The sequence below is a fragment of the Bacillus sp. AY3-1 genome (assembly GCF_008368785.1).
GTDB lineage: Bacteria > Bacillota > Bacilli > Bacillales > Bacillaceae_G > Bacillus_A > Bacillus_A wiedmannii.
The window spans coordinates 1-115343 of the sequence record NZ_QORZ01000016.1 but is presented as its reverse complement, the minus strand read 5'-3'; the positions used below and the strand labels follow the sequence as shown (position 1 = coordinate 115343).

123 protein-coding genes, 6 pseudogenes, 1 riboswitch and 1 other annotated feature (1 of these 131 running past the window's edge) are annotated in these 115343 nt (G+C 34.3%); of the genes and pseudogenes, 39 read left to right on the top strand and 90 right to left on the bottom strand.

Features of this window, described 5'->3' with window-relative positions; genetic code table 11:
* The 4 genes from DN389_RS11700 to DN389_RS11685 all read right to left on the bottom strand — a co-directional run.
* On the bottom strand, positions 1–506 hold the start of the coding sequence (locus tag DN389_RS11700; RefSeq protein WP_149237159.1) for a helix-turn-helix domain-containing protein. Its footprint begins 619 nt before the window's first position; 506 of the gene's 1125 nt are visible here — the first part of the coding sequence; it begins with the start codon at positions 504–506; its stop codon lies off the left edge, out of view.
* A gap of 403 nt (positions 507–909) precedes the next feature.
* Entirely contained in the window at positions 910–1287 is a 378-nt protein-coding gene (locus DN389_RS11695; protein WP_001001284.1) for a hypothetical protein, read from the bottom strand.
* 692 nt (positions 1288–1979) lie between these two features.
* Complete coding sequence (gene ybaK / locus DN389_RS11690; RefSeq protein ID WP_149237158.1) at positions 1980–2456, bottom strand: Cys-tRNA(Pro) deacylase; 477 nt, start codon at positions 2454–2456, stop codon at positions 1980–1982.
* 288 nt (positions 2457–2744) lie between these two features.
* On the bottom strand, positions 2745–4907 hold the full coding sequence (locus DN389_RS11685; protein WP_149237157.1) for a serine hydrolase domain-containing protein: 2163 nt from the start codon (positions 4905–4907) through the stop codon (positions 2745–2747).
* A gap of 268 nt (positions 4908–5175) precedes the next feature.
* Here DN389_RS11685 and DN389_RS11680 point away from each other — a divergent pair, with 268 nt between their 5' ends.
* From DN389_RS11680 to DN389_RS11670, 3 genes are all read left to right on the top strand, one after another.
* Complete coding sequence (locus DN389_RS11680; RefSeq protein ID WP_149237156.1) at positions 5176–6969, top strand: hybrid sensor histidine kinase/response regulator transcription factor; 1794 nt, start codon at positions 5176–5178, stop codon at positions 6967–6969.
* A gap of 281 nt (positions 6970–7250) precedes the next feature.
* The gene (locus tag DN389_RS11675; RefSeq protein ID WP_149237155.1) at positions 7251–8528 is read left to right on the top strand and encodes a histidine--tRNA ligase; all 1278 of its coding nucleotides are present in this window, start codon (positions 7251–7253) and stop codon (positions 8526–8528) included.
* 162 nt (positions 8529–8690) lie between these two features.
* The gene (locus DN389_RS11670; RefSeq protein WP_088122687.1) at positions 8691–9002 is read left to right on the top strand and encodes a hypothetical protein; all 312 of its coding nucleotides are present in this window, start codon (positions 8691–8693) and stop codon (positions 9000–9002) included.
* 121 nt (positions 9003–9123) lie between these two features.
* Here DN389_RS11670 and DN389_RS11665 read toward each other — a convergent pair whose 3' ends face one another.
* Positions 9124–9504, bottom strand: coding sequence for a winged helix-turn-helix transcriptional regulator (locus DN389_RS11665; protein WP_000340656.1), 381 nt, complete (start codon positions 9502–9504; stop codon positions 9124–9126).
* 129 nt (positions 9505–9633) lie between these two features.
* Between DN389_RS11665 and DN389_RS11660 the strand changes: the two genes are divergently transcribed.
* Together DN389_RS11660 and DN389_RS11655 are read left to right on the top strand one after the other, a co-directional pair.
* Positions 9634–10317 carry an NAD(P)H-dependent oxidoreductase gene (locus tag DN389_RS11660; protein WP_088081932.1) on the top strand — a complete coding sequence of 228 codons (684 nt, stop codon included), beginning with the start codon at positions 9634–9636 and terminating at the stop codon, positions 10315–10317.
* Between the two features lie 155 nt (positions 10318–10472).
* Positions 10473–10754, top strand: coding sequence for a DUF1292 domain-containing protein (locus DN389_RS11655; protein ID WP_002008111.1), 282 nt, complete (start codon positions 10473–10475; stop codon positions 10752–10754).
* A gap of 50 nt (positions 10755–10804) precedes the next feature.
* On the opposite strand, the gene DN389_RS11650 is transcribed toward DN389_RS11655, so the two are convergent.
* The 6 genes from DN389_RS11650 to DN389_RS11625 all read right to left on the bottom strand — a co-directional run bounded on the left by DN389_RS11650 (position 10805) and on the right by DN389_RS11625 (position 16477).
* Positions 10805–11863, bottom strand: coding sequence for a pyruvate kinase (locus tag DN389_RS11650; RefSeq protein ID WP_254980700.1), 1059 nt, complete (start codon positions 11861–11863; stop codon positions 10805–10807).
* Between the two features lie 91 nt (positions 11864–11954).
* The gene (locus tag DN389_RS11645) at positions 11955–12665 is read right to left on the bottom strand and encodes a hypothetical protein (protein ID WP_098190695.1); all 711 of its coding nucleotides are present in this window, start codon (positions 12663–12665) and stop codon (positions 11955–11957) included.
* Positions 12666–13002: 337 nt separating this feature from the next.
* On the bottom strand, positions 13003–13761 hold the full coding sequence (locus DN389_RS11640; protein ID WP_060487745.1) for an SDR family oxidoreductase: 759 nt from the start codon (positions 13759–13761) through the stop codon (positions 13003–13005).
* 56 nt (positions 13762–13817) lie between these two features.
* Positions 13818–15476, bottom strand: a complete 1659-nt coding sequence (locus tag DN389_RS11635; RefSeq protein ID WP_088081928.1) for a putative ABC transporter permease subunit — start codon at positions 15474–15476, stop codon at positions 13818–13820.
* A complete protein-coding gene (locus DN389_RS11630; protein ID WP_149237153.1) occupies positions 15469–16194 on the bottom strand; it encodes an ABC transporter ATP-binding protein in 726 nt (241 codons plus the stop codon). Before DN389_RS11630 ends, DN389_RS11635 begins: the two co-directional genes overlap by 8 nt.
* 88 nt (positions 16195–16282) lie before the next feature.
* Positions 16283–16477, bottom strand: a complete 195-nt coding sequence (locus tag DN389_RS11625) for a hypothetical protein (RefSeq protein ID WP_000958865.1) — start codon at positions 16475–16477, stop codon at positions 16283–16285.
* A gap of 179 nt (positions 16478–16656) precedes the next feature.
* Here DN389_RS11625 and DN389_RS11620 point away from each other — a divergent pair, with 179 nt between their 5' ends.
* Both DN389_RS11620 and DN389_RS11615 read left to right on the top strand, forming a co-directional pair.
* Positions 16657–17016, top strand: coding sequence for a DUF3796 domain-containing protein (locus tag DN389_RS11620; RefSeq protein WP_149237152.1), 360 nt, complete (start codon positions 16657–16659; stop codon positions 17014–17016).
* Positions 17004–17204, top strand: a complete 201-nt coding sequence (locus DN389_RS11615; protein ID WP_087984149.1) for a helix-turn-helix transcriptional regulator — start codon at positions 17004–17006, stop codon at positions 17202–17204. The genes DN389_RS11620 and DN389_RS11615 overlap by 13 nt, the downstream gene beginning before the upstream one ends.
* A 68-nt stretch (positions 17205–17272) precedes the next feature.
* Here DN389_RS11615 and DN389_RS11610 read toward each other — a convergent pair whose 3' ends face one another.
* Positions 17273–18235, bottom strand: a complete 963-nt coding sequence (locus DN389_RS11610) for a tubby C-terminal domain-like protein (protein ID WP_149237151.1) — start codon at positions 18233–18235, stop codon at positions 17273–17275.
* 72 nt (positions 18236–18307) lie between these two features.
* The gene (locus tag DN389_RS11605; RefSeq protein ID WP_060487750.1) at positions 18308–19018 is read right to left on the bottom strand and encodes a YjjG family noncanonical pyrimidine nucleotidase; all 711 of its coding nucleotides are present in this window, start codon (positions 19016–19018) and stop codon (positions 18308–18310) included.
* A gap of 271 nt (positions 19019–19289) precedes the next feature.
* On the opposite strand from DN389_RS11605, the gene DN389_RS11600 reads away from it, so the two are divergent.
* A complete protein-coding gene (locus tag DN389_RS11600; RefSeq protein ID WP_306475102.1) occupies positions 19290–19763 on the top strand; it encodes a DUF1648 domain-containing protein in 474 nt (157 codons plus the stop codon).
* A 38-nt stretch (positions 19764–19801) separates the two neighbouring features.
* Here DN389_RS11600 and DN389_RS11595 read toward each other — a convergent pair whose 3' ends face one another.
* On the bottom strand, positions 19802–20824 hold the full coding sequence (locus tag DN389_RS11595; protein WP_149237150.1) for a tyrosine-protein phosphatase: 1023 nt from the start codon (positions 20822–20824) through the stop codon (positions 19802–19804).
* Between the two features lie 174 nt (positions 20825–20998).
* On the bottom strand, positions 20999–21721 hold the full coding sequence (locus DN389_RS11590; RefSeq protein WP_149237149.1) for a GNAT family N-acetyltransferase: 723 nt from the start codon (positions 21719–21721) through the stop codon (positions 20999–21001).
* A gap of 123 nt (positions 21722–21844) precedes the next feature.
* On the opposite strand from DN389_RS11590, the gene DN389_RS11585 reads away from it, so the two are divergent.
* Positions 21845–22684 carry a DUF2785 domain-containing protein gene (locus DN389_RS11585; RefSeq protein ID WP_088122695.1) on the top strand — a complete coding sequence of 280 codons (840 nt, stop codon included), beginning with the start codon at positions 21845–21847 and terminating at the stop codon, positions 22682–22684.
* A 17-nt stretch (positions 22685–22701) separates the two neighbouring features.
* A complete protein-coding gene (locus DN389_RS11580) occupies positions 22702–23151 on the top strand; it encodes an NUDIX hydrolase (protein WP_149237148.1) in 450 nt (149 codons plus the stop codon).
* A gap of 96 nt (positions 23152–23247) precedes the next feature.
* Here the strand turns inward: DN389_RS11580 and DN389_RS11575 are convergent, their stop codons facing one another.
* The 4 genes from DN389_RS11575 to DN389_RS11560 form a co-directional block, all read right to left on the bottom strand.
* On the bottom strand, positions 23248–23628 hold the full coding sequence (locus tag DN389_RS11575; RefSeq protein ID WP_149237147.1) for a VOC family protein: 381 nt from the start codon (positions 23626–23628) through the stop codon (positions 23248–23250).
* Between the two features lie 45 nt (positions 23629–23673).
* A complete protein-coding gene (locus DN389_RS11570) occupies positions 23674–24714 on the bottom strand; it encodes an ROK family transcriptional regulator (protein WP_149237146.1) in 1041 nt (346 codons plus the stop codon).
* Positions 24715–24836: 122 nt separating this feature from the next.
* Positions 24837–25409, bottom strand: a complete 573-nt coding sequence (locus DN389_RS11565; protein ID WP_149237145.1) for a maltose O-acetyltransferase — start codon at positions 25407–25409, stop codon at positions 24837–24839.
* 183 nt (positions 25410–25592) lie between these two features.
* Positions 25593–26630: a tryptophan--tRNA ligase gene (locus tag DN389_RS11560; RefSeq protein ID WP_149237144.1), complete on the bottom strand. Its 1038-nt coding sequence runs from the start codon at positions 26628–26630 to the stop codon at positions 25593–25595.
* A 5-nt stretch (positions 26631–26635) separates the two neighbouring features.
* Positions 26636–26844 (bottom strand) — a binding site (T-box leader).
* A gap of 153 nt (positions 26845–26997) precedes the next feature.
* Between DN389_RS11560 and DN389_RS11555 the strand changes: the two genes are divergently transcribed.
* Complete coding sequence (locus tag DN389_RS11555; protein ID WP_088064057.1) at positions 26998–27312, top strand: hypothetical protein; 315 nt, start codon at positions 26998–27000, stop codon at positions 27310–27312.
* Positions 27313–27387: 75 nt separating this feature from the next.
* Here the strand turns inward: DN389_RS11555 and DN389_RS11550 are convergent, their stop codons facing one another.
* Positions 27388–28509 carry an AI-2E family transporter gene (locus DN389_RS11550; RefSeq protein WP_048546503.1) on the bottom strand — a complete coding sequence of 374 codons (1122 nt, stop codon included), beginning with the start codon at positions 28507–28509 and terminating at the stop codon, positions 27388–27390.
* A gap of 63 nt (positions 28510–28572) precedes the next feature.
* On the bottom strand, positions 28573–28821 hold the full coding sequence (locus tag DN389_RS11545) for a GlsB/YeaQ/YmgE family stress response membrane protein (RefSeq protein ID WP_088609535.1): 249 nt from the start codon (positions 28819–28821) through the stop codon (positions 28573–28575).
* A gap of 137 nt (positions 28822–28958) precedes the next feature.
* On the opposite strand from DN389_RS11545, the gene DN389_RS11540 reads away from it, so the two are divergent.
* From DN389_RS11540 to DN389_RS29155, 3 genes are all read left to right on the top strand, one after another.
* Positions 28959–29420, top strand: coding sequence for a GNAT family N-acetyltransferase (locus DN389_RS11540; protein WP_149237143.1), 462 nt, complete (start codon positions 28959–28961; stop codon positions 29418–29420).
* Positions 29421–29458: 38 nt separating this feature from the next.
* Positions 29459–29601: riboswitch (cyclic di-AMP (ydaO/yuaA leader) on the top strand.
* Between the two features lie 96 nt (positions 29602–29697).
* Positions 29698–29841, top strand: coding sequence for a hypothetical protein (locus tag DN389_RS28395; protein ID WP_000945246.1), 144 nt, complete (start codon positions 29698–29700; stop codon positions 29839–29841).
* The gene (locus DN389_RS29155) at positions 29789–30088 is read left to right on the top strand and encodes an IS3 family transposase (protein WP_097843244.1); all 300 of its coding nucleotides are present in this window, start codon (positions 29789–29791) and stop codon (positions 30086–30088) included. Before DN389_RS28395 ends, DN389_RS29155 begins: the two co-directional genes overlap by 53 nt.
* Here the strand turns inward: DN389_RS29155 and DN389_RS11530 are convergent.
* From DN389_RS11530 to DN389_RS11520, 3 genes are all read right to left on the bottom strand, one after another.
* The gene (locus DN389_RS11530; protein WP_097889823.1) at positions 30081–30608 is read right to left on the bottom strand and encodes a DUF3841 domain-containing protein; all 528 of its coding nucleotides are present in this window, start codon (positions 30606–30608) and stop codon (positions 30081–30083) included. The genes DN389_RS29155 and DN389_RS11530 overlap by 8 nt on opposite strands.
* 119 nt (positions 30609–30727) lie before the next feature.
* The gene (locus tag DN389_RS11525) at positions 30728–31483 is read right to left on the bottom strand and encodes a class I SAM-dependent methyltransferase (RefSeq protein WP_098190704.1); all 756 of its coding nucleotides are present in this window, start codon (positions 31481–31483) and stop codon (positions 30728–30730) included.
* Positions 31484–31524: 41 nt separating this feature from the next.
* Positions 31525–32067, bottom strand: a complete 543-nt coding sequence (locus DN389_RS11520; protein WP_142354673.1) for a CGNR zinc finger domain-containing protein — start codon at positions 32065–32067, stop codon at positions 31525–31527.
* Between the two features lie 112 nt (positions 32068–32179).
* On the opposite strand from DN389_RS11520, the gene DN389_RS11515 reads away from it, so the two are divergent.
* The 3 genes from DN389_RS11515 (at position 32180) to DN389_RS11505 (ending at position 34313) form a co-directional block, all read left to right on the top strand.
* Positions 32180–33376 (top strand): MDR family MFS transporter, encoded by a 1197-nt coding sequence (locus tag DN389_RS11515; protein WP_088122703.1) that lies wholly within the window; start codon positions 32180–32182, stop codon positions 33374–33376.
* Between the two features lie 253 nt (positions 33377–33629).
* On the top strand, positions 33630–34031 hold the full coding sequence (locus DN389_RS11510) for a hypothetical protein (RefSeq protein ID WP_149237142.1): 402 nt from the start codon (positions 33630–33632) through the stop codon (positions 34029–34031).
* 54 nt (positions 34032–34085) lie between these two features.
* A complete protein-coding gene (locus DN389_RS11505) occupies positions 34086–34313 on the top strand; it encodes a DUF3923 family protein (RefSeq protein ID WP_149237141.1) in 228 nt (75 codons plus the stop codon).
* Positions 34314–34409: 96 nt separating this feature from the next.
* On the opposite strand, the gene DN389_RS11500 is transcribed toward DN389_RS11505, so the two are convergent.
* From DN389_RS11500 to DN389_RS11485, 4 genes are all read right to left on the bottom strand, one after another.
* On the bottom strand, positions 34410–34958 hold the full coding sequence (locus DN389_RS11500) for a DUF2179 domain-containing protein (RefSeq protein ID WP_097889818.1): 549 nt from the start codon (positions 34956–34958) through the stop codon (positions 34410–34412).
* 200 nt (positions 34959–35158) lie between these two features.
* On the bottom strand, positions 35159–35572 hold the full coding sequence (locus DN389_RS11495; protein WP_048546511.1) for an ATP synthase subunit I: 414 nt from the start codon (positions 35570–35572) through the stop codon (positions 35159–35161).
* 52 nt (positions 35573–35624) lie between these two features.
* The gene (locus DN389_RS11490; protein ID WP_046957914.1) at positions 35625–36953 is read right to left on the bottom strand and encodes a hemolysin family protein; all 1329 of its coding nucleotides are present in this window, start codon (positions 36951–36953) and stop codon (positions 35625–35627) included.
* A gap of 121 nt (positions 36954–37074) precedes the next feature.
* Complete coding sequence (locus DN389_RS11485) at positions 37075–37482, bottom strand: MerR family transcriptional regulator (RefSeq protein WP_000285638.1); 408 nt, start codon at positions 37480–37482, stop codon at positions 37075–37077.
* A gap of 276 nt (positions 37483–37758) precedes the next feature.
* On the opposite strand from DN389_RS11485, the gene DN389_RS11480 reads away from it, so the two are divergent.
* The 5 genes from DN389_RS11480 to DN389_RS11460 all read left to right on the top strand — a co-directional run bounded on the left by DN389_RS11480 (position 37759) and on the right by DN389_RS11460 (position 42648).
* A complete protein-coding gene (locus tag DN389_RS11480) occupies positions 37759–38553 on the top strand; it encodes a glycosyltransferase family 2 protein (protein WP_098802396.1) in 795 nt (264 codons plus the stop codon).
* A gap of 114 nt (positions 38554–38667) precedes the next feature.
* The gene (rfbF, locus tag DN389_RS11475; protein WP_149237140.1) at positions 38668–39435 is read left to right on the top strand and encodes a glucose-1-phosphate cytidylyltransferase; all 768 of its coding nucleotides are present in this window, start codon (positions 38668–38670) and stop codon (positions 39433–39435) included.
* Position 39436: 1 nt separating this feature from the next.
* A complete protein-coding gene (rfbG, locus tag DN389_RS11470) occupies positions 39437–40492 on the top strand; it encodes a CDP-glucose 4,6-dehydratase (protein WP_087984129.1) in 1056 nt (351 codons plus the stop codon).
* A 12-nt stretch (positions 40493–40504) separates the two neighbouring features.
* Positions 40505–41728, top strand: a complete 1224-nt coding sequence (locus DN389_RS11465; RefSeq protein WP_149237139.1) for a class I SAM-dependent methyltransferase — start codon at positions 40505–40507, stop codon at positions 41726–41728.
* Positions 41725–42648, top strand: coding sequence for an NAD-dependent epimerase/dehydratase family protein (locus DN389_RS11460; protein WP_149237138.1), 924 nt, complete (start codon positions 41725–41727; stop codon positions 42646–42648). Before DN389_RS11465 ends, DN389_RS11460 begins: the two co-directional genes overlap by 4 nt.
* Here the strand turns inward: DN389_RS11460 and DN389_RS11455 are convergent.
* Complete coding sequence (locus tag DN389_RS11455; protein ID WP_149237137.1) at positions 42617–43402, bottom strand: glycosyltransferase family 2 protein; 786 nt, start codon at positions 43400–43402, stop codon at positions 42617–42619. The genes DN389_RS11460 and DN389_RS11455 overlap by 32 nt on opposite strands.
* A 327-nt stretch (positions 43403–43729) precedes the next feature.
* On the opposite strand from DN389_RS11455, the gene DN389_RS11450 reads away from it, so the two are divergent.
* Complete coding sequence (locus DN389_RS11450) at positions 43730–44614, top strand: DMT family transporter (protein ID WP_149237136.1); 885 nt, start codon at positions 43730–43732, stop codon at positions 44612–44614.
* Between the two features lie 43 nt (positions 44615–44657).
* Here DN389_RS11450 and DN389_RS11445 read toward each other — a convergent pair whose 3' ends face one another.
* Complete coding sequence (locus DN389_RS11445; RefSeq protein ID WP_060487779.1) at positions 44658–45479, bottom strand: pentapeptide repeat-containing protein; 822 nt, start codon at positions 45477–45479, stop codon at positions 44658–44660.
* A gap of 195 nt (positions 45480–45674) precedes the next feature.
* Here DN389_RS11445 and DN389_RS11440 point away from each other — a divergent pair, with 195 nt between their 5' ends.
* Entirely contained in the window at positions 45675–45851 is a 177-nt protein-coding gene (locus DN389_RS11440; RefSeq protein ID WP_060487780.1) for a DUF1272 domain-containing protein, read from the top strand.
* A gap of 68 nt (positions 45852–45919) precedes the next feature.
* On the opposite strand, the gene DN389_RS11435 is transcribed toward DN389_RS11440, so the two are convergent.
* The 18 genes and pseudogenes from DN389_RS11435 to DN389_RS11350 form a co-directional block, all read right to left on the bottom strand.
* Positions 45920–46981: a lactonase family protein gene (locus tag DN389_RS11435; protein WP_141555036.1), complete on the bottom strand. Its 1062-nt coding sequence runs from the start codon at positions 46979–46981 to the stop codon at positions 45920–45922.
* Positions 46982–47117: 136 nt separating this feature from the next.
* Complete coding sequence (gntK, locus tag DN389_RS11430) at positions 47118–48659, bottom strand: gluconokinase (RefSeq protein WP_149237135.1); 1542 nt, start codon at positions 48657–48659, stop codon at positions 47118–47120.
* A 267-nt stretch (positions 48660–48926) separates the two neighbouring features.
* Positions 48927–49595: a fructose-6-phosphate aldolase gene (fsa, locus tag DN389_RS11425; RefSeq protein ID WP_048546534.1), complete on the bottom strand. Its 669-nt coding sequence runs from the start codon at positions 49593–49595 to the stop codon at positions 48927–48929.
* 51 nt (positions 49596–49646) lie between these two features.
* Positions 49647–50540, bottom strand: coding sequence for a phosphogluconate dehydrogenase (NAD(+)-dependent, decarboxylating) (gene gnd, locus DN389_RS11420; RefSeq protein WP_098802393.1), 894 nt, complete (start codon positions 50538–50540; stop codon positions 49647–49649).
* 96 nt (positions 50541–50636) lie between these two features.
* Positions 50637–52121: a glucose-6-phosphate dehydrogenase gene (gene zwf / locus DN389_RS11415; protein ID WP_149237134.1), complete on the bottom strand. Its 1485-nt coding sequence runs from the start codon at positions 52119–52121 to the stop codon at positions 50637–50639.
* 389 nt (positions 52122–52510) lie between these two features.
* Positions 52511–53020 carry a heme-degrading domain-containing protein gene (locus DN389_RS11410; RefSeq protein ID WP_176546154.1) on the bottom strand — a complete coding sequence of 170 codons (510 nt, stop codon included), beginning with the start codon at positions 53018–53020 and terminating at the stop codon, positions 52511–52513.
* A gap of 217 nt (positions 53021–53237) precedes the next feature.
* Positions 53238–53659: pseudogene (locus DN389_RS11405) on the bottom strand (STAS/SEC14 domain-containing protein).
* Positions 53660–53766: 107 nt separating this feature from the next.
* Positions 53767–55086 carry an aromatic amino acid transport family protein gene (locus DN389_RS11400; RefSeq protein WP_149237133.1) on the bottom strand — a complete coding sequence of 440 codons (1320 nt, stop codon included), beginning with the start codon at positions 55084–55086 and terminating at the stop codon, positions 53767–53769.
* A 1017-nt stretch (positions 55087–56103) separates the two neighbouring features.
* Positions 56104–56787, bottom strand: a complete 684-nt coding sequence (locus DN389_RS11395) for a DUF3888 domain-containing protein (RefSeq protein WP_149237132.1) — start codon at positions 56785–56787, stop codon at positions 56104–56106.
* Positions 56788–56881: 94 nt separating this feature from the next.
* The gene (locus DN389_RS11390) at positions 56882–57217 is read right to left on the bottom strand and encodes an IDEAL domain-containing protein (protein ID WP_000987459.1); all 336 of its coding nucleotides are present in this window, start codon (positions 57215–57217) and stop codon (positions 56882–56884) included.
* Positions 57218–57341: 124 nt separating this feature from the next.
* Positions 57342–57755 carry an Rrf2-family transcriptional regulator SaiR gene (saiR, locus tag DN389_RS11385; protein WP_001083471.1) on the bottom strand — a complete coding sequence of 138 codons (414 nt, stop codon included), beginning with the start codon at positions 57753–57755 and terminating at the stop codon, positions 57342–57344.
* A gap of 226 nt (positions 57756–57981) precedes the next feature.
* Positions 57982–59094, bottom strand: a complete 1113-nt coding sequence (locus tag DN389_RS11380; RefSeq protein ID WP_048560054.1) for an RNA-guided endonuclease TnpB family protein — start codon at positions 59092–59094, stop codon at positions 57982–57984.
* A gap of 350 nt (positions 59095–59444) precedes the next feature.
* Entirely contained in the window at positions 59445–59579 is a 135-nt protein-coding gene (locus DN389_RS11375) for a BA3454 family stress response protein (RefSeq protein ID WP_000573513.1), read from the bottom strand.
* Between the two features lie 30 nt (positions 59580–59609).
* Complete coding sequence (gene spxA, locus DN389_RS11370; protein WP_075309480.1) at positions 59610–60005, bottom strand: transcriptional regulator SpxA; 396 nt, start codon at positions 60003–60005, stop codon at positions 59610–59612.
* A gap of 358 nt (positions 60006–60363) precedes the next feature.
* Entirely contained in the window at positions 60364–60930 is a 567-nt protein-coding gene (locus DN389_RS11365) for an SGNH/GDSL hydrolase family protein (RefSeq protein WP_149237131.1), read from the bottom strand.
* Between the two features lie 16 nt (positions 60931–60946).
* Positions 60947–61771: an MBL fold metallo-hydrolase gene (locus DN389_RS11360; protein WP_088609548.1), complete on the bottom strand. Its 825-nt coding sequence runs from the start codon at positions 61769–61771 to the stop codon at positions 60947–60949.
* A gap of 25 nt (positions 61772–61796) precedes the next feature.
* Positions 61797–62357: pseudogene (locus DN389_RS11355) on the bottom strand (DUF7010 family protein).
* A gap of 27 nt (positions 62358–62384) precedes the next feature.
* A complete protein-coding gene (locus DN389_RS11350) occupies positions 62385–63224 on the bottom strand; it encodes a phosphotransferase (RefSeq protein WP_088122718.1) in 840 nt (279 codons plus the stop codon).
* Positions 63225–63400: 176 nt separating this feature from the next.
* Between DN389_RS11350 and DN389_RS11345 the strand changes: the two genes are divergently transcribed.
* The gene (locus tag DN389_RS11345) at positions 63401–63610 is read left to right on the top strand and encodes a hypothetical protein (RefSeq protein ID WP_044443258.1); all 210 of its coding nucleotides are present in this window, start codon (positions 63401–63403) and stop codon (positions 63608–63610) included.
* A 33-nt stretch (positions 63611–63643) separates the two neighbouring features.
* Here the strand turns inward: DN389_RS11345 and DN389_RS11340 are convergent, their stop codons facing one another.
* From DN389_RS11340 to DN389_RS11315, 6 genes are all read right to left on the bottom strand, one after another.
* The gene (locus DN389_RS11340; RefSeq protein WP_097858387.1) at positions 63644–64543 is read right to left on the bottom strand and encodes a PhzF family phenazine biosynthesis isomerase; all 900 of its coding nucleotides are present in this window, start codon (positions 64541–64543) and stop codon (positions 63644–63646) included.
* Between the two features lie 11 nt (positions 64544–64554).
* Complete coding sequence (locus DN389_RS11335) at positions 64555–65328, bottom strand: GNAT family N-acetyltransferase (protein WP_149237130.1); 774 nt, start codon at positions 65326–65328, stop codon at positions 64555–64557.
* Positions 65325–66029, bottom strand: coding sequence for an SDR family NAD(P)-dependent oxidoreductase (locus tag DN389_RS11330; RefSeq protein WP_097858385.1), 705 nt, complete (start codon positions 66027–66029; stop codon positions 65325–65327). Before DN389_RS11330 ends, DN389_RS11335 begins: the two co-directional genes overlap by 4 nt.
* A gap of 53 nt (positions 66030–66082) precedes the next feature.
* On the bottom strand, positions 66083–66589 hold the full coding sequence (locus DN389_RS11325) for a GNAT family N-acetyltransferase (RefSeq protein ID WP_149237129.1): 507 nt from the start codon (positions 66587–66589) through the stop codon (positions 66083–66085).
* Positions 66590–66734: 145 nt separating this feature from the next.
* Positions 66735–68234, bottom strand: a complete 1500-nt coding sequence (locus DN389_RS11320; RefSeq protein WP_149237128.1) for a class I adenylate-forming enzyme family protein — start codon at positions 68232–68234, stop codon at positions 66735–66737.
* Positions 68235–68367: 133 nt separating this feature from the next.
* Positions 68368–68901, bottom strand: a complete 534-nt coding sequence (locus DN389_RS11315) for an NAD(P)H-dependent oxidoreductase (protein ID WP_137035964.1) — start codon at positions 68899–68901, stop codon at positions 68368–68370.
* 124 nt (positions 68902–69025) lie between these two features.
* On the opposite strand from DN389_RS11315, the gene DN389_RS11310 reads away from it, so the two are divergent.
* Together DN389_RS11310 and DN389_RS11305 are read left to right on the top strand one after the other, a co-directional pair.
* The gene (locus DN389_RS11310) at positions 69026–69349 is read left to right on the top strand and encodes a winged helix-turn-helix transcriptional regulator (RefSeq protein ID WP_001072997.1); all 324 of its coding nucleotides are present in this window, start codon (positions 69026–69028) and stop codon (positions 69347–69349) included.
* Between the two features lie 1102 nt (positions 69350–70451).
* A complete protein-coding gene (locus tag DN389_RS11305) occupies positions 70452–71903 on the top strand; it encodes an FAD-dependent oxidoreductase (RefSeq protein ID WP_149237127.1) in 1452 nt (483 codons plus the stop codon).
* 420 nt (positions 71904–72323) lie between these two features.
* Here DN389_RS11305 and DN389_RS11300 read toward each other — a convergent pair whose 3' ends face one another.
* Positions 72324–73004 carry a hypothetical protein gene (locus tag DN389_RS11300; RefSeq protein WP_098191090.1) on the bottom strand — a complete coding sequence of 227 codons (681 nt, stop codon included), beginning with the start codon at positions 73002–73004 and terminating at the stop codon, positions 72324–72326.
* A gap of 144 nt (positions 73005–73148) precedes the next feature.
* On the opposite strand from DN389_RS11300, the pseudogene DN389_RS29150 reads away from it, so the two are divergent.
* Positions 73149–73337: pseudogene (locus DN389_RS29150) on the top strand (ASCH domain-containing protein); the annotation flags it as partial.
* A gap of 203 nt (positions 73338–73540) precedes the next feature.
* Here DN389_RS29150 and DN389_RS11295 read toward each other — a convergent pair.
* From DN389_RS11295 to DN389_RS11270, 6 genes and pseudogenes are all read right to left on the bottom strand, one after another.
* The gene (locus tag DN389_RS11295) at positions 73541–73816 is read right to left on the bottom strand and encodes an ArsR/SmtB family transcription factor (protein ID WP_000646593.1); all 276 of its coding nucleotides are present in this window, start codon (positions 73814–73816) and stop codon (positions 73541–73543) included.
* A gap of 166 nt (positions 73817–73982) precedes the next feature.
* A complete protein-coding gene (locus tag DN389_RS11290; RefSeq protein WP_149237344.1) occupies positions 73983–77330 on the bottom strand; it encodes a trifunctional glycoside hydrolase family 18/polysaccharide deacetylase/glycosyltransferase family 2 protein in 3348 nt (1115 codons plus the stop codon).
* A 153-nt stretch (positions 77331–77483) separates the two neighbouring features.
* A pseudogene (locus DN389_RS11285) lies at positions 77484–78914 on the bottom strand (anti-sigma factor domain-containing protein).
* Entirely contained in the window at positions 78904–79626 is a 723-nt protein-coding gene (gene sigI, locus DN389_RS11280) for an RNA polymerase sigma factor SigI (protein WP_097858379.1), read from the bottom strand. Before sigI ends, DN389_RS11285 begins: the two are co-directional and overlap by 11 nt.
* A 578-nt stretch (positions 79627–80204) precedes the next feature.
* Positions 80205–80556, bottom strand: a pseudogene (locus DN389_RS28740) (glycosyltransferase family protein); the annotation flags it as partial.
* 361 nt (positions 80557–80917) lie between these two features.
* A complete protein-coding gene (locus DN389_RS11270; RefSeq protein ID WP_149237126.1) occupies positions 80918–81571 on the bottom strand; it encodes a CPBP family intramembrane glutamic endopeptidase in 654 nt (217 codons plus the stop codon).
* A gap of 684 nt (positions 81572–82255) precedes the next feature.
* Between DN389_RS11270 and DN389_RS11265 the strand changes: the two genes are divergently transcribed.
* Complete coding sequence (locus DN389_RS11265) at positions 82256–82846, top strand: TetR/AcrR family transcriptional regulator (RefSeq protein ID WP_098191093.1); 591 nt, start codon at positions 82256–82258, stop codon at positions 82844–82846.
* Positions 82847–83018: 172 nt separating this feature from the next.
* Here the strand turns inward: DN389_RS11265 and DN389_RS11260 are convergent, their stop codons facing one another.
* The 3 genes from DN389_RS11260 to DN389_RS11250 all read right to left on the bottom strand — a co-directional run bounded on the left by DN389_RS11260 (position 83019) and on the right by DN389_RS11250 (position 84686).
* The gene (locus DN389_RS11260) at positions 83019–83651 is read right to left on the bottom strand and encodes a LysE family translocator (protein ID WP_149237125.1); all 633 of its coding nucleotides are present in this window, start codon (positions 83649–83651) and stop codon (positions 83019–83021) included.
* Between the two features lie 151 nt (positions 83652–83802).
* Positions 83803–84060, bottom strand: a complete 258-nt coding sequence (locus DN389_RS11255) for a DUF3963 domain-containing protein (protein ID WP_098191094.1) — start codon at positions 84058–84060, stop codon at positions 83803–83805.
* Between the two features lie 146 nt (positions 84061–84206).
* The gene (locus DN389_RS11250) at positions 84207–84686 is read right to left on the bottom strand and encodes a GyrI-like domain-containing protein (RefSeq protein ID WP_088122728.1); all 480 of its coding nucleotides are present in this window, start codon (positions 84684–84686) and stop codon (positions 84207–84209) included.
* A gap of 110 nt (positions 84687–84796) precedes the next feature.
* On the opposite strand from DN389_RS11250, the gene DN389_RS11245 reads away from it, so the two are divergent.
* Complete coding sequence (locus DN389_RS11245) at positions 84797–85759, top strand: helix-turn-helix transcriptional regulator (RefSeq protein ID WP_098191095.1); 963 nt, start codon at positions 84797–84799, stop codon at positions 85757–85759.
* A gap of 189 nt (positions 85760–85948) precedes the next feature.
* On the opposite strand, the gene DN389_RS11240 is transcribed toward DN389_RS11245, so the two are convergent.
* The 10 genes and pseudogenes from DN389_RS11240 to DN389_RS11195 form a co-directional block, all read right to left on the bottom strand.
* Entirely contained in the window at positions 85949–86320 is a 372-nt protein-coding gene (locus tag DN389_RS11240; protein ID WP_063221925.1) for a DUF805 domain-containing protein, read from the bottom strand.
* Positions 86321–86609: 289 nt separating this feature from the next.
* Entirely contained in the window at positions 86610–87359 is a 750-nt protein-coding gene (locus tag DN389_RS11235) for an ABC transporter permease (protein ID WP_000837803.1), read from the bottom strand.
* Complete coding sequence (locus DN389_RS11230; protein WP_060487804.1) at positions 87360–88121, bottom strand: ABC transporter ATP-binding protein; 762 nt, start codon at positions 88119–88121, stop codon at positions 87360–87362.
* Positions 88122–88276: 155 nt separating this feature from the next.
* Positions 88277–88618 carry a DUF1048 domain-containing protein gene (locus tag DN389_RS11225; protein ID WP_000891990.1) on the bottom strand — a complete coding sequence of 114 codons (342 nt, stop codon included), beginning with the start codon at positions 88616–88618 and terminating at the stop codon, positions 88277–88279.
* Between the two features lie 75 nt (positions 88619–88693).
* Positions 88694–89014, bottom strand: coding sequence for a PadR family transcriptional regulator (locus DN389_RS11220; protein WP_000429486.1), 321 nt, complete (start codon positions 89012–89014; stop codon positions 88694–88696).
* Between the two features lie 534 nt (positions 89015–89548).
* Positions 89549–90877: a condensation domain-containing protein gene (locus tag DN389_RS11215; protein WP_149237124.1), complete on the bottom strand. Its 1329-nt coding sequence runs from the start codon at positions 90875–90877 to the stop codon at positions 89549–89551.
* 690 nt (positions 90878–91567) lie between these two features.
* The gene (hcp, locus tag DN389_RS11210) at positions 91568–92854 is read right to left on the bottom strand and encodes a hydroxylamine reductase (RefSeq protein ID WP_149237123.1); all 1287 of its coding nucleotides are present in this window, start codon (positions 92852–92854) and stop codon (positions 91568–91570) included.
* A 693-nt stretch (positions 92855–93547) separates the two neighbouring features.
* Complete coding sequence (gene bla2 / locus DN389_RS11205; protein WP_088122730.1) at positions 93548–94321, bottom strand: BcII family subclass B1 metallo-beta-lactamase; 774 nt, start codon at positions 94319–94321, stop codon at positions 93548–93550.
* A gap of 137 nt (positions 94322–94458) precedes the next feature.
* Positions 94459–95196: pseudogene (locus DN389_RS11200) on the bottom strand (glycoside hydrolase family 25 protein).
* A 33-nt stretch (positions 95197–95229) separates the two neighbouring features.
* Positions 95230–95511 carry a MazG nucleotide pyrophosphohydrolase domain-containing protein gene (locus DN389_RS11195; RefSeq protein WP_048543793.1) on the bottom strand — a complete coding sequence of 94 codons (282 nt, stop codon included), beginning with the start codon at positions 95509–95511 and terminating at the stop codon, positions 95230–95232.
* A gap of 111 nt (positions 95512–95622) precedes the next feature.
* On the opposite strand from DN389_RS11195, the gene DN389_RS11190 reads away from it, so the two are divergent.
* Complete coding sequence (locus DN389_RS11190; protein WP_097889798.1) at positions 95623–95913, top strand: DUF3784 domain-containing protein; 291 nt, start codon at positions 95623–95625, stop codon at positions 95911–95913.
* A 29-nt stretch (positions 95914–95942) separates the two neighbouring features.
* Here DN389_RS11190 and DN389_RS11185 read toward each other — a convergent pair whose 3' ends face one another.
* Positions 95943–96224 carry a hypothetical protein gene (locus DN389_RS11185; protein WP_097889797.1) on the bottom strand — a complete coding sequence of 94 codons (282 nt, stop codon included), beginning with the start codon at positions 96222–96224 and terminating at the stop codon, positions 95943–95945.
* 132 nt (positions 96225–96356) lie between these two features.
* On the opposite strand from DN389_RS11185, the gene DN389_RS11180 reads away from it, so the two are divergent.
* Positions 96357–96551 (top strand): hypothetical protein, encoded by a 195-nt coding sequence (locus DN389_RS11180; protein ID WP_060487811.1) that lies wholly within the window; start codon positions 96357–96359, stop codon positions 96549–96551.
* A 111-nt stretch (positions 96552–96662) separates the two neighbouring features.
* On the top strand, positions 96663–97700 hold the full coding sequence (locus tag DN389_RS11175; RefSeq protein WP_149237122.1) for a serine hydrolase domain-containing protein: 1038 nt from the start codon (positions 96663–96665) through the stop codon (positions 97698–97700).
* Positions 97701–97735: 35 nt separating this feature from the next.
* On the opposite strand, the gene DN389_RS11170 is transcribed toward DN389_RS11175, so the two are convergent.
* The 4 genes from DN389_RS11170 to DN389_RS11155 form a co-directional block, all read right to left on the bottom strand.
* Positions 97736–97984 carry a hypothetical protein gene (locus tag DN389_RS11170; protein ID WP_060487813.1) on the bottom strand — a complete coding sequence of 83 codons (249 nt, stop codon included), beginning with the start codon at positions 97982–97984 and terminating at the stop codon, positions 97736–97738.
* A gap of 279 nt (positions 97985–98263) precedes the next feature.
* Positions 98264–99307, bottom strand: coding sequence for a flavin-containing monooxygenase (locus tag DN389_RS11165; protein ID WP_149237121.1), 1044 nt, complete (start codon positions 99305–99307; stop codon positions 98264–98266).
* Between the two features lie 205 nt (positions 99308–99512).
* Positions 99513–99866 (bottom strand): glyoxalase superfamily protein, encoded by a 354-nt coding sequence (locus tag DN389_RS11160; protein WP_060487815.1) that lies wholly within the window; start codon positions 99864–99866, stop codon positions 99513–99515.
* Positions 99867–99878: 12 nt separating this feature from the next.
* Entirely contained in the window at positions 99879–100571 is a 693-nt protein-coding gene (locus DN389_RS11155; protein ID WP_060487889.1) for a cyclic nucleotide-binding domain-containing protein, read from the bottom strand.
* Positions 100572–100680: 109 nt separating this feature from the next.
* Here DN389_RS11155 and DN389_RS11150 point away from each other — a divergent pair, with 109 nt between their 5' ends.
* The 3 genes from DN389_RS11150 to DN389_RS11140 all read left to right on the top strand — a co-directional run bounded on the left by DN389_RS11150 (position 100681) and on the right by DN389_RS11140 (position 102189).
* A complete protein-coding gene (locus DN389_RS11150; protein ID WP_016118365.1) occupies positions 100681–101127 on the top strand; it encodes a DMT family transporter in 447 nt (148 codons plus the stop codon).
* A gap of 13 nt (positions 101128–101140) precedes the next feature.
* Positions 101141–101605, top strand: coding sequence for a DMT family transporter (locus DN389_RS11145; RefSeq protein ID WP_060487816.1), 465 nt, complete (start codon positions 101141–101143; stop codon positions 101603–101605).
* A 104-nt stretch (positions 101606–101709) separates the two neighbouring features.
* Positions 101710–102189, top strand: coding sequence for a hypothetical protein (locus tag DN389_RS11140; RefSeq protein WP_060487817.1), 480 nt, complete (start codon positions 101710–101712; stop codon positions 102187–102189).
* 40 nt (positions 102190–102229) lie between these two features.
* Here DN389_RS11140 and aiiA read toward each other — a convergent pair whose 3' ends face one another.
* The 4 genes from aiiA to DN389_RS11120 all read right to left on the bottom strand — a co-directional run bounded on the left by aiiA (position 102230) and on the right by DN389_RS11120 (position 105054).
* The gene (aiiA, locus tag DN389_RS11135; protein WP_149237120.1) at positions 102230–102982 is read right to left on the bottom strand and encodes a quorum-quenching N-acyl homoserine lactonase AiiA; all 753 of its coding nucleotides are present in this window, start codon (positions 102980–102982) and stop codon (positions 102230–102232) included.
* A gap of 336 nt (positions 102983–103318) precedes the next feature.
* Positions 103319–104185, bottom strand: coding sequence for a DUF4097 family beta strand repeat-containing protein (locus tag DN389_RS11130; RefSeq protein ID WP_149237119.1), 867 nt, complete (start codon positions 104183–104185; stop codon positions 103319–103321).
* Positions 104175–104738, bottom strand: coding sequence for an HAAS signaling domain-containing protein (locus DN389_RS11125; RefSeq protein ID WP_060487820.1), 564 nt, complete (start codon positions 104736–104738; stop codon positions 104175–104177). Before DN389_RS11125 ends, DN389_RS11130 begins: the two co-directional genes overlap by 11 nt.
* A complete protein-coding gene (locus tag DN389_RS11120) occupies positions 104725–105054 on the bottom strand; it encodes a PadR family transcriptional regulator (RefSeq protein ID WP_001102638.1) in 330 nt (109 codons plus the stop codon). Before DN389_RS11120 ends, DN389_RS11125 begins: the two co-directional genes overlap by 14 nt.
* A 308-nt stretch (positions 105055–105362) precedes the next feature.
* Between DN389_RS11120 and DN389_RS11115 the strand changes: the two genes are divergently transcribed.
* On the top strand, positions 105363–106382 hold the full coding sequence (locus DN389_RS11115; RefSeq protein WP_149237118.1) for a zinc-binding alcohol dehydrogenase family protein: 1020 nt from the start codon (positions 105363–105365) through the stop codon (positions 106380–106382).
* 48 nt (positions 106383–106430) lie between these two features.
* Here DN389_RS11115 and DN389_RS11110 read toward each other — a convergent pair whose 3' ends face one another.
* Both DN389_RS11110 and DN389_RS11105 read right to left on the bottom strand, forming a co-directional pair.
* Positions 106431–107822 (bottom strand): amino acid permease, encoded by a 1392-nt coding sequence (locus DN389_RS11110; RefSeq protein WP_060487822.1) that lies wholly within the window; start codon positions 107820–107822, stop codon positions 106431–106433.
* A gap of 579 nt (positions 107823–108401) precedes the next feature.
* Positions 108402–109601, bottom strand: coding sequence for a multidrug effflux MFS transporter (locus DN389_RS11105; protein ID WP_149237117.1), 1200 nt, complete (start codon positions 109599–109601; stop codon positions 108402–108404).
* A gap of 365 nt (positions 109602–109966) precedes the next feature.
* Between DN389_RS11105 and DN389_RS11100 the strand changes: the two genes are divergently transcribed.
* A complete protein-coding gene (locus tag DN389_RS11100) occupies positions 109967–110533 on the top strand; it encodes a DUF5823 family protein (RefSeq protein ID WP_149237116.1) in 567 nt (188 codons plus the stop codon).
* Between the two features lie 66 nt (positions 110534–110599).
* Here DN389_RS11100 and DN389_RS11095 read toward each other — a convergent pair whose 3' ends face one another.
* The 5 genes from DN389_RS11095 to DN389_RS11075 form a co-directional block, all read right to left on the bottom strand.
* Positions 110600–110770, bottom strand: a complete 171-nt coding sequence (locus tag DN389_RS11095) for a hypothetical protein (RefSeq protein WP_060487825.1) — start codon at positions 110768–110770, stop codon at positions 110600–110602.
* Between the two features lie 389 nt (positions 110771–111159).
* Positions 111160–111438 carry a hypothetical protein gene (locus DN389_RS11090; protein WP_000865003.1) on the bottom strand — a complete coding sequence of 93 codons (279 nt, stop codon included), beginning with the start codon at positions 111436–111438 and terminating at the stop codon, positions 111160–111162.
* Positions 111439–112059: 621 nt separating this feature from the next.
* On the bottom strand, positions 112060–112440 hold the full coding sequence (locus DN389_RS11085) for a hypothetical protein (RefSeq protein ID WP_000608947.1): 381 nt from the start codon (positions 112438–112440) through the stop codon (positions 112060–112062).
* Between the two features lie 431 nt (positions 112441–112871).
* Positions 112872–113534, bottom strand: a complete 663-nt coding sequence (gene bshB2, locus DN389_RS11080; protein ID WP_000439466.1) for a bacillithiol biosynthesis deacetylase BshB2 — start codon at positions 113532–113534, stop codon at positions 112872–112874.
* Positions 113535–113549: 15 nt separating this feature from the next.
* Positions 113550–113900 (bottom strand): YojF family protein, encoded by a 351-nt coding sequence (locus DN389_RS11075; protein WP_000407039.1) that lies wholly within the window; start codon positions 113898–113900, stop codon positions 113550–113552.
* A 262-nt stretch (positions 113901–114162) separates the two neighbouring features.
* On the opposite strand from DN389_RS11075, the gene DN389_RS11070 reads away from it, so the two are divergent.
* The coding region (locus tag DN389_RS11070) for an ArsB/NhaD family transporter (RefSeq protein ID WP_149237115.1) at positions 114163–115343 on the top strand (1181 nt) is incomplete at its 3' end.

The window sequence follows — 115343 nt, the reverse complement described above, 5'->3', positions numbered from 1 at the left end:
AGATAACAAGTTGCTTGAAACGATACCGCCTCTTTCACAAGAGAAACATCGTCACTTTCTTCCTGCACTCTGCTAAAGAGATACATTGCCTCTTCTAAAATTTCAATTCTTTTATCCGTATCCTCTGTTAACATATGGTGATTAATAAAAAGTAGTCCCATTTGAAGTAATAACGGAAAACAAGAATAATATTTTTTGGTTATTCCTCTGCACTCTATCATTACTTCATCAAACGGTTTTTCACTAAAAGCTTCCGCTAGTCTATGGTATAATTCCCTAATAGCTTCCTGTTCCATTTGTGGTGTATAACAGATTAGTTCATCTATACTTATATTAAAGTACGATGCTAACAGTGGTAAAAATGTAATATCCGGATAACTCTGCCCCGTCTCCCATTTGGAAACAGACGCCTTCGTAATACCGATATACGCCGCTAACTCTTCCTGCGTAATTCCCTTTTCTTTTCTCTTATCCGCAATTATTTTATGAATATTTATCTCCTTCACATCATCACCTCATACTTTTATTATATGCTTTTATTTCACACAACATATGGATTTGAAGTCGATTTTCGTTAACAAAATCAACTGTTAGGACACATGTCTCTAAAATCAAAGGCAGGAACATATTTGATATGTTCCTGCCTTTTTATTGTGTGGTACCGATACATAGCCATCTAGCTAGGATTTTGAAGTACTTCAAAATCAAAATTTTAATCTCACCACAGTTTTCTATGGGAATCCAGTGAACAGTTTATTTACATAATTTTCGTTATTGGTAGTTAATACATCTAGAAGTCTAAAAAAATATCCTCCAGTTAAGTACTCTGGAGGATATTCATATTTACATAATCATTCTTACAAGAAGCCACACAAAATGAAACCTCTTTAGCTCCCAAAAGGCTTACTCTTATCTATTAATAACTGTACATCGTCTTGCTCCTCTACAGATTAAACGCTCGGCTTCTCTTAATGAAATTGGAACAAGTACAGCTTCATCAACATCGTCTTCTACATCAAAAACCGCAAATGCTTCCCCACCCACGATTAAAACACAAATGAATTCTACTTCTAAATCATCATGAGACCTAGGAATACAATTAGAAATAGTACAACGTTGAATGCCCCCTGCTAACAATGTTCTAGCTTCTTGCTCAGATATTCGAATAAAAACAAATTCCTCTATGGCTACATTTCCAACTTCCACTTCAATTTCTACTAGAAGAAAGAATCTGTTTCTAATTCTCACTATACAATTTGCTCCAATTGAAATAATATCTTCATTCATTCTTTTCACCTCCTTTAATACTATAAAATTCATAAAGAGGTGAAATGGTGTGGACAAGTAAACAAAAAAGTTGTTTTTTGAAATGTGAGACATCATTTAACAACTATCATCAAAAAAACAGAAAAACAACCTACACAACAGGAAGTTTTTTCTGTTTTTAGTCTGTATACGATATTCAAAAATTAGTTAACATAACGTCCTATTATCAGTAGAAAGGAAAAAGGAGAACCCTGCTCTCACAAGGAAATCCTCTTTTTTAGTTCTATGAATCTATACATTTTTTGATACATTCCTATTCTGGCACAGTTTTAAGGTTCTTATTTGTTACTGGATTAGCAAAAAAACTGTATAAAATCTTGCATACTCTTAGCGTGGGCTTTTTCAAAAATACTGGCATCCCCCAATATGTGCTTTCTTATGGGGATTTCTTGAACTCTCATTAGAAACAATCTCCCGTCCTTTGTCTATCTTTGAGAGCAACTCTGCTTGTTTATGTAAAGTCCTCGCACCGAGGCTTTGTCCTCCTCCCAAAGCTAAACAAATGATTCATATTACATGCCCATATTAAACTGAATGTTCAATTTTTATCCAGTTTGTAAATAAAAAAGGATAATCAGCCACATAATGGACTAACTATCCTATAAATCTTTATCTAAATTTAATAAAACTAGAACTTCTTTTCCTATGTATCATTATTTCGTTACCTCACCAAATTGCGCTCTCGTCACTCTCGCCAAGTCATCAACTTTCAGCTCAATTTGTATACCAATTTTCCCGCCACTTACAATCATCGTTTCAAGTGATTGGGCGCTTTCATCGATACATGTAGAAAATAACTTTTTCATTCCGACTGGTGAACAACCGCCGCGAATGTATCCTGACACTTTCGTAATATCTTTTACGGGAATCATTTCAATTTTCTTTTCACCAACTGATTTTGCTGCTGCTTTCAAGTTCAGTTCTCCATCTACCGGAATGATAAACACATGATAATTTTTACTATTCCCTTGAGCGATTAACGTTTTATATACTTCTCTCACTTCTCGTTCAATTTTCTCAGCTACTGATACGCCATCAATTTTTCCATCGTCCGGATCATATGACATCATCGAATATTCGATCTTTTCTTTATCTAATATTCGCATCGCATTTGTTTTATCTTTTTTCATAGCGGTCTCCTTAAAAGGTTATTTCATATTATTAAGTTTTCTTTTATTATACACCCTTTTCCATTTTACCTGCATAACTTCACATTTTTGTAGATATATTTATGCATCATCCTACAAAGATTTTATTTCCCATTAAATTTAAAATCACATAAAGTGAAACTTTAATCAGTGGGGGTTTTGTTCATCCCCCACTGATTATTAGTTGAACCAATCGGGCTGCCCGTTAATGCGGGATAAAGAAAATCGACATAGAGCCTTCAAACGGAAGGCTCTATGTCGATTTTACATTTAACGTCCAAACTCTTTATTAAATATTTTATCCCTGCCTGTAATAACTTCTGGTCCTACTGCATTAATAGCAGTTACTAAAATATGTTCTCCTCCAATAGGTCCACCAACCCTTGTTTCAAATCCAAAAGTCCCACCAGCATGCCCCCAATACGATTGTCCATCTGATGTTTTCTCTTCATAAATTCCTAGTCCAACCTTACCTATAGGTGAATCTACTGTTGTGAACATCTGATCCATTAGCTCTTGATTTAAGAGCTTTCCACCCAATAGTGCACTGAAGAATGTAGTCAAATCTTCCACTGTTGAAACCATATTTCCAGCTGCATTTGCCCATGACTGATTAATTTCTGTCAAATCATATAAACGACCTGATCTATCCATATTATATCCATTAGCATGCTTACCCGGTATGTGCGAACTTGCTTCCATTACAAATGTCTCTTTTAACCCGAGCGGTTCAATAAATCTTTTTCTAATTTGCTCCGCATACGTATCTCCTGTTACCTTCCGAATAATTTCCCCGGCTATAACAGTATTTGTGTTTGAATAGTCCCAGCCCTCCCCTGGTGCAAATACAGGCGGCTTTGCAAGTGCTAAACTTATGAGCTCATCGGTACTATAATAACGAAATGGGTTTTGAGGCAATGTAATATCTCGCATATCTAAATCAGTATATGCTGCAATCCCACTTGTATGGTTTAATAACTGACGAATTGTAATTTTACTCCCATCATATCCGTTACCCTGTACAACTCCTGGCAACCATTTTTCAACTGTATCATCAAGGTTTAGTTGTTTCTCTTCAGCCAATTGCAGTACAACAGAAGCAGTGAAAGTCTTCGTTATGCTTCCGATACGGAACGAAAAATTCGTTTCTACAGGGCGTGGCATCTCATAACTAGCTGTTCCGGTAGCATACGACCAACGCTTTCCATCCTTTAATCCGCCAGCTATAACACTAGGAATTTTTTTATTCGTTACTACTTGATCCATTACATTTTGTACTTCTTCTCGATGTTTACTTTTCTTTTCCTTATCAGTAGGTTCCTTTTTTGATTTTGCCGCAAATTCTGAAGCTAAAATATTATTAATTTGTTTCTCTGCGCCTAATACATTAATATTTATCGAGATAACATGCTGACCATCTTTCGTTCCACCAGCAAAGTTAGTAAAACCAGGGATACCACCACCATGTCCCCATACTTCAGTACCATCTGGTAATTTTGTTGCGTGAATACCAAGTCCATACTTTCCTAATGGGGTATCTACTGTGTGAGTCACCATCTCCTTCTGCATTTCCGGTGTTAGTAATTTACCACCTAATAAGGCACGGAAGAACGTTGTCATATCTTCTCCTGTCGAAATCATTTCACCACTAGCATTAGCAAACGATGGATTAAACAAAGTAATATCTACTAATTTATCTCCCGTATTTAAATAGCCACGGGCATTTTTTTTCGGAATATCCATTGAGCTTCCAGGAAGAACTGTTTCTTTTAAACTAAGAGGATCAATAATTCGTTTTTGTATCTGCTCAGCATATGATTCCCCTGTTACTTTCTGAATAAGTAATCCAATAATAACCATATTCGTATTCGAGTATGACCATCCTTTTACTGGTTCTAATTGTAAGGCACGAGAAATTAATTGTTCCGCTGTATAATTCTCACTTGGATTCTCTATTAATTTCTCTTTAAGATCTGGAGTCAAGTAATCAGCAATTCCGCTTGTATGATTTAATAGTTGGCGAATCGTAATTTTGCTGCCATTATAACCTTTCCCTTTTATAAGTCCCGGCAACCATTTCTCTACCGTATCATCAAGACTTAACTTCTTTTCACCCGCAAGCTGCAATACTACTGTAGCTACAAAGGTCTTCGTTGTGCTCCCAATTCTAAAAGCAGAATCAGCATCTACTTTATGATTTCTCTCAATATTACCTTCCCCAGAAGCATATGCCCAACTTGCCTCTCCATTTTTCACAGTAACAATAACTCCTGGAATATTCTTTGCATCGGCAGCTTTATCAATAACTTGTTCAATTGATGTCCTTTTGTTTACCGCATGTACGTTTTCATAAGAAGGTATCGCTAACGCTCCAACCAATATTGCTCCTGTTAAAATAAGGGGTGTTCCTTTTCTTAAGATAAATGACTTCATTATGCATCGCTCCTATTATTTTAATTTTTTCTGTTGTCTTACTCCCTCACCTTAACTTCAATATTGTTAAATCACATAGTGACAAAACGTTTTAATTTATTTATGACGCTTTATGCAACTATGTCATATAAAACATGTGACAAACTGTCAACTGCTTCATATGACATACTTTGTTGACTGTTTTTCTATTGACGATTTCAAAGATATGTTACATGATGAATCTGAATCATTGATAATTAATCTTAAAATACAAGTAGGTGCTTAATTTATGTTCTCATTCACAAAAAAATGGATTTGGTATGACTGGATATTTGTGCTCATACGAACATTTTGGCTAATTGTTATCATCGGCGCTAATTTTATGTTTCCAACATCCATTCATACATCAAGTATGATTGTACTTTCTCTCACTTTTGTCGTTTACCTTGTACCATTAATTATTCGATATAAGAAACCAGAATGGTACCCTGCATTCGATATTATTACTGCGGGTTGTTTTTATCTTTACTTAGCATCCGTAGCTCCAAATTTACTTTGGTCTTTCATTTTACTCGTAATCATTATTGGACTATGTAGTAATCAAAATAATTATATATGGAGCGGTATTTTTTGTGGATTTGCATTCCCGCTATTGAATGCTTGGATTGCCAACCGACCACCATATGAACTAATCGTTAGTTGTAGTCTCGGTTTTGCCATTGGCGTTTCTTTTAATATATTAATTCAGTATCATAAGCAATCTCGAATTATTGAAGAGCAAAAACTACTATTAGAGCAACATATTAATAGGATTGAAGAGCTTACTTTAATAGAAGAACGTAATCGATTGTCACATGAACTACATGACACAATTGGTCATACACTTACTTCTCTCATCGCTGGCGTCACATCACTAAGATCATCGGTACCGGATTCACAGTTTGAACGAATTGATTCCCTTATCAGTATTGCTCAGCATAGTCTAAATGATATTCGAAAGCATCTACATGAGCTATCTCATAATCCACTTAGTAATTCATTAAGTGAATCACTACAACAATTAACAAAAGAATTTATGAAATCTACAGGTACAACCGTTACATTTCGTATGATCGGAAACGAGACTCTTGTAATGCAAAAACTAAATTTTTGCCTATACCGTTGTCTTCAAGAGTCGTTAACAAATGCTGTTCGGCACGGTAAAGCGAGCAACATATCCGTTCAACTACATTTCGACGACCAACAACTTCGATTGCAAATTGAAGATAACGGGATTGGAATGAAAGAAATTCAATTTGGCTTTGGACTCAGCGGAATGAAAGAGCGACTTGAACAAATTCAGGGGACATTATCGGTTCAGTCTAATGTTGAACAGGGAACATTAATTGTTTGTAATATTCCATTACAAACAAAACTTGTACATGACATAATTCGCTTATTGGTCGTTGATGATCAGGCACTTATTACAGATAGTTTAGAGCAAATTTTAGAGCACCAAACTGATTTTATTGTTGCTGGTAAGGCATATGATGGATCTGATGCATTAAAATTATGTGAACAATTACAACCTGACATTGTACTAATGGACATTCAGATGCCAGAAATGAATGGTATTGAGGCTTTACTAGAAATGAAGCGACGTTGGCCTAATATGAAGATTGTACTTATGACAACATTTGAAGATTCCTTACAAGCAGCAACAGCACTCGAACATGGAGCTGAAGGTTACATGTTGAAATCTATTCATCCACAAGAAATGAAGGAGGCCTTGAAACTTATTTATAACGGTGGAACTTGGATTGACCAATCAGTTGCCACACGCATTTTTGAAGAAATGAAAATTCAACGTGAGCAATTAGCGAAAATCAAATCAACTAAACAAACTTCTCCATATGGGCTTACAAAACGGGAAATGGAAATTTTAGAACATCTATCAAACGGATTACGCTATAAATCTATTGCCGCTAAGCTATTTTTATCTGAAGGAACAATCCGTAATTACTGCTCAAATCTCTATTCAAAACTAGGTGTTAACAATCGTGAAGAAGCGATAAAAATGGCACGAACAGAAAACATCTTGTAGGCAATGTGCAATGAATACATTTCGCTTCACAACTAAAAATATTGATAATTCAAAAATCATCTGATATAATTTGGAAAAACTTATGTTAAGGAGAGATTTGTCATGCGAAATGTTAATACTTCTTTCCAACTTCATCATCATACGTAACGCCGTGTATCCGAAGAAAAATTTTTCTTCGTGGGTACAGGGCTTTTCCTGTTGACCCACGAAGCGTTCATAAAGCTATGTGGGTATTTTTATACCCGCATAGCTTTTTTTAATTTAAAAAAGGAGTGATTATAATGGAAATGAAAAATGTAAAAGGAACGAAAGACTATTTACCAGAGGAACAAGTGTTGCGAAATAAAATTAAAAGAGCTTGTGAAGACACGTTCGAACGATACGGATGTAAACCGTTAGAAACACCAACGTTAAATATGTATGAGCTTATGTCTTACAAGTACGGCGGTGGCGATGAAATTTTAAAAGAAATATATACGCTTCAAGATCAAGGAAAACGTGACCTTGCCTTACGCTATGATTTAACAATTCCATTCGCAAAAGTCGTGGCAATGAACCCGAACATCCGCCTCCCTTTTAAACGGTATGAAATTGGAAAAGTATTTCGAGATGGGCCAATTAAACAAGGTAGATTTCGTGAGTTCATACAATGCGACGTTGATATAGTTGGTGTAGAATCTGTCATGGCAGAAGCGGAACTTATGAGTATGGCGTTTGAACTGTTCCGAACGTTAAACTTAGAAGTAACGATCCAATATAATAACCGAAAATTGTTAAACGGCATTCTCGAATCTATTAACATCCCTACTGAACGAACGAGTGACGTTATTTTATCATTAGACAAAATCGAAAAGATTGGGATTGATGGTGTACGAAAAGATGTACTAGAGCGCGGAATTACTGAAGAAATGGCTGATACGATATGTAATACCGTTTTATCTTGTCTAAAGCTTTCAATTAATGACTTTAAAGACGCTTTCAATACTCCACTCGTTGCCGATGGAGTAAACGAACTACAACAATTACAGCAATACTTAATTGCCCTTGGAATAAATGAAAATGCTATATTCAATCCATTTTTAGCACGAGGACTTACAATGTACACAGGCACCGTATATGAAATCTTTCTAAAAGACGACTCAATTACATCCAGCATCGGTAGCGGCGGTCGATACGATAATATTATCGGGGCATTCCGTGGTGATAATATGAGCTATCCAACAGTCGGCATTTCATTCGGTTTAGACGTTATTTACACAGCACTATCACAGAAAGAAACAATATTATCTACAGCGGATGTATTTATCATCCCACTCGGGACAGAATTACAATGTTTACAAATTGCCCAGCAATTACGTTCTACCACTTCCTTAAAAGTCGAACTCGAACTAGCAGGACGCAAATTAAAACGGGCCCTTAATTATGCCAATAAGGAAAACATCCCTTATGTGCTTATTATTGGGGAAGAAGAACTTAGTACAGAAACCGTTATGCTGCGGAATATGAAGGAAGGTAGTGAGGTGAAGGCTCCCCTTTCTTCTTTAAATAGTTATTTATAATACGAACTACCCTCGTTTGGGTGGTTTTTCTATTTTATAGATAACGAAACCATTAGTTAACATAAAACAATTATATTCTACTAAAAATCACAAGTATTTAATATCCAATTACCTATTATTTTTGGTAATATATAGATATGAATTGTTTTAGGAGGATTTACTTTGAAAACTTACATACAAGCACTAAAGTGGACTACAGGGATCTCTCACCTATTATTACTTCCTTGTTATTATTTATTTCCAAGTTTTGTTAACCTAGGCGGGATACCTTTACTACTTTTGATTGCTTTACATATTACTACTATTTTATTAGCTAACAAAGCAGGCATGAATACGTACGCTCATTATATAGGTATTATCGTTACTCTAGTTGCCTTCTTTCCTTATATAGACGTCGTTCTACATATTATAGCAGCTGTTTTCCTTTTATTAGATGCAGCTTCTACTACTAAAAAGGAAGTTTTTAATTCATAGCAAAATCAACAGCACATCCCCAGAATAGATTCACATGCATTTTAATTACAACCAAAATTTAAGAAAGTAAAAAATAAAAGGTTTCTTCACATATGGAAAACACCTTTTATTTCTACAACTCTTAACTATTATTTTTCGTATTTCTACTCTCCAAAACTTTCTCCATATTATGAGTTGCCCATTCCATCATTAATAGAATCATTGGACGTAGTGATTCACCAAGCTCCGTTAACGAATATTCTACTTTTGGCGGCACTTCACGGTATACTTCACGATGTATAATGCCATCTGCTTCAAGTTCTCTCAGCTGCAGTGTTAACATTCTTTGTGTGATATTAGGTTTTAATCTTTTTAATTCATTAAATCTCTTTGTACCATCTAATAAATGATACAAAATAACCCCTTTCCATTTTCCGCCAATAACCTCAACCATAGCTTCCACTGGACAAGAATATTTATTTAAAAATGGGTAATTTATATTATTTTCGTTTGAACAATCCATCATAAGTCCCTTCCCTTACCAATAGTATCTTTTTTGATACTATAACACATAAATGTGCGTACTTGTATCTATGTTACTTTAAAAATATAATTTACTTACAAAAATAAATTAATGAAAAGAGGAACTTTTATGACAAATACAAAACAAATTACAAAAGAGAAAATTATGGAGGCTTTCCATTTCAGACATGCATGTAAAGAGTTCGATCCTATGCACAAAATTTCAGAAGAGGATTTTCATTTCATTTTAGAAACAGGCAGATTATCTCCTTCTTCTTTTGGTTATGAACCTTGGAAATTTATTGTCGTACAAAATAAAGAATTAAGAGAAAAACTACAACCGTATTCATGGGGCGCTGGTGGGCAACTTGCAACAGCTAGTCACTTTGTCATTGTTCTTTCAAGAAATATTAAAGATATGCATTATGATGCAGAGTATATTAAACATATGATGAACGATATTATTGGATTACCTGAAGACACTCAAAAAATTAGATATGAATTCTTCAAAAAATTCCAGGAAACAGATTTTAACTTATTCCAATCCGATCGTGCTGTATTTGATTGGGCATCTAAGCAAACTTATATTGCTTTAGGTAATATGATGACGAGTGCAGCTCAAATCGGCATTGATTCTTGTCCAATAGAAGGATTTGATAAAGAGAAAATAGATTCTTTACTTCGTCAAGAAGGCATTATAAAAGACGATAATCTTGAAGTATCTGTTATGGTTGCCTTTGGTTACCGTAAAGAAGAGCCAAAGCGTGATAAAACAAGACAAACTATGGATACAATTGTTGAATGGATTAAGTAATATAGCACTCACAAATAAAACTCCTTCTAGCTAAATACTTATTCTATTGAAGAATCAGTTGTTTTTCTAATGTATGAAATTGATTTTTCATGGAAAGATATGTTAGTATGTATACAGTTTGAGCGCTCTATTTTTTAGAGTCGAACAGGAGGAGAATGGATATGTCTGATATTGAAGTTGGCGAAGTGTTTACTCTCAGTGATGAGAATAATGAGGATCAGGAAGTAGAAGTACTCGGAGCGATGGATGTCGAAGGCGCAGAATATATTGCAGTTGCCTTCGTAGAAGACATTCAAACAGAATCTGAGGAAGACATTGATATTTTCTTTTTAAAAGTAGAAGAAGATAATGAGTTTTCATACATTGAAAATGATGAAGAGTTTGATAAAGTATCTGCTGCTTTTGATAAAATTTTGGACGAGCAAGAGCAAGAATAATAAGAATGAAAAACACGAGGGTGGATGCATATCCGCCCTCTTTTTATTTATCACTCATCCAAAGACTTATGCAACAATTCCAGTACATCTTTCATCACAAATGGCCCCTCTTTTTTCACATGCTCAGCGAATTCAGAAACGAGACGTAATGTTCTTACACTTTCAATTGGATGCTCGCCTGATGCACTTTCAGCAGAAAGCATAACAGCGTTCGTTCCGTCCAGTACAGCTTGAAACACATCAGTTACCTCAGCCCTTGTTGGAATAGAATGATCTACCATAGATTGAAGCATTTGTGTTGCTGTAATAACATATGTATTCGTTTGATTACATTCCTGAATCATCATTTTCTGCAAGAGCGGAATAAATTGAAATGGCAACTCAACTCCTAAATCACCCCTTGCAATCATAATTCCGTCTGCTTCTTTACATATATCTTGAAAATTCTCGATTGCTTCCATCGTTTCTATTTTTGCAATTAAATTAGGAGCAGTTTCTTTATGCCCTTTTATAAAATCCCTTATTTCTTTTATATGGCTAGATTTTCTCACAAAAGAACACGCAATAAAATCGACTTCCTCTTCTAAAAGAAACTGAATATCTTTTTTATCTTTCTCTGTAATAGCCGGTAAACTAACGATTGCCCCTGGTAAGTTCACTCCTTTATGTGAGGAGATATTACCACCTGTTTTGACCTTTGTTTCTATTTTGTCCGCACTTACCTTCTCAACGATTAACTCAACTTCACCATCATTAATTAAAATTCTACTTCCAACTTTCACATCATTCGCGATTCCTTCATAATCAACATTTGCTTCTCTATTGCTCCCTGTAACTGGTTGCATATGTAAAATAAAAGAATCCCCCGCCTGAAGTGTAATTTGTTCTCCTTTTACTTCACCTAACCTTATTTTAGGACCTTGTACATCGCCTAAAATTTTAATAGAATCGTCTAACGATTTGACTAAACGAATGATGTCTTTATGACTTTCATGTGTGCCATGTGATAAATTCAACCGCACTATTTTCATACCATTGTTTATTAACTGCGCTAACGTTTCTTTATTATTACTTGCTGGCCCAATTGTACAAACTCGTTCGATTGTCATTTTTATCACCATCCTTTTTCGTTAGGTTTCCCATAAACTTTACTTACACTCTCAACACAAAAAAGCCTACTTCCACAGTAGGCTTTTCAAACTACGAAAGTTTCGTTAATAACTGAGTTAAATCTTTTTTCGTTTTCGTCGTTAATGATTTCATTTTATTAATATCTATCTTTTCTTTCTCCGCTCCTACAATTAACGGATACATACTTTGTCCGATTGTTTTATATTCAGCTGGGTGAGATGCTTCTAACTCTTTCTCGATTACATCCCACTTTTCATTAATTTGTTTTCCAAGTTTATTTACTGTTTCTAATTTCGGATTTGCAGCTAATTGCTTGTCTAAACTATCAACTAATGCAGCAACTTCTTTAACACTCGTTTTCACAGCTACGCTTTTCTTCGGATCTTTCGTTGTTTTTCCGTTTGAGTTTGTACTTGTACTTTGATCTGTTGTTTTTCCGCTAGTCGTTTCGTCATTCGTTTTTCCTGTCGTCTCTTTTTCTTTTGTTTTCACACCCTCATTTTGAGATGATGTTTTACCGTTACTTTCTGTTCCTGATGATTCTTTCGTATTTTTTGCATCTTTATCTGTTTTTTCATTTGAAGAAGTATTTGTATCTTTTTCAGTATCTTTCGTTGTTTTTGACGTCTCATCTGCACTTGTCGTTTTTGCTTCTCCTTCATTTTGCGCTGTTACTTGCTCTTTCTTTTCTGTCTCTTTCTCTGCTGAAGGACTACAAGCTGCCATAGTAAGCATTGTACCAATTGTTATCGATGCGATAGCGACCTTTTTCATTTTCATATAAATCCCCCTATGTTTACTTTATTTATCCTCCCCTTTACGATTCGATTTCCCCTTAAAAAATCCCTTTTCACATGAATTACCATCTTTCCGACAGTAATCTTCATAATAATACGTACAAAAACTGATAAACCCATTTGAATATTCGAGTTTCTTCTACTTCATTTTTCTTCTCTGTAGTAAAAGAAAAAGAGTATATTGTCACATGGGGAATTACTATCGTTATATGACGATATACTTTCCTATCAAATTTTTATCTTTCTTGACATTTTATTTATAAAAAAAATAATATTTTCTTTTATTTTTTTGTTTCTCAACAATTGTTAACATAATATATTTATGAGTAACCACCATTCGAATGAATGACTTGCCCCGTAATCCATTTTGCTTCTTCACTTACTAAAAAAGAGATTACGCGCGCTGCATCCGCTGGTTCTCCTACTTTACCTTGCGGGAACTTCCATACTAAATGATGCTTCAGCTCCTCTGTAATCCATCCTGTATTCGTCGGCCCTGGATCAACAGCATTCACTGTAATCCCCTTCTCCATCGCAACTGGTGCTACTGATTTTGTAAATGCTTCAATTGCTCCTTTCGTTGCTGCGTATGCTAGTTCATCAGGCATTGGCCCTAATGACTGCCCTGAAGTAAGGTTAATAATACTGCCACTCGTTTTCAGTTCATAATGTTTTATAAATAATGAACTTAATAACATAGTAGCGCGGACATTCACTGTATAATGTTTATCTAACTGTTCTACATTTAATTCTTCAATTCTCGTATGTGTAGAATACGCTGCATTATTAATTAAAATAGATGGATCACCTAAACGTTCTGAGACCATATAAAACAAACGATTTGGCGAATACGACTGCGATAAATTGATTTCTGCCATTTCACATCGAACACCTAAACTTTCAATCTCCTCTTTCAACAAAAAGGGCTCTTTATCATGCATTCCCCACGGCATCGCTTTATCATACTGAGACCAGTACGTGAAAAAAATGTCTATCCCTTTTTGAGCAAGCACCTTGCATACAGCTGCACCAATTCCATTCAGACGAGTTGCCCCTGTTACAATTGCTATTTTCTTCACCTTTTCTCCTCCATCTATGGATAAATCCCCTGCACGAATACAGAGGATCTATCTTTTTATTCAATATTTGACAATATGCGTTCTGCACCTAATTTTAAAATTTTAATGAAGATATAATTTACAATCGTAAACATTACAAATAAAACGATAAACATAACCCACAGTCCTACTTGAAGGAAGAAGTATAATAGACTTACTCCCGCTACAATAACTAAAGCTATAAAAATATTAGCCAAAAAGTTCCACAAAGTTGTATAGCGGCTCTTAAATAATTTCTGCTCTGTATCCCAATGTATATCTGCAGTTTGTGCATCCCAGCGTGTACCGATTAAATTAATTAACAATAACCCGTTCGCACTTAGTAAAAACCACAGTAACATGAAAACAGGAGAAATCCCGGCTACAACTGCCATCGTAATACCGAATACTGCTAAAATAATTACATTAATTAACCAAGCAGTGATCGCTTTCGCAAAAAAGATATCCGAAGCTTTTACAGGTAAATAACGATTCACAAACCATGAACTTCCATCACGTGAAAATGATGTTGTTGCGATAACATTACTTCCCATTAAAAATAACGATGCACAAAGACCAACGCCAATTGCAAGACCTGCTGATTTTGGGTTATCAATATACCCTGTAATCCATTTTAAATTCCCATCTTGCACGAATAAAACAAAGAATAACATAATCGGCATAACGAAAGTTTGTACGATACAATTTAAGAAAAATTGTGGTGTACGGAATAACGTTTTAAACTCTTTTTTCACATACGCTTTCAAATGTGAACTTTGTACCGTTGATTTCTGTAAACCTTCTGCTGAAATGACCTCTTTTTTTGCTGTACTCGTTGAAAGTCCAATAACCCCTTTTAAATATGTACGCTCTGCAATGTAATAAAACAACACAAAAAATACAAATGAAATAAGTGCAAAGATTATTACGTATAAAGGACCCTTCCAATTTGCATTTTCTACTAACGCCACTGCTCCAAAATATGTAGTTGGAAAATAATTTGTCATTTGTACTAAAAGTGAAGATTCGTTGCTCGCAAGATAATTCGTAAGTGCATCTTCAGAAAACGAACTTTTATTTTTCCACTGTAAAAATACATTAATTCCTACAATAAATAGTATACTTACGATTCCAATAAATATATTGCCTCGATCTTTATTTTTCGCTATATTTGTATACCTCATAATAACTGTCATCAGTAATGAAGCTAATACTAATGGCACAATCGGGAAGAGTAAGTAAATAAAAATCATGTATATGTAATATGTAATAAATGCGCCACTTTTTAACCCGTACGTAATAAAGATTGGTAATAAAATAAATGAACTCATTACGTATTGTGTAATTAATACCGTTAGAAACTTTGCCGAAATAATCTGCGCTGGTTTCAATGGTAACGGCAATAACATTTCAATGTCATTACTATAGTAAAATACAGTTAAAATGTTCGTTATACTCATTAAAAATACCCATATACTCGCAATCGCAAGTCCCATTGCGATAATCATTCCTGGATCTTGCCCCAAATGTTTCATACCTTCATACATTCCGTGCGTCATCGAACCAAATATTAAAAAACCAACAAATAAAATGGCTGCAAATGAAAATACATACGCCCAGCGCTTCTTCTTATCTGTTATGAAATCTGCATAATTTAATTTTAATAATACTTTCGTTAACGTCCAAATTTTACTCATTGCCTGTCATCTCCAAGAACATTTTTTCAAGTGATTCATTGGATTTAAAATGATCTCTCATTTCATTTAAATTTCCTTTAAACTGCAAATTCCCCTTATTAATAATCGCAACGCGGTCACATATTTTTTCTGCCACTTCTAATACATGCGTTGAGAAAAATACAATCTTTCCTTTATCCGCATGCTCTCTCATCATTTCTTTTAAAATATATGCAGATTTCGGATCAAGCCCCGTTAACGGTTCATCTAAAATCCATACATCTGGCTCATGCACGAGCACACCAATAATAACAATTTTTTGTCTCATACCGTGTGAATAACTTTGAATTTGATCAGATAACGCATTGTAAAGATCAAACTTCTTCGCTAAAGACTCGATTCGTTCTTGGCGTACTTCTTTCGGCACTTCATACATATCTGCCATAAAGTTTAAATATTCAATTCCCTTTAATCGTAAAAACATATCCGGACTATCTGGAACATAACCAAACGTCTTCTTCGCTTCCATCGGATTTTTCATAATATCTATACCGTTAATCGTAATCGTCCCTTTGTCCACTCCATGAATACCAGTAATCATCTTAATTGTCGTTGATTTACCCGCACCATTCGGTCCTAAAAACCCAAAGATTTCTCCGCTAGGCACAGATAAACTTAAATCTTTTACTGCATAAGTAGACCCATTATAACTTTTTGACACATTCGTAATTTCAATCATTCCATCCAATCCTTTCCTTAATTACCAAATAACTATATTGATATTATAGCATACTTCTATTTTTAGATTTTTATATTTTTTCAGTTTTTTAACCTTTAAAATAAATATACACGCCTAATCCAACGATTAAAACGACAGCTAATATAATATAAATCATCGTCAGCCGTTTAATATTCCCTTTTGTCGCTTTACTATAATTCGCATCACCATTTCGCCCAATTAACACCGTCGCCACTACAGTAATGACTACAAGTAATACAACGATCATGATCCAAGTTAACATTCCTTCCTCCCCCTCCTTACAACCATTTTACAATATTATCCTCTTTATTTCGCAGTATATTTCCTCTTTTTACTATTATTATGAAAAGAATTGGAAAACTATTATTACTATACATTTCTATATGTGATATATTTATAACATAACGTGATTTATTTCTAACACTGAAAGGAGAATCTATCGTGAAAACAAGTTGGATAAAATATTTAGGATTTCTCGGTTTCTTCGGTTTCCTCGGCTTTTTTTATGAAAAAGGATTGTTTACTATGTTTTGTTTCTTCTCCTTTTTCACAACGTATAGAACGGTTCAACACGATGAACTATTTGAACAAATCGTCAATAAATCGTGCCGCAATGCCTTTATCGTTACATTACTAACGACCGCTATCATTATGTTTATTGAAATGTTATTTCCAAACCCGGCGCTACAAGAAATTGATATCGCTCTTATTTTCAGCACACTCATTCTTACGTTCGGCTTCTCTATGTTCTTTTATGATAAACCTGTTGATGAAATGAAAGATGCGCCATGGCGTTCGTAACGAGAATAAAAGAATACCGCGCCAAATCGAACATGACACAAGAAGATTTAGCGAAAACTGTTGGTGTACGTCGTGAAACGATAAGCCATCTCGAAAAAGGAAAATACAACCCTTCCTTACAACTCGCTCACGATATAGCGAAGGCACTTCATAGTACGATTGATGAGATTTTTATTTTTGAGGATTAATTAAGGACACAAAATCACATAAAAATACCGGCATCCTTCCCATGAAGAATGCCGGTAATTCTCATTTATCAACCATACAAAACAGCATGAAATACGCCTAACAGTAAGTATTGATCTTCTATATAATTTTCATCATATACATTCATCTCAATATCATACATATCTTCCTCAAGACGAATATTCCAATCTGCGATTACATAGCCGTTTCGTAATAACTTTCCAAGCCCAATTGAAGTTTTGTGAACAACATATTCTTCTCCCTTATATGTAAAAGTAAATAAGAAATTTGCATCTAATAACTTTCCGTCACATACAAGTATTTCATGCTCTGCATCATTATTATCGATGTACGTTACTAAAATCCTTCTTTGACGCTGCCTACTTACATCCTTTGCAATGACACGAATATTGTCTTTACTATCCTTTATTTCATAAATGATATTACTACCGACTTTCGGAATGAAGTCTAGCACTTTCATCAACGCATTTTTATAATAGCCCCGTACTACGCCTACTCCTTCGCTTCCATTGTAAACCTCTATTGAAGTCGTATCCGCTTTACTATCACACAGTCGTTTATAAGAAAGCTGCATCATTCGCTCTCCTCTTAAGTACTGATCAAACGTCACAGGATATTCTATCGCGCGCAGCTCCTTATTGAGCTCATTCAAATAACGCCCAACGCTTTCTACTAATACTGTAGTGGATATACGCTCTTGAAGTTCAAATTGCTGCCAACTGGAAGCAACTCTCCACTGATCTTCCTCTTCATATAAGAATCCGAGAATTACTTCCTCACGGTCACTCGTTTCATAATTCAACTGTTCGTTCTTCCCATGTTGCACTTGTTCCATCCACTGTCCTAAATAAATGCCGAGCTCTGCGACCTTCATACATGACTTTTGAAAAAGTACTCTGTCACCCACATGAATCGTTAAATCCCCTTCAATAAAGCCATTTGCATAAGCAGCATACCGTGGCTCATCTTTCTGCGGAATACTTTTGTCTAACTCAAATAAAAACGTTAACATCTTTCACTCACCTCTAGTTATTACACCGATCGTACCTATAAATTGAACGCAACTCAAATTATATCGACACGATTAAAATGAAACTACCTTTTCTTCCGCCACTTCCACAATTTCTAAAATTTGTAGCAGGCTCTCCACTTCATAAGTCGGCTTAACATCTGTCTTATTTTCTTTCAAACTTGGATTATACCAACACGTATCAATGCCGTAATCTTCTCCGCCCTTCATATCAGAAGTTAAGGAATCTCCAACCATTAGTACGCTTGATTTATCCGTAATCCCAAACTTTTCAAACGCATAATCAAAAATCTCACGTGCTGGTTTTTGATGGCCGACTTCTTCTGAAATAATAATATGTTCAAAGAAGTTACTTAAAGGTGAATTTCCGATTCTAGATTGTTGCACCTTCGTATATCCATTCGTAATAATACCTAGCTTGCAATCTTGTAGATTTTCACATAATTGCACTGCACCTTCTATAAGGTGTACTTCTTTTCCTAAGTTTTCAAGGTATCTATCACTAAATTGCTGCGCATCTACTTCTATATTATGAAGTGCAAATAATTGTCTAAATCGATCTACTGCTAATTCACTTAGCGTAATCATTTTATTTTCTAAATCTCTCCATAATCCATTACTAATCTCTTTATAACTTGCAAGATAATCATCATACCCAGTAGGCATCCCGAACTGTACAAACGCGTTATGTAATGCGTTTCTTTCCGTTTCAGGAAAATCTAATAATGTATCATCTACGTCGAATAATATAACTTTATATTTCATAATGCTCTCCTCAACTAGTACGTTATTTACAACTTATATTTTCTCATTAATCGTCTCTTAAGTCGAACTTTTTCCCTTTACGAATCGTAGATTTACAGCAATCTTAAAGTTGTTTAAGGTACACGAGTCATGTTATTCAAAAATAACTAATTGTGAAAATACTATAAATTTGAGATAATTTGGATAATGAATCCGATTTTAAAAAAAGGAATACAGGAATAGAAGGGGGCGGAAAGACATAGTAAATTCATGGGGAAGACCTAAAATACAAATCCCAAAAACAAAAAGTGAATGGGTTGGAGATATCATTGGATATTCATTATTCTTTGGATCAATCATTTTTTTGATTATCATTTGGGGAAGATTACCCGAGGAAGTACCCACACATTATAACGCATATGGGGCTGTAGATCGCTGGGGATCAAAGTGGCAACTTTTGCTTCTACCAGGAATTGGGGTATTCATACTCCTTTTAATGCAAACTTTAGAAAAGTTTCCAGAAGTTCATAACTACCCACAAAGACTGAATGAATCGAATGCTCCGCTGTTTTATTTAAATAGCAGAAAAATGCTTAATCAATTAAAAAATGTCTGTTTACTTATTTTTGCTTTCATCCAATTTGAAACAATTTCAATAGCTTTAGATTGGAGCGGCGGTTTCGGAAAATTATTTTTACCGATATTGTTAATTGGGACAGTTATTCCAATTGTCATAGGAATCATAAGACAACGAAAAATTTCATAATAGAAACAGGAGGCTAATCCAATTAGCCTCCCTCCTCATTATTTATCCTCTAGCAATAACACTTTCATGTATTCTAACGACTCTTTCGTAAAGCCAAGTGCTTTTTCAGCATACACTTCAACTGAACCGTATTGCTTTTTCACTTCATCAATCGCAGCTTGTAAATATTCAGCGCGCGCTTCAAACATTGCGCCTAATATTGTTCTACTTTCATCGTTTTGTAGTTTTGCACCTAAAAAGGCCATCATTTTTTCATTTAATTTTTCACGGAAGCCGTTACTTAGTAAATAGTCTTCCATTACTGTTTTTTCCGGTACACCTAGTAAAAGTAATAATAGTGCTGATCCGAATCCAGTACGGTCTTTTCCAGCTGTACAGTGGTTTACTAACGGTAAATTTTCTGGGTTTTGTGCTAAGTTTAAGAAGCTCACGAATGCTTCATTACCACTTACGAAATCTTGATTCATTTTCACAAGATACTCGCCTGGTTTCCCTAACATAGAAAGGTCACCAACTTGGAAAAATTCATTTATGTTCAAGTCTTTTGCCAGGTCTTGCATAACTGGTAAGCACACTTGACGAGCACCCGTAATCTCTGGATTCGGCTTATGCTTCACTTCAAAATCTGTACGGTAGTCACAAATTAACTTTAAGCCAGACTTTTGTAAATAGTCTATATCCCACTCTGTTAGTCCTGCTAATTCTTCAGAACGGTACAACTTGCCCCATTTTACTTTACGGCCTTCAGTCGTTTCATATCCTCCCATATCACGGAAGTTAAACGCGCCTTGTAATGGCAATCTACGCTCAGCTACTGTCACTGCTTGTCCATTACTTCCTACTAGTCTAAAATATGGACGTTCAGTTTCACTCGGGTTTTGAACTGTACACGATGATTCTCCATTTACCGTTGCAAGTAATTCTCCAGTTTCTTCAATATGATCTGGTGAAGTACTCCAATAAATACGAACTTCTTCTATATTATTTTCCCACTTTATTTGTAACGTATTATCTTCATTTCTTTCTACAGTTGCTTGTAACCAATTTCTTTGCTGCTCCATTCTTTCACCAACACTTTCTCGTATAATCGAATCTTTCTCTATTGTATTATAGGAATATCTATTTTGTCGTTCTCATTTTTCTTTTTATCTTACAAACAGGCTAGAAGTTCTTTTACTTGTTCAAAATTTGCACACGGATTCCCGTTAAACAAGTTCAAGAACCCTTTCCCCCTCCTAAAACCTTCTCACATATCGCTCAGTACAACTTAATAACTGACATCCATTCTTTTCAAAAACATCCTTCATCCACTCATTTTGTACATTTGTCTCGCCAATATAATAAGATGCGCCTATTTCTTTTAAGACAAACATTGCCCCTGTAAAGAACGCTGCTTCATACCCTTTATTTCGCATATTTGGAGCAACTGCGAAATACATTAGTTTTCCTTCTTCTAACGTACCACTCTCAATATGTGGGATTACAATTCCTATCAGCTCTTCATCGACACTCGCTGTTAAACAATGCTCTTTCCATTGCTCACCAATTTCTTGTAGCATCATATTTACAAAGTGATCATAATCGATTTGTTCTCCCGTCACTTCATTCCACAATGAATAAAAAGCGTCTTCGCCTATCTCTTCAATAAGCTTAAAATCAATCTCACTTTCGACACCTTCTACTTCATATATATCCTTAAATACAATCATGTTTTCAGTAGCATATTCAAATGAATACGTTTCGAAAGATTTCTTATATACATCATAATTTGGGCTTTTTGAAGAAATTTCAAAATGTAAGTTTTCTATTCCCTCTTTTTCAGCCTCAGCAACGCAATACTGCACTATTTCTTCTAATTGCTCTTCTGTAAAAAGCTCTGCATTATTTTCTTTTATCATAATAGAAGAAGCATTTCTTCTTATTTTAAAATGTTTTTCTAACTGTTCTATAGTCATCATATACTTCCCTCATCTATGTCATACTCGAATTTCTACTTGTTCTCCTTGCATGAGCAGGATTGTCCTTGAATATATAGAATACTAGAAAACATCGCATCTTTAAAGTGCGGAGGAGGTTCTCCATTGGATATTACAACGTTACAACAACAGTTAGAGCTTATACAACAAAATGACTATACGCAACTGCAACATATAGATATAAATGAGTTAACACTCAACATGCTTCAGTATATCGGAACGACTGATAGTTACGTTCGTTACCAACTTATATATAAATGTTTTGCACATTTCATTCATCATGAATTCCTTATGGACGATCAACTGAAATTACTTCTACAAACTTGTTTAAGTGATGAATATTTATATTGTGACATTTACTCCCCGCATACAGATGGGGTTTTCACACGTTCTTACACTGTTTCGTTACTTGCGTTAATACTCCAATTCGCTAACTCGCACTACTTTTTCACAGAGGAGGATATTGAAGAAATAAAAAATAAACTCATTACATATACAAACTTAGAAATGGATTTTCGAGGCTATATTGAAAATAAAGGATGGGCTCATTGTCTTGCCCACGTATCTGATGCCTTTACTGAAATTGTTCACAATTCCTATACGACTTTTGAGTGGTATGAAGAATTAATTCATTGTTTATTGAATAAAATCTTCATTCCATCTGACCTTTTTCATAATAATGAAGATGAACGAATTGTTACACCGTTACTATCGATGCTATATCATGATTTTCCGCAAGATGAGTTAATTTCAATTATTTATAAAAAAATAAAAAGGCTTCCTCAAATTAGAAAACGCCTTTCGCTTAATGAGTATTGTATATTATGTGCCAACATTAAAACCTTTTTACGCACATTATTTTTCAGAACGAAGGATGATCATAACTTAGCCTATACAGCACGTAAAACAGAAAGAATGTTAAAAGAACTTCCTAACTATTATTAAAAGCAAGGAGAAATAACATGGGTTATATTGAAGACATGAGAAATTTAGTAGGAAACCATCCACTTATTTTAATAGGTTCACACGCCATTATATTAAATGAGAAAAATGAAATATTACTGCAGCTACGTACAGATTTTAACCGCTGGGGCATTATTGGCGGCGCCTTAGAATATAACGAAACGTTAGAAGACGCTTTAAAGCGAGAAGTATATGAGGAAACTGGACTTATTATTAAAAATCCAGAACTATTCCGTACATACTCAGGACCAGATTTCTTTCAAATCTATCCAAACGGCAATCAAGTACACGGTGTACTCGTTGTTTATATTTGCCGCGAATTCAATGGCGAACTTGTATGCGACCAAACGGAATCGAAAGAATTGCGCTTCTTTTCACTTGATAAGTTACCTAGTAATCTTCCTTCTGTTATTGAGAGAATTATTAAGGAGTTTCAGCACTCCAATTAAAAAACATTACATAATAAAACAACCTCATTTCCCATTATTATAACGCGAAATGAGATTGTTTTATTTCACTGTAAATCCTAATTATCCCCTTAATAGTTAGATTGTTATCTCAATCTGATTTCCTTCGGGGTCACTTACTACACTTTCATAGTAACCATCCCCTGTAGTACGTGGGCCGTTTAACACAGGGTATCCTGCTTCTCTTAATGTATTAGTTAATTCATTCACTTTTTCTTTACTACCTATAGAAAAAGCAATATGCGCATATCCTATTGTTTGTGTTTGTGTATTATCGTCTATCCCTACTTGCCTCATAAGTTCTAGACGTGCTCCACCTTCAAAAGTTATAAAATAAGACTCAAACTGCTTTTTCGGATTGTGATATAAGCTATTTTCTTCACCACCAAAGTACTGTTTATAGAAATCACGCATACCTTCTAAATCATTTACCCAAATTGCTACATGTTCAATTTTCATAGTCGACACCTTTTCTTTTACAGTATTCAACCAACAAGTTGATATTTAATTTTCTTTGCTTGTTCTTGTTATCATCAAATCAAGTCCAAGGCTTTTCAATCCATATAAATAATCTTGTTTCCAATCGCTCACTGTTATTTGAGGTATATGTTCTACCGGAATGTACTGCGGACAAGTTTTTACAATTTGATCTATTACAAATTGGTTCACTTCATCGTCACAGAAGATAAAGGCATGAGGGTTAATAATAGCTATACATGTAGCTATTAAACGGGTAATAGCATCTATATTATATTTCTCTGGATTATTTGCATCGTTAACTTCGTCTCCATTTCTTAAAGCTTGTAAGAAATTTTTATTATCGTACTGCGGAACGAAAGATATCTCTCCTGAGAAAAAGGTGCTTCCTCGCACTACATTTCCATTTACCATAATCCCTGCCCCTGGGCCATTTTGACCTGAATACAAATACACAAGAGATGAATTGTCGTTATTTCCAGTGCTTTTATAATAACCAAGCACTGCTGCATTCATATCGTTTTCTATTACTACAGGTATTGAAAACAGATCCTCCAAGTGACTTTTTAAATTAAAGTTTTGGAACTTTTCATAACCAGGAATATAGAAAATACGACCATTATCAACCGAACCGGGCACACCAATTGATATAGAGCTTATTTTCGGGAATGTAGCGATAAGATTTTCAATATGTTTCGATAATAGATTCACGCCAGTATCCATTAATACATTTGAAGTACTTCCTTGTTCTTTTACTTCCCCTAAACAGTTAAAAATGGTATAGTTTGTTTCATTTTTCTCTAAAAATATCGCTAATCCTAACATATATTCCGGATTATACGCATATCGTTTCGCTCTTCTTCCGCCACTTGAATCATCTAAACCGACTAAAGTGACTTCACCATCTTGTTTCATACTCTCTATAAATTTACTTATCGTCGGAAAACTAATTTCTAATATATTACTAAGCTCAACTTTCGTCGCACTTCCTTGCTCTAAAAGAGCTGTACGAATGCCGCGAAGAATCGTCTCTTTAATCGATTTTTGAGTAACAAATTGTTCACTCAAATCGCTCACCACCTTAATCAACATACTTATTAAACTCTTTTAATAAGTTGCGTTGAAAATATATCATACATCATTTTCTAAAGCAATAGAGATGATATAGTTAGGATGCATACAATTGCTATTTAGCTCGATGTTTCGTCTATCGTTTTAATAACTTTAGCTGGATTACCGCCAATTACTACATTATTAGGTACATCTTTTGTCACAACTGCCCCTGAGGCAATTACAGCATTATCACCAATTGAAATACCAGGGTTAATAATAGCGCCCCCGCCAATCCAAACATTGTTACCTATCTTTACCGGCTTTCCATATTCTTTGCCAGAGTTCCTCTCTACCGGATGCAACGGATGCGTAGCAGTATAAATGTGAACACCTGGTGCAAACATACAATTATCACCGATTCGCACTTCACAAACGTCCAAAATCACACAATTAAAATTTGCGAAAAAGCTCTTTCCAACATGGATATTGTAGCCGTAATCACAACGAAAATCAGGATTAATTTGGGCTTTCCCATCAGCTGAAGAACCTAAAAGCTGATTTAATAACGTAAAACGTTGTTCATCTCCTGTCTCCATCGCCTTGTTATAAAGGCGTGTTAAACGTTTTGCCTCCACCCTATCAGCCACTAATTCTTCATCCTCCGCAACATACATTTCTCCTGCTAACATCTTTTCTTTCTCTGTTTTCATCCAATCATCTCCCTCGTTATAGAATGAATTACACTTATTAAATAAGTTTAATAAGTGTCCCTATATTAGCATACTTTTTAATATGTGCAACTAATAAGTTTTGAAAGGAAATGTGAATTCTTACTTCACCTAACGAAATGACGAAGAAATAATTAAAATTTATATTGGAAAACAAGGGAACGCTCAGCGTTCCCTCTCAAACCCAATCCGTTTTTTAATTTCTGCTAAATTTACCTTCGCAATAGTACGCGCCCGCTCAGCACCTTTTTCTAACGCTTCATATAATAAACTTGGCTCATTCATATACAGAGCGTACTTTTCACGAGGTCCAGCTAATTCACGGTCTACAACGCGAAACAACTCTTTTTTCACATCGCCCCATCCGATTCCAGTTTCATACTTTTCGCGCATCGACTGTATTTCATCTTCTGTCGCAAATTCTTTATATATCATAAATAACGTTTCTAGTTCTTTCGGTTCATTCGGAAGTGAGGAGTCTGTTTTAATTTTAAATATTAATTTTCGTAGTTTTTCTTGCTCTGTAAATAATGGGATCACATTTCCATAACTTTTACTCATCTTCCTTCCATCAAGACCAGGTAAAATGGCACCTTCTTCTTGTATGACATACTCCGGAAGCGTAAATGTCATACCAAATGTATGATTAAAATACGTCGCAATATCACGCGCGATTTCAATATGCTGAATTTGGTCTTTCCCTACCGGCACATGAGTAGCTTGAAATAGTAAGATGTCAGCTGCCATTAAAATCGGATACGTATATAATCCCATATTCACGCCTGCATCTACCTCTAAACCCAATTCTTTATTTTGCTCCACCTTCGCTTTATACGCATGGGCACGGTTCATAATCCCTTTCGGAGTTAGGCAAGCTAATATCCAAGCTAATTCTAGAATCTCCGGCACTTCTGTTTGCCTGTAGAAAATAACATCTTCTCCAAGTCCAAGTGATAACCAAGTAGCTGCTACCTCTTTCGTATAACTACTAAACTGACTTGGATCATGAACAGCATTTAACGCATGATAATCCGCTATAAAATACAATGCTTTTCCTTCATTCTTCTTTGACATTTGTAATGCAGGTTTAATCGCACCAATATAATTTCCTAAATGAGGACAACCTGTCGGCTTAATTCCTGTTAACATTATTTTTTCGCTCACCCTAACTCCTCCTTCCTTAAAATAAAAAGAGCCCCTCATCCTATAAAAAGGACGAGAGACTCCCGCGGTACCACCTTCATTAGCTATCATTCATAGCTCACTTCAACTTCGTAACGTGAAGTAACCGTCTTTGCCTACTCATTTCAGCTAGAAGCTCCGGAGCCCATTCCATATTCATCCCTTACTGATTTCCACCACATATCAGCTCTCTGCAAAGTTTTGAATATGTACTCTTCTCTTTCATTGCTTTTCGTTATTTTTTTACAGTTTATCACATTTCTCGTTCTCTCAAAACTGAATTTTCTATTTTTATTAAGTTTTAACAATAGTTATTACCAATTTATTCCGAACGATATATAATCAATATATATAGAATTGATTTGTAATACAAAAACGAGGTGATGTCATGGGTTGGTTTACTAAAAAGAATGATACGTTTAAGATTGATGTATTTAAGAACGATGATAATAGTCACGATGATACTTTAGGGGTAATTATACATTTCACACCTATCGCAATATATTTATACACCTGCGATGAGTACATAGAAACATTTGACGGTGCGCTCACTTTTGAAAATGAGAACGGAAATCAAGTAGAAATCGGGGGTACCTTCATTTCTCTTGAAGTAGATGCTAATTTTCGCATGGACGATTTAATTTTTGATTACAAACTAAAGGAAAGCAATCTACCTATCATTGAATTAAAAGCCTACGCATAAGGTTTATTTGTTTACTTCAACAAGAGTATAAATAAAAAAAGGGCTAAAACAGTTTTATCTGTTTTAGCTCTTTTTTTACGTATTCAACTTAACAAATCTATAACTATGCGTTACTAACACTTTTAATATCGCATATCCTGGAATTGCTAAAATAATCCCCATAATTCCAAATAAATTTCCGGCAGTTAAAATAATAAAAATGATAGTAATTGGGTGAATGTCTAGCTTTTTTCCCATAACTTGCGGAGAAATAAATTTACCTTCTGCTAATTGTACGACCATCATTACAATAATTACTTTTAACACCATTGCTGGCGAGTCAATAAATGCGATAATTAATGCTGGTGTAATTGCAATGATTGGTCCTACGTACGGAACGATATTTACAATCATTGCTAAAATAGCGAGTAATACCGCATATTTAATACCAATAATAAGGTAACCGATTAATAGCATAATACCGATAAACAAGCTAACGATAATTTGTCCTCTAATATACGAGCTAATCGCATAATGCATATCATCTAGTATTCTCATCGCTGCTGGTTGTCTTTGCTCTGAAATAAACTTTAAAAAGTGGTTCGGTAATTGTTCACCATCTTTTAAAAGATAGAACAATATAAACGGAACCATTACAAACGTTAAAACGACCTCTGTAACAGTACTTAAAAATCCAGTTACATTTCCAGTTACTGATGATAGCGACTTCGTAAAATCAACTGTGTAGTCTTTTACCATACTCGCTACATCAATATTTAAATTCTCTTGAATTTTGCCTAGTAAATTACTTTCCCCGAATCTACGTGCTGCTCGTTCAATTTCATGACCGAAATACGGTAAGTTATCTATTAATGCATCAATTTGATCTTTAATAATCGGGATTACTGTTACAACTAAAAATACAAATAATCCTAGTACTATTATATATATAGAAGCGATTGATACGATTCTGGAAACACCTTTCTTTTCTAAAAGCGAAACGAATGGATGCAAAATATAAAATAGCACCCCCGCTAATAATACGGGGAAAAAAATTGTTTTTAAAAAGACGATAAACGGAGTAAAAACAAAAGAAATTTTCGTTAGCAGTAATATGTTAATAAACAATAACGCAAAGCCGAGTAACACCGCTAAATAATTTTGTTCTCTAAAAAACTTTTTCAACTTATCTCTTTTTCTAATATTTAATTTCTCCAATGAAACCACCTCTTCGAATGATGAAAAGCCCTTATTCAGGGCTTTTCATCATGATCTATATCTTTATTTTCTTGCAGCTTTCACTACAAATGATACAATAAGAATTAATACGATTGCACCTAATAATGCTGGCACGACATGAATCCCACCAAATGATGGCCCAAAAGCTCCAAATAGTCTACCACCTAATGAAGCACCTAACAAACCTGCGATAATATTTCCAAACATTCCACCCGGAAAATTTTTACCCGTTATAGAACCTGCAATTGCACCTATAATAGCACCAACTATTAATGTGATAATCCATCCCATCTTTAGCCCTCCATTTCTATTATGGGTGTATTTCTTTTTCATACTGAATTGTTATGTAACTATTATAATTATTATATCCAATAAAGAAAAATCTTGTCAAATCTATGAAAATAAAGTCTATAAGGAGGTTTTACCCTATGATTCAAAAATTAGTAACAACTTCTCACAACACCGCTACTTCTATTTTAAACATTCAAATACCCGCTTATGAAATTGAAGCAAAATATATAAATAGTACGGCTATTCCTCGTCTTTATGATACTGTAGCCGATATTCAATTATGTGATGAAATTTTTCACGGCTATTTTTATGAAGATACACTTGCTGGGTTTATTTCTTTTAAAATGGATGAAGAGGAAGTTGATATTCATCGTTTAGTAGTATCCCCCGATCATTTTCATAAAGGAATCGCCACAAAACTACTACTTTATGTATTTGACATGTTCTCCCCTTCACAAACATATATTGTACAAACAGGGAAAGAAAATACACCTGCTCTGTCTTTATATAAAAAACATGGATTTATTAAAATAAATGATATTATATTACCCGATGGAGTGGTTTTAACCTCACTCAAAAAATCAGAAAACATAAAATAGTTTGACTCATCAATTTATTTATGTTATCCTTTACTTTATAAATCCTTTTGCTGAGTCCAAATTTTGGAGCGGGGGAACCATTTTTGTAGCCATGCTACTTGGGGCGAATCTTATTTAAGTAGGGAAACTCTCACTTCCCGAGTCCGACAGCTAACCTCGTAAGCGTAATGGGAGAGGAAGGTGCTTTTTGCCTATGTTACACAGTGTACCTCCTTAATTATAAATATGGGATCGATACCAATAGACACCTATATTTATAGAAAAGGAGACATGTATAATGTTACGTTTATCTGATCACGCAATAAAAATGATGGAGCAAAGACTTCGACTCGAACAACATCGCACATATCAAGCTAATAAAGTTGTAGATAACTTACATCACAAATACTTCTTTCAACATATTTTTCAACCGAAAAGATAAAGAAAAAAACACAAGGTGTGTCTATACAGACATTCCTTGTGTTTTTTATATTCCTTATAGTATTCTCACTATATTTAAACTTGCCGTAAGCAAATATATACATTCTTATAATCATAAAAGGTTTCAAAAGAAAAAATTAAATAACCTGAGTCCATATAAATTTGGAACTCAGATTGCTTCGTTATGTTTTTTAATTACGGTTTACTTAATAGGAGTCACTGCAATGTTAACCCTCTCCTTTACTTAGCAATAAACCGATTTACTTTCATTACGTTTTTCATTTCAATACGTGGTGTTACGCCCTGAATCCATTCCGGGTCAAATCCAAGCCAATCTTCTTCTGAGCTTTTTAACCAATCAAAATCAAAAATATAGGACCATGAAGATATCATTTCTTCTTCAGAAAAACAGTCTTCTAATTGGGTATACTCTTCTTCTGTTTGCGTTAATAGCCATTTATTTAAAACATAATGCCAAGAGTCAAAACATGACCAAAGAATATCCTCATCTGGTATGTCTAATGTAATGATAACACCTTTTTGACCTTTAGGTAGCATCCCTGGTCGGTTCTGATCTGGTCTTTTATGCCAAAGCCATACAGGATAAGTTAAACCATCATAATGAGGAAGCCTTTCTTTCATTTGCTCCATCATCCAAGCATACGAAGATTTAAATTCTGGCCAAACATATTTTTCATTACCGCTATAAAAACCGTCTTCTCGCATTTTCTTATATATGTGAAGAGGTTTAACTGTGTGTACTATCAAACAAACACTTCCCATCTAACTATTAATCATCTTTTATTATAATACACACAAAAATAACAACCCATCAACCAAGATGGGTTGACTATGGAGATTTTGCAATGGGCGTCTTTTATAGTTTATTACTTTCTCGCCTTAATAATAAAAGTCGTTGGCACCATTCTAGCTTTATATAAAGAATAATATTTCGTAGACGGCTCAGCTCGTTCTTCATCAAATGAGCTAGATGGTTCAGGCTCTTCTATTCTCTCAATTGTAAATCCCGCTCTATTTAACTCATTTATGTATGTACTTATTTTTCTCTTATATAATGTCGCTTGTACATTTTCTCCTTTAAATGTTTCAAACGTAATAGGTGTTTCCTCATGGTATGAAGACTTTAAAACAATTTCTTCTGTACCATACTGTAAGTTTGAATATACTGGGTGCTCCCAGCTAAAAATAAAACTTCCGCCTGGCTTTACATACGAATAAATTAGTTCCAACGTTTTTCTTAAATTCGAAGTCCAACCTAATGCATAAATGGAATATACAATATCAAAATACCCTTTTGGAATATCTCCTTCTTCTTCCATTGCTCCACATATTAACTTTGGATTCCAACACTTTAAAGTTTCATTTGCTGTTTTAATTTGTTCACTTGAAAGATCAAGACCCCATACTTCCTCTGCCCCGTGTTCTGCCATATATTGCAACGAATGCCCACTTCCACATCCAATATCAAGAACCTTTTTATTTCTAATTGAATCGAACAAATGAATCTCATCTTCAGACGCCGTATACGGACCATATTTCGGTAAACAATCCACTTGAAAGAAATATGGTGCAACTGTATCCCAACACTTTTTATTTAAAGCTAACATTTGTGTCCCTTTCATATTCTACATTCCCCCATCCAATTTTCTTCCCCTAATATAAATTACACATTATAACCCGATCTCCCTTTTCTCTTCGCCCGGTAATTTTTCACTTTCGCAATCGTACCGCACGCTCTTCCTCCTGTTTCTCCAGCATACATACCGCACCATCTTTTACTTCCATTTCGCGAATGATCATAAAATACCCAGCGGCAATCTGGACATGCTTTTAACCTTCCCCACAAATGTTCTTGAACTGCCATTAAAACAATGCTTAATACTTTTGTATATACATTCTCTTCGTGCACAGGCTCATATGTAATACCTTTCATATCTTCCATTACATGTACATGAAATGGATATTTCTCTAACCACTTTTGCAATGATCCTCCGCCTTCAATGGTCATCCGAATGTCTTCTCGAAAACTTTTTAATTCCTCTATCCTATAAAACGGAAACTCTTCATGAAAATGTTTGTTCATAAATTGCTTTATATCATCTTCGGTCTGCAACAAATCAATTGCTTCTCTCGTATCGTTTGGTATTTTCCATGTATTTAAAAATTCCCGAATATATTCTAATTCATTTGGTGCATTTTGATTCAATTCCATCCACCTTCTTCTTAAAATTTACTTTTTTCTGACTTTATGTATAATTATAATATAAATTAGTTAACCATCAAATCATTTTACTGGTTACAACGTTAGGAGGAGTTCTATGAAAAGTTTCTCAATACCGATACGTTTCATGCTTATTTCTTCATTCTTTATGTCTTTTGGGTATTTTGCAGTATACGCATTTTTAGCTATTTATCTATTAAGCTTTCTTCATTTTTCTGCTGTCCAAGTAGGAACAGTGTTGACAGTTATGACAATCACATCAAGAGTTATCCCTTTATTCTCAGGATTAATTGCTGACAAAATAGGCTATATCATTATGATGATAGCCGGATTATTTTTAAGAGGAATCGGATTTATTGCTTTAGGAATATGCTCTGATTTCTATACAATTTCTATTTCTTCTGCACTTATTGGCTTCGGAACTGCATTTTACGAACCTGCTGCGCGCGCCATATTCGGCTCACAACCAGCTCATATGAGAAAAAATTTATTTACATATTTAAACCTTAGTTTTAATTGCGGTGCAATAATCGGACCAATTGCAGGAGGGTTCTTACTCTTACTCAATCCCATCTATGCTTTCTCTCTAACAGGATCACTTATGCTGTTATTCGCTTTTATCTTTTACTTACTTAAAAATCACTTCCAAGTCACTACTGAAAACACGTCTATTACATTTGGAATACAGGCTATCTTACAAAACAAGCCTTTTCTTCTGTTTTCATTTATCATGATTTTCTTCTATATTATGTTTACTCAGCTTACTGTCGCACTTCCACTTCATATGAAAAACATTAGTAATAGCAATCAGCTTGCTACACTCGTTATTACGATAAATGCAATAACAGGCGTCATATTTATGGTATTATTTCGTAAACTATTTCATAAATACAATACACTTTCGATTATTAAATACGGTGTTTTATTAATGAGTTTTTCTTTTTTACTCATTCCTTTATTTCCACACCCATATTGGCTATTTATTTGTGTAATTTTATTTACAATTGGCGAAACACTCGTATTACCTAACGCTGATATTGCTATTGCAAATTACAGTAACGAATCATATACAGCTACTTACTTCGGATTTTATCAACTATCACTCGCATTTGGTTTTATCATCGGTAATTATACCGGTACATCTTTTACAGCCAACTTAAGCCGAATGTATACACCATGGCTTATTTTCGGTGGAATAGGACTTATTGGTTTTATTTCACTCCATATTTTAAATATTAAAAAAGAGAGCTCTAAAGAAGATATATACCTATGTAATGAGACGAAACATCTTTAACACATTACAATTGAGATGGTACCTTTAGACAAGCAGCCTATAATAAAAAATTCGACCATCATATGTGACAGTCGAATTTTTTTATTTTTCATATTTAATAAGTACACTTTTCAAACCCCTTAAATTGGATATACAGCCTGTTTAAATTTACATATTATGGTACAATTAAAAAGAGTGCTAGCTAGACAGTTACGTTCCACACTAGCAGTCTAGCAATGCCAAAATCAAAAATCACTTGAAATTGGGGGATGTTATGAGAAAGAAATTAAGTGCTCTTCTATTCATCGGAATCATATTATCCGGATGTTCAACTATAGCAGAAAATTCTTTAGAAACTGGAAAAGGCAGTATTGAATTATTAACACCGACGATTACAACAAAAGATAACGAATTAGAATTTAAGACTGAAGGCATTGATGAAAATAAAGTAACGTTTATTTATGTTGCCAATAAAAAAGTATTGGAACAAAAAATTAATAATGGCGAATCCTACAAAGTTAACATTAAAGATATCGAGCACGCTCATAGGACAGATTACAAACCAAAAGTTCAACTTTTGCAAACGCAAGATGATCATAAAGATGGAGAGATGGTAACGTTTAAACAAGTTAGATATACAGTTAAAAAAATTAATTTTATAGGTATTTCATTATAAATGTAACGAACGAAAATTCACTTTTAACAGAGGGTAAATGTAAGGGGTGCTAGCATGAAAAGAAGATGGATTTATTGGTGGATTGGTAACATATTTTGGATTATAACTTTCGGGATATTGGTAGCTATCATTTGGCTAAGAGAGGTTGATGGGACTGGTGTTACTCAAACACCTGAGCTGAAATTAATAGCCTTTATCGTTTTATTAATTGCATTTATATTACCACTAATTATTCAAGTTGTATGGTTACTTGTTAATCTGAGAAAAAGCAGAAAAAAATAACGCAGAAAAAAGAGAGGAATCTTTTTCAATATAGATTCCTCTCTTTTTTCTATGGGGATTATGCAGTGCTTTTAAAGCTGCACAACTCCCTTCTCTTTACGATGCATGTTCATCTTTCTTCTTCATTAACGCTCTTTTCTTCATCGCCTTCGTTAAATATCCGCCTTTAAATGAACGGATTTCATAAGAAGACATAAACGCTTTCGGTGCAATTTGATTAATAATTTCTAACAGTTCTTTTTCTCTAGAACGCTTTGCTACGATATCTAAGCGATAACGTATAGAATTAATACCTTCACCTTCAAATACTGTAACGCCAAATCCAGAGTGACGTAATTCATCTACTAATTCATTACAACGGTCTAGTAAACTAACTTGATACGTAATATAACCAATTGCTAATTTATTCTCTATATAACCGCCTAATAACAGTCCCGCACTAAAGCCAATGACATAGGCAATGATGTTCTTCCAATTTGATAAATCTTGAAACACAATACCTAAACTGACAATGTAAATAGCTCCTTCTAACAATCCAACACCAGCAGCGGATCTTGTTTGATTCTTTACAAGCAAAATCGTACGGATTGTTAAAATGGGAACGTAAATAATTTGAAGCACAAAAATAAGTAACGCTTGTAACATTGGTATCCACCTCTTTCAAAAAGTCTTTTGTCATGATAACATACATAACCTTTAGAAATCGATGGGTTTTTTAATTTTTTTTTATTATTTTTCATACTATTGAAAAACGTAAAAAAGAAGCGTATTATATTTGTCGTAAATTTGATTCCTTTCATTAGCTCGCTTTAAACACAAAAAGGAACCCCATTAGGCCCCTTTCATCATAGCTCTATGTTTTTCGAAGCCTGTTCTCTTTGCTTCTCTTCTTCTTTCACTAACTGCACGTTTGCATAAGCTAAATTCGCAATCATTAAAAAGTGACCACCTAAAATGCCTGTACCGAATGCCCACATTTCCATTTCATGCTCAATTTCATACATAATAATAGCTCCTAAAATGGCTGCTGCAAATCGGTTTAAAACTCCTAATCCAGGAGCCTTTTCTTTCATTACGATACTTTTCCCAAGTTTCTCCACTCTGCGAGCCAATAACCAAAGGCAATATGCACTTACAGCTAATCCGATACCAAACCCTGTTACTTGTTTTCCAAACGGAGTAATCGTCCACATAAGTAGTAAACCACTAAAGATCGCATACAATTGTAATCGATATACACGTAAGGCTGCTTGAATCAAAATATCCGCTCCTAATTTCACATTTTTTATACTTTAGAAAAAAAGCAGCAACTTACACAGTTGCTGCTTTCTCTTCTTCTTGCTCTTGTTCCATCTTACGAATTTCAACACGTTTAATTTGGTAAGCATCTTTTTCTAACACTTTAAATTCATAACCTTCCGCCTCAACGTGTTGTCCTTCTTCAATTTCATGATTTTGCATCATAATCCAGCCACCAATTGTATCCACATCATCTTCTTCAATGTGTAATCCAAATAAATCTTTCACTTCGGAGATAAGCACTTTTCCATCAACGATTTTATGGTGCTCATTCACATGCTGAATTGGTGGTGCTTCATCTTCATCATATTCGTCACGAATTTCGCCGACGATTTCCTCCAAGATATCTTCAAGCGTTACAATTCCGGCTGTTCCTCCGTACTCATCATATAAAACAGCCATCGGAATTCGCTTCTTCTGCATTTGAAGTAATAAATCGTGAATTGGAGTTGTTTCCATCACTTCAATAATCGGACGCATATACGTGCGAATCGATGATAAATCTTCTTTATCGTTGTTCATATATCGAATAAAGAAATCTTTTACATTGACCATACCGATAATATCATCTTTATCTTCTCCAAAAATCGGATAACGTGTGTATCGTTCATTTTGGATTACTTTCATGTGTTCTTCTACTGAATCTTCCAGGTAGAAACCAATGATTTCTGTTCGCGGTACCATAATCTCTTTTGCAATACGATTATCAAATTCAAAAATGTTATTTACATACTTGTATTCAGCCTGATTAATTTCGCCACTTTCATAGCTATCTGAAAGGATAAGGCGTAATTCTTCCTCTGTATGAGCTACTTCATGTTCTGAAGCTGGTTTTAAACCGAATAAGCCAGTTACAACACGAGCTGAACCGTTTAATACCCAAATAAATGGATACATGACTTTATAGAACATCATTAACGGACCTGCCAATAACAATGTTACTTGTTCAGCCTTTTGAATTGCCATCGTTTTCGGAGCTAATTCCCCTACTACAACGTGTAGATACGTCATTAGCATAAAAGCAAGACCAAATGTTAATACTGATGAGATAGAAGGATTTATGTTCCATTTCTCAAATAACGGGTGTAATAACTTTTCAATTGTCGGTTCACCTAACCAACCTAATCCCATAGCTGTAACTGTAATACCTAATTGACAAGCAGATAAATATTCATCTAAATTTGTTGTTACCTTTTTCGCTGCTAAAGCACCGCGTTTCCCTTCCGCAACAAGCTGATCAATACGACTTGAACGTACCTTTACAATCGCAAACTCTGCTGCTACGAAAAATCCAGTAAATGCGATTAAAATCGCAACCATGACTAAATTAAATATTTCCAATGAATCCCCTTAGTTTAAAAAACTAAGGTGTCCACCTCCTGTATACTATAATGTTTTCTTATTTGTTCATTAGAAAACATAGCCCGATACAAAAATTAAAGAGGTCGGATTTCACTTTTTTCTATAATAATAGAACAAGTGTCTGTATTAAAGCTGTCGTTTGACCAGATAAAGATTTCGATATTTTTTCACGTTGTGAATCAGTCAATCCATCTAAAAGCGGCTTTAACTCCGTTAACTCTGCTTCTAATCGATGAATATGGTCTGTCACTTCATTCACTTGTTTCGAAACGTGTTCATTGATACCGAGCAGCTTCTTCTTCTCCTCGATTTTCTCTTTAATCTCACAAAGCGGCATATGCATTTCTTTGCACTTCTCAATAAATTGTAATGTCTCAAATGCTGTTTCATCGTAATAGCGATAATTAGATTGAGATCGCTCCGCTTTTAAGATTCCTAGATTCGTATAATAATCAATCGTGCGTTTCGACACGTGAGCCATGAGAGCCAACTGTCCGATTCGATACACCTTCCCAACGATCTTCCCCCCTTGTTTATATTACTACCATCATACAATACATAAACTGTACAGTCAAACGTGACGGTTTATTATTCATAATTTATACAAAATTCCACATGCTATCTAGGTATGTAGTATATTCACACTCTATAACTCTACCCATATAGTTAGATTACTGTTTTTTCGATATGCCCATACCAAAATGTAAAAATGGAATCACACATTCCTTTCAACCTTCCTTAATTTAAAACATATGATAATAATATTGAAATAAAATCATTATTTATGCAACTGGAGGAGATTAAAATCACTAGGACAATTATCTCTCACTTTTATAACGAGGAGTATTTATTACCATGGTGGCTTATGCATCATACAAAAATATTTGATCACGGCATATTAATTAATAGAGGTTCTACAGATCGTTCTGTTGAAATTTGTAAATTATTTGCTCCCAACTGGGAAGTACGAAATTCAAGATTCCTTGATTTCGATCCCACTAATACTGATATTGAGGTGATGGAAATTGAAAGAGAGGTTTCCGGTTGGAAAATGGTATTAAATACTACGGAATTTCTTTGTTGTAACAATGTAGAAGAGTTTTTCTCATCACTTCATACGTTAGGCCAAAATATGTATGCGATTAGAATGATTGTAATGATTGATAAGCATAATTACAATTATTCAAAACTAAGATATTCTATTCCGTTAGTAGAGCAACGATATCACGGGCTCTTTCCTTATAAACCAGAAATCGGCTGTGCCTGGAGATTTATACACAACCATCTTGATGGCGCATATTTACCAGGCAGACATTTTACGCGGCACCAACCTATCGTTTATAGCTCCCCTTCATTCATTTTTAAATTTTATTTTAGCCCTTGGAACGAACATACAAAGGCAAGAAAATTACAAATTACACCTACCCTCTCAAAAAAGGGCATTCGATTGGGACTTCAAACACAATATGGTCGGTCCTCTGAGGAACTCGAAGCTCGATTTTTAATGTTAACTAAGGCAACACAGGATCTACGTAATCACCCTGATTACCAACAATTATTCCCTAAATTCAAACCTTAATATTTCTCATCCTATCATGTTCCACATATTTTTACGCACTTAGCTAAAAACCATACCATTTGTATTTCATATGAATACTGTATATATTATAAATTTTTATTTTAGGAGGAAAAAATGAAAGCTGTTATTCTTGCAGGTGGATATGGAACAAGGATTGGGGAAGAAACTCATTTAAAACCAAAACCTATGATTGAAATTGGAACAAAACCTATTCTATGGCACATTATGAGTTTGTATAGCCATTACGGGATTACTGAATTTATTATTTGCTTAGGCTATAAAGGATATGTAATTAAAGAATTTTTTCTAAATTACAACTTACACATGTCCGATTTCACGATACATTTAAACGACAATACGATTACTAACCATTCTCATCGTATAGAACCATGGAAAGTTACACTGATTAATACCGGTCTAAATACCGAAACAGGTGGACGAGTTAAAAAAATACAAAATTACATCGGGGACGAACCTTTCTGCCTCACTTACGGCGATGGATTAAGTAATGTAGATATAAAAGAACTCATTGCATTTCATAAAAAACACGGCAAAACGGCTACTGTTACAGCCGTACAACCTCCTGGTAGATTCGGTTCTCTCGTCTTAGATAAACAATCTGTAACATCCTTTCAAGAGAAGCCACTAGGTGATGGCGGATGGGTTAACGGTGGATTTTTCGTTTTAAATCCTGATGTTTTCAATTACATTAGTGGAGATACATCTGTTTTTGAAACAGACACTTTAGTTCAGTTAGTAAACAAAAACGAATTGGCTGCATATCAACATACTGGTTTTTGGCATCCAATGGATACATTGCGCGATAAAAATAAATTAGTCGAGCTATGGGAAAGTAATAACGCTCCGTGGAAGGTTTGGTAATATGGCTTCATCATCTTTTTGGAATAAGAAAAAAGTATTTATTACAGGACATACTGGCTTTAAAGGCTCATGGCTCACCCTTTTTTTAACTTCTTTAGGCGCAGAAGTAATCGGATACTCCTCTCAACTCCCCTCCAATCCTAGCCTTTTTGAACAAGGTAATGTAGCAAATGAGTGCACATCAATTCATGGCGACATTACAGATTACGATTCTTTATTCCATGCCCTAAAGCAACATAACCCTGATATACTATTTCATTTAGCAGCCCAGCCGATCGTTACCACTTCCTATAAAAATCCTATTGAAACATTTAAAACGAATGTTTTAGGTACTGTTCATGTATTAGAAGCGGCAAAACAGATAGAAAGTATACGCGTCATCATTAATGTTACAAGTGATAAGTGCTATGAAAATGATGGGAGCGGTAACCGTGCATTCTTGGAAAGTGACCGATTAGGAGGTTTCGATCCTTATAGTGCGAGTAAAGCTTGTGCTGAACTAGTGGCAACGTCCTATCAAAACTCATTCTTCCGCACTAACACTCCGAATCTTGCCTCAGTAAGAGCAGGTAACGTTATCGGCGGTGGTGATTGGGCAAATGACCGATTATTCCCAGATGTCATTCGTGCATATTTACAAGATGGTACGTTAAATATTAGAAACAAACACGCTATTCGCCCGTGGCAACACGTATTAGATCCTTTACATGGCTATATCCTTTTAGCTGAAAAACTTTGGACAGACGCTGCATATGCAGAAGCGTGGAATTTCGGTCCGCTGAACGAACCTAACCGAACAGTTCATGACGTCATTCAATCTATCATGAAATTATGGAATCAACCACTAACAATCCTTTCTCCTCATATAAACACACCCTATGAATCACCTGTCTTAACACTCGACAGTACAAAAGCAGTAAATAAACTCAGTTGGACACCTAAGTTATCAACAAACCATTCTATCGCTTGGACTGTTGATTGGTACAAGAAATATGCATCTGGTGAAAATATGGAATCTTTCACGCGCCAACAAATCGATGCATTCAAAAATTTATAAGGGGGCTACAAAATGGACCAGAAAAAATGCCGTTTTTGCCACTCATTATTAACAAATACTTTTTTAGATTTAGGCGTTTCCCCTCTCGCTAACTCATTTATAACTCCAGAACACTCATATAAAATGGAACCATTTTATCCGCTGCACACATTTGTTTGTCACTCTTGTTTACTTGTACAATTAGATGAATTTGAACCTCCGCACAATATTTTTCATGACTACTTATACTTCAGCTCTTACTCCTCCAGTTGGCTACTACACGCTAAGCAATATGTAGAAATGGCGATTAAGCGTTTCAACTTAACCAATCATTCGAAAGTGATTGAAATCGCGAGTAACGACGGGTACTTATTACAATATTTTCAAAAAGAACATATCGAAACGTTAGGAATTGAACCAGCAAAAAATGTAGCAGAAATCGCTATCCAAAAAGGAATTCCTACTGAAGTGAATTTTTTTAGCAATGACTTTGCAAAAAAATTACCAAAAGCTGATTTAATCATCGCAAATAACGTATTGGCACACGTCCCGAACTTACATGATTTTGTCGCTGGTTTAAAAACGTTATTAAAACAAGACGGAACAATAACAATTGAATTCCCGCACTTATTAAATCTCATATCCTTTAAACAGTTTGATACGATCTACCATGAGCACTTCTCCTATTTCTCACTTATAAGTCTTCAAAAAGTTTTAGCTCATCATCATTTACAAATTATCGATGTAGAAGAACTTTCAACGCACGGTGGTTCCTTGCGTATTTTTGTAAACCATCATAGTGACTCATCCACTATTCATTCTAGTGTTACAAACTTAATCCAAAAAGAAATAGATCACGGGATAGATACATTAGATTGCTATCTCCTTTTTTCTAAACGCATCGAACAATTGAAAATAAATATTTTAAAGTTTTTTATCGAAGCAAAAGCTTTAAACAAACAAATTATCGGTTACGGTGCTCCTGCTAAAGGAAACACCCTTTTAAATTATTGCGGGATAGGAAAAGAATTTCTAGCTTATACAGTAGATAAAAACCCTCACAAGCAAAATCTCCTTCTACCAGGCACCCGCATTCCAATAAAATCTCCAGAAGAAATTAAACGTACAAAACCCGATTACATTCTCATACTTCCTTGGAATTTAAAAGATGAAATTATGAAAGAATGCTCTTTCATTCGTGAATGGGGCGGCAAATTTTTAGTAACGATTCCAGAAGTTGAGGTGATTGAGCCATGAAAAAAATCCTTGTAACAGGCGGTAGTGGATGGATTGGTAAATATGTTGTAAATTCTCTTATACAAAAGGGCTATAAAGTGCACGCCACCTACAATACAAATAAGCCTTCTCACCTTTCTTGCCATTGGCATAAAGTAAACTTACTTTGCGATGAAGAAGTAAAAAAACTCATTTACGACATTAAACCTAGTCATCTCATTCATTTAGCTTGGGAAGCGGTGCCGCCAGCGTGTTATGTATCTATTAATAATTACTATTGGCTTACGTGCAGTATCTCATTAATTCAACACTTCACAACATGCGGCGGAAAGCGAGTCGTTGTTGCCGGCACCGGCGCAGAGTATGAATGGTTTAACGGCGTACTATTTGAAGATTCACCGCTTCTTTCCTATAAAACACCGTATGCGTTATGTAAAAACGCACTACACTCTTGGCTACAAACGTACGCTGAGCAAACCGGCCTCAGCATGTGTTGGGGCCGCATCTTTCATATGTATGGCCCTCACGAACAAGGGAATCGGCTCGTTTCTAACATTATCACTTCCTTATTAAAAAATGAGGAAGCACTATGTACACATGGAAAACAATCAAGAGATTTCCTCCATGTGAGCGACGTCGCTGATGCTCTCGTAACAGTATTAGAACATGGCGTTACAGGCACAATCAATATCGCTTCTGGTCAATCTGTACAAATTAAAGAATTAGCTTCTATCATTGCTAAAAAGTTAGGAAAAGAACATTTAATTAAACTAGGTGCGATTCCTTTCTCTAAAGATGAACCTTTATTCGTCGGCGTTAATGTAGAGCGTTTAAAAACTGAAGTAAATTGGAAACCAACATACGATCTAAATACTGGGATCGAAGAAACAATTTTATGGTGGGAATCATTTATAAAAAAGCATAACGATACGCACCACTAAAACGTAAATCCTTCGTCCCTCTCGCTAAATCCTTATACCATTCTTCTAATTTTTCAGGTGTAATAATATGATGTGTTCCCATTCCCCCATGCTTACTAGCTTCAGAAAGAGTCGGGCCAATTTGTAATTTCCTCTTTCTCATCGCATCGTTCCAAGGGCTGAAACCAAACCATGCAATACACGCAAGTGGCGGATAAATCATAGATTCATGTGCAGATAAATGTCTCCCAACCGTATAACTTCCGTGTTCATGATTATGAATAAATCTACCTCTTCTCCATAACGCCCAATCTTCTGGTAAATAACCATGAAATCGCTGTTTCATTAAAGGTATTCTAAAGTTAAGGTCCGGATAATTATAGTTAAGATCATCGACCATAATAAGCCCTTCCAGCCAATACATCCTCCCTCCCAATTCATTCAGGGATTTCCAAAACTGATTTTTATCTTGCACACAAAGAAACTCGGTCGTATTTAAAATCATTTTCCATCCTTTTACTTCTTGCTCTACCCTCATCACTTCATGATCTGTCGCTAACGCATCAAATTCTGGATTTGCAGAATCTCGCACTTCCCAGTGTGGTGCGAATTTTTTACAAATTTCAACCGAACGATCTGTTGAACCTTTATTAATTAAAATGCCATGATCAAACAGTTTCGTATGATGAACAAGCCACCACGGTAATAAATACTCTTCGTTATAAAAATGAGAAATAACGGTTGTAGTTATAACAATCTCCTCCTCGTTCTCTATTAATCTACTTTTTCATCCTACTCTTACTATACTTAGCAGTTATGTAATTGGTTTCTTTTATTTTTAAAATATGTTTTTCTACCATATACTATGCTTTCTTAGACAACCGCCATTTTCTAAAGAAACATCCCAATAAACTGAAAATTAAGTTATAATATCTTTATTAAATTATGAAGGAGGAATGCACTCATGTACTACAACACTTCATTCGAAAATGATCAACCTGTAGGCCGTCTATAAACTAAGGCGGGCATTCATATAACACTTAACACTATGCCTCGTCTTAGGGAACTCATAATACCCTAAAAATAGACGGAGGTACTTTACATGAAACAAACAATTTTAGGAGCTATATGTTTATCACTAGCAGCTAGTATATGGGGTGGTATGTATGTTGTTAGCAAATATGTACTCGACTTTATCCCACCACTGACACTTGTTTGGCTACGCTTTATTATCGCTTTCGTTGTTTTATATTTCATTTTGAAAATAGCTGAGAAAAAGCAAAAGAAAAAAGTAACCATTCGCAAAAAAGACTGGCTTTTATTCGCTTGGATTGGATTTATCGGATATTTCATTTCGATCACATGTCAATTTATCGGAACAAAATTATCTGACGCTCATACAGGCTCTTTAGTAACGTCAGCTACACCTGCATTTATGGTTATATTTGCAGCGATTATTTTAAAAGAAAAACTAACCGCTCGTAGACTACTATCTACTATCGTAGCGACAATCGGTGTCATTATCGTAATCGGATGGGATATTGAAATTGGCTCCTATTTTATCGGTACAATCATATTAGTCGGGGCCGCTATTACGTGGGCTTTACTATCCATTTATGTGAAGATTGCTTCAGCTCGATTTTCATCCTTAGTTATTACAACGTACGCCATATTCTTTTCACTCTTTTTCATTACACCTTTTATGATATGGGAACTACAATCAACCTCTATCGAAACAATAAATACGTACGTAATATTAGGCGTAGTATATTTAGGAGTCGTCTCAACGGCAGGTGCCTTTTTCCTTTGGAATAAAGGGTTAGAATTAATGGACGCAAGCATCGGTTCGTTATTTTTCTTCTTCCAACCCATCGTCGGATCATTGCTTGGTTGGTTACTCTTAAATGAGACATTAAATATTAACTTTTTTATTGGTGGTATCCTTATTATATGTAGTGTTTTCATTACTACTTTTGAAAAGAAATGAAAAAACAGGCAGAGATTCTTATTCTCTGCCTGTTCCACATTCTTTACGCACTCCAATGCGATGGACGGGACAACACTTTCGGTAATTTCGTATGTTTATCCCCTTTCGCTGCATTAATTTGAACTTGCGTCAGAAAAATACTATTTGTGAAATCCGCCCCGCGAATATCTGCATCTCGTAAATCTGCTCCGATAAGATCTGCTCCTCTTAAGTTTGCTCCATTTAAGTTAGCCGCAATTAAGTATGCCCCTCTTAAATTCGCTCCTTGCAAATCTTTCTTTTTCAAATTTGCCCCCATAAGATCTGCTCCGCGGTGACTAATTCGTTTCTTACGCGCAGCATTCATTTCCTTCCAAACTAGCTCACTCGTTTCTAAAAGTAACACATTTACTTCCGCACGGTGTAATGGAATATTTACTTTCATTAACTCGTCCGCATTTAAATTTGATAAGCGCTCTGTCTCTCCAATTGCTTTACTTAGTTCTTTATGAATCGATTGTGTCGCCTTCAAAAGAATAGCCTCATTCAAATACCAAAGTATTTCATGAAGCTGATGCATAACTGGAAAAGCATCGTACATTTTTCTCGCATGCTTAGCATCTTTCCGCCAATCAATCCCGTTAAACGTAACTTGCGAAATCTTCTGCCCAGCCCCGAAACACTCAAACACTGTACAACCTTTATAACCTTTTCCTCTAAGATTTTTATGTATGCTACATTTAAAATCTGTTTGTAAGTTAGAACATGGTGTCCCGCCATCTTTATTCACCGCAAAATCTACCGATGCTGCGAATGGTAACGCCACGCAACATAAACCGAAGCATTTTTCGCAGTTTGCTTTTAAATGATCGTTATGATTAGTCAAAATATATACCCCCTGTTGTCTTTTGACTATTTCATAATATTCCAACCTTATTAAATAATCAATTTAAAAATAAATGAGCTTCTTTCATTTCAAATCATAACTTTATTATTCGATTTCCTTTCAATTGAAAAAGACAGCTTCTATCTAATGAATTATAATTAAATTATAAATATTCAAACTAAAAGGAGACTTACTATGGCACTCGAAATGAAAACAAACTGTCAAATTTGCGATCAATCTCTCGAATCAAATTCCGAAGCCTACATTTGCGTGTATGAATGTACATTTTGTGCACCGTGTACAGAAGAAAGACACAACGTTTGCCCAAACTGTGGCGGCGAATTAGTACGTAGACCGAAAAAGAAACAATAAAAAGCAAAGCGATATCGCTTTGCTTTTTTACTGTTTTTGGGATATATAGAAATTCTACCAATCACAAATTAAACGTTCAAAAACTTCACACAAACAGGCTCTGGTACAATAACATCAGATTGTAACAATGTTAACTCACCTGTCGTTTCATTTCTTGAAAATAGCACAAGGTTATGTGACTTTTCATTTGTAGCAAGAAGAAACTTTTCAGTCGGATCTAATACAAAGTCCCTCGGCCAATTTCCTTCTGTAAATGTATGTGCAACAAATGTAAGCTGGCCTGAATTTTGATCCACACTGAAAACAGCAATACTATTATGACCGCGATTCGCCGCATACACAAAACGGCCGTCAGAAGAAATATGAATCGCACTTCCTTGACTATTGTCATCAAATTCTTTTGGAACGGTAGAAATATACTGCAACTCTGTAAAGGACCCTTCTTCCGGATTATATGATAATGCAATAACTTCCGAACTAAGTTCAGTCATTACATACGCATACTTTCCGTTCGGGTGAAAAGTAATATGTCTAGGACCACTTCCTGGGTTCACAGACAAGCTATTCACTTCCTTTAACTTACTATCTTTTATTTCATACGTAATGATTTTATCAATTCCTAAATCAACGCCTACCACATATTTTTCATCAGGAGTATATCCCGCGTAATGCGCATGTGGTTTTTCTTGTCTTTCTTTATTTGGACCAGAACCTTCATTTGCCATAATCGATGTAACAGGATTTACAGTTCCATCTTCTTCATTAACTACGAAAGACTCAATTGTTCCTTTATGGTAATTTGCTGTAACTACCGTACCGTTTTCACTATCCACACTAATATGACAAGGAGAAGCCCCTTCTACTACTTGTCTGTTTTGTTCCGTTAGCTCTCCTGTATAACTGTTAATTGAATAAGCAGCTACACCACCAGCTTCGCCTTCCTTAACAACAGAATAGAGATATTGATTATTTTTGCTAATCGTTACATATGTAGGGTTATCCAGCTTAGCCGCAAGCGTTACATTACTAACTTTTTGTGCTTCTGTATTTAAAGTAAAAGTATATATCCCTTCACTATTTTCTTTCGTGTACGTTCCAACATATCCAATAAACTCTTTGTTATCCGTCATTTTCATAACCCTCTCCCTATAGTTTTTTTCATCATACTTCTTACCAAGTTCATAAAACTATTTTTGATTGAAAGAATATCCTAAAAAAATCGGAGTACCTCTTTATAAGTTACCATATTTTTCTGCCAAATAACCTCTAAACCCATTTTTTCTGAAAAGCTGCTATACTTTCATATTCTTCTTCCAAGTGACGGGCCAAACGAATATAGATCGGTATTAATTCTTTATATTTCTCCACACTTTCCATGTTTGGCTCATGATAAAAATTGGCACCTACCATATTAGAAACTACATGTAATGTATTTATTTCACCTAAACTATATAAACCAAGGATAGCTGCTCCTAGACAAGAGCTTTCGAAACTTTCAGGAACATATACGTCTTGATGAAAAATATCTGCCATCATCTGTCTCCAAAGTTCCGATCTTGCAAAGCCACCTGTCGCTTGAATTTTTTTCGGTTCGCCAATTAGTTCTTTTAAAGCAAGGAGAACTGTATACAAGTTATAAATGATTCCCTCTAAAACAGCACGGATAAGATGCTCTTTCTTATGATGTAGTCCAAGCCCAAAGAAAGACCCCCGCGCATTCGCATTCCATAAAGGAGCTCTTTCTCCTGCTAAATACGGATGAAATAATAAACCATCAGATCCAGGATTAACTTTTGCTGCTATTTCAGTAAGCAATTCATAAGGATCTTTTCCTAAGCGCTTCCCATGCTCAACTTCTAACGCACATAATTGGTCACGAACCCACCTAAAAATCATACCACCATTATTCACCGGTCCACCAATTACCCAAAGGTCCTCAGTTAACGCATAACAAAAAGTCCTACCCTTCGGATCCGTTACAGGATGATTTGTGACAACTCGCACTGCACCGCTCGTACCAATTGTAATAGCAACTACTCCAGGTTCTATTGCATTCACACCTAAATTCGATAGTACTCCATCACTCGCTCCTATTATAAAAGGAGTAGTAACAAGTACATTCATCTCTCTTGCAAATTCTTCATCTAATCCTATTAAGGTGTGCGTAGTTGGAACGAGTTTAGAAAGCTTTTCCTCCGAAATTCCTGCAACACGAAGAGCTTCTTCATCCCATTTTAAAGATTTCAAATTGAACATTCCTGTTGCTGATGCTATAGAATAATCAATTACATATTCCTTAAATAACTTATAGAAAACATATTCTTTAATAGAAATGAATTTATAGCTTTTTGCAAATAAATCAGCATGTTCATTTTTAAGCCAAACTAATTTCGAAAGTGGTGACATAGGATGGGTTGGTGTTCCAGTACGAAGGTAAATTTCATGACCATTCATATCATTCTTTATTTTTTCTGCCCAACTTGCACTTCTATTATCTGCCCAAGTAATGCATCTCGTTAACGGCTTCCCTGCTTCGTCTACAACAATGACACTATGCATTGCCGAACTAAAAGAAACACAAAGAATATCAACTGGCTGTACATTACTTGATTGTATAGTCTCTTTAATCGTATGTATGACCGCTTGAAAAATCTCTTCTGGATCTTGTTCTGCTATTTCTGGTGCGGGCGAATATAAAGGATATTCAATCCCATGGCTTGCAATAACAGATCCATCGATCGAAAACAAAACTGCTTTTGTACTAGTTGTCCCAATATCTACACCAATCATATATTTCGAACTCACTATGTAACCCCTTTCAAATCATTCCTATAACAAAAGAGCACCATGGTGTCTACAAAAAGACGCTCCCTTATGAGAGCTATGTTTTCATAAACTTCACTCTCATAAGGGGACCCTTTTTATAACCATTGTGCTGTTTTGAAAATGCATGGTGTCTTTTCATATCGCTGCTTTTACGTAATAAGGTACCAAACTCGAGATTTATTTTAAAGGATGAAGTTACATAGAGATTGGTCCTCTCGTGAAAAAGCAATTTGTTTAAACTTTACTTCCTTATAACTTAGGCGCCTTCGCCCAATCCGCAGCAAACTTCTCAATACCTTGGTCTGTTAATGGGTGCATAGCAAGTTGTTCAATTACTTTATAAGGAATTGTTGCAATGTGAGCACCTGCCATTGCTACACGAGTGACATGGTCTGGATGTCTAACAGAAGCCGCAATAATTTGTGTATCTAATTGATGAATATCGAACAATTCAGCTATTTTAGCAACTAATAGCACCCCATCTTCAGAAATATCATCTAGGCGACCTAAAAATGGTGAAACATACGTTGCACCTGCTCTAGCAGCTAAAAGGGCTTGGTTCACAGTGAAAATAAGTGTAACGTTCGTTTTCACACCTTTTTCAGTAAGGTAGCGGCAAGCTTCTAATCCTGCTAGTGTCATCGGAAGTTTTATCGTGATGTTTTTATCGCCACCATTAATTTTAATCAGTTCTTCTGCTTGTGCGATCATTTCTTCAGCTGCCACAACATCTGGAGTTACTTCTGCCGAAACAGATTCAACTTTAGGCACTGCCTGACAAATTTCTGCAATACGGTCTTCAAACTTAATGCCCTCTTTCGCTACTAAAGAAGGATTCGTTGTAACGCCGGCTAAAACTCCAAGTTTATATGCTTTTTTTATGTCCTCAAGATTTGCAGTATCAATAAAAAACTTCATAATTCATTCCCTCCATTTTTTAAACGTTAACGAGTTATAATTTTAAGATATTTATTTCTTTTCTACCGCATGTCCACCAAATTCATTGCGCAGTGCTGCTACAACTTTTCCTGTAAACGTATCATTGTCTAATGAGCGGTAGCGCATTAATAGAGACATTGCGATAACAGGAGTTGCTGTTTGAAGATCTAAAGCTGTTTCTACTGTCCATTTTCCTTCACCAGAAGAATGCATAACACCCTTAATCTCATCCAGTTTGGCATCTTTAGAAAATGCATTTTCAGTTAATTCCATTAACCAAGAGCGAATAACTGAACCGTTGTTCCATACTCTTGATACTTTTTCATAATCGTAGTCAAATTCACTTTTCTCTAGAATTTCAAATCCTTCACCAATAGCAGCCATCATACCGTATTCAATTCCGTTATGAACCATTTTTAAAAAGTGACCACTACCAGCTTTTCCTGCATATAAGAATCCATTTTCTACAGCTGTATCACGGAAAATAGGTTCAACGATATCCCAAGCTTCTTGATCTCCTCCGATCATGTAACACGCACCATTACGAGCGCCTTCCATTCCGCCAGAAGTTCCTGCATCCATAAAGTGAATACCATCTTTCTTTAATTGCTCATATCGGCGGATAGATTCTTTATAATGCGAATTACCAGCTTCAATTAAAATATCTCCTTTTGATAAAAGCGGTGTAATCTCATTAATAACAGAATCAACAACAGCGTGCGGAACCATTACCCAAAGAATTCTTGGTGATTCCAATGATTGAACAAGTTCGGTTAAACTAGATGTACCTGTAGCACCGTACTCTTTCATTTCTTCCACCGCACTCGTATTTAAATCAAATGCTGCTACTTCATGTTTATGATCCATTAAATTCTTCCCTAAATTTAATCCCATTTTACCTAAACCAATTAATCCTACTCTCATAATATAATTCCTCCTTGAATTACCTTTCATCATAAATACATGTTAATAAAATGATGAATATCTTTTTGTCATATTGCTTTACTTATAAGGATGTACTTATTTTTTCAATTCCTCATCTAACCACCATTTAAATTCACTTTCTTGTAATAGAGCATGAGCAGCATCCGGACCATACGAGCCAGACTCATATTCATGAAGAGGTAACAAGTTCTCTTCGAACGCTTCAAGGATTGGCTGCACCCATTCCCATGACAATTCAACTTCTCTCCAGTGTGCAAAGAATGTAGAATCTCCGCATATAGCATCATAGATAAGCCTTTCGTAAGCTTCAGGTATTCCCACTCCTGTTTGCTCACAAGTGAAATGAATACGGATCGGTTCAAGCTCTCCATTGTTCAATGGATTTTTACTATTTAATTGGAGTGAAACATTTTCATTTGGACTAATTTCAATGATTAACAAATTAGGCGCTGCATTTGGATTACTATCTTGATACTGCTGTTTTAATGTATTTTTAAACTCAATTACAATACGAGTAGACTTTTCTTTCATTCTTTTTCCTGTTCGTATGTAAAAAGGAACATCAGTCCAAAATGGGTTATCAATCCATAAGCGAGCCGCAACAAATGTGTCCGTTTGAGAAGAAGGATTTACTCCCGGCTCCTCTCTATACGCTACAACTTGTTGTCCTTTTATCTCCCCGGAGGCATATTGTCCGCGAATGATATGGTTCTGCACGTCTTCTTTTTTCACTTTACGAAGAGTCTCCATCACTTTTCGTTTTTCCTCACGAATTTCACATGCATTTATCTTTTCCGGCAGATTCATTGCAGTCATCATTAATATTTGCAGCATATGATTTTGAACCATATCGCGAATTGCTCCTGCATGATCATAATATCCTGCCCTTTCTTCTACACCAACCGTTTCACTAGCTGTTATTTGTACATTCGCTATATGTTCTTTATTCCAAATCGATTGGAGAACAGGGTTTGCAAATTCAAGCGCTTCAATGTTTTGAATCATCGGTTTACCTAAATAATGATCAATACGGTATATTTCGTCTTCTTCAAACGTTCGGCTAAGCTTATCATTCAGGTCTCGGGCAGATGGAAGATCATGACCAAACGGTTTCTCAATCATTAGGCGCTTCCATCCATCTGTTTTATCAAGTCCACTTTCTTTAATATTTAAAGCAATGGTCTCAAAGAAGTCAGGAGTAACTGAAAGGTAGAACATTCTATTCCCTTGTATATTTTGTTCTTCTTCCCTTTCATGAACTACTTGTAATAACCTTTTATAATCTTCTGGCTTATTCACATCTAACGGACAATAACGAAAATACTCTAAAAAATCTTCTATTTTCGGAGTACCTTCTTCTCTGCGACGAGAAAAAGTTTCTATGGATTCTTTTACTCTTTTTTGAAAATCTAAATGAGATACTTCACGTCTTCCAAGCCCGATAACAGATATTGGCTTTGGAAGCTTTTGATCTCTATATAAGTTATATAGCGCGGGGTAAATTTTCCTTTTCGCTAAATCCCCTGTCGCTCCAAATAAAACAAAGGTCATCGATTCCAATTTCAGTCCTCCTCGTGATGTATAGTCATTGCCAATATAGTAAGAATGCATTGTACAGAAGCTACTATTATTGTTGATCCAATCTTACTTCTTAACTTCTAATTTTTTATATTTGTCGCTTTCTAATTGTCCCCAATATTAATAGTGGCAATTCAAAGCATTTTCCCCACATCCTACTTACTCAGTTATACTTACATAAAATAACTAAATTATAAAAAGTAATTAAATTATTTTATGTCTATCATATTAACTACATAGATTATTATCGTCAAGGAAAGTGTCTTGAATTAAAGATTTTTCATTTCGTAACATCTTATTAAAAATATGTTCATGAACTGAATAATAAAAAGGAAAAACCGAACATATTATTGTTCGGTTTTTCCTTTTTATTATTGCTTTAAATGATTTTTAACTGCCCTTATAACTAATTCATGATCTTCTTCTGGTGGTAACCCTGAAACTGTTATCATTCCAATAACTCCTACATCTTTTATTTGCACAGGAACGCAACCACCAAACGCAGCATAATCCGACCTATCTAAAAGATACTTTTCATTATATGGAACACCCGTTATTTCACTTTGTATTTGCATATAATACGAGCTATGATTGTGCAAAGAAACAACTCGTTTTTTACGCTCAATCCATTTCGTATTTTCCTCAGTTGTCCCCGTCATCTTGAAATGAAATAGTTGCACACCATTTTTCGTTATATCAACAGCAATCAATTTCCCTTCTTTCCTCGCTGTTTCAACGATAAATAAACCTATTTGCAGTGCATCTTCATTTGTAAAAGAGGAAAATTGAAGTGTTTCCTCCTCTATTAAAATTTGTTTACTTATTTCATTCAAATTTGAAGTGCTCATATGTTTATCCCCCTTACTCACTTTATGCCACATTGCTATTTTTAAAATTATGCGACCCTACCGTACGGACTTTCCATATAACTAATAACGTAAAGCGTATTCTTTTCTTCTTGGTGCTATTATGAATTATATTTAACGCACTAAAAATGTATGTCCTCTAGCGCTAAACATTTCGTATAGAAGTTTTCTTCCAGCTACTACTTACAAGCATAAAAAACCAGTTGCTTAAGCAACTGGTTCACTAAAAGTTTTATCTAGGATATTCATTCAACCAAAGGAATGCTTGTTCATAATCATCGAAAAATTTTACATATTTTTTGTATTAGATTGTTGTAAATAACTCAGTATCTCCCCTTCTTCAAGGAGAAAAGCAATTGCCTTACTGTGATTCAAAATCGTTTCATTGAAAAACTTATCTTTCCATACTTTTTGAACAGAAAAATGATCTGGCGTGTACCCTTTTCTATCTACCAGCAATTTGTATTTCCGTCCCTCGGAAATGAATTGCTGACAAACTTGCTCGAAACGATTAAACCATTCATAAACATCATCTGTTTTAATCTTGCCTATAAGACGAGTAACAATTATATCTCCGGAAACCGTTGTAATAATATTCAGTTTACTCAATCTGAAATCATCTCCCTTAGTTACAATTATGCGTGAATCCCTCATAAAATCAATAAGATCAAACTGTAACGCATTAAAAAGGGACAGACTCTCCAAACGGAGAAACCTGTCCCAAAATCGTTCTATTTTGCATTAGAACTAACAATCGTGAATTAGAATAATGATTTAATACTTGCTAAAACAGTAAGTACACCTACAATAATAACAAATACGTTACTCATTTTCCCTTTGTATTTAGCTAGTACTGGTACTTTTTGAATCGCATACATCGGTAATAGACATAAGATAGCAGCAACTAATGGACCGCTTAGAGAATCAATAAGTCCAAGAATACTTGGATTTGTATAAGCAACAAACCAGCATGATAATACAACAAAAGTAAGGACGATTGTTTTAATTGTTTTTTCTTCAATAACTTTTCCACGTGATTTACCGAACTTAATAATCATGTCACGCATTACTTCAAATGCTCCGATATAATGGCCAAGGAAAGATTTTGTAATAGCCACAAAAGCAATGATTGGAGCTGCAATCGTAATTACAGGTGAATTAAGCTCATTAGCAAGATATGAAAGGATTGATAAGTTTTGCTCTTTTGCCATTTTTAAATCCTCTGGAGTCAAGCTTAATGTACTACTCCAAACGAAGAACATAACTACAGCGAATGTCATGATATAACAAACTTTTTGTATTTGCGCACATTTAGTATCAGTAGCTTCTATTCCATACGTAGCTCTCTGTTTCACAACAAATGATGAAATCATAGGTGAATGATTAAATGAGAATACGATGATTGGTAGAATCAACAGTATCGTTCCAAAATATCCTGTTCCTGTTGAAGCAGTAGAAACAGCTGAAAAGCTAAGCATTGACGTATTCCACTGTGGAATTAAAGATATTGCGATAAACAGTAGAGAAGCTATGAAAGGATACACTAGCATACTCATGATCTTTACAGTAATATCTTGACCAAAATTCAGTATAGCGATAAGACCAAGAACTAATACAAGTGATAAAATAGCCCTTGGAGGCTCTGGCATGTGCAATTGATGCACGATAAAACTACTTGCAGTATTTGTAAGCGCAACCGAATACATTAGCACGATTGTATAAATTGAACCGAAATATACGATGTTAAAAATGATACTTGCTTTATTTCCGAAATACTCTCTAATTGTACCTGTGATCCCCTCATCAGCAGAATTAGAAGCGTATATCATTTTAGCAAGTGCCCTATGTGAGTAATACATAACTGGATATGCAAGCAATGTAATTAGTAGTAATGATAATAAACCACCTGAACCTGCATTAATCGGTAAAAAGAGCACCCCTGCTCCAATTGCAGTTCCAAATAGGCTCAATGCCCATGTAGTATCCTGCTTATGCCACTTTTTCGGATCTGCATATTGCTCATTTTCTAGTGCGATATTTTCAGCTTGAACTTCTATTTTCTTTGCAGTATTCCCGTTCATATAATAACTCCCCCTTGTATCCTATTCTTGCGTATCTCTTTATAGCTAACGAACATTCCCTTTTTTCGGAAAATAAATTCCTTACAAGTTGCCCCACATTGTATGTCCTTCATCATAATGAATCCAAATTGAAACATTCGCTAGTTAGCGTCCTAACATAAATGTTAGCGTTCACAAAAAAGTTTACTCGTACTATCCGCTCTTTATATAAAGACCGCTTAAGAGAACAATATTGAATAGACTTCATAAATACGTTGCAACATTTCTAATAACAGTGTGTTACTTTAATGGTTTCTCTTACTTACTTGTAACAGTAATTTTAGATAAACCGGCCTCTCTTCATTTATGAGGCATTTCTTTCTCAATTCTATACATCACTTTCATAACTTCGGCAGCATTTATGGTATTGATTACACAAGCCACTGAAGCACTTTACATACATTTCGCCTCTAATCACACGCCTTTCTTTCTATTAATCGCATTTTTTATATTTTCTCCAGAGATCATAAAATTTCTCTCGACGCCCTCATTATAACGTGTATATTTATAAAATTAATATTTTTATATTTTCAGAAATATTCAATGGATATAATTTTACATGGATAATAATTTACAGTTAGCATACAACCCTTGTTCCTATCGCTTATAACGGAATTAATCAGCAAAAAACACAGTAAAATATTGTTTATTCAAGATACTCATTTTAAAAATTTTTATATTCTTCTTTATCTAAAAATTTTATTTTGATTTAAAAAAGATATTCTAATAAATAATTAACCTGGTTAAAAAGAAATTTCTTTTTAAATGCATAAACCAATTTTTAGGTTATATATTATCAATATTGCATTCATATACATTTTTAGGAAAATACATATTTTAACTTGATGACAATAAGAGAACCGCTAACATTTCGCAAAAATCTTCGCTAAACGAAAAAATAAAATAAGCTGCCCATATATGGACAGCTTATTTACATCATTATCATTGTTAGGTGTAGGCAAACGAATCACTTCAATGTCATCTTAATTTTAGTTTTTTCAAATCTTCTTCAGGGATATTTCTATGTTTGTAATGAATGGATTTTAGTTCATTTACTTTTATACGAAAAGTAATTGTGTCCTCTCCATAAGGCGGATTGTGTGCCCCTTCAAAAGTTTGAATTTGCACAGTTACATAGAAAATATAATTTGCTTCGTCTTTTGTTATTTCAACAATTTTTTCAGAACCTCGGTACCAAAGCTTCGGTTCCTTATAATATTTTTCAACTTCTTTACTTATTGGTTCTAATAAAAGATTAATTACTACTTCTTTTAAATTTTTTTTTGGTACAGTTATTCTGTTAATCCTTTTTCTATTTACATTTATAATTTTCCAAAAACCACTTTTCTGTTCAACGGTATAAAGAACATTCGTACCATCCTCTTTCCAAAGATGAAAATAACCTTTAGTCCCCTTAATATATAATCGTGGTTCATCAATCCATTCACCTTCTGTTTGAACTATACCTAAAAACAGTTGCGTAAGCGGCGTTATCTTATAACCTATTTGATTAAAGTCACCAAACGAATAAAGTTCATAACCAGTTAAATCTATGTCAAAATATTCGTTGATTTCATTTTCACTTTTTCCAATTGCTTGAGCAGAAATACAGGGTAATAAAAAACTCAGAAGATATATGATGCTAATTATTTTTATTTTCATACCATCAATCACCTCTTTTATTAAAATGCAACAAAAGAGATGATATTATTGATTATTACACCATTAAACCTATTAAATAAGAATAATGTAATCTTTAAAACCCCTCATTAACTAGCTCTTTTATCAAGTTTAATTTTGCAGAGAGCTCAATAAACCATTCTTCATCCCCTGTTAATAATGCAAGGTCTATAAGATAAAGGATTTGCTCCTTATTTATTACTTTTGATTCAGGGAGTTTGTTAACGTGTTTACTAAAAAGTAAAATTGCTTCGTTCATTGTGTACTTGTCGTCACGTTTCACAATGCTAACTGTAACTACATCTTCCACTTCATCAAGTGATACAATGTAACCAACTATGAATTCACCCTCATTTGATATTCCACGAACCCAATCTCCCACTTTTAAAACATGATTATTATTTGACATCATACTTTTCACCTTCTTATAAATATTTTTTGTAACGATAAAAAAGATATAAAAACTAACTTTAACTGTAATTCTTTTTATTACAGTTGTTTTTTAAGAACTCACGGCTACATAATAATTAAGCCGCTTAACGTTCTTGATTAATAAGGTCAACAACTTCTTTCATTGTATAATTCTTTAAATATTCACCTAGATGTTCTTCCGCACCTAAGAAAATAGCAAAAAGAACTTTCCGCATGTTCGAACCTACAATACACTGATCATTTGATTCTGGACACTTCGGCTGCAATGCACCTTCAGAGGTTATTTGATACATATTCCAAAGATTAATTTCACTTAAATCACGGGCAAAAATAAAACCTCCACCAGTTCCCTCTTTTGATTGTATAAACTTATGTTTTTTTAACAAACTTAGCACTTTGCGAATGCGTACTGGATGAACACCTGCACTTTCTGAAATAGCATTACTTGTTGACATCCGATCTGGCTGTAAAGCTAAATAAGTTAAACTGTGAATGGCCAAGGTAAAGTCGCTGTTCATCGTTGTCCTCCTACGATAAAAAATATGATTTCTCGCTTAGTAACATACTGTAGCCATAAATATTACAGATAGGTTAGTCAAACGGTGAACTACCCACCACTTAGTACCTCTTACGAGCTTACTTGAAGTAGGGGCTTCTCGGTTCATCGCTACTTTTGATAGCTAACGAATTTGTCCTAGGACAGCCGAGCTAACTCCCTTGTTCCAAAGGTTATTTTATTACTATTTATGCCAACACTAATAAGCGGATGGCTTCCTTTTTGATATTGATCGCTGCATTATAATCACGGCCAATTGTGAGTCCACACAAACACGCATACGTGAGTTCACATAATGGCATTTCTTTTTTATTTCCACAATTACTACACATCTTTGTAGAAGGAAACCATTTATCTATTTTTACAAGCTGTTTTCCTTGTTCTTGTAGCTTATATGCTAAAAATGTCGTGAACATCCTCCAACCGTTGTCCGCTACACTCTTACCAAATCTAAATGCTCGTGACATTCCTTTCATATGTAAGTCTTCGATTGCTACAACGTCAAAACTCGTAGCTAATTCTTTAGACTTATGATGAAGAAAATTTTTACGTTGATTGGCGACCTTTTCATGCAACTTCGCTACACGAATTCGTTGTTTATTCCAGCGTTCTGAACCTTTCACACGTCTTGCTAATACTCGTTGTGCCTTCGCTAATTTCTCTAACATCTGACGATAAAAGCGAGGATAATTGGCTTTCTCATCTTCGCTACTCACGTACAATTCAGCCATTGCGAAGTCTAATCCAACTACACTTTGTACTTCTTTTTGTACAATCTCTTTTTCATATTCAGTCAAGATGGACACATAGTATTTACCAGTAGGTGTCATCGAAATCGTACACGATTTGATGATATGTTTTGGCGGGATTTCTCTATGTTGCTTCAGTTTCACCATTTTCAATTTTGGTAATTTGATATAACCATGAAATAACATAATATTTCCGTTTACTCGATTCGTTGTATAGGATTTTCTACTCTTTTTACTTTTGAATGTAGGAAAATCACTTTGACCACTAAAAAAATTCTTATAAGCAGTTTGCAAGTTTAATTGAGCGTTGGCCAATGCCAATGAATCAACTTCTTTCAACCATTCATACTCTGTCTTATATTTTGCAGGAGTAGGGAATTTTTCTTTCTTTAGTTCTTCCTTGTTCTCTTTATATTTTTCATATACTTCTTTTCGTTCAGCTAACATTTTGTTATACACAAAACGTACACACCCGAATGTTTTTCGTATGAGATGTGCTTGTTCTTCTGTTGGATACAGACGGAATTTATACGCCTTATTCTGCTTTGGCATATCCATTCACCTCATTTTCCATAAGCTATGACGGTGATCACACAACCTGAACACTACAAGATTATTATCTACTTTCATTGTTATACCAAAATTCCCCTCTTATAAGACTGATTATATCAGAGGCGAAATAAATAGGAAAACCAAATGTTTGGCTACGCCAAACCGAAATTCATCTCCCAAATGCCGCTAGACTATCGTGTTTCACACGCCTGAGGAAGGAGACTTCTTTCGGATAATATGTTAAAATATTCAAGAATAATGCTTAGCATGAAAAAATTAATCCCTTTATATTCTATCAGAACTCCCCTATATCTCCTAACTTCATTTAGCTTTTTAAGTTGCAAATAAATTTAAACAGTCCACTGTTTCTTAACTTGTTCTTCTGCCAATTGTTTAATTTTTGTCCAAATCGTATCTTTACTCACAATAACATTTGTGTGATAGTTTCTATCTTTATAATTAACTGTAACACATACTTCAATCACTTCTGTTTCCTCCTTTCAAAATATTACTTATTAATTAGCCATTTTTTGCAATTCAATATTCAAAAATGTTCGAACGCTACGCGGTAAAAATTTGCGAATTTCTTCCTCGTTAAAACCAACCTGTAATCTTTTTTCGTCCAGCATAATTGGACGACGTAACATTTGAGGATACTCAATTATTAATTTATAAAACTCATTAAGCGAAAGCGCCTCAATATTTATATTTAATTCCTGAAAAGTTTTAGATCTAGTTGAAATAATTTCGGTAGCACCATCTTCAGTTAAACGAAGAATGGATTTAAGTTCATCAACTGTAAGCGAATTTGATACGATATTTTTTTCGATATAATCAATTTGATGTTCTTCAAGCCATGCTTTTGCTTTTCGGCACGAACTACAGCTTGCTGTCGTATATAAAATCACCATATTTTACACACACTCCTTTACTTTTTAAATTATTATATAGATTATTGAAATGTATTAAAAAAAATTACAGTTTAGAATGAAATACACGTTATATTTTTTATTCGAGAATATTTAATTTATCTGTTTTTTACAAACAATAGCAGCTCACTTCTAAAAACTATACTGTAATTTTAAACTTTACAGTTCCATTAATCAACTGTTAAGTCTTGGATGCATTCCATTAGCGAAATAAATTATATTCCACTTTATTCATTTCTTCCCGACATGTTTAGCATAATAAAAGCTACTGCATTGAACACAGCAGCATTGTAGGAAGAAATACGCGGACAAAAAAAGCAAAGCGCGCACACTTTGCTTCTTACAAAATCCCTTTTAACTTTTTACCAATTAACTCCGCTACATATTCATAACCTTGTCGACCAAAATGCAAACCGTCTTTTTCATCATCTTCTACTAATCTTTTATAATGAGGCTCTTGAATCATTTCAACATATAAATTTAAAAAATAACTTCCTGTTTCCTTCGCCACTTCTTCTACTACGTCTGCATACTGACCAAGTACTTTATTTGTTCTATTATGCTGACGTTCTTCATCAACTGGCGCAGGACTAATAAGTAATATCTTTTCTGGTGAAATCATACTTACAATCTTCCCTAAATTATCTTTGTATACTTGTAATGGTACTGGATTGAATAATACCGAATCATTCGTACCAAGAAAAACTGTTACAAAGTCTGGTTTATGTGATAGTACATCCTCTTCAATCCTATGTAACGCATCGAACGTATTATCACCCGGAACCCCCGCATTTACCACCTTCCAATTTGGAAACATCTCCCGCAAACGCGGTGTTAACCTCGGTGTTCCATCAAAAAACGTTTCATCAGCTGTAACACTATCACCAAAGCATACTAACGTTTTCATAGAGCTAACTCTCCTTTTACGTACGAAACAACTTTCCTTCTACCGCCTTAATATATCTTTCAGCAGAACGTTCCACTGCCTCATTTGCATTCTCTTTCACTACTCGGTGAAAAGCATTATATAAACGATTAAATTGTAACGGCTTCACTCGATTCGCCATTTCCTCCACTTTTCTCGCCGGTAATGGAATTAAGTTTGGATAGCTGTACATGAAGCTCACCCACTGCTGATCCGCTACGACTTGAATAATATCACCTGTTAATAAAATACCTTTCCCACCATTTCCTTCTTCCCAATGTAATACAGAACCGCCGCTAAAATGTCCTCCGAGACGATGAATAGTAATTCCGTCCGCTAATTGTAAAGACTCGCCAGACCAATAAATAATACGGCTACTCGGGCGTACTACCCACTCTTTATCGTCTTCATGTATATAGATTGGTACATCAAACGTTTCTGCCCATTCTACTTGCGTTGAATAATAATGAGGATGAGATAGTGCTATCGCATCTAACCCGCCCCACTCCTTTATCTTCTCAATTGTCGTTTCATCTAAATAAGTAATACAATCCCATAGTAATCGATACGCTTCCGTTTTTACTACATATCCCGTTTGACCAATTGCAAATGTCGGTTTTGTCGTAATACTATAAAGCCCATTTTCTTCTTCTATCATTTCATTTTTATATGTACCACTCGATTGCAAGTTTTCTAAAGTCGTCCAAGACTGTCCTTTCGGATTCACATATTGTCTCTCCTCATCACAAATAACACAACTTACCGGTTCTTCCACACTCGCTGCATACTGTACGCCGCACGTTGTACAAACGAAATTTTTCATCATAATTCCCCCTATCCCTATATTTTTATGAAGCTGATTTTTGTTGATAATGATCTACTTTTTTATTTTCAATTACTAAACCTATTAGAGTCAGTAAATAGACAACTGTAACTGCCAATGGAATGACAGTAAATCCATTGTCTGCAAAAAGAATCCCGCAAACTGACGTTACGAGCACAGTCCCTACTGACAATACACCATAACTTTTACTTTCATAAATCCATACGTACGGTACAAAATGAACCCCTATTAACATCGCTACTACAAAAGGTAGCCACTCTGGAAATTGAAAATAGGCAAGTAATACAAACGGAATATTTAATACATTTATCCCGCCAATTAATCCAGCTAAAGTTCCTAGCGGATTTCCTTTCGCAAACATATCAATTTTCAATATAGCAGCTATCATTTAGGCAAAAGGAAATACACAACCCATACCAATTAAATACACCCACACAACTTGCTTTTCTGAAAGAAGAACGCCCGTTACACTTGCTACAATCCAAAATAAAATACCAGCTATTATAACTGGAAATCCTCTTTTCGTTCTTTGTGCTAAATCTCTTTTTGCTTCTAGAATGTTCATTTCACTATCTCCCCCAAACTATTTGTACTATAAAGCTGGCTTAATTTCGCCCATCCAATAACGCCAAGCTACTAAGTAATCTTCTAAATCTTTCGGGTGGTGTCTTAAACATGTATCTATACGCAAATATAATCCTATGACTATCTCCTCGTACAAATCTCGTTCTTTTTTATGAAATACACATTGTTTCATCGCATAATCAATCGTTTCTTTCGTTAAGTCTTCCGGAGTTGAACAGAACGCATAAATTAAGTCATACAAAGGATTTCCAAGGACTGGTAACGGATCAATTACTCCATGTAACCTATTTTCTCGAAATATAAAATTATGAAATCCGAAATCACCATGTAATAAAAAGGGTTGATTTACTCCGGCTTCCCTATTTGCTAGTTTAAGAACCGTTCTATATTCTTCTTCACTTATGTAACATCTTACATTTTCATAAGCTTCCATCACATTTGCAGTTAAAAATTCATTCCAAGATTGAACCGGACTTTCTTTCCATCCCCAGACTTCTGCCTCTGGAAACATTTTATATTTATTGATAACTTCTTTTACAAGTGTACGAAGCGTACTTCGTTTATATCCTTGTTTACACGAAGTATTACCTTCCAGGAAAGAATACACGAAATATGTATGTAAAGGTTCCTTAAACAAAAGCTTTGAAAATAAAGTATTCCCCTCATAAAAAGAAAGAAAATTGGCTTCTTCACGTATTACTTCCGCTTCATTCAGCTTTACTACATATTTTTCGTCCAACAAATATACAGTACTTGTCGTTCCTCCGTTTAACGCTTTTACGCTATTTGGAGCATGTGAAATAACTTTCTCCTTAACTAGTTGTGCAGCAATTATTGAAATGTCCATTCTCTCACCCTTTAATTTCGAAGATCGCCTCAATTCAAAAGACAACTTTACTATTATTTGACAAACGAATAGGAAACCCCTTCCAAAATCTTAATATAACAAAAATTCATTTACTTTTATATTTCAAAAATAAGGAAATACTAACAACAACGTTACATACATATTAGGAGGACAATATGAAACCTGAATTTTTAAAAGCAGTACATGATGCCATTGGAAGTGTCGAACACATTCATATAGAAGAAAGCGGTGCTGACAGCTTACTTATCCATCATGATGATGCACAGCAATTACAACAAGTCGCTAAAACGTTAGAAAACAACAATTTCCGCTCTGCTTTAAGAACAACTGGAGATGCTTCGTATATTGAAGTGTTGAACAGATAATGAAAGTCCGGATGTATTCCGGGCTTTCATTTCTTATATCGAAATTTCAAACTCTTTTACATACACCGCTGTTCCCGCAATATCTATTTGTAACTTTTCATTCTCTACATCTTTCGTTACATATACCGTTACACGACCATCTTTATTCATTTCCTGTCCTTGTTCAACAATTAACTCCATTTCATGGTCAAAATCTTTTTCCAAATACATCGCATAGTACGCTCCCATTACACCTGAAGCTGTTCCTGTCACTGGATCTTCTATTGTTCCAGAGTAAGGTGATGAAAAATGACGACCGTGCATTTTTGCTTCTGCATTATATGTTTCTGTGCAAAGCGGATGAATAGAGGCATTTGGTATTTCTTTTAACACAAATGGAAATTCATTATTATTAGGTTTCATTTTCTCACATGCTTCTAGATTTTTAACAGGTACAATTACAGTCCAAATACCAGTACTTCCATATACAATTGGTAATTTTCCATCTAAATCATTTACTTCCAGACCAATGCTGTGCGCTAATGCCTCTTGGGAGCCTGTAAAACTTTGAAACTGGGGTGTTGCTTGTCTCATTTTAATAAAAGTTTCTCCACTTTCATTCGCACCTATATGTATCGGCAAAATCCCTGCCTTCGTTTCAATTGTTAAATTATGATTCCCTTCTAATAATCCCCTTTCATGAAGCGCATATATAGTCCCTACTGTCGCATGACCACATAAATCCATTTCATGACCGGGAGTAAAATAGCGAATCTTTATATCTGCTTCTTTTGAAGAAAGAACAAAGGATGTTTCATTAAACCCAACTTTTTCAGCAATACGCTGCATTTCTCCTTCCGTTAATCCATCCGCCTCTAATACAATACCTGCTGGATTCCCCATATTCGGTTTATTCGTGAATGCGTCATAATGAAATACGTTTATAGTCTTCATTTTCTTTTCTCCTAACTTTCTTTAAAAATTTTATAATAAAGCTCTATCTCTGTTTTCACCGAACAATGATTTCTCCAAAATATCTTCTGCATCTTTTCATTTGAAGTATGTGTGCTTCCGATGTAATAAGTAGCGCCCATTTCCTTTAACATATGTAAAGATTGAAGATGCAGTTGGGAAGAGATTCCTTTCCCGCGATAATGAGGCATTACCCCAAAGTAAAATAATCGTCCTTCATTTTCCGTTCCAGACTCTATATGCGGTATGGACAAACCAATCGGATCATTTTTATCATAAAAAACAATGCATGACTTCTCCCAACCTTTACCTAATTCTGTTTGCACTGAATGAAAATGCTCATCAATATTTAAAATGGAAGTTTGATTTCCTGAGTTCAACATACATTGCTCCCAAATGTATTTAAAATCTTTTGCCGATAACGTTTCTCCTATTGAACGGTATGCAAATTGTTTTTCAAGCGCCTCTATATCGTCTAACTCTCTACACACTTCTATCTTTGCTGCATGTAAAGAAAAATCCGCATCAAGTAACACTCCCGCACTTGAGTTATAACTACTAAACCTTTTATTTAATACAATACTCGCTCTTTTCAACTTCCAGTTAAAACAAATTTCTTCAAATCTACTTATCTTTCCTTTATAAGTTTGTACGTTATAAAAGGCATCTTCTTCTATCTCTTCAATCGTTACTGCATTTGGTAAACCATTTAATACTTTTTTAGAGGGACCAAATAGATTCTGAATGATTGTAAGATCGTATATCACCACTTTAATTCTCCTATCCCTGGCTCAATAAACTTCCCTGAAACATCCTCATTTGAATCAATTACCCAATCATATATATTTTGCGCTCCTTCAGCCGGAGTCATATTCGCATCAAAGGCACCGATATCAGTCTTTAATTTTCCTGGGTGAATTGCCGTTACACGAATTCCTTTATTCTCAAATTCTTGTTGTAAACAAAGTGTTAACATATTTTGCGCAGCTTTAGCAATTCGATAGGAATATGAGAACTGTCCTTGCGGAAACTCTTTGTTCGCCATTTTATGTAGTGATCCTAACCGAGAGGACACATTTATTATTCTCGGCTGATCCGATTTAGCTAAAGCCACATATGTACCTTTTACAGCTCGAATTACGCCTAAGCAGTGAATATTAAATAAGTCCGTTAACTCTTCTGAATTTGTATGTAAAATCTCAGTCTCCTTTCCAGTAATTCCAGCGTTATTTATAACTAGATCCATATACTCTGTATATCCCTCGAGCTGGTCCTTAATCTGTTCCGTACTCTCATTAAGTGATAAGTCTGCCAATATAGGAAAACATCTACAACTAAACATTTGCTTCAATTGCGTTACCGCAACCTCAGTTCTAACTAACGGATAAACGATATGCCCATTTTCATGAAATACTTTTACTAACTGTAACCCTAACCCGCGATTTCCCCCTGTAATTAAAACTCTCATATATCCATCTCCTTATTTTTAAAATAAATAAGAAAGTCCATCCATTTACCATTCTATAAAGAAAAGGCCTCTTTCTTGCATTCAAGTGAAAAACCTGTTCTTTCCGCAAGACGAACGGATGGCTCATTATCAACATGTATATGTAATTCAATTCTGTGAAAATGAAGACTATTAAAAAATAACGATAACGCAGCTTTCACACTTTCAATACCATATCCATTTTTCCAGTATTGATTATGTATGGAATACCCCATCATCGCCCATTGATAGTCCATACGTAAAATTTTTATAAGCTCTAGCTTCCCAATATTAGCCCCATCTTCTTTACGAAAAATACCTAATACATACATCTCATCTCGATGTGCTGCTTCATCAAAACCTCTTATCCATTCCGTGAACCATTCTTTTGTTGATGATGCCATAACTTGATGGCCATCGTCATATTTATACTGCGATGGTAGCCTCTTATGAAATCCATATAGCCAATTTTCATAATCATCATTTTGAAACGGACGAATTATGAGCCTCCCTGTTTCTACTTGTAATAACGGTAGCTTCATTTATATCTCTTCCTTTTATTAATGATTGAATATTCTTTATTATCTTATACAAAATACAAAATCTAGTAAATTATTATGTTCTTTACAAACAAAAAATCCAGTTATGCTTTGTACATAACTGGATTCCTCATCATCTAATCGTTTTTTATTTTACAAGTACACCTTCTCTTAATTCCCTCTTCAACACTTTCCCTAAAGCATTTTTCGGTAATTTGTCCATAAATACAACGTCTGGTATTTTATAACTTGCTAGTTTCTCTTTACAATGCCGTATAATTTCTTCTTCCGTTAAAGACGTTTGCATATCTTTTACAATATATGCTGTCGGAATCTCTCCCCAAAAGTCATCTGGAACTCCAACTACTGCAACTTCTAAAACACCATGTATTTCATGAATAACATCTTCTACTTGATCTGGATATACGTTGTCACCACCGCGTATAATAACGTCTTTATATCTTCCCATAATATGCAGGAATCCATCATCATCTATCATGCCAGCATCGCCCATGTTAAACCAATTATCTTTTACTACCTTTTTTGTCGCCTTTTCATTATTCCAATACCCTTTAAACATGTATGGACTTCTTACATGAATCTCGCCAACTTCATTTGTTGTTAGTTCATCACCTGTTTCTGGATGAATAATTTTTAACTCTACATGTTTCAAAGTTTTCCCTACAGAAGACATCTTTTCTTTTCCCATCATTGGATGCCATGAAGTTACAACCCAACCTTCTGTACTCCCATATCCTTGCACCATATATATTCCTTTTTCCATATATTTTTGAATAAGTTTTTCTGGCACTTTTGTACCACCACTTTGTGCTACTTTAAAAGTTGAAATGTTACGTTCTTTTTTATTTAGCTCCTCAAGCATGTAGCTATAAACAGCTGGGAATGCAAGCATCGTAGTAATTTTCTCTTCTTCAATCTTATCCCAAATAAGAGCAGGATTCGAATCAGCTAAAAAGATCATCGTAACACCATGATAAATACAATTTAAAATAGAAAGCACTCCACTCATATGAAATAATGGATGCACGGATAAAAAGCGTTCACCTGCTGGAAATTCTCTTTGGCCCGCAATCTCAGAAAAATAATGATGTAAGTTTTTATGTCCAATTACACATGCTTTTGCCTGTCCAGTCGTTCCTGAAGTAAATAAGTAAATCGCATCATCATCTTCATGAACTTCTACGTTCGGTTCTGTCATTGACTGTTCTTGTAATATTAATTCAAATGAACCAAAGCCTTCTTTTGTCGTTTTAATTACAAAAGGAATTTCTTTAACAGCATCAATCTTTAAAGCTTCATGAAATTCTTCATCAATAACTAACACTTTTAATTTTGCTTCTTTTACAATCGTTTCTAACTCATAAGCAGTAAGCTGATGATTTAACGGAATACATACAGCTCCAATTTTTAAACTTGCCATCATAACGCTCGGAAACGGATGATTATTTTTGCATAGTATTCCAATACGATCTCCTCTTTGTACACCGTTATGTAGCAAATAGTGTGCAAGCTGATTTACTCGTTCATTATACTGCTGAAACGAATACCTTTTCTCTCCCCCTACAAGCGCTTCCAAATTTGGTGATTGCATTGCTCTTTTTTGTAATAATTTTTGCATCGTTCTCAAGTAAAACTCCCCTTTATATATATTAGGTTTTTTATTTTATCAGATTAACTATTAATTTACTAAAGATTACACTTAGTGAATATAAAATCAATAAAAATAGCCATCTACTTAACAAGTAAATGGCTATTTCCTCTTATATATTAGAATACTCCTTATTCATCACATAGCGCACATACTCCGGTGCACTTTTATTAATCTCTTCATCACTTAATTTATATTCGGCACCATATAAATAAAATGAAGGTATAAATTTCATGTCTGTATATAAGCACGTAGCTTGAAATGGTTTCGTTAACTCATCCATTGTAATCCCGCTATTTTTATAGTCTTTTTCTAATCCACCTATAGAAATAGCTAGACCAAATTCTTTCCCTTTCACTTTATCTCCTTTTGATCCGTACGCAAATCCATATGTTAATACATCGTCAAACCATTTTTTTAATAATGGTGGTGAACTGTACCAATAAAGCGGAAATTGAAATATATATCTGTCATGTTCTACTAATAGCTTTTGCTCTTCCTCAATATTAAACTCCCAATTCGGTGCCGCTTTATATAATTCATGCACCGTTATTTCATCCGAATGTTCCTCAAGTTCTTCGATCCATCTTTTATTAATTTTTGATTTTTCAATATCAGGGTGTGCTACAATTACAAGTGTTCTCATCATCTTCCATCCCCTTTTTAAATTATTCAATCCTTTACGTATTAGTATGAGTGAGTCACATATAATTGAAAAGTACGTACTTTAAAGTGCTATAGGAACCTTAAAGTACCTGTGGAGGTGTTATATGAATCAAAATGAAGACTGCCCAATTGCAACGACGCTCGATGTAATCGGCGGAAAATGGAAAGTTCATATTTTATGTGTTTTGATGGATGGAAAAATGCGAACAAATGAAATCCGACGAGAAATCCCAAACATTACGCAAAAAGTTCTAACTCAACAACTTCGCCAACTTGAAGCTGATAGGATTATCCATCGTACTGTATATCAAGAAGTACCACCAAAGGTTGAGTACACAATAAGCGAATACGGGAAATCTTTAATGCAAATTATGGATGAACTATGTGAATGGGGAAAAGATCATCAAATGAAAAGATTACATGACTAAAAGAACATTACCGTCTTTATTAAATCTTCTACATTCATATTAGTAGTTCAATATTTCTACTGAAATTTTATATTAGAGGTACTCCAACAACTCGTAATTTAGAAGCCCAAATCTTTCAAAAGTAAAAAACAATAACATTCATCTATAAATGCTCTTTATAACAAAAGTATCCTATACTTTTTACCTTATATTTTATTCGGACACTTTTTATTCATTGAACCGCATCCTAGTTGTTAGACATATAGTCAACAATTTGAGATGTGGTTTTATTATTCGGATAACAGCTCTCATCAACTTTAATAATCATGACTGCAGACAAAATACTTTGCAAAGAGTTCCTGTACAAGGTGATTTTTCACATAGACTTACCAAATAGAATTTTTATAAAAAACTTCTCACATTTAAATTGGACAAGCATATTTTATTATATGGGGACTCCCTACTCATAGAAAACTACCTTTCTATTCTAAGAGCACGCATATTTGTGTGCTCTTAAACTATTTACAATAAAATAAAGAGTTTATTAATTTGCTTAATTCACTATCGGAAAAGTACCCATAATAATATCTTTATATTTATCTATTGTTTTTTGATTTTTATAAAACTATATTATTTTGGAGTTGGTTAATACGTTACAAAAAACTGACCGTGTAATCATTATGGTCCCCCCATTTTCACAAGTGTTTGTTACATTTTACTCCTCATCAGGAGAACTCCTTTCATCACAAGTCTTATCTAATACCTCTCCACATCCTGTATCAATGTATGCACTTAATGAAATTGAAAGCGAATTATTTGAAGTCGAGTTACAACCACTACTACTTCATTAAAACTACGAATAGCAGAAAGACCTTTACAACTCCCATATGGAACTACAGTAGTAGCATTTTTAGCAAAAATAGTACAAGCAGAAGAAGCTGCAAACACGCTATATAGCTTTAACTACACACTTACTAAGTAAACTTCTCCTAGGAACTTCATTTTAGTTTCCTCGGAAACCAAAATGAAGTATAATTATATATGTACAATTGATAACATTTATAAATCTATTTACAATTTTTAACATTAGCTCTTAAACAATTAAATAAATGGAGGGCATGATATGGACAATTATTATGATGTAGCGGTAGTTGGTGGTGGTCCAGTTGGACTTATGGCAGCATGTGAATTAGCTATCCAAGGCGTAAAAGTTGTTGTTTTAGAGAGAAGATTAGACCGGGTACGAAATTCTAGAGCACTCACACTACACCCCCGCTCCTTAGAATTGATGGCTATGAGAGGTATTGCAGATCGATTTTTAGCTAGAGGAAAGAAATTAAATACAAGTCATTTTGCTGCCTTAGATACAAGATTAAACTTTAAAAATTTAAATACTGATTTTCCGTATACACTTTTTATTCCCCAATCTATTACAGAAGAAATATTAGAAGAACGTGCATTAGAATTAGGTGTAGTCATTAAACGCGGGTATACTGTGAAAGACTTAAAACAAGATGAAACATTCGTACAACTAGAAATAGAACAAAGAGAAACAATATATAAAATAGAAGTTCCATATGTAATAGGAGCTGATGGAGCAAGAAGTATAGTTCGTGAATTATCAAATATACCGTTTAATGGAACAAACACAACAACTACTGCTATATTAGGTGATGTTATTTTAGAAGATATACCAGATACTCCATTTTTATCTACTTCTAATATAAATGGGATATTAATGATGGTACCTATTACACCTGATGTATTTCGTTTTGCAATTGTTGATCCTAAGAATCAGACAATACCTGTTCATGTTGCTGTTACAGAAAAAGAGTTTATAGATAGTATTTATAGTATTACAGGTGAACATCTTCAAATTAAGAACACAATATGGCTTTCTCGTTTTGGCAATGCAACCAAACTAGCAAATACTTATCAACATAAGCGTGTATTCTTAGCAGGGGATGCAGCACATATTCATTTCCCTGCTGGAGGACAAGGTTTGAATGTAGGTCTACAAGATGCTTTTAATATTGGCTGGAAATTAGGACTCGCAATAAAACAAAAAAAATATGAAAGCCTATTAGAAAGTTATCATATTGAAAGACATGCTGTGGGAAAACAATTTTTCAAGGAAGTACAAGCGCAAGAACAATTAATGATAAACTTTTCAAACGCAGGAATGGAATTAAGGGGTTTATTTTCGCACCTACTTACATACCCCGAGATAAATCACGATTTATCTGAAAGAGTAAGTGGCTTAGGAATAATGTATTCATCGATGCACGATACAGAAAGGCATCCATTGATAGGAAAAAGATGTACAAATCTCACTATTTCTTCTCTAAATAAGAAAAGTTATAAACTCTTTGAATTAATGCAGGATGGTAAATTTATCTTATTAATACACCCTTCTTATATAGATAAGATAAATAAAATAAATATTGATTCACACATAAAAGTGATAATAGGAGAAATACAAGATTCCAAGTTAAAAAATATAGATACCGTTTTGATTCGACCGGATGGTCACATAGCCGACATTGAGTATAACAAGGTAAATAACTGCGAATAGTCCAGAAAAATGATTATCAATTGTATTAGTGATACAATTGATAAATTCACTTTTATAAAACGAAAAGAATCCTATTTATTTAGGACTCTCTTCGTTTTGCTCATCTCACTATTTATAAAAACATGTCTACAAGGGAAAATACTAAACTTACAGTTAACTATAAAATTCCGCTCTGATGTACTACAAAAAACTCCCACCTACATACTCTCATAATCAAAAATATTTGTTTCTATGTTCCAAAATTTTAAAAAGAGGATTTTTGATTGTTTAAATTACATAGAAGCTACATTAATTACAGACATAATCAAATGAAGTTAACCTTTCTAACTAATTATAAGGGTTTTATAAAAAATTTGATTATTTCCTTTCTCTGCCACTCAACAATTGTACCCTTTAGCTAAAAAAGAACACAACAGTTTATCACTGATTTTTCTTCTCTAATTTTAATTTTTTTACAATATAAGATACTAATGTATTCAATGGATTAATAATAGTCTTAGCTGTTTTATACTCAACTTGCTTAGTTGCATCAACCATAGATAATTGAGCAACAGAGATAACTTTCTTTTCATCTTTAATGATTTGATTTAAGAACTTTGTAATTTCTTGGTTGTATTCTTCTTTTAGTCCTTTCATTATCAATTCAAAAACACTATTTATGACAATAACCTCTAAATCTAAAGATTTTTGACGGCTATTAGCATGATGTTTAAGACGTTCTACTGTACCTTCAACAGTTGCAGGATTTGTAAAAACAATTGTCTGCGGTTGCTGTATATTGCATATGTAATCAAAGAACGGTACATCAATTTTAATAATTGGCACTGATATTGAGAGTTGGTCTTCATTTAAAATTGCAATATAATTTGTACAAGTAATAAGGATAGCATCAACATTACATTGAGCAATCCATTCTATTTGCTCTTTAACTTTATATTGAGCATCTGATTCTTGGAATTTTTCATTTGATGTAACTTGATACATTAATGCTGGGTCAACAAAATGGATTAACTCAATGTTAAATGAGGAAAGTGCATTTTCTATATATTCTATATTTGAATAATGGGCGTGTAAGCATCCTAACCTTTTTCTCAATTCCATTCCACCTTTATTATATTTCTGCTTATTCTATCATTATGCGAATCCAGGTGTCTATTGAAATCCAGACTCTTCCTTACATTCTACAAAATGGACCTTTAACTGAAAAATTTATCATCACTCAATAGGTCCTTAATTGTTTTTTTAATAAATGCGGTAACAAATAATTTTGCAAAATCCGAGGGTGCAGGGGATTTTAGCTATGATTATTTTTATAGTGAGCATGTTGATTTTTCTACTTAAAAATTAAGCTTGGATGGACTTACTTTTACTCCAAACCTATTATTATTTTCTCAAACGTTTAAGGTAATTAATAATTATAAAGATAGCGTATAGATTGAAATCAAGACATTCTTCCTTCTATTACATATATAAAGAATATGGTATAAAAATTCTATTTTATACCATATATTCAAACAACTATTTTATTTATTAAGGGACTTTGCTTCAGATCTTCACTTGTGTAAAAACCTTAAAAATTCTCTCTATAGAATTGCCTTCGTATCCTCTTCTTAATTTTGAAGTCTAGACAGTCAGCGTTACAACAAACTTGATAAAATTGCCTTTGTACGACTATCCGTTACTTCATAATAAATTTCTAATCCTTTCCGAGTACCTGTAACCATTTTAGTAGCTTTTAGTTTAGATAAATGTTGACTAATTGTACTTTGAGGCATTTGTAATGTTTCATACATTGTTGTTACGTTAGTAGGGCCTTTTGTAAGCATTATTTCTACTAAAGATAAACGGACAGGATGTGCCAATACCTTTAAAACTTCAGTGATTTCTACGTACATTTCTTTATTTGCTTTCATATTTCTTACTCCCCTTTTATATAAATATTATTGATATCCATATATATAATTCGAAAGGATATAAGATTTTATGTCCGTCATTTTTAAAAAAACAAAAAAATTTCAGTCTAAAAACTAAAGTCAACTTACTAAAACCAATGAAAAAGAGAGCAGATAACCTGCTCTCTTAAGATGCCTCCTTATGTTCCGTGGAATGTTTAACACTCCCCATTCTCTTTAATTTATTCCACCCTACCGCTACTCCTCGAATTGATGAGAATATAGATTTAATGACAACATAAGTCATAAATTGACGATAAATAAAGCGTTGTAAAATTAACCATGCTAGTGGTTTCGGATTCTCTTCTTCTAATTTAAATGCAAATAAAGATGCGAATAGATCCATTAAAAAGAATACAAAATAAAACCCTAAAACTTTTAGTGGATTGCTACTAAATAGCCCCATAATCATTAATATATCTGCTAAAGGAGCAATGAATTGCAAAACATATTGAAATAACCACATGTTAGGCAATGCAATAAACCCTAATGTTTTATGCTGTGAATGAAACAATGCTTTTCGGTGTTTCCAAAGACATTGGAGTGTACCATATGACCAACGATATCGTTGTTTAATGAGACTTTTCACATCTTCAGGTGACTCCGTATAAGCATACGCGCTTTCTTCATATACAATTCTATACCCTTGACCTAAAAATGTAATAGTAAGATCCGTATCTTCTGCTAACGTATCCTCACTTAAATATCCAGATTCAACTACATTCTTTTTACGCCATGCCCCAATAGCTCCTGGAACTACTGTAATACAATTTAACTCATCAAAAGCTCTACGTTCTAAATTAAACCCGGTAATATACTCAACATGTTGCCAAGTAGTTAACAAGTTACGTCTATTACCTACTTTGACATTACCTGAAACTGCTGCAACATTATGATCTTCAAAGTGTCTAACCATTAAAGAAATAGCATCTTGTGCAATAATTGTATCCGCGTCTAACGTAACAATGATTTCTCCTCGTGAGTGTTGAAACCCTAAATTCATTGCCGATGATTTCCCACCGTTTTCTTTCTGGATTAAACGTACTTTAGGGTGTTTATTAAATGTTTCTTGCATTACTTTTGACGTATCATCTTTCGATCCGTCATCCACAACTATAACTTCAAATTCTTTATAATGACTATCCAAAATTGAGCGAATCGTCTTAGCTATAACCTTTTCTTCATTATATGCCGCTATGACAACACTAACAAAAGGTTGATAGGACGAATGGGTGCAACGAGATAGCGTTTTTCTTTTCTGCTTCCATGCAAAATAAATTAAGAATAAGAATCGGAAAATACCTAATCCAATAGCAATATAAAAAATAGTTGTTAATATATGTTTAAAGTATCCCGCTCCTGAAAAGACAGCTTTATTGTAAAGTAAATATTGCTCACCCTCAGAAGAAACAGGAGGCATAATTTCATTTCGTTCTTTATTCATTAAATCTGAAATTGTTACAAAACTATATCCATTTTTTTTAAGTTCTTTAATAATAATCGGAAGCGCTTCTACCGTATGGGTACGATTCCCTCCCGCATCATGGAGAAGAATAATATTTCCCTCTCCCTTATAAATAGGAGTAAGAGCACGCTTTACTAATTCATTCGTTGATGGTGTTGCCCAGTCTTCAGGATCAACTTTTTCCGCCACCATTGTATAGTTCATATTTTGCGCACGCAAAATAGGCAATATTTCATTTGAGGAATCCGGATTAGCATCGGCTTCATATGGTGGTCTAAATAAAACCGTAGAATGTCCAGTTACTTCCTGAATTAAACGTTGCGTCGTATTAAGTTCTACTTTTGTTCGTAGTAAAGACGTATCAGCTATGTTAGGATGCTTGAAAGTATGATTGCCAATTTCATGCCCTTCATCGTATATTCTTTTCACAATACTAGTATTTATTTGCGCGTTTTCACCAAGTACAAAAAAAGCAGCTTTTATTTTATTCTCTTTTAGTATGTCTAAAATCTCTGGCGTATATTTCGGGTCTGGTCCATCATCAAATGTTAATACTACTTGTTTCCCGTTTGGTTTTCCAGATCGTTGCACTTCATATGCAGATGGTAGGGATTGATATACTTCATCTGTAAGATAACCATCTTTGCCTACTTTAAAATCTCTCAATCCATTTTTTCTTTCATTCTCAATCTGTAAAATTTCACCTTGTCCAGCATAATTCACTTCATCTAAACTAGTGATTTTATGTAATACATCAGGATTTTTTTTTGCCTCAATCGGATTTTTTAAAACTTTCCATATTGTAGGATCTTCTGCTCCTAATCTCCATAACGCAAACCCCTTTGCATTGTTGTCCATTGCGATTTTCACTTGATTATAGAGAGTAACACCGTCTAAGAACCAAGCAGTATGTTCTTTCTCTCCTGTTTTATATCTAAAATAAGGATTTCCACTAATCTTATCCCATTGAATATCCATATTTGAATTATGAGCCATTGCCATAACTTCTGAAAAAGTTAAAGATTTTGCCGGTTCCTCACTATTTACTTTCCAATCATATCCATAGTTACCGAAAGCAACTATAAGTTTATCAGACGGAATATTCAGTTCTTTTAATGTGCGTTGGAACCATTTATTTGAAGCAATTGGTCCTGGTTCTCCCGCTCCATAGTGCTCATCGTACATCATTACAATCATTCGATCTATTATTTTCGCTAACGCACTATAATCAAAAGCCTTATCATTAGCTGGAACATCTTGTGTAACGAGCAAATCATGTTGATGAAAGACCGTAGTAAGTTCTTTCATAAAATTTGTTAAGTTTTCCCTATCACTTTCAGGTACTGCCTCAAAGTCAATATTAATACCTGAAAACTGATTCTTTTTAACTTTGCTTACTAAATCATTAATAAACTTTGTCTTTACATCATTTGAGGAATTCAGTAACTTATGAATTAGCCCACTATCAGGACCAGAAGCTTCCTCAGTATAGTTAGTAAGTAAAGGCATAATTTTCACTTGATTTTTTTCTGCTAACTTTACTATCTCAGGTTTTATCTCACTTCTAATCGTTAAATCTGCTTTTAAATGATACCACTCTGGTACTAGCGTGGTTAATGAATCGATATTTTCTTTTAAAGAAGCAGTACTATTTTCATCCCAGTTTACATAAAAACCATACACTTCTTTAAGTTGTTTACTATCCTTCGGCAAATTTACCAAATTTTTATTATCCTTCGTTTCGGTATTTGGTTTAAATTCTTCCTTCTTTAACTGCTGATCACTAAGTTTTTGATTAATTGGTACAAGTTTATTATCTTGTTGTACAGCGGTATTCATATTTGGAATTTCTGGTGTTGAAAAAATACTTTGAAAGAAAAAATAAAATACAATACTTACGCTAACTATTGAGATACATAGAAACCAAATAAAAGCTATGTTTCTCCTTCCTTTCGGATCATAAAAAACAGGTTTTGCTTTATCTTTCTCTTGTTGAATGTTTTTCTCCATTATATTTTTCACATACTCCTTCTTAATAGAACTATAGAATAATAAAGTGCAACTTTAAGCAGCCCAACTCCCAGCCAAATTTTGAGATGGGAGTTTTACTGCCCGCAATAGCGAGATAAGTCCTTTTAGCTTTGAAATGAATCTCTCAATATTCTATTGATTCTTCTTTTCATTCCCTTGCTGGTGACCTCTATTTTCTTGTTGAGAACCCCTACCATTGTTCCCTTGTTGATTTTCATCATTTTCTTTCTGGGATCCTCTACCATTGTTCCCTTGCTCGTTTCCATTATTCCCTTGTTGCGGACCTCTACCGTTGTTCCCTTGCTCGTTTCCATTATTCCCTTGTTGCGGACCTCTACCGTTGTTCCCTTGCTGATTCCCATTATTTCCTTGTTGCGGACCTCTACCGTTGTTCCCTTGCTGATTTCCATTATTTTCTTGTTGTGGACACCCCCCCCGTTGTTCCCTTGCTGATTCCCATTATTTTCTTGTTGCGGACCTCTACCGTTGTTCCCTTGCTGATTTCCATTATTTCCTTGTTGCGGACCTCTACCGTTGTTCCCTTATTCCCATTATTTCCTTGTTGTGGACCTCTACCGTTGTTCCCTTGCTGATTCCCATTATTTCCTTGTTGAGACCTCTACCGTTGTTCCCTTGCTGATTTCCATTATTTCCTTGTTGAGATCCTCTACCGTTATTCTCTTGTTGATTTCCCCTATTTTCTTGCTGAGATCCTCTTCCATTGTTTTCTATTATTTGCTTCGATGGCTGTTCCTCTGTTTTCTTTTGTTCTTTATGCTCTGGCTTCTCATATTTTTTTTCTTTTTCAGGAGACAAATCTGGTGATGAATCAGGAGCTGACTCCTGCTGCGATTGCACCTCTTCTTCGTTTTCCACCGGATTAGACGGCGTGGCAGGTGGAGTAAGCGATTTGTTCTTCTCATTCTCTTGCTTTATATAAACCCCTGTCCCAATTCCAGCTTTTCTAGCATTCTCTCGTACTTGCATCGTACTATTTTGATATTCGACTGTAATATGTTTTAGCTCATATTCTTTCTTTAATTCTTTCATTGCCTTTACCAACTGTGGTTCTAGCAACTTATCCTTTGCAACAGCCGTTAGTATAACTTGCTTATCATTCGTTAAATACTTGTCCTCTTGACTTTGCTTAATAATCGTACGTATTACGTCTTGCAATGGTTTATTTTCCCATTGCTTCAATTCTTTTAAAATACGCCTTCCATCATCATTACAAGCTTCCAAATCTATAACACGGAGATCTTTTGTTACGCTCACCTCTAAACTTGGATTTATATCAACTGAGACGTAAGCAAATACTTTTTCTTCCGGTTGGTTGTAGAAAAATAACAACGCACATAGAAAACAAGCAACAAGTAATGATGCCGGCTTTAAGAAATAAGGGATTGAAAAACGTGATGCTTTTTGTTCTTGTTCTTCAAACGAGATTTCCTCTCCAATCATGCAAGAATCCCCTTTTCTTTTACACGTAATAAACTCTCCATTTGGTGTTAAAACAACTACGCTATGTTTTTTTATATCCATCACAATTCCTTTATTCATCATGCTTCCCTCCCCTTATATAATCAAGAATGTATGTATAGTTGTTTGCGAAGATAATACACATTGCAATGATATATTTTCTATGACGCTCTAACGTTTTACGACTTACCCTAACACGCGGTTCAATATGTTTAAGCGGCAACTTTTTCTTTCGGAACAGCTCCTCCATCATTTCCTCTTCTTTTATAATCATCTTTACAATTTCTATTAAGTGCTCACGCGTGTCACGATGCTTAGGAGATTCTTTAGCAAGCTCTGAAAATGTGATTTTAAACTCAGCTAACACACTTTGAAAATGAAGAATTTCTTCCTTACGATTACTATTTTCTATTTCTTTCATATACTCCGTAAGCGATACTTGCATTTCTAACATTTCCTCTTGCTCATCTTCTTTTAAAAAGACACGGTTATGCTTAGACTCCTTGCGTATATAGTCAATTACATCTCTTTTTATAAGAAGATCAGCAAACGCTAGAAAAGATTTCCCTTTTTTATATGAATATTGTTCAATTGCTTCATTAAACGCAAACAATCCAATACTATATTCATCATCCTGTTCTGTAATGTATCTACGGCAGACAGACGAGATTGATTTTCTAATAAACGGCTGATACTGTACGATAAAAGCTTCCTTATCTTCTCCGTTGTTTTGTATGTTACATACGATATCTTCTATTTTTGGTTTTCTTAAGATCTTCATTACTAAACTCAACACTTGTAATCTCCCAGCCTCCTTCACATAGCAAAATGGTCACTAAAAAAGTGACCATTTAACCACATTTTGTTAGTACTTTTCTTTGAGCTTGTCTTCTTGCTGTTACTTATATTTTTCGAGACTAACTTTATTCACCGTTTTCCTAATGATTTCTCTTTTCTCTCGCCACTATAGTTAAGCCTATATTTTAATGTACGTTCTTATTTTCTTCCGCTTGTTTTGCTTACTCTTTTTCTATTTTATCTGCAATCCTTGAATAACTCTTCTTTATATCATTGGTAATTCCATCCTTTTATTTCGGATGCCCACTTAATCTATTAATTTTATTAACATTTCAATATTCTTTCATAATCATTTTTCTTCTATTAATTTTCTTCACTATACATATTCGGAGGAATACAAAGTTTTATGGGGGTCAAAAATTTTTTTATAAAAATATTTATTTCAAATATAAATACCATTGATTTGAAAAAGGCTAATCAATGGTTTTTATATAATATCTATTAAATTAAGTTGGGCTCTCATTATATATAAGAAAATCTGCTATTCTCACTATTTCCTGCCGATTTTTTTTATTGTTATCTTTCTTGATTATCATAATATGTCTTATGTGCATATTTTTGATCCTTTCCTTTTAGATAAGCTAATATTACTTTTTGGATTTTTAAGTAAGGATCGGTCTCCATATGTATCAAATTTTCTGCATGAAGTTATCATTCCATTTTTAATGGTCCCGAATTTCTTACTATTTCGCTTTCCCCATTCTTTTAACCATTTAGCAAACTCTACATCTTCTGCCATAAATATATTTTCATTAAATCCGTTAATTGCCACCAAATCTTTTTATGGCACCAAAAAAACAAAAAATATAGCTCCGTACTTACAAAGTAAGAGAATTATTAGCATTGCAGAAAAGGATATCCTTAAAGATTCGTTTGTTTCAGCCCTGATACTCCCCCTATTTTATTAGATACATATCTGTTATACATAACATATATCGAAATTTATTAAGTTATATTAAAAAAAGTACCTAAAAAAAATATGAACATATTAATTTAAGTGTATTAGCGCTCTTGCCACACCTCTACCAAACTAACAAAACAAAAATTAAAGTTGTATGAGTTTGGATTGATAACGATGTGTTAGGCCCCTATATAAAAAACCACAGTTTATACCCAAACTGTGTTTTTTTGAAGTACAAGGAATTATAAGCCACTGTCTAAATTGTACTCCTCATTTATCAATATCTGTTTCTAGTTTTCAACTTCGTAACAGAGCCAAGTCTAATTTTTTACAGAATGAAGCCAAGGCAATTGTTTAATATATGTATCGCTATAACATATGCAATGGATCTTTTAGAAATAAGATAAGCTGCAGTAAGTATCACCGCACCAGGTAAATAAATAGCAATATCCGAAAGCTGGTTCGTATGAAGAACTGTAAAAATTATAATCGAAATGATAGATGCAATAGCAGTACTAATATAATGCGAAAAACGATTTAATAATATATAACGAAACACAATTTCTTCAAGTATTGGACCCAGAATACCAAATAGAAGCAATGTAAATATAATAGGTACCTCCGCGCCCGTTTCAAGGAGCTGTTCTTGGTTCTCTGGCTGACCAGTTGCTAGAAAACGCAAAACAACCTGTTCTACAATTACCGTAAATAAAACCACCATAGGAATACTTACTATTTTCAAAATTGTCTTCTCTTTAAAATAAGTAAAACTTTCAATAATTTCTTTCCTAAAGAAAATTATTCCTACAATAGCAGGTACAGTCAAACCGACGGCACTAAGAACAAATTCTGATTCAACTAAATTGCTGTTAGTTAAAAGTGATATGCCAAATAATATGAACAAGCCCATTTGAAGTAGTGCAAACATTGTATAAACTATTAGCATAATAAGTTCTTTTGTATTCCTTTTAATAAAGTTCACTTTATTACCTCCATAATTAAATTACCTAGAGTCTTTGAATTTTCTTTCTGCATAACGTACTCCTTCTAAATATATTTATATAAGATTCCAAACCGGACGGTTCGGTCCGGAATCTATGATACTATAAGTCTCTAGTTTTTTAAACCCCCTTTACAAATTATTAACACATTCAAAACGGGAAAAAACAAATAAATTTATACCTCAGTTTCTTATTTACAATCAAATTCCCGTACTCATTCATTATTAACGATTAATCTTTTATAGTATGAAATGATACGGCTTTTAACCACAAGATATCCTAATTAAACAAAGTGAAAGTGGGAGTAGTTTAAACATTTTAGCTAAACATATTAATTAAAATTATATATACTACTCATATGTCTATACGTTAAAATTAACTATATATTTTTACACATTATACGATTTCAAGTAAAATTATTTTTATAAAGTGACTCAATTAAACAATTGGTCACGTTGCTTTTGACAGAAAATTCACTCGAATAATACAGATAATACAATTTGATTAACCTCTTTTCAAACTGTATCGTTTGAGGTTTCCATAAGATAGGGATTGATAAGATATTTTTGCTCCAAACTTATTTATACTTACAAAAAAATCAAGAAAATAGAGGGTAAATATTACCTGAAATATTAAGCTCGTTTTTATTAGGAGGATTACAAAGCATGACTAAAGTTGATAAGGTAAAAGAAAAGATTATTGAAACATCTTTATATTTATTTAATACCAATGGAATAACACGCACATCCATCCAGGATATAATGACAGCTACCGAACTACCTAAAGGATCTATTTATCGTAGATTCAAAAATAAAGAAGAAATTGTCCTTGCTGCCTACGACAAAAGTGGTGAGATTATGTGGAGTCATTTTCATAAAGCAATGGAAAATAAAAAGACAGCAATTGATAAAATCCTTGCAATTTTCCTTGTATATCAAGATGCAGCTAATAATCCCCCTATTGCTGGAGGCTGTCCATTGCTTAATAGCGCAATTGAAAGTACTGGAGTATTTCCAGAATTACAAACAGCAGCAGCAAAAGGCTATGATGATACAGTAATGTTAATGGCTTCTCTCATAAAAGAAGGAATAGAGAAACAAGAACTTAAAGAAGATATAGACATTATATCGCTCGCTTCTTTTCTTGCATCTTCAATGGAGGGCGCTATTATGGCAAGTCGAGTATCTAACGATAATATACATCATCAATATTTTATTGAACAAATAAAACATCATCTTTCCTCTTATTCTAAATAAGTGAGAACTTATATTGCTTTCATTCAATTTTTATAGACTTAAATTGAATAAACCCCTCTCATAAAAAGTGGCTTCTGTTTATAAGAGGGGTGAATAGTTTTTAGCAAAGGTAGCTTTTTAGACGTTGTATATTATGCATACAACCAATCTGTTTTTTTACATACCTCTTCTCTTACTGTCGACGTTCAAAAGCAAGACGTACAGCAAGCCCCGTTAAAACACTTGCCATAAGCCAACGCTGCACTCGTAGCCACGTTGGGCGTGTGCCAAACCATTTCGCAATCCGACTTGCTGTCAACACAATTAGGAGGTTGACTATAAAACTAACAGTGATTTGCGTAAGACCCAAAACTGCACCTTGTAGAAGCAACGACCCCTTCTCAGGATCTTCAAATTGAGGTAGAAGTGATACATACAAAATAGCAATCTTTGGATTTAGAAGATTGGTCATGAGTCCCATCAAAAATAATTTCCGTGGTGGCTCATTAGAAATCGTACTAGGCTCCATAATAGATGTAGCACCAGGTTTAATCGAATCCCAAGCTAGCCAGAGCAAGTAAGCAGCACCTGCCCACTTGACTGCTTCATAGACAGCGGGAACAGCAAGGAAAAGAACTGTAAGTCCGAACATTGTTGCGATTATATAAATTACAAATCCGAGCATAATGCCCAAGAGGGAAATAAATCCTGCCATACGCCCTTGCGTAATGGATCGGGAGATGAGATAAATCATATTAGGCCCCGGTGAACAAACCATACTAAGTGAAACAATTGCAAAAGCTAGTAAAGTACTAAAACTGACCATAAACCTTCCCCCTTTATGTTACATAAAATTTCCTATTGTACATTTTATCATGATTGAGGAGAGAAAAGATTAATATAAGCCGATGTAGCTAAGGAATATTATCGGGTTAAATGTATTGTAATCACATACTTCTCATTCTCTTAAGTAAGGATTAAAAGTAACCGATCCATAGTGATACTCCAATAACAACTAACAAAGCAAAACAAATTATAATATTTCGAACCCACTTCTGTATATCATCAAAATACCGGTCTATAAATTTAGCATGGATATAAACCATAAGAAATAGCACAAAGAAAGTAAAGGAACCCAATTTATCGTTAAATTTTTCATTGGTATATGTGCTTACATGAAGGAATAGAAAAACAAACACTACTATAAATAGCTCAAATATCCTTTTTTTATTCACCTCGACACCACCTTACAATAATCCCCTTTTATTCCATTTTATCAGAACATAATGTGTCGTAGTATATGAATATTATACTCATGTCAAAAAGGCTAACACTTTAATATTGTTAGCCTCTACTTTCCATATTCGTACCTTTTATCACTTTACTTCCTTACAACTGGAATCCACATTTCACCAAATACTAAGCCGTCTCTCTGTCCCATCTCAACTGTTGTATTTGGTCCACCAACATAAGCAAAATCTGTTGCTTCTCGTAAAGCTTGACCGAAGGCGATGCCAGTCAGCTTATTACTTAGCTCTTCAGCCGTTTTGTCTTCCCCTTTCACTACTAAGTATTCTCCCTTCGGAAACTGGATCACTCTAGATTCTTCTTCTATTTGTGCTTCTGTCATGACACCAGCATAATACATCATCTTGTTATTCACCGCTTCGCTCACAGAAAAAATGTATTCGTTTGTAGCTAAAGCTTTTAAAGTGTCCAACCTTCCGTCTTCTTTAACAGCTGACCAAAAGTCTTCTTTTTCTTTATTTATTCCAACAAAGTTTGTATATTCGCTCTTAATTTCAGTTCCAATTCCTAACACAATAAAGCTATCTTTTTCTTCAATCGTATAATTTTTCATATTCAAAACCTTCCTTTTTTTAAAATGAATCAAATGATTTATCTTTTCATCTGATGAGTTTATAATATCTTTAAATCATGTCAAAAAATGATACTGTTTAGGAGAATCCAATGAAAAAAGTTGAACGGATTAATACAATTATGCGGTATATCAACAATCGCTCCCACTTTACAATTACTGAAATCATACGAGAATTTAACGTATCACGATCGACAGCTATTAGAGACATTAGAGAAATTGAAGCTATGGGCATGCCACTTGTCGCTGAAGTTGGGAGAACTGGTGGATATTTTGTCATGCATAACTCTATCCTGCCCGTTGTTCGCTTTACTGATAATGAAGTGAAAGCTCTTTTTATTGCCTTTATGGCTACAAGAAATCAACAACTTCCCTATTTAAAAAGTCGCCAGTCTTTAGCTGAAAAACTGTTAGGACTTATCTCTGAAACTCAGCAAGATGATATTGTTCTTTTAAATCAACTCTTGCTGTTTGAAGGGACTAACCCTCATAATCCTGATTTACTTGAACTTTCTGACCTCCCCCACCCTTTGTTAGAAAAACTCATTCAAATGCTTCTTTTGGATAGCCATTTATTGATTACCATCAAAGAAGAGAAAGAAATCAAGTCTTATTCCATTTATCTATTACACCTGTATCAAGAAAAAAGCCAATGGATCATTGAAGGGTTTGACTTAAAAGAAGAAAAGAAGAGGATGTTTCCTGTGGATCATCTCATCAATATCGAACCATACACGACGAAAAAAAAGCTAAATAAGAAAAAGATTTTAGAAAAACTAAGTAAGAAGGATGAAGCAATTAATCTTGTACTTGAACTTGGTCCAAAAGCAATTGCCCAGTTCAAAAAATACCACCCTTTCAAAATTTCAATATCTTATACAAATCCTTACCAATCCACAGCCATTTTAAAAACATTTATCAATGTTAACAATTCCGATGAAGTGATGGAAATAATAAATTGGGTGCTTTTCCTAGGGAAGGATATTACAATCAGGGAAATGCCTGAAGAAATATTAGCAGGTTTACAAGAGAGATTATGTTTATACTCCCCATAAGCATTGATTGGTGTAACCCCAAAATATTGAGTTTAATTCATTACTAGTTGTCTATATTTTTCTAATACCTAGGGAAAACATTATATTTGCTATCATCGCTGAACGAAGCTTCTAGGAATAATACAATAAAAAAGGTGTGAACTAGCTCTTAGTTCACACCTTTTTATATTAGAGTTTACTATAAACACATTAAATTGCTTGTTTAAGATTTGAATGTGGATTTGGTCCATACTTATTCTCACCTTCATCACTTTCAATGATACAAAACACAAGTAGAACCGCTCCTCCAAATGGCACCAAATTTAATAGCTGCCACCATCCCGTTTTTCCACTATCATGTAATCGACGAGCTCCCACTGCCAGAGTAGGAACAATAAAAATTGCAATAAATAGCAAAGTAATATTGGCTCTTAAGTAAAAGGCAGACGAAGAATAAGAGGCCAAATATATTAATGACCAAAACGTAACCTTATTAACTAAAGTAAAAATCCAGTACTCTTTTCTCGTAGCTCTCCCACTAAATTTCGCATAGTTTTTGAGAGTATATAAATACCATTTCATTTGAACCTCTCCCTTTTCCATCCCCTAAACGATTGTTTTATACATTTTATACCTTATAAGTATAAATATAGCACATAACATCTTTAATCTCTATTTTCATATAGAATATTCTGTTTATTTCAGTTGAATGTTAACATACTATACTTCAAGGCATGTGTATTTGATTTATTATTCTCCTATTTACTTTAAAACTACTACAATTAAGCGAAGTATGAATGTAGTATTAAAGCACGGAAAATCTCCCCGTGCTTTTTCAAAAATATATATAATTTCGGATGACTTAATTCACTTACCCTAACTGACGTTTAAATGCTTTGCTAGCGAAAAAGTAAGAGATGATCATGATACCCACGCACCAAGCGAGTGCAGTCCAAATATCGTTGCCAACAGTCCCTTCATATAATAGGGCGCGAATCGCATTCACGATTGAAGTTACAGGCTGATTCTCAGCGAACGCACGAACAATTTTAGGCATCGTTTCAGTAGGTACGAAGGCCGAACTAATAAATGGGAGAAAAATTAGCGGGTACGAGTAAGCTGTCGCCCCTTCCATAGACTTCGCTTTCAGCCCTGGAATGATAGCTAGCCATGTAAGCGCTAACGTAAACATCCCCAGTATTCCCGCTACCGCAAGCCAATCTAGCATATTTGCACTAGAACGAAAGCCCATTAAGAGCGCAACAAGAATAACCACCACGATAGTAAGTACATTAGCAACAAGAGAAGTTAAAACGTGAGCCCACAATATTGATGAGCGCTTAATAGGCATCGTAATGAAACGTGCCATCAGCCCACTCTTTACATCCGTAAATAATCGTACAGAAGTATAAGCTACACCGGATGCGATAGCCATTAACAAAATTCCCGGCAATAAATAATTAACGTAGTTATCCGTTCCTGTCTTTATAGCCCCGCCAAATACGTAAACAAATAATAGCATCATCATAATCGGTGTAATCGCTACTGTAATAATTGTATCCGGACTACGCATAATATTACGCATTAAGCGCCCTAGTAATACCCCTGTTTTGCTTTTCATTTACATCTCCTCCTTTTTACCGATAATCGCAAGGAAAATTTCTTCCAACGTCGGCTGCTTCTCGATATACTCTACTTTTGCTGGCGGGAACATCTCTTTCAGTTCAGTAAGAGTACCTGTCGTAATAATTTTTCCGCCATGCAAAATAGCGATACGGTCCGCCAGTTGTTCTGCTTCCTCCAAGTACTGAGTCGTAAGTAAGATCGTTGTGCCGCTGCCGGCAAGTTCCTTGACTGTATCCCACACTTCGATCCGCGCTTCCGGATCAAGTCCAGTCGTTGGTTCGTCTAGAAAAATAACTGCTGGCGCCCCAATCAAACTCATCGCGATATCAAGTCGGCGCTTCATCCCACCTGAATACTGGTCTGCCCTCTGGTTGGCCGCATCAGTCAGGCTAAATCTTGCAAGTAGATTATCAGCAACTTGTGCGGGATTGGAAACACCACGTAACTTAGCGATCATTATCAAGTTTTCCCTTCCAGTAAGCATGCCGTCTAAAGCTGCGAACTGTCCTGTCAAACTGATGCTTTGACGAACATGATCTGGTTGTCGCTGGACGTCAAAACCGCAAATACTCACTTCACCATCATCTCGTTTCATTAACGTCGAAAGGATATTGACCGTTGTCGTCTTTCCCGCTCCATTTGAGCCTAGCAGCGCAAAAATTTCGCCACGCTGCACCTCAAAATCCACTCCCTTTAAGACTTCTTTATCTTTAAAAGATTTTTTTAACCCTTTTATAGAAATCGCTGCATTGCTCATACTTTTTCCCCCTTATAAAATTAGATTACATACACCCTCTATTTAGTATCACTGATAATCTGTATTACTTAGTACTGGTTTAAAAATATAACTGAATAGCGATGGCGGCAATTCACATTTGTAACCAGCTAATCAGTCGGTATTACTAATTGCATTTATTTTTTTCTCAATTTCTTCATAATACTTTCATTCAAATCTTCACGATACTTGGAGACATACGTTTTAGCGTTTGCCACTAGTTCGTCAGCAAAGGATGCCACGTCCTCCCCAGTAATATCAAGCACTTGTCTGCCTTCCGCTGCACCTGCTTCAAACAAATCGATTAACTCATACTGTATGTGCAGCATATCCATTCCATTACCCGCTGAGAAATTCCACATGTAGTTTTGAATTTTCTTAAACACAAACTGATAGTCCTCTGGCAGTGCTCCAACACGTGCCATCATCATTTTGTACTCTTTTTTATCACCAATTAATTTTTTAAACATTTCCAACATCTTATTTTCCTCCTTTTTTATAAAGCAGAACTAGAAACTCTCCAAATATGAGCCGGAACATTTTATATTATGAGGCTAGTTTGACTTCAAGACGTTAATTTTTGAAGATACAAAATCCCATTTTTTCCAAAACAATTCAAGCTCCTGACGGCCATCCTCATTTAATGAATAAAACTTACGAGGCGGTCCCATATCTGATGGTTTCTTTTCAATATTCACAAGCTTTTTCTTTTCTAATCGTACGAGGATAGTATAAACCGTCCCTTCTACGACTTCGGTAAACCCAAGATCATTCAGGTGGCGGGTAATCTCATAGCCATACGTTTCACGGCGACTAATAATTTCCAGCACACACCCTTCCAGTGAACCTTTCAGCATTTCAGTTAAATTTTCCATGTCCTGATCCTCCTTTACCCCCTATTCTGTCTGACTTATATTCAGTATCACAGAGTACTAAGGCGAATTTTTACTGAATAGATTTTGAGCAAAACCACACTATTCAGTATTACTTACTACAACTACATTGTATGACTGAGTAGAAAGAATGTCAACTCGATTTTCAAAAAAATTAAAAATCCGCTTTATCCTAACGAGATACAACCGCAGCTCTTACATAACCGTTTGGCATTTCCCTCTCATTTCGCAACTGTAGAAATATAAAATTTTGATTTTGAGGATATATTAAAATCTTGGGTTGATGAGCATACATATCACTCCTATTATGAGTAATATGTATGAAACATTTCAAAAAAATAATAAAAAGAGCTGACTCAAAGTGTAGTTTAAATCAGCTCCTTTTTAGTACTTTTATGCTGATATATTTTATTTCTCACTACGATTTTCTATAAATATACAACATAAAAATAGGTGCGATCAAAGATTGGCCGTACATGAAACGAGCCACTAAAATACCATCCCCATTAGAAATTTTTACGCTGTATTCTCTTTTATTTCTGATAGTTGATTCACAACACTATCTAAAAATTCTTCTACCTTTTCTTTTGATGTATCCGGCGCATGATAACCAATCGTAAATGTAAGTATTCCATTATAAGAGCTTGCTCCCATTGAAAAGAATGGTGCATACATAATAGGCGATGTCATATACCCGTCTTCAGCTTGAATTTGACCAAACTGAATAGCTTCATCAGCGATTACTCCCAAATTTGTCAGTAATGGCAACGCCATCCCCATCTGTATAGCCTGTTCGTATTGCTGATTATACATTTCTTTCACTGTAGATAGCTTCATTTCTGCCAGTAGCTCCATTCCTGCTGCTGAAGAAAGACCTGGATTTTGAGACTTTATTTTATCCATTGATTGTTTAACTCGAACAAGAGTCTGATTAAATGTTTCATCTTCTTCCAATTTAATCACTGGCATTTCCATACCGGATAAGTTGCAAATAGCACCAGTTGTATTATTAGGCAGATATCGACGTAAATCAATTGTCAAACCAATCATTTTTTCTGCGGTGCGAGGTTCTGCATACACAGTGAAATGTGATAAAGCTCGGAAGTATGCAGCCATGATTACATCATTCAAGGTAGCCTGTTGTCCTTTTGCCCATTGGGTTAGACGTAGAGTTTGCTCATGGCTCAACCGTCGTACGGACATTTGGGGGAATTTATTTTTATTAGGTTTAGATGGAAAAGACCATAACGATGCCTGTTGTTCTTGGTTAGGACGATACGCACTTTTTATGTCCGATATTCCAGCATATTTGAATACATGTGATTGATCTCGAAAACTCTCATTTTCCTCACCAAATTCCTTTATAATTTGATTCTTAGATCGTCCCAAGGAAAGTTGAGTATAAATTGTTCCAAGTAAATTAATATATTCCTTGACTCCTGTACCATCTGAACATAGATGAGATAATTTCACAACTAACATATCTATTGTAGTGCCTCGTAATAATTTTGTTTGAACCATAGGCCCATGAATACGATCACCAGGTTTCTTAATAAAATCCATTGCCATTATTTCAAGTTCTTGATTATTTCCTTCTGCAAAAAAGAAAATGGGTGATTTAGTGCCAGATGAATGTTCCTCCCAGTAAGGAATATCATTTTCTACAAACCGGCTGTTCAAAACTGGCTGCAATTGCAACGTTATCCTTACTGATTCTTCAAGTATTTCCTTTGATATACCTATAGGAAAATAAAGAACTGCATTAATTTGTTGATCTGCAGAATAAAGACCTAATACATAATTCATTCGATCTTGAGGTGTTACCAAATACTTTCTTTGTTTCATAATTCCGTCCCCCTTTAGGAATTTTTTATATACACCTATTCTCCATATGCTTGTAACTTTTTTATTCATTTTTCTTCAAGAGCTAACAATGCTTACTTTTTTAATTTTTTACAAACGCATCCTTTCCGTATTAGTTCCACTCTTTTTGCAGGTGATATACCCATCATTTTATTGTCATTAACATTTCCTACACATCCAATAAAACCAAACGTAAATAAATTAAGTTTACGTATACATAAACATTTTATAATATCGTTTACTAATTATCAACAAGGTAAATAAGTCATTTTTATGTCTGTCAAGAAAAAACAATAATATAATACGTTCAGAGATTACTTTATAATAAAAGGTTGGTGGGTATGCGTCTGTACCCCAACTTTTAGTTACAGTAAAAAAAGCCCTACATGTTGAAAAGTGTAATCAAAATGAGTTGGGCTTTGTTCAATATTTTCAATTCAAATGAAAAAGAGGTGAAATTATATATATTCATGTGGAAATTTCATTTTGTGGATACTTACAAATCTTAAGTTGATGGGCATGTGGTGGGACCCTTTAAAAGCCTTATAAAATCATAAATTTTATAGATATAGCAGCTTCCTTTTATTAATAAGATAAATCATTTGTATGTACGTTTACTCACGCACATACAAATGATTTATACAGCCATAATTAAATAAAAACATTTTTTCGTTACGATAACATCATATCCATATCTTCTGCTGCAGTTGTAATTAGTTTTAAACCGAATGTTTCTTGTAATACATCAAGCACACCAGGTGAAATAAATTCAGGCGCCTTTGGACCGATGCGAATATCTTGAATTCCAAGACTAAATAGCCCAAGTAAAATAGCAACCGCTTTTTGTTCAAACCATGATAGGACAATACTTACTGGCAATTCATTCACTTCACATTGGAAAACATCAGCTAAAGCAGCTGCTATTTTCACTGTAGAAATGGAATTATTGCATTGCCCTAAGTCGATGTATCGAGGAATCTCCGTACCAGGCACAACACCATAATCTACATCATTAAAGCGGAATTTCCCGCAAGAAGTCGTTAAAATAACCGTTTCTGGCGGAAGTGACGTTGCTAATTCACGATAATATTCTCCGCCTTTCCCTGGTGCATCACAACCTGCGATGACAAAGAAACGCTTAATCTTCCCTTCTTTTACTGCCTCAATAATTTCCGGAGCTAATGATAATACTGTATTATGATGGAAACCTGTTACTAACTGTTCATCTGACTCCATATGTACTTCTGGGAGTTCTAGCGCTTTTTGAATCAATGGTGCAAAATCATCATTTTCAATTTTTTGTACACCCTGTAAACCTGCAATATCATATGAAAAGAATCGATCAGAGTATGATCCTTTAATTGGCATAACACAATTCGTTGTCGCTAATATGGCACCTGTAAATTTTTCGAAAAGACGTCGTTGATCATACCATGCCTTACCGATGTTTCCCTTTAAATGCTTATATTTTTTCAGCTGCGGATAACCGTGTGCTGGTAACATTTCAGAATGTGTATAAATATTAATGTCTTTTCCTTCTGTCTGCTTTAATAGTTCTTCTAATGCAAATAAATTATGGCCCGTAACTACAATTGCCTTACCTTCTACGTGGTTTTGTGTAATTTGAACAGGCTCTGGAACACCAAAGTGATTCGTATGCGCCTCATCTAACAACTCCATTACTCGTAAAGCCGATTTCCCTACTTTCATAGCCATATCAATATGTTCTTGTTCATTAAAGTTAGAATTTGTTAATGTCATATACAGTGCTTCTTGCGTTGTAGCATCTACAAATGCATCAGTATACCCTAGCTGAGCAGCATGCGTACGATAAGCTGCAATTCCTTTTAGCCCAAACACAATCGTATCTTGTAAACTTGCAATTGTTTCATTTTTACCGCAAACACCTATCACTTTACATCCACCTGTTGGTGTTTGTTCACATTGATAACAAAACATTATCATCCCACCCTCTCCCAATCATTCATTACACCTTAAGCATAATACCCATTGAAAAAAAGTGATGTGATATCAATCACAATAATATGTATAAATTTGTGACAATTTATATTGTTTACATAATATTTTTATTGGTACCAAAAAAAACCATTACATAATCCTGTTGTTCAAGTTTTCAAATATCTAGACTATTGCTGAATCTCTTAAGAAAACAGAAATAGACATACAAAAACGCTATTCTTTCTTTTTATCATTCAACAGAAAGAATAGCGTTTTTTCATTTTGAAGAACTATCAATTTTTTGATTAAGGATTTTATGAAAAATCACTTTTTTCACAATATATTTACACTATCTTTACAATGTTTACATTTTTTATATGATATATTTATATAGAATCTACTTAAGAAATTTCATGTACATTGTTATCTTTATAATCTCTGATCTGATTGATAAGAGATTATGTTATATTTTCATACCAGGGGTGAATTAGGATGACTGAAACTTTAAAAACACTTATAATGCTCGATATTACTTACGTTGTTATAGCAATTATGACGGTACTGGTATTTGTATACTTGGAATTAAAATCTCAGTAACGTATGCAGGCATAATTGATAGCTTCGCATTTAAATATAGCTAGAAGAAAGCGAGGAGAAAATTGTTTCTCCTCGCTTTTATATTCCCATAATTTCTTATTTCAACAAATCCAATGTATGTAAAAGTAACCCTCTGTCCCCTACTTCTCCATGACCAGGCACTACTGCATTTATGTTCCCATATCGCTTCAGCACATTTTCAATCGATGTAGACCATTCATTTACATAGGCATCAGCGACATTCCCTAAATTTTTAGCTTCCGCAGATTTCACTAAACAACCTCCAGCTAAAATGTTATATTGCGGTAACCATACAACGATATTATCTTCTGTATGTCCTTTCCCTGGATAAAACGTTTCTACTTTCATATTTTCAAACTTTAATTTCGTAATTGTTTGTAAATCTCCAAGTGGCTCTTCATATCCATTTTTCTTTGCTAATTCCGCAGTTAATGCCGTACTATGCGCTTTAATGCCTCTTTCTTTCAACGTTTTTATTCCGCCAATTCGATCAGCATGCGCATGTGTAATAATGACATCCGTTACGCGCTGCTTAAATTTCTTTTCTACCATCTCTATTAATTCCTTCGTTAACTTATCATCCCAAGAAGAATCGACAAGTACTAAGCCTTTTGAAGTAGTAAGAACTAGACCGTTCGAAGGAACTGCTTCTCCGTTAAAATAACCTAACTCCGTATGAACCCATACATTTTTGTTTAACTGAGAAATTGAAATAGTTCCTGTCTCATTTTTTATTACTTTTTGCTCTAGCTTTTGTTCCGCTTTCACAGAAGAAACTGTACTAACAAATTGAGTTGTTCCTAGCAAACTAACACATACCCCTAATTTTAATAATGTATCCTTTTTCATTTTCTCCACCCTTTCTTTCAAACGAAATAGCTATTACCTATATTAGACAATTCATCTCAAATGTTTGTTCCATCTTTTTTTTACATATTTTTCATACCATTAATAAAAAGCGCACAAAATTTTGTGCGCTTTAAAACTTAACCTTTTATTCCATAATTCTCAAACTCTTCCTCATTCCCATAAAATACATTCAAATCAATATACTTTTCTTTTCCATTATAACCATTTAATCTCCCGCGATTCGTGTATTGCCAAAACGTCCATTTTCTCTCCTCAGATAAACTCGGTTTTGTAAAGACACTACGAATCCATATATCACATTGAGGATACGCATTCTTTATATACAAATCATATGCCTCTTGAGTTGCATACAATATTACTTTCTTACCGTAATGTTTTTCTAGCATTTTTATCATGACCGACAACTCTTTCACAACATCTTCACGCTTAGGGGGATTATCTTTTTTGTTAGCATAAAACTCAACATCAATTACGGGTGGCAATGCTTGTTTATACTTTGGAACAGTTCGTATATATTGCTCTGCTTGTGTTTCACCCTTACTATCAAAACTAAAAAAATGATACGCTCCGACGCGCATACCTGTCTTATTCGCATTCGTCCAATTTTCCGAAAAGTACTTATCTACAAAAGAGCTTCCTTCAGTAGCCTTTATAAACGCAAACTTCATATTTTGCTTTTACAACTCTCTCCAATCTATATCTCCTTGGTATGACGCAACATCTACACCTTTTATTTCATACTTATCCGCACTTATTTGATTCGGAATAAATATGCCTTGAAAGACTAAATAAGCGAAAACACTCATTACACTAATTAAGGTAAAGACTCCTCCTATAATAAGCTTCTTTTTCATTCGTATCCCCATCTTTACACATTAATATTCCACTTACCATTCACGTTTTTTATTAATCCTCATTTTTTCTTCAAATGCCTTCTCTAAATCAATTTCTAACTTATTTGCTAAGTCACATACATTCCAAATGACATCAAACATTTCTAAACCAATCTCTCTTTTCGAATCTTGTATTTTATCACGCTTTAATATCACTTCCGCTAATTCACCTAATTCCGCCATCGCATACATCGTACGCTCTTCAATTGTTGTATCTTGAAATCCTTTTTCTTTACTGAAATTTGATACATATCTCTGGAATTCCACAATATTCATACTTAATCTCCCTTCATGATAAATACTCTGTTTCCTATTACACTTATATTTTGTTAAATTATAACATTCATACTATAATTTATTTATAACCCTTTAACGGAGGTGTTTTCAATGACTCTCTTCGCTTCACCATCATTATTCATACTAGCAATTATTTCATTTGCACTAGCCTATTTCATCGGAGTTAAACAATACACTTGGCTCTTATCAGGATTCAATGAACGCCGTGTGCCAAATAAAGATAAGTTATCAAAAATAGTTGGTCTTTATAATTTAATTGCCGGTGTTATCGCCACAATTGGTAGTGTCTTCACTACTCCTAATGTCAAAATCTTATTTCCTATCATTATAATTGGCCACGTTATAATCGCTGCTTATGTAAATACACGCATGGTGCATTGAAAAAAGATCACCCAAATGGATGATCTTTTTTATAATTTATCAACATATTGCTTCGCTTCTAGTAAAGAAAACCCAAAAGCCTCTCTCACTCTCTTAACTGCTGTAACTGTTTTTCCTTCTTCCATAAGCTGGCGTAACTCTTTATTAATTTCAGGTTCTCTATCTATAATTCCCATTTCTTTCGTAATTAGCTGTAATCTATCTTCCATCCTCTTTAAACGTGCATCCGTTTTCTTTTCGATTCTATTTAATTTTTCAGCAATATAAATAAACCCAAAGACCGCTATCGGTATGATCATCCAAAATCCCATGACTATCCCCCCTATTAGCTTTCATTTGTTTTATTTCACTATCTTATGTAAATTTTACCACGAAACACATTTAATGTATAATAGCAATATACAACATTTCTGATAAAACCTTTTATTTTAGGGGGACACTTTATGAAAAGATTTTTAAATACGTTACTACAATTTGTAGTTCTTTCAATTGCACTACATTTATTATTTGATATCGTTGGCTGGCTTGTTTTCAATGCGCCAATTCAAAACAAACAAATCATTATTTCCTTACTAACAACCTCATGGCTAATGTACATGTACCGAGATAAATTTTTTAAAGCATTCACTTCAAATTAACTAAAAGAACTTCATCGATAAAAGATGAAGCTTTTTCTTTTTCTCTCATTCTCTCTATTAACTACTGTATAATAGAACTAATATTCTGTCTTTCATAAGAAAGGAGTCACTATGAACTTAAAAAGTAACACTATATACGAGAAAATGAACCAATATTCCGTTGCAGGTTTAAGCCTTGCTGTTATACGTGATGGTAAACTAGATGAAGCAACTGCCTGCGGAACACTTGAATCTGGAACAACTAAAACTGTCACTACGAATTCCATATTCAATTCTTGTTCTATTAGTAAATTCTTCACTACAATGCTCGTACTAACGTTATCAGATCAAAAGATCGTGCATTTAGATGAAGACGTAAATGATAGACTCACATTTTGGAACATACCTACCAATCTATTTACCTCACAGAAAAAAGTCACGTTGCGAAATTTATTAAGCCACCAATCTGGAATCATTGATCCTCCTAATAGTTTTGAACATTATACACTTGCACAAGGGCGACCAAACATGTCTGAACTCCTTGCCGGTAAAACATCATATTGTCCAGTACCGATAGAAATAACTTATAAACCAGAAAGCGAATTTCACTACTCTGATGCAAACTTTTGTATTATTGAACTACTACTTGAAGATATAACTGGGAAACCATTCAATCTTTTACTTGAAGAATATATCTTTCAGCCACTGCAACTAAAAAATAGTATGCTATTCCCTCCTGAAGATACAAATAAAATGGAGACCTTTGCTTGTGGGCATAATAAAGATGGTGCTGTTACAAATGAGAAGTATCCATTTTATCCATTCGCAGCTTCTTCAGGTATTTGGACAACACCAACAGACTTATCAACTTTAGTAATTGAAATCATTCATTCCTTACAAGGAAAGGGCAAACTAAAACTTTCTCAAAAATTAGTACAAGACATGATTTCTCCTCAAGGTTGCTCAAAATGGACTGGGTTAGGTGTGTTTCTAGATGATTCGAATAAAGACTTACAAATGTATTCACTTGGATGGGGCGTTGGGTTTCAATGTATGATGGTATGCTATCCATACCGAGGTAATGGTGCTGTTATAATGACGAACACTGACTTAGGTGTTCATCAAATGGAAGGGATTATTGGTGACGTGTTAAAAACGTTATCCTTATAATGAAAAGAAAGAAGCTGTTCTTCCAGCTCCTTTCTCTATATAACATTTTTCGCAACAATTTTTATATGTTCCGGCGCGATAATCTCCGTTATACTTTCTTGGAAATCTTCCCGCAACAATTCTTCAATATGTTCTAACTGCACTTCAACATGTGTGCATTCTAAATCATGTATATTTAATAATGCATAATGATCTTTTTTCTTAATTACTAAATATTGATTTTCCTCTGTTACAATCACCGATCCTAATCGTACTCCTAATAGGCGTTGATCATCAAACTTCATAATGCCTTCTCCTTCCCTCACATAAATGCAATTATCATTTGAATAATTATATTTATGGAAATGCATCTCATGTAGACTATACCATAATCTACTAAAATATAAATATTATTTTTTCTTTTAATAAAAATCCCTATTCTTTTATATATTTCAATACAAAAAACTTTCTCAACATAAAATTAGAATTTTCAGTTTTTATTCTTATGAAAATCTATTATAATAAAGTTAATAAATGTTTGACCTCTCCTAATTCATGTACATATGGATGATCAGTAGTTGTTGCTACTGATCTATTTTTTTGATTTCAGAAAGTAAATACACTGCATCTCTTCCTACACCACAAATAAGTGCAGAACCTCTTTGAGATTGCCACGGCAAACCGATATAATATAATCCACTTACTGAACTAATTCCCTTTATATGATTAGGAAATCCATTCTTATTTACTGCCTTTTCTATTTCAATCCAGTTATACTCTAAAACAAAACCCGTTGACCATATAATGCTTTCTGCACTATACGTACCACCATTTTGAAACATAATATTATTTTCTGATGCACTAACCACTTTTTCCTCTAGTTTAATTGCTCCATTACGAATAAGTTCTTTGCCTTCAAAACCAAAAATAGGATCCTTTCTCTTCTGAAACCATTTTCCCCTCTTAGTATTTACTTCGGCGTACAATAAACCCAATTTTTCTAACCAATAAAAAATGCTTTTTCTAAAAAGACGTAACGGTAAAAATGTTAAAGAATGACTGATAGATATTGTAACTTCATGAGTTTTTGCAAGTTCTACTGCAATTTGCATTCCTGAATTCCCGCCACCTACTACTAGTACATTCCCCTTAGGAATTTGTGATGGTGATTTATATTGTGATGAATGTATTTGAAAAACATGCGATGAAAGATGTTGTGAAAATGAGGGGATGTATGGTTGCTGAAAACCACCTGTTGCGATAACAACCTTTTTTGCTTGTAAAATTTCTGTAGGAGTATGTAATTTGAATATCTCTTTTTCTTTCTTTATTTTTAAAACTTCGGTTTGCAATTGGACCGGTAATGTAAAGTACCTTGCATATTCTTCTAAATAAGTTGCCATTTCATCTTTATTTGGAAATCCATTTCCTTCTCCTTTTACTATCATACCTGGTAAACTACTATATTCCCTCGGTGTGAAGAGTTGCAAAGAATCATATCTGTTTCTCCATGAATCCCCAATTCGGTTTCCTGCCTCAAGTAATAAAAAATTATAACCTTCTTGCTTCAAGTAATATCCCATTGTTAATCCAGCTTGACCAGCTCCAATAATAATTACATCTAGCATCTTTTTCCTCCTTCTCATAACGTATGAATACATGCTCATTCGTTCATATGTTTTATGATACAATTTATTTATCAATAATTCAATTTGTTTAACAAAAGGAAAAAGAGTAGTTCGCTACTTTATGAACTACTCTTCATTACATTTATTTAATACCCAATTACACTGCACTATCTCTAAAAAATTTATATATTAATCCCTTCCGACTCTACCATCTCTCCTCATAAAATACGATTCTATTTGAAAACGGATCAATTACAGTTAATTCGATTGTATCCCAAGGTGTTTCTTCTATATTTGGCTTCGAATAAGCATATTCTTTATTCAATAATATAGAATGATAATCCTCTACATTATCTATTTTGACCCGAATCGCACCGCCTGGCGAAGCATCCCCATGATGTTCTGATAAATGTATTACAGCATCATGTAACGAAATTTGCATATATAATGGCATATGTTCCTCATACCGATGTTCCCAATCCATTTTAAACCCTAAAAAATCTATGTAAAATAGCTTTGCTTTTTCAACATCAAAAATTCTAAATATAGGTGTAATCATTCTAATCTCCTCCTATTTATAAACATCTGCTGCCAATTCCCTCAAAACATCCACATTTACTACTTCGAAGCAACCATTGTTCTTTTTTATTATCTCTTTATCACAAAAAATATTTAATGTACGTAATAGATGACGATAACTCGTTCCTAACAATTCCGCTGTTTCCGTTAAATTCCCACTAAATACAATTCTATTTCCATGCTGCACCGCTCGTTCCCCTGCTGCTAACATGTAACTCGCAAGTCTATTTTCAAGTGGATATAGTAAATTAATTGTACTGTTTTTTGAAAGCCGATTTAACTTATGTGCTAATGATCCGCAAATACACCGTAAAAATTTCGCATCATGAAATAATTGATTTCTCACTTTACCTAAAGGTAAACCAACACAATATGAATCTGCCATTACTTGTACGTTTGAAGCAGTCTTTTGAGAATGAATTAACTCCACATCTCCTAACAGCTGCAAACTATCATAAAAGCATAATAATACAGATTTACCGTTACTTAATGTATTAAACGCTTTCGCTTTTCCTTCAACAAAGAAAAATAAATAATCTATCTCTTCATTTTCTCTACAAATAAACTCATTCTTTTTAAAAAATATGAGTTCCATATTCGGTTTCATATCATTACTAAAAAATGAATCAATATTATTTTGTTTCATATACTCTGCTAATTTAATTGAATTACATACTTTCTTCATAGTTCCCCCGCCTTTACAACTCATCCCCATTGTAATCAAAATTTCCTTCTTCCACTATGACATATGTCATAGTAATACACAATTTCAGCATGATACAGTCATTACAAATATGAAAATTAAAGGGGATATTACATTGTATAACTTTCTTTCTGTCTTTATTGGTGTGCTCATCGCCGTTATGCTTCCACTCAATGGGATTTTATCTGAGTTAATTGGCAAGTATACAGCGAGCGTTGTCATTCACCTTGTCGGTTTACTTGCAGTTATTTTCGTTTTAATCATAAACAAAAATAAAATTCGTTTCGATAAAGGTATTCCACTTTTTCTATATAGTGCTGGAGCGATTGGGGTATTCACTGTTCTTTTTAATAATATAAGTTTCTCCGTCCTTGGTGCCTCTATTACGATCGCATTAAGTTTACTTGGTCAATCCATTGCTTCCATCGTTATTGATCATTTCGGCTTATTAGGAATGAAAGTTGCAAAGTTTGAAAAGAAAAAACTAATTGGATTATGTTTCATCTCTTCCGGAATTATTATCATGACAATTTATTAATGGAGGCAGAAAAATGTTATATATTACGATCGCTATTTTAGCTGGTGTTTCTATCGTTGTTGCTAGAATTATTAACGCGAATTTAGCAAAGGAAATTGGAAATTGGGAAGGCACGTTTTTTAATTATATTACTGGATTATTTTTCTCTACATTATTTTTAATTTTCAGTTCAGATTCATTGTATATTCCAATGCAGACGTTACAATCTATTCCTATCGCTGTGTACTTAGGCGGATTAGTAGGCGTTATCGTCATCTCTTTATCGAACTATATTACTCCTAAAATATCAGCATTTTATTTAACGTTACTCATCTTTATTGGACAATTATTTGCGGGGACTATCATTGATTTCATCTTGTCACACCAACTCTCAATGGGCAAAGTTGTCGGTGGCATTTTCGTACTAATCGGGCTTACTTACAATTTACTCGTGGATCGTCCGATAAAAACTGTGAAGCATAACCAAGTTCAACTATAATACTTTATGCTTACCTATCATATATTAATAGAAAAGCTCTTCATATGAAGTAATAGAGAGGAGAATATTCTATTAAGAAAATCATTTTACTACTAGGTAGCACATTGATTATTTTTGGTATCGTATGGTTTTTCAACTCTGGAAAATCTATTCAAGACTTCTATACAGCAAATAAACCAAAGAAGAAAGCTACTATCATTTCAACTCAAAGAGACCCAAATGAACCCCCTGTCTTTTTAGGAAAACAGGAAATAAAAGATATACATGTCGAGTCAATTAAAACAAAAAAGGATATCTTTCTCACAAAAACAGATGAATTAAAAACGTTCATTAACAGTATGGATACAGCCAAAAAAGGAAAATTAACATTAGATGAAGAAGGATCAGATTTAATAGATTGTGACATGTGGATTACTTTCGAGGATGGAACTTATAAAAAATATTTCATATGGGTAGTTGACCATCACAATAACGAAGTGATGATTGCCCAGCAAGATACTCCTGATGATGTAAACCTTACGTACTATCAATTAAATGAAGATAGTTCTAAAAAAGTCTATAACTTATTTAAAAAAATTATTTAAGAGAAAAAGTCATGAGCACGTAAGCTCATGACTTTTTGCACTATATATATTCAGGGAACACTTTACATCCCTTTTCCTGCTCTATATCATGCCCAAAGAAAACAATCGGCTTCTCTTTTATCACAATTTCTTTTAAACGTTTAATTGAAGATAAAGCTAATTCTGGATCAAATCCAGCAAACGGCACTTCATCTTCAAAATTCTCTTTCGTATAAGATGCATCAATCGTTAATAATACAGGACCGGATTTTTCTGTCTCAATTAATAGCGATTGATGCCCTGGAGTATGGCCTGGTGTATGCAATAATTGAACTCCTGGTACGACTTCATAATCACCTTCAATGATTTTGTAGTTTAAATTCGGCAATATACATTCTTTCAAATATTCTTCGCTATGCTGCGCCGCCTCATATTCAGCACGCTGTACAATGATTGGTGTATTTATAAAAGCGCCATTTCCTCCTGCATGATCAAAATGCAAGTGAGAACTAATAATATAAAGAAGGTCTTCCGGCTCATAACCAACCCGTTTTAAAATATTCACGATTCTATCTTCTTCAGTCATTTTCGGTAAAACCTGTCCTTCGACAAATGTACCGTTAAAAAGATCTTCATTTTTAACTGCACTTTCTGGCATACCTGTATCTACTAAAATAGGTCCTTCTTCAGTCTCCAAAAGATAACACCATACAGGTAAGTTCAATAAGTTCCCCGGCGTGAGCCTACTATTAACTGAAGAATGATCTAACATACAACGACCTGCTGGGACGAAATAAAGCTTCTTTACTGTCATTATGTATCCACCTTTAAATTTAGTTTTGAATAAAACAATACAGTAAAGAATTCCTCTTGCTAGAAATAAACTCCTTCTCACTTTTCATTGTTTCACCCATTATTTTTGAGACATTCACAAATTCTCCTTACACTATTAATTATTATTCGTTATTTTTCTAAGAATCCAAGGTAATAAATCAACTGTTTGTATTTTGAAATACGAAAAGGATACACACTTAAACGAAGGTTACATAAAAAAGAACCGACTACCTATATGTTGAAAAAAGGAGTCGGTTCTTTTTTATTTATTATTGCTCTTTATGTGCGACGAGCTGAGATTATAAAAGGTAATATGCTATTGTTTTTTCACTGTAATATTTCCGTTATGTGTGTTTAATTTAATTATATTTTCTCCCTTTCCAATAACCGTATTCCCGTTATATTTATTCAGGATATTCGCACTGCCGTTGTCGACAGAAACATTAAATTGAACATTAGTTGGTTCTTTTTCGGTTTCAATATTAATTTTCCCATTATGAGTCATAAAATTGAGATTTCGATCCAGTTCATTCGTTTTAAGAGTAAGACTTCCATTTTTAGTTTGCCCCTCTATTTCACCTTCAACATGGTCTAGCATTATTCGTCCGTTGTTCGATTTCACATGAATATTTTGTGCCAATACATCTTTGAAATCCATAATTCCATTGTTTGCTTCTGCGATAATTTTTGGCGAATTGATTTCTCTTAATTCAACATGTCCATTGCTTGTATTGATATTAAAATGTGTTGCGTTTAGTTTTTTAGCAGAAACGTAGCCATTATTATTGGAAACTTTTAATGAATCATATTGTTTTTCGGGTAGATACACATTTAATGTTAATGGAGCCAATACTTCAGAAATATTAAAGTTGAACCAGCTCTGTTGTTTTTCTTTATAAGAAATGAGAAGCGTTGAATCTTCCTCATCCGTAGCTAATGTTCTTTTTACGTTTGGATTAACCTCGCCATCTAATTTTACTTTCACGTTACTATCTTTTGTAGGATTGATATTAACACGAACGTTATTTGTATCAATAATGACGCTTGACACATTATTATTATTAACGACCTTTTCTTCTGAAATTGGTACTGCAGCAATTGAACGATAAGTGAATAAACTTCCGATAATACCAATAATGAAAACAACACCTGCAATGATTGAAAGACTCTTTTTATTTATCATGCTTCAAACCACCTTTTACTAATGCTATATTGAACTTTAAATAACGAACAAATCCATTCTTTGCTAGCTTCGTTAAAAATAACATAGCAATAACAATGAAATATCCAAGTCCACAAAGTGCTAAAGAAACAAAAAGATTAAATAGCAAGAATGTATTTGGATGTATAATCGTATCAACTAAAACAAGTAATGGTGCGCCTAAAAATGAGATACCTAGAACCCATCCTGAAAAAATTAATGCCGCTAATGTAATTGCAGGTCCAAGCACGATTAACAAATTAAAAAAACCTAATCCAATTACTGCCCAAATTGCCCGAAAAACATTTCCTGTTGTTGCACTTGCTGTTACTTTCTCAATATGATAATCTGCTAATAACTCTTTGGCGATTTGAGCTGGAGAGCCTAATGAAGTTGCAATTTCTTCTTCACTTTTCCCTTCCTCTAATCCGAAAGTAAAATGTTCTTCATAATCTTTTAAAATATCTGCACGCTCTTTATCAGATAACCTTTTTAGAGATACATTTAATTGTTGTAAAAATTTATCTTTCGTCATTACCTACACCTTCTTTAATTAATTGATTGACACCTTGTGAAAACTCATTCCATTCCTCCAAAAGTTGATACAAATACGTTCTACCTTTATCCGTCAGTGTATAATACTTTCTTGAAGGGCCTTCTGAAGACTCCTGTAAATACGTTGTAAAATATTCTTCCTTAGTTAGCCTTCGAAGAAGAGGATAAACAGACCCTTCTGATATTTCAATTCGATTGGAAATATTTCGAACTAATTCATATCCATAACGGTCTTGCTTATCCAGTAAGACAAGAACACAAAGTTCTAAAACTCCTTTTTTAAATTGTACATTCAATATTCATTCACCCTATTCTAATTGATATCCACTACTGTTTATTATTTAGTACTATTTTATAACTAATAACTACAAGTATAATATAACACTTGGTATTGTTCATTGCAAGGTACACTGGAAAAATAAGTATACCTCTCATCCGACGCTTATAAAATCAGAGTGATGGATGTTGCTCGCCAGTTACAAAGTTCTAAATGAAGTTGAAACAGCTCTTTTACAAAATGGAAAGAACTCAACTTTTTTACATAATGACGCTTTACCTACTATAATAAAAGAGAAAAACTCTTACTTTAATGGAGGGAATACAAATGAAAGCAATTGGTTTACATGAATACTTACCTATTGAAGAAGAAAACAGTTTAATTGATATTGAAGTTGAAAGACCTGTTGCTACAGGAAGAGATATACTTGTTAAAATTAACGCTATTTCCGTTAATCCAGTTGATACAAAAGTTCGCTCTCCGAAAGATAAAAAAGAAGATGTAGCGAAAATACTTGGCTGGGATGCTTGTGGTGTCGTCGTACAAACGGGCGAAGGTTGTACGTTATTTAAAGAAGGCGACGAAGTATTTTACGCTGGAAGTATTACGAGACAAGGTACATATAGTGAATACCACCTAGTTGATGAACGAATCGTTGGCAAGAAACCTAAAACGTTAAGTGATGCTGAATCTGCAGCACTTCCTTTAACAGCTATTACGGCTTGGGAAGGTTTATTTGAACGTTTAAGCATTGATTATAATAAGAAAGATGAGAATACCTTCAAAAACATTTTAATTATCGGCGGGGCTGGTGGTGTAGGTTCAATTGCCATTCAACTGGCGAAATGGGCTGGACTGAATGTAATCACAACTGCATCCCGTAATGAAACGATACACTGGGTTGAAAAATTTGGTGCCGATTATATCATTAACCATCACCAACCTTTACAAGATCAAATATTAGAGTTTGGGCTAAAAGATGTAGATTATATTTTCTGCTTAAACAATACAGATCAACATTGGCAAGCAATTTGTGACCTCATTAAACCACAAGGAAAAATTTGCTCTATCGTAGAAAATGAACACCCTCTTGAGATGGGTATTTTAAAAAGTAAAAGTGCTACATTCGTTTGGGAGTTTATGTTTACAAAAGCGATGTACGAAACTGGCGATATGATCACGCAGCACGAACTATTAAATAAAGTAAGCGAACTATTAGATGAAGGTATTTTAAAGACTACTCTAAATGAAACATTCACACCAATTAACGCTGAAAACGTAAAGAAAGCACATGCACTGCTTGAAAGCGGAAGTACCATTGGGAAAATCGTTTTAGAGAAATTTTAATAGTAAAAAATCCGATTTTCATATGAGAAATCGGATTTTTTACTTTCTTTATTTACTTGAAATCTCTTGATCATTTTGAACATCTAACGGAGGTCTTTTCCCTATTCCGAAAGCATAGAAACTAATTGTGACGATAGCTAAGAAAACAATACCTACAACTAATGAAATACGTGTATCATCGTTAAACCACATTCCGATTAATACCATAATTAAAAAGGCAATTGTCAAATAGTTTGTAACAGGAGCAAATGGCATTTTGAACGGATGATCTTTCATCTCTGCTCCCTTTTCTTTTCTAAAATTAATTTGACTAATTAAAATGACGAACCATGGTACCATACCAGGAAGTACGCTCGCACTATATACATATACGAATAAGTTTTTCGGTGCGATATAACTTAAAACAACACCAACCGCTAAACCGATAATTACGCCAACTGTACCGAATAAAGGTACACCATTTCCAGAAAGTTTCGTGAAATATTTCGGCGCTTGTCCATTTACACCTAACGTATAAAGCATACGGCCCGCACTATAAATACCACTATTACAACCCGACATTGCCGCTGTAATAACAACGAAGTTAATAAGTCCAGCTGCTGCCGTAATACCAACCTTCGCAAAAGTTGCTACGAACGGACTACCAATTGTACTTAATTGATCCCACGGATATACAGTTACAATAACGAAAATAGCACCAATATAGAAAATTAAAATACGCCAAATTGTACTTTGAATCGCTCTTGTAAGTGTCTTCTTCGGGTTTTTCGCTTCACCAGCAGTAATACCAATTAATTCCACACCTTGGTATGCACCAACTACAAGTGATAATGCAAAGAAGAATCCTGAAAAACCACCTGTAAAGAAACCGCCATTTGACCAAAGATTAGATATGCCAATCGCTTCTCCACCGTTACCAATTCCAAAGAAAATAAGTCCAAATCCCGCAATAATCATTAATAGAATCGTAACGATTTTAATCATCGCAAACCAAAATTCAAATTCACCAAATGACTTAACAGAAATTAAGTTAGCTGCGCCAAGAATAACCATTGCGATTACGCCTGGTATCCAAGCTGGTAATTCCGGGAACCAATATTTCATATATGCTCCAACCGCAATAATTTCTGACATCCCAACGATAACCCACTGGAACCAGTTACTCCACGCTGTCATATAGCCAGCTAGCGGATGAATATACTTATGACCGAACGTCGCAAATGAACCTGTACTCGGCTCCATATACAACATTTCACCCATCGCACGCATAATGAAGAAGATAAAAATACCTGCAATTGCATAAGCAAGCATTACTGACGGACCTGTCCATTTAATCGTGCTGGCCGACCCCATAAACAAACCAACACCAATCGTTCCGCCTAAAGCGATCATTTGAATATGACGTGCTTCTAAGCCCCTTTTCAATTCCTTGTTTGCCACTTCACTTCCCCCTCTTAGATGATTCATAGCCGCATTTTAAAACAAGATGCTTTCCCCTAATTCCTTTCGGCCCTGAAAATGATGAAGCAAACGTCATTTTACACTAGCTTTAAAGCTATCCTAAAATCGTTTTTTGCCTCTTACAAAATTCTCAAAACCTTTCATCTTCCAATATTCTATAAATCTTAAAATTACTTACCTTATATTAATTCATTTATCTGAAAAGTTCAATTATTTTTTCAATAAATTATTATACATAAGTCTGATTAATTTTTAACTAAATTAACAATAAAATACATCTATTCAATATGATTCCGGCATGAATATTATTACAGTATAAATAACCGAGGAGAGTATTTCTTCCTAGGTTTCACATCTCATGTACTTCAATCTTTATAGTTGATAACGTAATTTCCCACACGTCCGATTCATATACTAACCAGAAATTTAATATATTAATAAACTACTGATTTCTTTAGTCCAGCCCAATTCTGAGGTAGGAATCTTACTGCCTCAAAACAGCAGGATAAAATATAAAAGAGTCTCATTAAAAAACGAGACTCTTTTACCATTTCATATTTAAATCATTTTTGAAGTTTGTTTACCTAAAATAAACACTTTAGTAAACACCATCATGATAACTACAATAGCCAGAAAATAAAGTGGCATCACCAGTAACGAGCCCGTATGAAGTTGACTCATTCCCCAAACTGTCATCGTTACAATTACATAGTACCCTAAGCTAAACAAAGCTCCGGCTGTACCAATGACATCTTGAAAATCTACTAACGCTAAACTTAAACAGTTAGGTAACGCTATCCCAATTCCTAATAGCAATATAAACATCGCTACTAAAAATACACTCATATATATTACATTCGGATTTGATCCAACAAACGTAATAACAGATAAAAGGATAGCTCCTCCTGTCATTACAAGACAACCAATATATATAATCTTCTCTGGTTTATACGTGGCAAGCAATCGTCTCGAAACTTTCGCTCCAATAATAGAAGCGGAAGCAACAACAATTCCTAGAAGTCCATACATACTAGGCGATAACTGAAAGTATTCAATAAAGATAAACGGCGCTTCTGCATAATAGCTAAATAAAACACCATTTGCTCCTCCAATTAATAACCCATATGTTACTACTTTCGGATTTGTAATTAACCTCTTCAAGACTAAGAATACATTTATTTTATTCGTTACTGAGTCCGTCTTTGTTTCGGGAAGAGAAACAAACGTATACAGAAAAATCCCGATACTCATAACTACTAAACTTAAAAATACGATTTTAAATCCAAACATTTGATCAAGAAAGCCACCAATTAACGGTCCTATCGCTGGTGTAAAAGCAATGACTGCCGAGATTTGAGCAAACATAACATGCCTCTTATGCCCTTCTACACTTTCACGTAAAATCGTTTGTGTCACAACTGAACCAGCACTTGCTCCAAACGCTTGAATAAAACGACTTAGCAATAAAACTTCAATGGAATTTGCAATAAAGCATAAGAAACTCCCAACGCCATATATGACAATTCCAAATAACATTGCCGGGCGACGGCCAATTATATCTGACAACCATCCAATAAAAAATACACCTAAAGCAAATCCAGCAAAATACACACTAAGTGTTAACTGTACCTCATTATTACTTACATGTAACGCCTTTGAAATATCCGGTAAAGACGGTGTGTAAATCGTTTCACTAATTTGCGGAAATGCGACAAGAATGATCATTAACAAAAGTGATGGTACTGAGACTTTTTTCATTTTTCATACCCTCCTATAACTTTGAAAATCTCAGAAATAAAAAGACTTTCCTTAGCTATGGAACAGGAGGGGCCATTATAGAAATTCGATCATAAAACAACAAAGAAAACACCTCAATTACGTATGTTAATACTTATAGGAGGGTAATATTAACATTGATTTTAAAATATGCTTTTTCAATTATATTACATATTGCGTTTCTTTTTCTAGTGTTTGGCCTTAGAGTATTTGTTAAAAAGATAACTTGATGCTACCACCTTTTTATGGAATAATTAGGAATAGTTTGAATTGATAGTTCTAATTATGAAACGACAGACTAGCATATTTTTAATATCTTAAAGCTTACAAACAGGAGGCCTTTCGTAATGATTGAAATTTTAAGGACAGTAATAAACTTCCTAATCTCTCTATTCTCAGGAGAATTACCAATTGTATATTATGTATGGATTATTACCCTATTCCTAATTCAAATAACCCAAGCTACTCTGAACTATAAGCTCTTTAACAAGAAAGATAATTTCAGTACTTATATATCTGAAGGATTACTCGCTTTTATTATTTTATTGTTTGGAGGCATGTTAGTTTCTAAGTTACTAGCTTACATAATAGATGATCCTACTATTAGTATGACAAATGTAACACATTATTTTATTTCTCTTATCATATTAACTATATTTGTCGTAATAACCTGTATTAAAGACTTTATAGAGACATCTATAAAGAATAAAAATATATCACTTTTTAGCTTTTTAGTAATTTCCTTAATAACAAGTATACTTTCATTCAAGTTTTTATCACATTTAATTGAAGGTTCTTTTTCTCTTTCTAAATCTTTTATAACCACTTTAATCATTCTTGTAACTATATCAATTCCTCTATTAATTTCCTTAGAGGATAAATATGCAGATGAAAAAGAAACAGAAAATGTATAACTTCTCATTTACATAAAAGAAAGAGGGAGCTCCCCTCTTTCTTTTATATCGTCCTATTTCACAAGATTAAATAATCCCTTTTAATATCAATCCTAAAACTGACATTACTATCGCACTAATAATAATCCGCAAAATCCAAGTTGTGTTTGCACTTATTTTTTCTAATTGCTTATTGATTGTTGCTATGTCTTTCTCATTAATAATGGTACGCGTTTCTAAATTTCGAATGTCTCTCATAATTTCTTTTTACTCAGCCTTGAGACTGTCAATTTCAGCATAAACATCTTCCGTATATTCATAACATCTTTTTATCCCAATATACACACTATTAGACAACCCTCTTACCCGTGAATACATGCCGTATATCCGCGCGCCAAATTATTTGTACAATCTAATTGAATTACTCACATGTTTCCTTTCTTATATATAAATCAGCGTTAAGATAATATGCAATTAAGATAAATTAAAATTGGAAAAGGAACCCCTTGTTTATTTAACAACAAACAAGGTGCAAAATCCAACATCCGGGAGCACCTACGATAATTTCTATTGTTTTAATCAACACTTTCACATTTACAACTCAATATAGTCAGTATGATTTTATGAAGAGTCTACTTTTTAGCTGCTTAATGTATACTAATATTAATACGAAACAGCTGTATTGATAAACTCTCTAAAACAATAAATATACTAGCTGAAACAAACCTATATCCCATAGTTTTCCCAGTAACATTAATGGTTATTTCTGATAAATTCATTTGTATATCATTGTTTTCAAAAATTTCATCCTCAACCTTTACAATATCTGCTTCACAATCTACTTCTTTAAAAGTTTTCAATAATTTTGTTTCCAATAAACTACAATCAAAGTTCTCATCTTTTATTACGGCAAATTTAACCTTCATATTGATTTCCCCATTTTTAACAAACTATAATCATTAAATCAATATAAATATATATTATTCTATTAAATAATTCAAAATATATGTTTCTTGCAAATCATTACTAAATATCAGTTCTAGGGATTGTAATGCCTTTTATGGATTTTCCATCAAAAATAGAACTTAATCCACGAATAATCACGTGTTTCAAATACAATATCTTTATCTGTTGAACGACCCTATCTCTCCTTAAAAATTCTTGTTCTTACCCTATTTCTTAACAAGGACTTTAACTCAAGTTGTCTTTTCTTTATAAAAAATAGCCTACCTATTTCCGTAGGCAGACTATATCTTTATTACACCATACAAAAGTATACTCTCTACTCGAACTTTATGTAATGATACAGATTACAAATAAATTATTATCTTTTCTATATTCTTATCACTGATTTTTTGTTCATAAATTCGTAACACATATATATGAGTTATCATGCTAAAATTAGTTTATTCAAAAGAAGTTATTCTTAATGCATCGATAATTTTTAATACCCTGTTTAAAGCCTCGCCCCCCTGCGAGGCTTTTTCCTATTTAACTAGAATAGTAGTTATCAACCGTTACTATGCTGCTACACATCCTACTTTTAGCTATTCAGCATCAGCGCACGTAAAATTCTTTCCTCCATCATTTGATTTACAAATATTATTTATAGATTTTTCGGTTATTCTTTCATTTTCATTAGAAACTCGATCTAAGTCCATTCGAAATACTTGTTCCGGATTCTCTTTTGAATTCCCTTCAATATGAATTGTACGATCGAACATCTCAGCCGTGAAGCTACTAGATGTATTTATCATTTCTACTCCATTATTTTCACCTACATAGCGTTCAACTACTTTTTCGGCTTCTTTAAGTTGTTGAGATGTAGGATATGGTATAGATTCCGCTAATATGACTACACCTACTAAATATGTAATATACAAACCACCTGCAATCAAGATCACTTTCTTTACTGTTTTATTAATCATGCTCTAACTCCCTTTGCTTCTTTTGCTATTAAAATATATAACTTTCCTAATTTCTATCAATTTCTTTTTAGTACATAACATTTATTTTACATTTTATAAAAAACACCTCTTTTACTAATTTTCAATTGTTTAATAATAATTATTTGTTGTTTTTCAATAAATAATTATTATTAAATAATTATTATTAAACAATTTATTTTTGCTTTTTTTTAGTTTTTATTCAATCTGAAAACAACCGACTTATTTAATTCCACTACATGATGCTAGTTTTGTTAATGGTACAACACTTCTTGTTGATGGAGGCTATACTGCACATTAATTTTAAAACTTTAAAGCATATCTCTAAGAAATATATAGTCTTCAACAAAAAAGCACCGTCACAAGTGACAGTGCTTTTTTTATGTAAGAGCAGCCAGAAGATATCTTCTAGCCTACTCCCATTTATAAGTCCAAAATTGTTCAAGTTGCAGCCATTTTAATGTTGCTGCATCTTTATTTTTGATTTTTGCATGTGTTTCTTCTAACATCGCTTCTGTTTGTGAACGGTGCGCACCTAGTGCAGCTAATTTATGCTCGAATACTTCACTAATATTATTTACAACATCCGGCTCACCTAATACAGCTTCGCGATTTCTTGTAATCGCAACTGCATGAATGACTGGACGTTCTTCTTTTGGCATACGCGATACAGCGCGAACGACAGCGCGGCCAAATGCATCATGATCTGGATGTACGCCGTGCTCTGGATAAAATGTAATAATTCGAGATGGATTTACTTCTTGAATGATTGCTTCAATTTTATCTGCAACAAAATCAACATCTTCAAATTCTAACGTTTTATCATGGAAACCAAGCATTCTTAAATCTTGAATTCCCATCGCTTCACATGCATCTTTCAATTCTTTTTCACGGATATTTGGAATCGTTTCACGGTTAGCGAATACGTTTTTCCCCATGTTACGTCCCATTTGTCCTAAAGTACCACATGCATACGTTACAGGTACTCCTTGATCTGTTAATAAGCGAATTGTTCCTCCCGCCGCAAATGCTTCATCATCTGGATGCGGAAATACAACAAGTACATGTCTCTCCATAAGTTTCCCTCCTTCTTACTTAAATGGCGTTAAGCTTAACTCAAGTGCAACTGCTAAGCGACCTTGATTATCGTGCCCTGCAAGTAATAAACGCTCTTTATCGTCTACTTCCCAGTGCGTAATACCTTCTGCATATACCCAGCCATGATCCATTTTTAAACCAACTCGGTATGGATTTGTTCCAGTAATCTTCCCACGTTCAAAGCGAATAATTGCATTTCGAATGAATGCTCCAACTGTCATCATCTTTTCGTTAAAGTGTGACGCATACGCTCCGTTCGTTGTTTCTAAATGAATATATACATCTTTATTTACAAAACGTTCAATTTCATTTTGAATAAGAGAACTATCTTTTACTATTTCCATCGGAATTCACCTCTTTAAACCATTTTACGCAAAAATAATGTAAATTGCTATCTCTATATTAGAGGACAACGCCCACTTTTCCTAATAATTTGTACTGTGTTTTTTATATTTTTTATATGATATGTAAAAAATATATTTTTTCCTTCACTTTGTTAAATAGTTTTCTTTCTTTTTTGAATTTGCTACAATATATTTTATCCCGTATTTATGCAGCGAGATACATTTTGACAATTGAATACATACTTTAAAGAAGGTGACATGATTGGAACAATCAGCACATGAAGTAGCAAATTGGCAATATTATTTTGCAATTGCCGTATTTTTAATCACGTACGGATTTATTATTTCTGAGAAATTGAATCGTGCTGTAATCGCACTATTCGGCGCTGCTATTATGATTATTTTTGGAGTTGTAGATTTACATACTGCTTTCACATCACATATTCAATGGGAAACGATTACCCTTTTAATTGGGATGATGATTCTCGTACATATTACGAGTCAATCAGGCGTATTTGAATTTGTGGCCATTAAAGCAGCGAAGGCAGCTGGTGGAAAACCAATCCGCATTTTATTATTACTATCCCTATTAACTGCTGTCGGTTCTGCCTTTTTGGACAACGTAACGACCGTTCTACTAATCGTTCCTGTTACACTGTCCATTACACGTATTTTAAAAGTAAACCCTGTTCCTTATTTGATTTCAGAAGTACTATTTTCAAATATAGGTGGAACAGCAACATTAATCGGTGACCCACCGAACATTATGATCGGATCAGCAAATAAGCATTTAGACTTTAATGCCTTTTTACTAAACTTAGCTCCAATCGTAATCATTATCTCTATCGTTACACTTGGTATTATTTACTTCATGTATCGCAACAAACTAAAAACAACACCTGAGCAAATTAAAATATTAATGGCATTGAACGAAAAAGATTATATTAAAGATCAAAGCCTCCTTTTAAAATCCATTTCAATTTTAGGACTAACCATTTTAGGCTTTGTACTTCATTCGATTATTCATGTAGACGCTGCGGTTATCGCGATGACAGGTGCTACACTTCTTATGCTAATCGGCGTGAAAGAACATGATATTGAAGATGTATTTGCCCACGTTGAATGGGTAACCATTTTCTTCTTTGCTGGACTATTCGTTCTCGTTGGCGGATTAATTGATATCGGACTTATTTCTTCACTCGCAAAAGAAGTACTCGACGTAACGAATGGTGATATCGGTTTCGCTGCGATACTTATTTTATGGGTATCAGGCATCGCATCTGCGACAATTGACAATATCCCCTTTGTCGCAACAATGATTCCGCTTATTCAAGATTTAGCTACAGGACTCGGACTATCTGTCGACTCTCCGCAAATCGAAGTACTATGGTGGGCGTTATCACTTGGGGCTTGCTTAGGAGGAAACGGAACATTAATCGGAGC

Bases quoted from the DNA above. Each gene is read 5' to 3' on its own strand.
- DN389_RS11665 (WP_000340656.1), bottom strand. From the start codon at position 9,504: ATGGATTGTTCAAACGAAAATAATATAAATTACCCATTTTTAAATAAA.
- DN389_RS11450 (WP_149237136.1), top strand. From the start codon at position 43,730: ATGAAACAAACAATTTTAGGAGCTATATGTTTATCACTAGCAGCTAGT.
- DN389_RS11390 (WP_000987459.1), bottom strand. From the start codon at position 57,217: ATGATGTCAAATAATAATCATGTTTTAAAAGTGGGAGATTGGGTTCGT.
- DN389_RS11460 (WP_149237138.1), top strand. From the start codon at position 41,725: ATGAAAAAAATCCTTGTAACAGGCGGTAGTGGATGGATTGGTAAATAT.
- DN389_RS11170 (WP_060487813.1), bottom strand. From the start codon at position 97,984: ATGAAGTTTGATGATCAACGCCTATTAGGAGTACGATTAGGATCGGTG.
- DN389_RS11555 (WP_088064057.1), top strand. From the start codon at position 26,998: ATGGGTTGGTTTACTAAAAAGAATGATACGTTTAAGATTGATGTATTT.
- saiR (WP_001083471.1), bottom strand. From the start codon at position 57,755: ATGAACAGCGACTTTACCTTGGCCATTCACAGTTTAACTTATTTAGCT.
- DN389_RS11240 (WP_063221925.1), bottom strand. From the start codon at position 86,320: ATGAAATGGTATTTATATACTCTCAAAAACTATGCGAAATTTAGTGGG.
- DN389_RS11635 (WP_088081928.1), bottom strand. From the start codon at position 15,476: ATGAGTAAAATTTGGACGTTAACGAAAGTATTATTAAAATTAAATTAT.
- DN389_RS11125 (WP_060487820.1), bottom strand. From the start codon at position 104,738: ATGACGAAAGATAAATTTTTACAACAATTAAATGTATCTCTAAAAAGG.
- DN389_RS11675 (WP_149237155.1), top strand. From the start codon at position 7,251: ATGGAAATGAAAAATGTAAAAGGAACGAAAGACTATTTACCAGAGGAA.
- fsa (WP_048546534.1), bottom strand. From the start codon at position 49,595: ATGAAGTTTTTTATTGATACTGCAAATCTTGAGGACATAAAAAAAGCA.
- DN389_RS11540 (WP_149237143.1), top strand. From the start codon at position 28,959: ATGATTCAAAAATTAGTAACAACTTCTCACAACACCGCTACTTCTATT.
- DN389_RS11330 (WP_097858385.1), bottom strand. From the start codon at position 66,029: ATGAGAGTTTTAATTACAGGGGGAAATCGCGGGTTAGGGTTACAGTTA.
- DN389_RS11095 (WP_060487825.1), bottom strand. From the start codon at position 110,770: ATGAGAGACATTCGAAATTTAGAAACGCGTACCATTATTAATGAGAAA.
- DN389_RS11580 (WP_149237148.1), top strand. From the start codon at position 22,702: ATGGGTTATATTGAAGACATGAGAAATTTAGTAGGAAACCATCCACTT.
- DN389_RS11595 (WP_149237150.1), bottom strand. From the start codon at position 20,824: ATGGAGCAGCAAAGAAATTGGTTACAAGCAACTGTAGAAAGAAATGAA.
- ybaK (WP_149237158.1), bottom strand. From the start codon at position 2,456: ATGAAAAAAGATAAAACAAATGCGATGCGAATATTAGATAAAGAAAAG.
- DN389_RS11680 (WP_149237156.1), top strand. From the start codon at position 5,176: ATGTTCTCATTCACAAAAAAATGGATTTGGTATGACTGGATATTTGTG.
- DN389_RS11195 (WP_048543793.1), bottom strand. From the start codon at position 95,511: ATGAATATTGTGGAATTCCAGAGATATGTATCAAATTTCAGTAAAGAA.
- DN389_RS11395 (WP_149237132.1), bottom strand. From the start codon at position 56,787: ATGAAAATAAAAATAATTAGCATCATATATCTTCTGAGTTTTTTATTA.
- DN389_RS11115 (WP_149237118.1), top strand. From the start codon at position 105,363: ATGAAAGCAATTGGTTTACATGAATACTTACCTATTGAAGAAGAAAAC.
- DN389_RS11465 (WP_149237139.1), top strand. From the start codon at position 40,505: ATGGACCAGAAAAAATGCCGTTTTTGCCACTCATTATTAACAAATACT.
- DN389_RS11175 (WP_149237122.1), top strand. From the start codon at position 96,663: ATGAACTTAAAAAGTAACACTATATACGAGAAAATGAACCAATATTCC.
- DN389_RS11565 (WP_149237145.1), bottom strand. From the start codon at position 25,409: ATGAAAACAGAGAAAGAAAAGATGTTAGCAGGAGAAATGTATGTTGCG.
- DN389_RS11365 (WP_149237131.1), bottom strand. From the start codon at position 60,930: ATGAAAACGTTAGTATGCTTTGGTGATAGTGTTACAGCTGATGAAACG.
- DN389_RS11695 (WP_001001284.1), bottom strand. From the start codon at position 1,287: ATGAATGAAGATATTATTTCAATTGGAGCAAATTGTATAGTGAGAATT.
- DN389_RS11315 (WP_137035964.1), bottom strand. From the start codon at position 68,901: ATGAGAACACTTGTAATTGTAGCACACCCTGATATTGAAAAATCAAAA.
- DN389_RS11605 (WP_060487750.1), bottom strand. From the start codon at position 19,018: ATGAAATATAAAGTTATATTATTCGACGTAGATGATACATTATTAGAT.
- DN389_RS11225 (WP_000891990.1), bottom strand. From the start codon at position 88,618: ATGTTGGAAATGTTTAAAAAATTAATTGGTGATAAAAAAGAGTACAAA.
- DN389_RS11250 (WP_088122728.1), bottom strand. From the start codon at position 84,686: ATGAAAAATTATACGATTGAAGAAAAAGATAGCTTTATTGTGTTAGGA.
- DN389_RS11685 (WP_149237157.1), bottom strand. From the start codon at position 4,907: ATGAAGTCATTTATCTTAAGAAAAGGAACACCCCTTATTTTAACAGGA.
- DN389_RS11295 (WP_000646593.1), bottom strand. From the start codon at position 73,816: ATGAAAGCAAATAAAGAAATGTACGTAGAAATCACTGAAGTTTTAAAG.
- DN389_RS11145 (WP_060487816.1), top strand. From the start codon at position 101,141: ATGTTATATATTACGATCGCTATTTTAGCTGGTGTTTCTATCGTTGTT.
- aiiA (WP_149237120.1), bottom strand. From the start codon at position 102,982: ATGACAGTAAAGAAGCTTTATTTCGTCCCAGCAGGTCGTTGTATGTTA.
- DN389_RS11625 (WP_000958865.1), bottom strand. From the start codon at position 16,477: ATGTTAACTTGGATCATGATCGTTGTATTACTTGTAGTCATTACTGTA.
- rfbG (WP_087984129.1), top strand. From the start codon at position 39,437: ATGGCTTCATCATCTTTTTGGAATAAGAAAAAAGTATTTATTACAGGA.
- DN389_RS11510 (WP_149237142.1), top strand. From the start codon at position 33,630: ATGAGAAAGAAATTAAGTGCTCTTCTATTCATCGGAATCATATTATCC.
- DN389_RS11160 (WP_060487815.1), bottom strand. From the start codon at position 99,866: ATGATTACACCTATATTTAGAATTTTTGATGTTGAAAAAGCAAAGCTA.
- DN389_RS11525 (WP_098190704.1), bottom strand. From the start codon at position 31,483: ATGAAAGGGACACAAATGTTAGCTTTAAATAAAAAGTGTTGGGATACA.
- DN389_RS11180 (WP_060487811.1), top strand. From the start codon at position 96,357: ATGAAAAGATTTTTAAATACGTTACTACAATTTGTAGTTCTTTCAATT.
- DN389_RS11400 (WP_149237133.1), bottom strand. From the start codon at position 55,086: ATGAACGGGAATACTGCAAAGAAAATAGAAGTTCAAGCTGAAAATATC.
- DN389_RS11660 (WP_088081932.1), top strand. From the start codon at position 9,634: ATGACAAATACAAAACAAATTACAAAAGAGAAAATTATGGAGGCTTTC.
- DN389_RS11105 (WP_149237117.1), bottom strand. From the start codon at position 109,601: ATGAAAAAAGTCTCAGTACCATCACTTTTGTTAATGATCATTCTTGTC.
- rfbF (WP_149237140.1), top strand. From the start codon at position 38,668: ATGAAAGCTGTTATTCTTGCAGGTGGATATGGAACAAGGATTGGGGAA.
- DN389_RS11630 (WP_149237153.1), bottom strand. From the start codon at position 16,194: ATGATTGAAATTACGAATGTGTCAAAAAGTTATAATGGGTCTACTTAT.
- DN389_RS11345 (WP_044443258.1), top strand. From the start codon at position 63,401: ATGAAACCTGAATTTTTAAAAGCAGTACATGATGCCATTGGAAGTGTC.
- DN389_RS11360 (WP_088609548.1), bottom strand. From the start codon at position 61,771: ATGAAAAATTTCGTTTGTACAACGTGCGGCGTACAGTATGCAGCGAGT.
- gnd (WP_098802393.1), bottom strand. From the start codon at position 50,540: ATGAGAGTAGGATTAATTGGTTTAGGTAAAATGGGATTAAATTTAGGG.
- DN389_RS11150 (WP_016118365.1), top strand. From the start codon at position 100,681: ATGAAAATTAAAGGGGATATTACATTGTATAACTTTCTTTCTGTCTTT.
- DN389_RS11245 (WP_098191095.1), top strand. From the start codon at position 84,797: ATGAAAAAAGTTGAACGGATTAATACAATTATGCGGTATATCAACAAT.
- bshB2 (WP_000439466.1), bottom strand. From the start codon at position 113,534: ATGGAGAGACATGTACTTGTTGTATTTCCGCATCCAGATGATGAAGCA.
- DN389_RS11215 (WP_149237124.1), bottom strand. From the start codon at position 90,877: ATGAAACAAAGAAAGTATTTGGTAACACCTCAAGATCGAATGAATTAT.
- DN389_RS11185 (WP_097889797.1), bottom strand. From the start codon at position 96,224: ATGGGATTTTGGATGATCATACCGATAGCGGTCTTTGGGTTTATTTAT.
- DN389_RS11545 (WP_088609535.1), bottom strand. From the start codon at position 28,821: ATGGGATGGATTATCACATTAATAGTTGGTGCTATTATAGGTGCAATT.
- bla2 (WP_088122730.1), bottom strand. From the start codon at position 94,321: ATGAAAAAGGATACATTATTAAAATTAGGGGTATGTGTTAGTTTGCTA.
- DN389_RS11075 (WP_000407039.1), bottom strand. From the start codon at position 113,900: ATGGAAATAGTAAAAGATAGTTCTCTTATTCAAAATGAAATTGAACGT.
- DN389_RS11325 (WP_149237129.1), bottom strand. From the start codon at position 66,589: ATGAAGCTACCGTTATTACAAGTAGAAACAGGGAGGCTCATAATTCGT.
- DN389_RS11590 (WP_149237149.1), bottom strand. From the start codon at position 21,721: ATGATGACTATAGAACAGTTAGAAAAACATTTTAAAATAAGAAGAAAT.
- DN389_RS11130 (WP_149237119.1), bottom strand. From the start codon at position 104,185: ATGATAAATAAAAAGAGTCTTTCAATCATTGCAGGTGTTGTTTTCATT.
- spxA (WP_075309480.1), bottom strand. From the start codon at position 60,005: ATGGTGATTTTATATACGACAGCAAGCTGTAGTTCGTGCCGAAAAGCA.
- DN389_RS11440 (WP_060487780.1), top strand. From the start codon at position 45,675: ATGGCACTCGAAATGAAAACAAACTGTCAAATTTGCGATCAATCTCTC.
- hcp (WP_149237123.1), bottom strand. From the start codon at position 92,854: ATGTTTTGTTATCAATGTGAACAAACACCAACAGGTGGATGTAAAGTG.
- DN389_RS11300 (WP_098191090.1), bottom strand. From the start codon at position 73,004: ATGGAATTGAGAAAAAGGTTAGGATGCTTACACGCCCATTATTCAAAT.
- DN389_RS11575 (WP_149237147.1), bottom strand. From the start codon at position 23,628: ATGAAAATTGAACATGTAGCAATTTGGGTAAATGATTTAGAAGGTATG.
- DN389_RS11655 (WP_002008111.1), top strand. From the start codon at position 10,473: ATGGATATGTCTGATATTGAAGTTGGCGAAGTGTTTACTCTCAGTGAT.
- DN389_RS11265 (WP_098191093.1), top strand. From the start codon at position 82,256: ATGACTAAAGTTGATAAGGTAAAAGAAAAGATTATTGAAACATCTTTA.
- DN389_RS11155 (WP_060487889.1), bottom strand. From the start codon at position 100,571: ATGAAGAAAGTATGTAATTCAATTAAATTAGCAGAGTATATGAAACAA.
- DN389_RS11230 (WP_060487804.1), bottom strand. From the start codon at position 88,121: ATGAGCAATGCAGCGATTTCTATAAAAGGGTTAAAAAAATCTTTTAAA.
- DN389_RS11650 (WP_254980700.1), bottom strand. From the start codon at position 11,863: ATGACAATCGAACGAGTTTGTACAATTGGGCCAGCAAGTAATAATAAA.
- DN389_RS11165 (WP_149237121.1), bottom strand. From the start codon at position 99,307: ATGCTAGATGTAATTATTATTGGAGCTGGTCAAGCTGGATTAACAATG.
- DN389_RS11220 (WP_000429486.1), bottom strand. From the start codon at position 89,014: ATGGAAAATTTAACTGAAATGCTGAAAGGTTCACTGGAAGGGTGTGTG.
- DN389_RS28395 (WP_000945246.1), top strand. From the start codon at position 29,698: ATGTTACGTTTATCTGATCACGCAATAAAAATGATGGAGCAAAGACTT.
- DN389_RS11505 (WP_149237141.1), top strand. From the start codon at position 34,086: ATGAAAAGAAGATGGATTTATTGGTGGATTGGTAACATATTTTGGATT.
- DN389_RS11645 (WP_098190695.1), bottom strand. From the start codon at position 12,665: ATGAAAATGAAAAAGGTCGCTATCGCATCGATAACAATTGGTACAATG.
- DN389_RS11260 (WP_149237125.1), bottom strand. From the start codon at position 83,651: ATGGTCAGTTTTAGTACTTTACTAGCTTTTGCAATTGTTTCACTTAGT.
- DN389_RS11500 (WP_097889818.1), bottom strand. From the start codon at position 34,958: ATGTTACAAGCGTTACTTATTTTTGTGCTTCAAATTATTTACGTTCCC.
- DN389_RS11190 (WP_097889798.1), top strand. From the start codon at position 95,623: ATGACTCTCTTCGCTTCACCATCATTATTCATACTAGCAATTATTTCA.
- DN389_RS11305 (WP_149237127.1), top strand. From the start codon at position 70,452: ATGGACAATTATTATGATGTAGCGGTAGTTGGTGGTGGTCCAGTTGGA.
- DN389_RS11515 (WP_088122703.1), top strand. From the start codon at position 32,180: ATGAAAAGTTTCTCAATACCGATACGTTTCATGCTTATTTCTTCATTC.
- DN389_RS11350 (WP_088122718.1), bottom strand. From the start codon at position 63,224: ATGGACATTTCAATAATTGCTGCACAACTAGTTAAGGAGAAAGTTATT.
- DN389_RS11235 (WP_000837803.1), bottom strand. From the start codon at position 87,359: ATGAAAAGCAAAACAGGGGTATTACTAGGGCGCTTAATGCGTAATATT.
- DN389_RS11610 (WP_149237151.1), bottom strand. From the start codon at position 18,235: ATGTTAACGTTTTTATTTGAGTTAGACAAAAGTATTCCGCAGAAAGAT.
- DN389_RS11340 (WP_097858387.1), bottom strand. From the start codon at position 64,543: ATGAAGACTATAAACGTATTTCATTATGACGCATTCACGAATAAACCG.
- DN389_RS11615 (WP_087984149.1), top strand. From the start codon at position 17,004: ATGGCGTTCGTAACGAGAATAAAAGAATACCGCGCCAAATCGAACATG.
- DN389_RS11480 (WP_098802396.1), top strand. From the start codon at position 37,759: ATGCAACTGGAGGAGATTAAAATCACTAGGACAATTATCTCTCACTTT.
- DN389_RS11090 (WP_000865003.1), bottom strand. From the start codon at position 111,438: ATGAAGGTTAAATTTGCCGTAATAAAAGATGAGAACTTTGATTGTAGT.
- DN389_RS11100 (WP_149237116.1), top strand. From the start codon at position 109,967: ATGATTGAAATTTTAAGGACAGTAATAAACTTCCTAATCTCTCTATTC.
- DN389_RS11560 (WP_149237144.1), bottom strand. From the start codon at position 26,630: ATGAGGGGCTCTTTTTATTTTAAGGAAGGAGGAGTTAGGGTGAGCGAA.
- DN389_RS11310 (WP_001072997.1), top strand. From the start codon at position 69,026: ATGAATCAAAATGAAGACTGCCCAATTGCAACGACGCTCGATGTAATC.
- DN389_RS11410 (WP_176546154.1), bottom strand. From the start codon at position 53,020: ATGTGGCATAAAGTGAGTAAGGGGGATAAACATATGAGCACTTCAAAT.
- DN389_RS11085 (WP_000608947.1), bottom strand. From the start codon at position 112,440: ATGATTAATAAAACAGTAAAGAAAGTGATCTTGATTGCAGGTGGTTTG.
- DN389_RS11435 (WP_141555036.1), bottom strand. From the start codon at position 46,981: ATGACGGATAACAAAGAGTTTATTGGATATGTTGGAACGTACACGAAA.
- DN389_RS11380 (WP_048560054.1), bottom strand. From the start codon at position 59,094: ATGCCAAAGCAGAATAAGGCGTATAAATTCCGTCTGTATCCAACAGAA.
- DN389_RS11290 (WP_149237344.1), bottom strand. From the start codon at position 77,330: ATGGAGAAAAACATTCAACAAGAGAAAGATAAAGCAAAACCTGTTTTT.